This is a genomic window from Enterobacter sp. GER_MD16_1505_Eko_090 (assembly GCF_003331015.1).
Taxonomy (GTDB): Bacteria; Pseudomonadota; Gammaproteobacteria; order Enterobacterales; family Enterobacteriaceae; genus Enterobacter; species Enterobacter roggenkampii.
In genome coordinates this window covers 115,343-229,757 of record NZ_PUQF01000001.1, presented here as the reverse complement: position 1 = coordinate 229,757, position 114,415 = coordinate 115,343, and the positions used below count along the sequence as shown (strand labels likewise).

The following is a 114,415-nucleotide window of genomic DNA, read 5'->3' as shown; positions in this document are numbered from 1 at the left end:
GGATTTCCCTTTACGGTACGGACGACGTGACGCCGGAACTGGTTACCGATCTCATCAATGATTCCTGGCATCTGGTGGTGGATAAACTGCCGAAAAAAGACCAGAAGTGGATCCGGCCGGTCTGATTGTTCGTCTGAGACGAACAGATTAAGCGCTCGAATTGCCCTTATCTTTTTCCGCGTCCCGCTGTAATCTGCTCACCTTTCGCGCCCGCACGCGGGCGAATTTCATCATCAGGAGTTGTTATGGATATCATTTCTGTTGCGCTGAAACGCCACTCCACCAAGGCGTTCGACGCAAGCAAAAAACTGACCGCTGAAGAAGCGGAAAAAATCAAAACCCTGCTGCAGTACAGCCCGTCCAGCACCAACTCCCAGCCGTGGCACTTTATTGTCGCCAGCACCGAGGAAGGAAAAGCGCGCGTGGCGAAATCCGCGGCGGGCACCTATGTGTTCAACGAACGCAAAATGCTGGATGCTTCTCACGTGGTGGTGTTCTGCGCGAAAACCGCGATGGACGACGCCTGGCTGGAGCGCGTTGTCGATCAGGAAGAGGCCGATGGTCGCTTTAATACCCCGGAAGCGAAAGCGGCAAACCATAAGGGCCGCACCTACTTTGCCGACATGCACCGCGTGGATCTGAAAGATGACGACCAGTGGATGGCGAAGCAGGTTTACCTGAACGTCGGTAACTTCCTGCTGGGCGTGGCTGCGCTGGGCCTGGACGCGGTACCGATTGAAGGTTTCGACGCCGCGATCCTCGACGAAGAGTTTGGCCTGAAAGAGAAAGGCTTCACCAGCCTGGTGGTGGTGCCGGTTGGGCATCACAGCGTGGAAGATTTCAACGCCACGCTGCCGAAATCTCGCCTGCCGCTGAGCACGACTGTGACCGAGTGCTAAACAAAACGGGCCGCTCTGTGCGGCCCGTTACGCTTTACTGATGACTAACCTGCGATGTGGGTGCACATCACGATCGTGTCCCCAGGCAAACGCAATCCAGCGCTCTTCCAGCTCGGCATATGAGCTCACCGGCGTTAAGTGCCACTCTTCTCCTACCGTACCGTCAGCCACGCTTATCCGATAATTCATGCTGAACGCCCAGTCTATCATGCGTAACCAAAACCGCTGTCCGTCGCCGGTTTGTTCGCTGTCAGACACAACAATGTCGTATTCACTTAGCAGAGACGGCTCTTATTCCCTGAAAGCCCCTCGCAAAATTATTTCCCCTGCGCCGCCAGCCACGCCATCGCCCGCTCTCCCGCCTCATCCACCGGCAGATACACCAGCAGCCGCGATCCGTTTCGCGGCGCGGAATACCAGTACATCTGCTGCAGCGTAAAATCCCCCAGCTCGGGATGGGTAAACAGCTTGAGCTGGTTCTCCACGCCGCGCACGTCGTTGCGCTGGTGCCACAGGGTTTTAAACTCTTCGGACACCGCAAAGAAGCGCGCCAGCTTGGCCTCCCACAGCGGATCGCCCCGGTGTTCGGCCATCGCCGCGCGGAAATAGGAGACAAAGATGGGCAGCACGTCGTCGCGTCTGCCGAGCCGCGCGCGCCACGCCGGATGCGTGAGGAACAGATAAATACAGTTGCGATCTTCGGGAGGGATGTCATTGAAATCGACGCCCATCAGATGCCCGAAGCTGTCGTTCCACGCCACGATATCGAAGTTCGGTTTCTGAATGCTGGCGGGTTTCGGCATCAGCGTATCCAGCAGGCGGCGCGTGCCTTCGCTAATGCCCTCGCAGCAGACCGCCTGCGGCGCTTCACCCGGCGGTAAACCTGCTAACACAAACAGATGCCGGGCCTCGGTCGGGGTACATTGCAGCGCTTTTGCCACGGCCGCCATCACCGCGCTGGACGGATTGACGTCCCTGCCCTGCTCAAGCCAGGTGTACCAGGTGACGCCCACATCAGCGAGCATCGCCACCTCTTCCCGGCGCAGGCCCGGCGTGCGGCGGCGACCGCTGCGCGGCAAACCTAAGCGCTGCGGATCGAGACTTTCCCGCCGGGCGCGTAAAAATGCCCCGAGCTGTTTTCGGGTGTCATCCTGACGTGAAACGACCGGTTCAGACATCAGCGCCATAAATCCCCCTGCATGGTAGTGCCAGTACCAGTATAAGCAAGAACTGGTACCCGTTTATCTGATGGTAGATGCTACGACCATCTGTTGAATGACGCAATGGAGTTACCATGAATACGTCAGTTGTTTCACCGGGTCGCGCTGGCCTGATATTGCTGTTAACCGGCCAGATGCTGCCGATGATTGATACCTCAATCACCAACGTGGCGCTGGACGCCATCACCCATTCACTGCATGCGACCGCTACCGAACTGGAGCTGATCGTCGCCCTCTACGGCGTGGCCTTTGCCGTCTGCCTCGCGCTCGGCAGCAAGCTGGGAGATAACTTTGGCCGTCGTCGTCTGTTCATGTTGGGTGTGGCGAGCTTTGGCCTGGCCTCGCTGCTGTGCGGAATGGCGGGGAACATTGAACAGCTGCTCGCCGCGCGCATCGTTCAGGGCGCGGGGGCCGCACTGATCGTGCCGCAAATTCTTGCCACGCTGCACGTCACGCTGAAAGGCACCGCCCACGCCAAAGCCATCAGCCTGTTCGGCGGCATCGGCGGGATTGCGTTTATCGTGGGACAAATGGGCGGCGGCTGGCTGGTATCGGCGGATATCGCCGGGCTGGGCTGGCGTAACGCCTTCTTTATCAACGTGCCGATTTGTCTGGTGGTGCTGGCGCTGAGCCGCCGCTTCGTACCGGAAACCCGTCGCGAAACGCCATCACGCATCGACTGGCCGGGTACCGCGCTGCTGGCGGTCATGCTTTGCTGCCTGCTGTTCCCGATGGCGCTCGGCCCCCAGTGGAACTGGTCGTGGCCGCTGAAGACGATGCTGCTCGCCCTTGTCCCGCTGGCCTGGCTGATGGCGCTGAACGCGCGCAAAAAAGAGCGTGAGAATGCCCACCCGCTGATCCCGCCGCGCCTGCTTGCGCTTCGCAGCGTGCGCTTTGGTGTCCTGATTGCGATGCTCTTTTTCAGCGCCTGGTCCGGGTTTATGTTCTGTATGGCGCTGACCATGCAAACCGGTCTGGGGATGGCGCCGTGGCAGTCCGGGAACAGTTTTATCGCCCTTGGCGTGACCTACTTTGTTTCGGCCTGGTTCGCGCCGCGGCTGATTGCCCGCTACAGCACCAGCACAATCCTGCTGACGGGTCTGGCGATCCAGATTACCGGCCTGCTGGCGCTGATCGCCACGTTCCGCGTTTGGGGCATGGAGAATACCACCCTGACGCTGGCACCCGCGACCGGACTGGTGGGCTACGGGCAGGCGCTGATCGTGAACAGCTTCTATCGCATCGGGATGCGCGACATTCAGCCTGACGACGCGGGAGCCGCGAGCGCTATTTTAAGCACCCTGCAGCAGGCCGCACTGGGCCTTGGCCCGGCCATTTTTGGCGCCATTTTGCTGCACGCGCTTCAAAACCATCACGGGGATTACACCCAGGCGGTGAACGTCTTCCTGATGGTGGAAACGACCATGATGGTGGTACTTGCTCTGGCGACACTGCGTATCCGCCATAGCCTGTGCCTGCCGGTGGCGAAGATCTGTCAGGCCGCCAAATAAGTTCGTGAATTTGCATAATAGATCCGCAGCCGCCATTATGGGGCTGCAAAAATACAGGAGACGTTATGCAGGAATTGATTGCTCAGGTTGAAGAGTTAGGCATTGAAATTAATCACACCACCTCTTTAGTGATTATCTTTGGTATTATTTTTCTTACCGCCATCATCGTTCATTTTATTCTGCACAAAGGGGTACTTCGCGCATTCGAAAAGCGCGCGCAGGCCAGCAGCCATTTATGGCTGCAGATCATCACCCAGAATAAATTATTTCACCGTCTGGCCTTTACCCTTCAGGGGATAATCGTCAACGTCCAGGCGGTACTGTGGCTGCAAAAGGGCAGCGAAGCGGCGGAAATACTCACCACCTGCGCGAAGCTGTGGGTGATGGTCTATGCCCTGCTCTCCTTCTTCTCGCTGCTGGACGTGATTTTCAATCTGTCGCAGAAAATGGCCACCGCGTCGCAGCTGCCGCTGAAGGGGATTTTCCAGGGCATCAAGCTGGTGAGCGCCATTCTGGTGGGGATATTGATTATCTCCCTGCTGATTGGCCAGTCTCCGGCGATTCTGATCAGCGGTCTGGGCGCCATGGCCGCCGTGCTGATGCTGGTGTTTAAAGATCCGATACTTGGACTTGTAGCGGGTATCCAGCTTTCCGCCAACGATATGCTCAAGCTCGGCGACTGGCTGGAGATGCCGAAATACGGTGCCAACGGCACGGTGACGGATATCGGCCTGACCACCGTGAAAGTGCGCAATTTCGATAATACGATTACGACCATTCCGACGTGGGCGCTGGTCTCCGACGCCTTTATCAACTGGAGCGGCATGTCGGCCTCCGGCGGACGACGCATTAAGCGCAGCCTGAACATTGATACCACCAGCATTCATTTTCTCGACGAGCAGGAGCAGCAGAAACTCATTCAGGCGAAGCTGCTGAAGCCTTATTTGGCCGCACGCCATGAGGAAATTAGCCTGTGGAATCAGAAAAACGGTGAAGGGGAATCGGTATTAAACCTGCGCAAGATGACCAATATAGGCACCTTCCGCGCCTACCTGAACGAATATCTGCGCAACCACCCGCGCATTCGTAAAGATATGACGCTGATGGTGCGCCAGCTCGCGCCTGACGCCAACGGCCTGCCTATTGAAATATACGCCTTCACCAACACGGTGGTCTGGGCAGAATATGAGGAGATTCAGGCCGACATCTTCGACCATATTTTCGCGGTGGTGGATGAATTTGGTCTGCGCATTCACCAGTCGCCAACCGGGAACGATATTCGCTCCCTGGCTGGCGTCATCGCGCAATAATCAGGTGCTGGCGCGGGAAATAAAGCGCCAGTCCATCATCACCCTTTCCGTGGGCGCGGCCGGGTTGTCGATCTTATTTAAGAGCAGATCGACCGCCTTGCGCCCGATATCCCGCGACGGCTGTTCGATGGTGGTGAGCGAAATCATGTCCGCCAGCTCCGTACCGTCAAAGCCGACCACGGCAATATCCTCTGGCACCCGAAGACCTGCCTGCTGAATGGCGCGCAGCGCGCCCGCCGCCAGCGTATCGGAAACGGCAAATAGCGCATCCGGCGGATTATTTTTTAACAGGTTTTGCATCGCCGCCATGCCCGCCCCGGAGCTGAGATCGCTGGCATACTCCACCGCCTGATAGTCCAGATCCCGCAGGTGGATCACGCTCTTGTAGCCGCGTTCGCGCAGGCGGGCATATTTGTAGCTGAGATCGTGGTTGATCATCGCGATACGCTTGCGGCCGCCGTCGGCCAGCTGGCTGACGGCATGCTGTGAAGCGTCCACATCATTGATGCCGACGCAGGAGACCGCGCCCGCATCGGCATATTCGGCGCACTGCACCCACGGTGCAGAACCAATCAGCGCGGCAAGTTCCGGCAGCTTCGAGAAGGCGTCCATGGTGATAATGCCGTCGACGATTTTGCCGGAGAGCAGGCTTAAGCCCGAGCGGGAGCGCTCGATGTCCGAGCCGGAGTTGCACAGCAGAATGCGGTAGCCGTTTTTCTCCGCCTCGGCTTCGATGCCCTTCACCACTTCGGCGCAGAACGGGTTGGCAATGTTGGACACCATCACCAGGATCATATAGCTGCGAGCGGTGCGCAGCTGACGGGCGAGCAGGTTTGGCTGGTAGTTGCTCTCCTGAATCGCCCGCAGAACGCGCTCGCGATTTTTCGCCTTCACGGTGTCGCTGTTATTCAGCACGCGGGAGACCGTCGCCACGGAGACCCCGGCCAGCTGAGCGATTTTCTGAATTGACATAGCGACGACACATCCTGCGGTTAGCGTTTTGTGCAGGCTACCATAAATTTATTGCCCGGCGAACCGGGCAACGCGTTATTGTTCCACGCGCACCCAGCGCTGCTGCTGATGGCTTTTCACAATGGCATCAATGATATACATCACGTTTGCGCCATCGTGAAACGTCGCAAACTGCGGCGTCTCCGGCATCGCGCCCGCCTGCACGGCGCGGTAGAACTGCGCCATCATATTTTTGAAGGCGTCCGGCCAGCCTTCGATATGTCCGCCGGGGAAGTGGGCGCTGTCGGCCACGTCAGGGTTCATCAGCCCCGGATCGTCGGTGAGCGTCTGGTTGGCCTGCGCGCGATGGCCGATCCACAGCTGCTGCGGCACCTCCTGGTCCCACGCCAGCGAGCGCTCGCTGCCGTTGATCTCAAACGTCAGGCGGTTTTTACGCCCGGCGCTCACCTGCGAGATGCTAAAGCAGCCCTTGCTGCCGTCGTCAAAGCGGAACAGCACCGAGCCGAAGTCTTCGGTCGTGACCGGTTTGTCTACATACTCCGCCCGCTCGTCGTGGGAGAAGGTTTGATTCCCGACCTTGCTGGCCCTGCGCGTCGGCCAGACGATGGATAAATCAGCCATCACCTCGGTAATGCGCCGCCCGGTGACAAACTGCACCGTGTCGCACCAGTGGGAGCCGATGTCCGCCACCGCGCGCGATGCGCCGCCCAGCGCGGCATCTACCCGCCAGTTATAGTCGGTTTCCAGCAGCATCCAGTCCTGCAGATAGCTGCCGTGCGAGGCAAACAGCCGCCCGACGCTGCCCGCACGCATCATGCTCGCCGCCTGACGCACCATCGCAAACTGGCGATAGACAAAGCTCACGCCATGCACCACGCCCGTCTGCTCCGCCAGCGCCACCAGCTCGCGCGCCTCGTCCGGCGTCATGCACAGCGGCTTTTCGGAAAACACGTGCTTGCCCGCGCGCAGGATCTGGCGGTTAATCTCCGCGTGCAGGTGGTTCGGCGTGCAGTTGTGCACCGCATGCAGATTGGGGTGCGCGAGCAGTTCTTCCACGCTGGCGTAAGCATGCGGGACATTTAGCAGGCGCGCCTTTTCCTGCGCCTTAACGAGCGAGCCGTCGCACAGCGCGACCACCTGAACAAACCCAAGGCGCCTGAGCGCCTCGATATGTGCCGGGCCAATAAACCCGCTGCCGACGATCCCGACGTTAATCATGGCTGCCCCCTGCGGCGAAATCGTCAAACGCGCGCCCGGCAACCGGAATGATGTGGCGGCGGATAAATTCGCTGCCTTCACTCGCCCCGGTATCGCCATCCTTCAGGCAGCACTCCCACTCCAGCACCGCCCAGCCGTCGTAGTCGTACTGGGTCAGCTTGCTGAAGATGCCCTTAAAATCGATTTGCCCGTCACCGGGCGAGCGAAAGCGTCCGGCGCGGTTGATCCACGGCTGGTAGCCGCCGTAGACGCCGCTGCGCCCGCTGGGGCGGAACTCCGCATCCTTGACGTGGAACGCTTTAATGCGCGCGTGGAAGATATCGATAAAGGCCAGATAGTCCATCTGCTGAAGCAGCATATGGCTCGGGTCGTAGAGAATGTTGCAGCGCGGATGGTTATCCACCAGCGCCAGAAAACGCTCGAAGGTCACGCCGTCGTGCAGATCTTCCCCGGGATGCAGCTCAAAGCAGACGTCCACCCCCTGCTCGTCGAAGGTATCCAGAATCGGCCGCCAGCGGTTTGCCAGCTCCCCGAACGCTTCCTGAAAACGCTGTTCGTTATGCGGCGGCCACGGGTAGAAAAACGGCCAGGCCAGCGAGCCGGAGAAGGTGGCGTGCGCTTTCAGGCCTAATCTGGCCGAGGCGACCGCCGCCTGTTTCAGCTTCTCCGTGGCCCACGCCCGGCGCGCCGCATCGTTACCGCGCACGGAAGCGGGCGCAAAGTGATCAAACGCGGCGCTGTAAACCGGATTCACCGCCACGAGCTGCCCTTCCAGATGGGTCGACAGTTCGCTGATAACCAGCCCGTGCGCGGCCAGCTTAGCGGCGATGTCGTCGCAGTAGGTCTTGCTCTCCGCCGCTTTCTCGACGTCAAAGATGTGCGGATGGTTGCAGGGGATCTGTACCGCCTTATAACCTTTACCTGCCGCCCATTCAGCCAGCCCGTCGAGCGAATTAAACGGCGCTTCTGCGCCAATAAACTGCGACAGAAAAATGCCGGGTCCTTTCATCGTCCTCATACCACCTCCTGAACGTTACGCCTTGTCATCGTCATACTTAAACGTGAGAAGGAAAATCAGCGCGATCGCCGCGGCAGCCACCGCCGGGATCCACCAGAATGTCACCCACGCCTGCGGCACGGTCTGCCCGGCCACCAGGCGGTTATAGAGCGCGCCGGAAATCTGCGAGCCGAGCAGCATGCCGATGCCGTAGGTGAACATGACGATCATGCTCTGGGCCTGGCCTTTCACCTTCTCGCCCGCCACGCGGTCGGTGTAGATAAAGCCGACGACAAAGAAGAAATCGTAGCAGACGCCGTGGAGCAGGATGCCGAGATACAGCAGAATGCGCCCCTCCTCGCTGACGCCCAGCGCGAACATGGCGTAACGGACAAACCACGCCAGCATGCCGATCAGCAGCATGACCTTCACGCCCAGACGGCGGAACAGCAGCGGAATAACCAGCATGAAGACGATCTCGGACATCTGCCCGAAGGACATGGCGGTGCTGACGTCGGCAATTCCCGCATCCGCCAGATACGAGGCGGTGTAGGCGTAATAGGTGCCGAGCGGGACGGAGATCAGCATCGCGCAGACGGAGAAGACGAAAAAGTGGCGGGTTTTGAGCAGCGCAAAGGCATCCGCGCAGAAAAGATCGCGCACCTTCACCGGCAGGCCTTTCGCCGGAGCAGGCGTATGCGGCAGCGTCAGGCTGTAAAGCGCCAGCAGCACGGAGCTGGCCGCCGCCACCTGAAAGATGGTAACGCTGGACGCCACGCCGGTGACGCCGATGAAAATGCCCGCCACGATCCAGCCGATGGTGCCGAACACGCGCACCACCGGGAAGGTTTTATCCACGTTTGCCAGGCTGTGAAACGCGATATTGTTGGTCAGCGCCAGCGTCGGCATGTAGCAGAGCGTGTAGCCAAACAGCAGGCCAATCAGCAGCGCGCCGTTCTCGGCAATCAGCGCCCCCGGCACGAACCAGAGGATCGCCGCGCCCGCCAGGTGCATCACCGCCATCACCTTCTGCGAGGCGAAGAAGCGGTCCACCAGCATGCCGAGCACGAACGGCGAGAGAATGGAGGCGATAGGCCCGGCGGAGAACGCATCGCCAATCAGCAGAGACATGTTGTGCTGGGTCATCACCAGGCCGAGCGTAACCGACCAGCTACCCCAGATAAAAAACTGCAGAAACATCATCAGCGACAGCCGCGGCACCAGCAGCCGATGCTGCGCTATCGTCTTTTCACTACTTTCAGTTGACACCATAATAAGCCTCACCCGGAAAAAGTAATCGATTACAAAATGATTCAAATGAAAAGTAATCGATTACAAAATAAAGATCCTGTGGATCGAAACAGATTTGGGAGGGGGGTCACGATAAAGATGAAGCAGTGTTTTGTAGGCCCGGTAAGCGCAGCGCCACCGGGCGTGAAGGCAGGTGCGGTCTGGTTTGGTGCGGTCTGTTGCCCTCACTCCGGCCCTCTCCCACAGGGAGAGGGAGAAAAACGGGCTACTTTTTACGTGAGAGCTTAAATGCGATAAACAGGAACATCACCCACACCGGCAGCAGCATCGCCGAGAGGCGCATCTCATCCATGGTGCACATCAGCACCAGAATCAGCCCCAGGAACGCGATACAGAGGTAGTTCCCCGCCGGGTAAAGCAGCGCTTTGAACTGCGTTTCGCGCCCCTTGCGGCGCATCGCCGCGCGGAATCGCAGGTGCGCGAGGCAGATCATGATCCAGTTCAGCAGCAGCGTAGCGACAACCAGCGCCATCAGCAGGCCGAAGGCCTCTTTCGGCAGCAGATAGTTGATCAGCACCACCAGCGAGGTAATCGCCCCGGAAAGGAACAGCGAGTTCACCGGCACGCCGCGACGGCTGACGCGGGTGAGGAATTTCGGCGCGTTACCCTGCACGGAGAGACCAAACAGCATGCGGCTGTTGGAGTAAACGCCGCTGTTATAGACCGACAGCGACGCCACCAGAATGACGAAGTTCAGCGCAGAAGCCACCACGTTGCTGTTCAGATCGTGGAAAATCATCACGAACGGGCTGCTGTCGGATTTCACTTCTACCCACGGGTAGAGCGCCAGCAGCACCACCAGCGAGCCGATGTAGAACAGCAGGATACGGTACACCACCTGGTTAACCGCTTTCGGAATGCTTTTGTGCGGGTCATGCGCTTCCGCGGCGGTGATGCCAATCAGCTCCAGCCCGCCGAAGGAGAACATGATCACCGCCAGCGAGAGGATCAGCCCTTTCCAGCCGGTCGCCAGGAAGCCGCCGTGCTGCCAGAGGTTATCGATCGTGGCGCGCTCGCCGCCGTGACCAGAGAACAGCAGCCACAGGCCGAAGCCGATCATGCCGATAATCGCCAGCACCTTGATCAGCGCAAACCAGAACTCGGTTTCGCCATACAGGCGGACGTTGACGAGGTTAACGGCGTTAATGATGATGAAGAAGGCCGCCGCCCAGATCCACGTCGGGACATCCGGCAGCCAGTACTGCATATAGATGCCTGCGGCGGTCAGCTCCGCCATCCCGACCAGCACGAACATCACCCAGTAGTTCCAGCCGGAGAGGAAGCCTGCGAACGGACCCCAGTATTTATAGGCAAAATGCGCGAAGGAGCCTGACACCGGCTCTTCAACGACCATCTCGCCAAGCTGGCGCATGATCAGGAAGGCGATAATCCCGGCGATACCGTAACCCAGCAGCACCGCCGGACCGGCCATCTGAATAGCGGGGCCGATGCCGAGAAAGAGCCCGGTACCGATTGCGCCGCCAAGGGCAATTAACTGAATATGTCGATTTTGCAAACCACGTTGCAGCGTCGGATTCTGATCCGACGAGGCTTCAGCGCTACCATGGCCTGAAGCGGATGACGCGTCTTTCACGTCCTACCCCTGTCTCTTTTTTAGAAGGGGCACGTTTTAACACTTCATGCTGGCGGTAGCAAGTTTAACGCCGGGGGCACGGCATGCCCCCGGCGATGCAAGGTTATGAGCCGATGATCCCGCCGTCCGCTTTGACGATGACCACCGTTGAGGAACGCGGGCGTCCGTTCGGATTCGCGTCTGGCCAGTTGGAAACAGCGCGAGGGTTAGCAGGGTCGGTGATATCATCCCCGCCCTCCCCCGGATGCTGAATGTTGATGAACAGCGTCCGGTTATCCGGCGTAAACGCAATCCCGGTGATTTCACACCCGCGCGGTCCGGTCAGGAAACGACGGTACTCGTTGGTGCCCGGAATGGTGGCCACCATCTGGTTATTGCCCATCCCCTCGTAGGCTTTCTTATTGATGGTGCTGGAAGAGACGTCGGTCTGGATCCACAGCACGCCCTGATGATCGAACGACAGGCCATCGGGGCTGCCGAAGGCCGCCCCCTGCATGGAACCTTTAGCCTTCGGATCGTCGCTGTCGGTCCGCCCGCCCATCACCAGAATATCCCACTTAAAGCGAGCGGCAGCAGGATCGGCCCCCTCTTCGTGCCAGTGCATAATATGACCAAACACGTTATTAGCGCGCGGGTTGGCGGCATCAACCGGTGCCTTACCCTCCTTCCCGCGATCGCTGTTGTTGGTGAGCGTACAGTAGACGCTGCCGCTGGCGTGCGGGTCGACCGCTATCCACTCGGGGCGATCCATCTTCGTTGCCCCCACCGCGTCTGCCGCCAGGCGGGTTTTAATCAGCAGATCGCCCTGGTTTTCAAACCCGTTGCTCTTATCCAGACCCTTTTGCCCGAAGATCAGCGGCAGCCAGTCGCCGCTCCCGTCTTCGTTGAAGCGGGCAACGTACAGCGTGCCGGACGTCAGCAGCTGCATATTGGCTTCACGGTTCGCGGGATCGTATTTTTTGTCCGAGACAAACTTATAGATGTACTCGAACTTCTGGTCGTCCCCCATATAGACCACCACGCGGTTATCGGCGGCAAGCGTGACGGCCGCCCCCTCATGCTTGAAGCGGCCCAGGGCGGTGTGCTTGCGCGGCGTGGAGGTCGGGTTGTAGGGATCGATCTCCACGACCCAGCCGAAGCGGTTAGGTTCGTTAGGGGTTTTATCAACGCTGAACCGCTCGTCCACCTCGTTCCAGCGGTAGGATTCATCGCTGTCGCTGATCCCGTAGCGTTTTTCCAGCGGGTTGAGATCGGTTTTTTTGACAAAAATATCCGACCAGTTCTCCTCGCAGGTGAGATAGGTGCCCCATGGCGTATGGCCGTTGGCGCAGTTCTGCATGGTGCCCAGCACGCGCTCCCCCTGCGGGTCGGCGGCGGTTTTCATTAAGTCCTGACGCCGCGCCGGGCCGGTAAGCTGCATCGGCGTATTGACGGTGATGCGGCGGGCATATGAAGACGGGCGTACCACCTGCCAGTCGCTGCCCGATTTTTTCACTTCCACCACCGACACGCCCATCGCGTTCTGCCCCTTGCGGGCCTTGTCGAGGCTCCAGTTCGCCGTACCGTCGGTAAACAGCATCCCGTTGTCGATGTATTCATGGTTCATTGCCAGCAGGCCATGCTCCGGGTTTTGCTCCCCCTGCGGCAGGCTAAACCACGCCATGCCGTCATGATGCATGCCCGCCTGCGCAGCCTGTTCGTCCGCGGTGTTGCTGGCATCCGGCTTAAAGGCCGGCATGTTGTTTTTGAGCCCCGTCGGATCCCCCCAGCGATAAAACGGGCGGGCGATATAGCCTTCCGGCACCCTCACCGTATCTTCCGTGGAGACGTCGATGCTGGTAAAGCCCAGGGAAACCGCTTTTGCCAGCGCGGAAGGCTTCGATACCGCGGCAATGGCGTTCTCAGGTTTGATCAGAAAGGGGAATGAAACGGCAGCGCCCGCCACGGCGCCCATCTGGAGAAAACGACGGCGGGAGAGGAACACCTCTGCAACCTCGGAGAATACCGGGTTCGCGCTGCGGTTAGCGATGTCGTCGCGATGTTCTTTTTTAAAAACGGATTTGAGGGGTCTGCCCATAGCGGCTTCCTGTCATTGGCCAAGAGGTAAGGAGTCGGCGACCAGTCTAAGAAGCTTTTATTACAATTTTATAACACAATGACGGAGGTATGGGACGTCCCTGTCCCGGATAACGAGGTGGAACGATTAGAACTCGTAGCCAACCGAGACCTTAAAGGTACGCGGCTCGCCCTGCGTGATGTAGGTACCGGAATCGTCCACGCTGGCCCAGTAGTTCTCATTGGTCACGTTGTCGATGCCCGCGCGCACCGTCATCTGGTTTGCATTGTGGTTCACCGCGAAGCGATAGCGCATCCCCAGATCCAGCGTGGTGTAGCTGTCGATCTTTTTGGTGTTGGCAAGATCGGCGTACTGCGCGCCAGAGTGGTTGACGCGGGCGGTCGCCGTCAGGCCATCAATCGGCTTGATGTCATACTCTGCCCCCAGCACGGCGTAGAAGTTCGGGACACCAATGGCATCGTTGCCCTGATTTACGCCGTTTTTGGTTTTGGTCAGCTCCGCCTGCAGCCAGGTGGCGCTGGCGTTGAGGCGCATCCCGAGCATCGGCTCGCCGAAGACGTTTAGCTCCACGCCGCGGTTACGCTGCTCGGCATCCAGGCCATAGTGATTGTTGCTGTCGAGGATCGCCGACGGCATCTTGATTTCAAACAGCGCAAGCGATCCGCCCACGCGGCCAAAGTCCGCCTTCACGCCCACTTCGTTCTGCTTAGAGTGAACGATACCGGTGCTCTGGCCGTAGTTGGTGGCGGTGTTAGGCGCGGTTTTGCCCGGCTGCAGCGCTTCGGTGTGGTTGGCGTAAAGGGAAATTTCTTCCCACGGTTTGTAAACCACGCCGTAGGTTGGCATCCAGCGGCTGCCGTCGAAGCCGTCTGCCGCGTTTTCCGCACCGGTAATTTTGTTATACCCGCGAATGACCACCTTCTGATGGCGCGCGCCAGCGGTGAACAGCAGTTTGTCGTCCAGCACGCCCAGGGTATCGCTCAACAGCCAGCCCTGGGTGCGGGTGCGCCCGCTGGTCAGCGGATCGCTGTACTTCCCGCCTGAGCCGTTGAGGTTGGTGCTGTCCGGCATATCCACGCCGGTGTTGTGGTAGATGTTGGTGGTCGGGTTATCCTTCGTCGCCGACATTTTCCACGCGATCTTTTCATTTTTGGTCATCGCAGAATAGCCAACGTTGACCTTGTGCGAGACGAAGCCGGTATTGAAATTACCGCGAATGCCCGCCATGCCGCTGACGGAATCGCTGATGCGGTTGGTATCCAGTCGGCTGACCGTTGCGTTACCGCTTTTATCCAGCAGCTTCGGCGCGCTGTAGATCCCTTCTTCGTGCGCGTGCTGCGCGCCCAGGCCGGTATAGGCCGTCCAGCTATCGGTGATGTCGTACTCGCTGCGCCACATCCCAAATTCGTTTTCGATGTTGCTGTAGGCCCACTTCTGCGAGAAGTTACGATCGTTCTTCGGCGGCTCGGGCACGAAATCCACCGCCGAGATGTTGACGCTGGTCGGGCTGCCGTGGAAGGTTTTTTTCTGATAGCCCAGATCCAGCGAGGTGCGGAAGCGGTCGCCTTTGTAATCCAGACCGGTGGAGAGCAGCGTGGTGCGGCGGCGGTCGTTCGGTATGCCGGTTTCCCCTTCGCGGTGGACCAGGTTCACCCGCGCGCCAAACTGGTCGCTGTCGCCGTAGCGACGGCCCGCATCCAGCGTGGTGCCAATCTGAGAATCGGAGGTGTAGTCCAGGCCCACTTTCGCCTGCGGGAGTTCGCCCGCGTGTTTTGGCTCAAGGTTGATCATCCCGCCCACGCCCGAGCTCGCCGCGCCGTTCATCAGGGCGTTTGCCCCTTTGAAGATCTCAATGCGCTCAACCATCTGCGTATCCACCACCTGACGCGGCAGCACGCCGGACAGACCGCCAAAAGTCATGTCGTCACCGTCGAACTTCAGGCCACGGATGCGGTAGGTCTCCGCGCTGTTGCCGTACCCCTGAACGAACTGTACGCCCGCGTCGTTGGCGACCACATCAGCAATGGTTTTCGCCTGCTGATCTTCCACCAGCTTCGAGGTATAGCTGATGATGTTAAACGGCACGTCCATGGCGTTCTGCTGACCGAGCATCCCCATACGCCCGCCGTTCGCCACCTGTCCGTCAAGGAAGGCCGGTACCAGCTGGTCGCCACCGGGTTTGAAATCGCTGACCGGTGCAGAGTGCACAACGAGGGTATCTTCTTTTTGATCGTCCGCCGCGAAGGCGGAATGCGTTACCGCGCCAACGGCGAGCGCCAGCAGCGTTTTGTGTATTCTGGTGTTGTTCATCGTTAACTCATTTGAAAGTGCGCGCAAAAATAGCCCGTTGTCAGGCCTTAGAATGTATTGATAGCAATGCAAATGAGAACTATACGCATTATCCATGCGTTAGCAAGCGTAACCGCGAACAACAGGAAGAGGTGGGGAGACAGGATGAGGAACAACCACCCCAAAATGGGGTGGCTGCAGTAACGTTATTTTTTCTTGTAGATATTAGCCGTACCGTGAATTTTATTGTTGGTGTTACCTGAGGTGAGCACCAGAACATCCGCGCCTTGCTTATCGGCTTTCTCAATCAGTTCTTTTTTTGCATCATCAACCGATACTTCATTTGAGGTGCTTACCGTACCGATTTTTTGATACTGAGACTCGACTTTCTTGAACTCATTTTTAGTCAGCAGTTGGGCAGCAAAAGCATTGGTCGTAAACAGTAACGCCGTTCCCAACAAAATAGCAGTCGTCTTTTTCATAACCTTTTTCCTTGAGATTAATCAGCAACTACGAAAAACCTCACGCATGATGGTGAGGTTTTATGAGCATGGTAGAGAATCTCAGGAAATGCCATATATTCTGGAAAATTCTTTTATAACAACCCATTGCATGAAATTATTAATGAATATTAAGAATAGTCGAATACACGCGCGGTGCCAGCAATATCAATGCGAACCGCCGTGCCCGGGTTCCATCCAGGCTGGCTGACGGTCTTGAGGGTGACGGGCTGCGGCTGTCCGGTAAGCCCAAGGGTGAGCGTCGACAGGTGACCGGTAAAATCCACATCAAGAATGGAGATCGGGCTTTCATGTGAGGCGCATGCCGTCACGCTCAGCTGCTCCGGGCGCAGCATCACTCTGCCCTGCCCTGTCGCCAGCGGGTTGTCTGTGGGCACCTTACCCAGCGCGCAGAGGGCGTAGCCCGCGGTGAGCTGCGCAGGCAGGATCAGCGCATCACCAAGAAACAGCGCCGTCTCTTCGTCAACGGGACGGGTGTAAACCTCATAAGGCGTCCCGACCTGCGTGAAGCGTCCGGAACGCATGACGGCAACCTGCGTGGCAAAGGAGAGCGCTTCGTTCTGATCGTGGGTAACCAGAATCGAGGCCACGCCCGCTTCGGCAAGCAGATCGGCCGTGGCCTTACGCGTCATGGCGCGCAGGCCAGTATCCAGCGCCGAGAACGGTTCATCCAGCAGCATCAGTGAAGGACGCTGGGCCAGCGCACGGGCAAGGGCCACGCGCTGCTGCTGTCCGCCGGAAATCTCGTGAGGCCAGTGCGTGGCGAGCTGCCTGTCCAGCGAAACCATCTCCATCAGCGCCTCAACGCGCTGGCGTTTTTCGTGGCGGGTCCCGTCCAGCCCCCAGGCAATGTTGTCTGCCACGTTGAGGTGGGGGAACAGCGCGCCCTCCTGCGGCACAAAACCGATCCCGCGCTGGTGGGCAGGGACAAAACGGTTTTCATCAAACAGGGTTCTCCCCTGCATAACAATACGACCGGTGTCGGGCGTCTCAAACCCGGCAAGAATACGCAGCAGCGTGGTTTTACCTGACCCCGACGGCCCGACAATGGCCGTTCTGCTCCCCGGCGCAACGCTCAGTTTTAAGCTGTCGAGCACCTGCACATCAGCAAACGATTTAGAAATGGCGGTTAATTCAAGCATGTCATAGCCCTGCAATTTTCTTCGACTGCATATAGAGAATGGCGGTCAGCGGGAGGGAAATCAGGATCATCAGCATCGCGTAAGGCGCGGCGGCGACATAGTCAATTTCGCTGGTCAGCGCCCAGAATCCGGTAGAGAGCGTGCGCGTGCCCAGGGGAGAGAGTAACAGCGTGGCGGTCAACTCGTTGCTGACGCCGAGGAACACCAGCGCGGCCCCCGCCGCCGCACCCGGCGCGGCCAGCCGCATCGTGACGCTCCAGAGCGCCTTCGCGGGCGTGCTGCCAAGGCTGCGCGCCACGTTTTCCAGCTCAACCGGCGCCTGCGCTATCCCCGCCCGCAGGTTGATGAGCGCACGGGGCATAAACATCAGCAGATAGGCAAGGAACAGGGTAATTTCCGTCTGGTAAATGGGACGGGCGTAATGAATGGTGACGGTGACCAGCGCCAGCGCCGTGACAATGCCCGGCAGCGAACTGGTGATATAGATGCACCCTTCCAGCATCCGGAAGATACGGTGCGGGTAGCGGATACCGAGCCACGCAATGGGGATCACACACGTCGTCGTCAGCAGCGCGCCGCCCACGCCGAGCATCAGCGTCTGGCGCAGCGAGTGCCAGAGATCGGCGCTCATCCAGATTTCCACCCCGCCGAGCCAAATCCAGCGACACAGAACAGCTAACGGCACGCCCAGCGCCAGGACGATCAGCACCATGAAAAACAGCTGCCCCAGCGCGGCAGCCGCAGGCTTCAGCGGCCAGCGTTTCTGCTCGCGCGCAGCCCCGGCGCCAATGCGCGCGTAGCGTGCTTTTCCACGCGTCACGCCTTCCAGCACCAGGATAGCGAGGCAGCATAACGCCAGCACGCCCGCCAGCATGTTTGCTGCCGGGCCGCTGAAGGTTGACTGAAACTGGTCATAAATGGCCGTGGTGAAGGTATCAAAGCGGATCATCACGTACAGACCATATTCCGCCAGCAGGTGCAGCGCCACCAGCAGCGCGCCGCCGCAGATAGCCAGCTTGAGCTGGGGTAGCACCACGCGGAAAAAGACCTTCCACGGCGGGGTGCCGAGCGACGCGGCGACATCTTCGAGCGTCGGGTCAAGGCGGCGGAGCACCGCGGCAACCGGCATGTAGATAAAGGGATAGTAGGCAAGCACGGAGAGAAACACGCCCGCGGAGAGACCGTGCATCGACGGAACCACGCTCACCCAGGCATAGCTTTGCACAAACGCGGGAATGGCCAGCGGGGCGACCGCCAGCGCGGACCAGATGCCCCGTCCGGCAAGCTGGGTGCGCTCGGTGAGCCAGGCAATCGCCACGCCCGTCACGATACACAGCGGAACCGCCAGGGCCGTCAGCCACAGCGTGTTGCTGAGCAGCTCAGCCACACGCGGGCGAAACACCAGCGCCTTAATGGTTTCCCAGCCCGTCTCAATGCCAATGGCAATGATAAAACCCAAAGGCAGAAGCGCCAGTAACGAAAACATGACAGCTAACGCAACCATCGGCAGTGCAGGACGCCTGCGGGCAGGCTCCTGCACTCTGTTTTTTCCGATGTCGAGACTTAGACCAGACATAAGACCTTCACTTCACTCTCAGGATCACAGCAGGCCGGCTTGCGTCATCAGCTCGATAACTTTTTTACTGTTGAGCGTTGAAGGTTCAACTTTCGGTGCATCAAGATCTTTCAGCGGGACCAGTTTCGGGTTTGAGGCCGCGTTCACGCCCACGGCGTATTCAAAGGCGTTGTTGGTACGCAGGCTTTCCTGACCTTCTTTGCCGGTAATGTATTTGATGAAGGCCTGCGCCTGCGCTTTGTGCTTGCTGGACGCCAGCACGCCACCGCCGGAGAGGCTCACAAACGCGCCCGGATCCTGGTGCTTGAAGTAGTAGAGCTGGGTGTTTTTGCTGTTTTCACCGGTTTTGGACTGATCGACAAAGCGGTAGTAGTGGTAAATCACCCCGCCATCAATCTGACCCGCATTGACCGCTTTCATCACGGTGCTGTTGCCTTTATAGGCCACGAAGTTGGCTTTCATCGCCTTGAGCCATTCCAGGGTGGCCTTCTCGCCCTTCAGGGCCAGCATCGCGCTCACGATAGCCTGGAAATCCGCGCCTGACGGTGATGCCGCCCAGCGGCCTTTCCACTCGGGTTTCGCCAGATCCATCAGCGATTTAGGCAGCTGCTGTTCGCTCAGTTTCGCCGGGTTATAGACGAACACCGTGCTGCGGGCAGCAATGCCGATCCAGCGGCCATGCGCCGGACGATACTCTGCCGGTACCTGCTTCAGGGTGTCTGAATCCAGCGGGGCAAACAGGTTGGCGTTATCCACCAGCACCATGGACGGCGAGTTTTCCGTCAGGAACACGTCTGCCGGCGATGCGCTGCCTTCCTGCACCAGCTGGTTACCCAGCTCGCTGTCATCACCATTACGCAAAGTGACTTTAATCCCGGTTTCTTTGGTAAAACCGTCAACCCACGACTTCACCAGGTTTTCATGCTGCGCGTTATAAACAACGATACCGTCGTTGTTATCGGCGGCAACCGACTGTGTGGAAAGGAAAAGGGATGATGACAACAAGGCAAGCGAGAAGCAGGACAGCAGGCGAGAATTCATGAACATATCCTTAATAGACCAACGGGAGTAACCACTCATAGCTTTGTGGGACAGGATTAAAACATACAACAACGCTAATGATAATTAGTATCAATCCAGTTTAGGCGTAAAAGTGTAAAATTTCTTTTTAGCCGATTTTGTAATGATAAAAATCCAAATTTTAATGCGAGATAATTTCTAGATTAAGAAAACCTTAAGCCTGCCAACAACGAAATTCATTAGCCTTCTATTCATTATGGCGCGAAGGTAAAACTGTTATTCGCGCGCCCGGCAGATATAAAAAAGCCCCGGTATTGCGGGGGCTTTTTATGCTTATCCGGAGGTAGCTAAATTTATTAGGCTACTCATTTAAAAAGCATCACATAGCTGCATGAGGGGCATACACAGGATAGGTGAAGAACAATAAATGCACGCAGTTCAGCCCAAAATGGAATAACGTTGCAACCCAGAGCCTGCCGCTCCACATCCACGCCAGGCCGTAAATAATGCCGGAGAGGCTGGCAAAAATAATCAGCAGTAAACCGCCGCTATAATGCATCAGCCCAAAGAGGACTGAGGCCATCAACAACGCGACAACAGGATGAACGATCCGGGACAAGCGCTGCTGCAGGTAGCCTCTGAACAGGGCTTCCTCGGCCAAAGAGACGAAGAAAATATTCGCAAGGGCAAATTGCGCGAACCATTCTGGCGCATGTGGCTCAATTCTCAGCCCGCCCAACGCCACAGCCAGAAGTAACAGCGCGGGTACCGCAAGTACCAATATTACCCAGCCGAGCTTGCCCATTTTATAGAGGGGTTTTGCTACGAATAGCGTTGGCATGCACGTAATTAAAAAGAACGGCACCACCGCCTTGTCCATATTAAAGTACATACTGAACGGTATGCTTTGCGGACCAACGACGACAGCATCCAGCACTTTGGGATTATGGAAGCCCGGGAGTACATGCATAACCAGGGCAACGGCGATGATCACACACAGGCCTTCAATCAGATAAGTATATTTATCATCCTTATTACGTAGCCATTCAACAACAGACCAGCCAATAACGATTGACGCAATAACCAGCAGCGCCGGGGCGTCAAGAATGCTCTGTTTCCAGCCGAGAAATGCCGTTAATCCCAGCAGCAGGTAAGCCAGGCTTTTATTAAGGGAAAGTGCGGCAAGCGAAATTGCGAGTAGATACCACATAAATGTCCTTCATGACCGATAAATTTTAGGGTCGATGTCCCAAATATGTCCCACAACGGAAATCAGGAGGATGTGAGTGAGGCGTAACTCTATGAAATGAAATGGCACGCCCTGTAGGATTCGAACCTACGACCTACGGCTTAGAAGGCCGTTGCTCTATCCAACTGAGCTAAGGGCGCACTGAGAAGCGTGTACTTCGCGGTGGTGAAACGCGAAGAATTATACGGTCAATGGCAGGTGAGTCAATGCCTTTTCCGTTTTCAGGGCCAATTACCGCTAGCCGATTGTAAATACGGCTATTTTCTCAACATTCCTCCCTGTTTTACCGTAAAATTTAGCGCTGCGAAAAGGCTTAGTTGCATTTAAGTAACGCCTGCTGTTTTCCTGAACGTCAGCTCGTCACACTAGAGCCAGGTATCCCGGCCGCCTGGAGGCTGACAGACAACAGGACAATGGAGTGACAGCGCAAAACCTGATCGATACGCCCCCCCGGTTACAGTACCTCTCTCAGGACATCGTCGGCATTAAGCTTGAGCCTATCGTCGCCCTCGCCTCTTTGCGTCAGGTTGGCGTCGAGGTCCTTAGCGTCCTGGCCGATACGCGGCACAGTGAGGATTTTTTTTGCCATCGGTCCGCTGGCTGGTCGCTAACGCTGCTTGAGGCGCAGCTTGCTGCGTTAAAAAATACGCCGCACGGTCATAACCTTTTTATTAATCTGCCGATAACCGTCCTGACAGAGCCTGCGTCCTTCCAGCGGCTCATCAGACTCCCCTGCGTGCCGCTCAATATTGAGCTTGTCGACCTTGCGGCTTTTTTGGCGCTGTCCGTCGCGCAGAAGCAGCGCGTGGTTCAGAATCTGCAGCAGCTGAGCAGACAGGGGCACGCTATCTGGCTGGATGACATTGATGATGTCTTAGTGCAGTCGTTTTTATCCTGTCGACTTCCGTTAAGCGGCATCAAAATAGATAAGGAAGCATTCTGGCGTTTACGCGACACCCCTGCGCTGAGGCAACTGGTTTCCCTTTGCTTTCAGCTTGCCGGGAAAGTGCTTATCGAAGGTATTGAGACTGAACGCGATCGTACCTGGGCACTGCAGGCAGGCGCAGACTTCGGCCAGGGATATTACTGGCCGTCCTGGACATGGCCGGAGGATTAAAACGCCATTTCCAGGAGGGAGACCATGCGAATGACAGTGCGCCGTTACCGGCGGCGGCGTACAGGAAGTGATGCACTGGGATTTACGCGCTCACCTTTTGCTCCCCCCTTTTTCGACCGGCTCGAATTTTTGAGCCAGTCCATCAGCCAGCCCCGCAAAACAGACGCCCCGTTTATTCTCCTGGTGACGGAGGATCATTTCCTGCGCACCGGTTTTCTCAACGGGCAGTTTCCCCTGAGCAGCTGCTGCGATTACGCCACGCTGGACGACGCCCTTGTCGCACAGACCCAATGGCCCTCCGCCCGTCTGGTCGTGGATATTGAAAGCCGGTCAACGGGGCTTCTGGAGAAACTGGATCAGTTGAGAAGGCATAGCCTGTTTCCTCCGTTCCTGACGCCCTGGTTGTTAGTCCGGGCCGATAATTACGACACCCGCCTTTTCTGCAAAGCGGCAGGTCCCTTTCATGTGCTCGAGCGCCAGCTGAACGCCGCGGCACTCCAGCACAGCCTGCTGGATGCCCGCCCGCCACAGGGCTCCGACAAAGACTGGTTCAACCGCAATGAATGGCCGATCCTGCAGGAACTTTCCCGGGGCAAGACGTTACGTCAGATTGCCCTTATGCAGAATCGTCCCTATAGCCGCATTATCTATCGTCTTAGCTGCATCCTGGTGAAGCTGGGGCTGAGTCATCGACAGGAATTGTTGCATCTTCTTAATAACCTCTCAGACTGCACGTTTTCACTCACGTCCTAACCCCTTATTTCCTAAAGCGCTTTAAGAATTTACTTACCATTCGTGTTTCAAAAATGTTAATTTTTAACAATAAAGTCGAAATTATAACTATTCCTAATTTATGGGCGAGAACCTTGTGAAATGCCACAAATTGAACGAACGGCAGCACTTTCCTCCATCCGTTAAGTGAATGCAGACAGCGTTAACAAGATGATAATGATGTAAAAACAAGCAGCTTAGCGACTGCGCCCTGGAGGGAAAAGCGAAGCAGATAGCATGTTCTCCTGTGCAGGAGTTGCGGAGCTGAAGGTCAACCTTCACGCTTTCAGATGAAGGTCTGACGGCCTGCGAGGGCAATTGTTCACCTCATCAGACCGGGCGAGTCCCCCAAAATGATGCGTATTTTTGTTAACAATTGATCAACATACAGAGATATCTGTTATTTTTTGTTATTACATAAAGATGAAAATATGCGGTAAATGGGATAACAGGATATTTCCGCTAAATTTAAAAAAATAGCGATTCAGATCCAGAAGATAATACAAACCAATATCCTGTGATTAATTTACAGGGTTTTCGGAAAAAACTTACCCTGTATAATAAGAAGCGTACCAAATCTGAATAAGAAAAACCTTTTTGCCAACACCAGCCAAATGAGATGACCGCGCTGAGGCATAGTTCTTTTCATTACGTAAACAAGGATGCTTTCGCTCTTTCCAGGGAAATACTACGGTATAGGGATCTGCACATTATATCCTTCCGGCATTTCGAGAGTTTTACCAAACTCTGCATAACGCTTTTAACAATCTGAGGCATTAAAAATGAAACCGGCATCCGTTATCATTATGGACGAACATCCTATCGTCAGAATGTCGATAGAAGTCCTGCTACAGAAAAATAAGAATATCACAGTCAAGCTCAAGTCTGGCGATAGCCATGAAGTCCTTGACTGTATCCGTAATCACCCTATCGATCTGGTGATCCTTGACATTGAACTCACGGGCACGGATGCTTTCGCTTTACTTAAGAGAATCAGAAACTTAAACAAAGACATTAAGATTCTGTTCCTCTCATCTAAATCAGAGTTATTTTACGCGGGTCGCGCCATTCGCGCCGGGGCAAATGGCTTCGTCAGTAAACGTAAAGATTTGGGTGAGATCTACAACGCCGTAGAAATGATCCTGATGGGCTATTCCTTTTTCCCATCGGAAACGCTGAACTTTATAAACCATTTGGGTTCAGGCAAAGGGATGGCAGTCGATATGCCATTATCAAATCGCGAGGTCACGGTATTACGCTATCTGGCGAATGGATTATCCAATAAGGAAATTGCTGAACAGCTACTATTAAGCAACAAAACCATTAGCGCGCATAAATCCAATATTTATTCCAAGCTGGGCGTGCAAAGCATCGTGGAATTAATTGATTACGCCAAAGCGCACGAGCTGCTTTAACCTGAATTCACTCCCTGCAGCTTATCTGAGCTGCAGGGAGTGCGGTCAGTGCTAATTATAGTTAATCATAAAGGTGGCATCCGCATCGGCTCGTCCGGGCTGAGGGTTATCTGCAGTGGCAATATAATTGGCATAAAACGACAATGTTGCATTCCCCTGCGCATCAACCGAGACCGGCTGGCTGGCCTGCTGGAGAGCCAGACGCGTTTTATCCGCATCCCTGATCTCTACCGCGACACGGCTCGCTGTACTGGCGTCGTTCAGCGCCAGCAAACCGTTATTGCTCCCGTCGGCTTTACCCGAAAACGTAATCGACGCCGCGCCCGGCGGACAGCCGGTCAGCTTCAGCGTAAACGGCATGGGCTGCGTGCGGCTCCCGGTGGTGCTGAGCTGTTTCGTGGGCCAGGTGCCCAGCGTGACGGTCTTGTCGCTGTCGCTGCCTTCCGCAACGCAGGTAAAATCGACAATATTGCCGTAGAGCCGAATGTTAATTTCACCCAACGCGGTGTCCGCCTGAGCCTGTGTGCAAAGCGCAAAGAGCGCCACGGTGAGAAAACGGATCCCGTTTCGCATATCGGCTCCTTAGTCGTAATCCACGCGCAAATACCCGCGCGAGGTGAAACGCCCTTCCGCTGGCTTGTTGCCCGTCACGCTCACTGGCCAGACGCGGATCCCCACCTTTGCCTGCGCGCTGTCGTCGAGGCGGAACGGAATTTTGCTTGTCAGGTTGTTAGGCGTTAGCGGCGCACCGCTCTCGTTGGCAATGATGAACCCGACGTCCGGGTTATCCGACACCAGCACATTATCAGAGACTTTCTCCGCCTCTACGCGCATCGTCAGCATGGCGTTCGCCTCGACGTTGGTGCATTTGATCGCAATGGTTTTGCTTTGCGATGAGACGCCCTCCGGTTTGTTACCTACGCCCGCCTTGCTGAACAAGGAGGCACCAATGTCGCCGAAATCAAACTCCACCACGTTTCCGGCGTTGATAGCGCAGCTTTGCGGCACCTGAATGGTACCGCTGTAGCTGATGGTATAGACCGGCGTGGTGAGCGGATCCGAGGAGGTGGTGGTGACGTAAACGCGGAACATGGTGGCGCGCGGGATCACGACCATATTAATAAAACGTCGGGTTACCTTAAGGCGGAAGACAAGGCTGGAGTCCTGAACGCCAAACGGTCTGTTTTTGGAGACGTTAGGATGGCTCCCCATCTGGATATAGTTTTTTGGCGGATAAAACACGCCAGCATAGCTGTCCGTGATTTTCATGGCCCCGTCCAGATAGTCGTTCAGCTTCAGATACTGATAGCCATCGCTCGTTCCCGTAACCTGATAATCGGTCACATAGCTACGCTTGGTGGTATTCCCGACCGTGCCCTTCGGGCAGACGGCATTGACCCCTACCCACTGCGACTTCTCGCTGAGCGTCACGACCTGTCCAATCTGGTTATTCGAGCTATTGAATTTGTCCGTCAGGTCGTAATGCACTTCCGTCGGCACGCCTTTTTCATTGACGCACACGGTGGCGAATGCGTTTGCCGCAGGCAGTAGCGCCAGAAGCGACAAGCCTAAGATGTGGGTTTTATTCACAGCGAATCCCCTTCATTGTGATTGCCTGTTGCAGGCTCTTTTCAGGCAAGCTGTAAGGCGCGCGACACTGGGACTGCGCCCCGTCGCCCCACTGGATCAGCAGCTCGCCCTCCAGCGGCAGCCCGCTCAGGTAAATTTGCCCGTCGTCCCCCACCATGCTGGTGACACCGCTCCGGGTCTCACGGACCACCGCACCGAACGGCACGGGCTGGTTGCCGCGCGTTACCGTCAGCAGGGCGCGCACGCCAATGCGAGTATCAAAGCTGGCGCGCACCAGCGCGCCTTTGGTCGGCACCACGCTGCTCACGTTGTTTTCGATGTCGGTGTTGTTGCTCATGGTGTTGGTATCCAGCGCCACGCGGTTATAGCGGTAGACGGTGGCATACGGCATCACCGCATAGCCTCGCCAGTCGGTTCTCACGCCGGTCTGGTTTTCCACGCTGACGCCGGATGCCCCCGGCGCTTTGATCAGCACGTTGGTGTCACCCAGCGGCTGGCTGAAGGTCACGCCGTCGGCATGACCGACGACCCCGCCGGAGAGCTGCCAGTTGAGATCGTGCTGATCGTCGCTGTAGTTGTAGCCCACGCCCAATGTGCCGTAGGTCGCCTGCCAGTTGGCGCTGGCGCTTCCGCTTGACCCGTTGGTGCTGGTGTGTCCCTGAGTCACGCTGTAGTTCAGGTTGCGGTCCTCCAGCAGCGTGCCGCTGACGCCGGTTTGCCAGCTTGTGTCGCCATCGCTGTTCCGGCTGGCGGATGCCGTGGCGTAGGCACGGTCAATCGCGCTGTCCCGGCGATAGCCCTGACGGGTAAAGATACTGAACGGCACGGAGAGGTTAAACGACGCGATCCGGTCGGTGCCGTCGATCCCGACGGATTTGTTCCACGACCACGAAACGGAGTAGTTGATCCCCTTCATGCCCCCCGCATACCCCAGCTGGTACCAGAGGTTCGACTCGTCGGTACCCCAGTAGGTCTGCTCGCTGCCGGAGATATAGACCGAGCCGTAATCCCCCAGCGACTGAGAAACGTTAAGCTGGAAGCGACCTTTTTTATTCCACGTCAGGTTGTGATAGCTCTGCACGTCCGGCACATCGTTATCGCCCTGGCTGTCGGCATACTGATAGCCTTCCATTGAGCGCCATGCCACATCGTCCAGGGTGTAAAACCCTTTTGTGGAGTAACGGTAGCCCAGCAGCTGGAAGTTGGTGCCAAAGCCGTTAAGGGATTTCGCATAGAGGAAGCGCAGGGACTGTCCTTCATGCTTGCTGTCGTCCGCGAGCTGGCTGCGGGCGTGGGTGATATCGAGCGAAACCGCGCCCCAGTCGCCCAGGTTTTTTCCGGCCCCGACGGCGACCGCGGTATAGCGTGACGCCAGCTGCGTCCCGCCGTAGAGCGTAAAGCCGTTGGCAAGCCCGGTAATCAGGGTGCCCTGGGTGAAGAACGGCGTATCCTGATCGCTGTTACCGCTGCGGTAATCCCCCGCGACGAGGTCATACTTCCAGCGCCCTTCACGCTGCAGAAGCGGCACGGTGGAGTACGGCACGGTATAGCGCTGCTGGGTACCGTCTTTCTCTTCTACCGTCACTTCCAGGTCACCGCTTGAGGAGGTGGGGTTGAGATCGGTAATCGCAAATGCGCCCGGCTGCACATAGCTTTGATAGATCACGTAGCCATTCTGACGCACCACCACTTTGGCGGGCGTCCGGGCGATCCCGCGCACGGTGGGCGCGTAGCCCTGCAGGCTGTCCGGATACATGCTGTCAGACGAGAAGAGCCGTCCGCCGCGGAACCCCATGCTGTCGAAGACGTCATTACCGGTATTGCTGTCGCCCAGGACCAGTTCGCTTTTCAGCGGGATCACGGTGCGCTGCGCCCAGGTGCCAATATTCTGCCACTCGCTGTGCCGCTGCCCGTTGGTCTGCGTGTATCGCCATGCGCCGTTGTTACGTAAACGCCAGGCGCCGTAGTTCAGCCCGCTCTGCAGGTTGAGGTAATAGCTGTCGTCTTCGCTGCCCCGGTTGCCCGTAAAGCTGTAGTTCAGCAGCGCGGCGGGGATGCCTTCATCCCACTGTTCCGGCGGAATGTAGCCCCGGGCGCTGTTCTGCAATGCCACCTGCGGCAGGCTAACGTTCAGGCGCTGTGAGGCAAAGTTGAATACCGTTTCGCTACCGGGAATGGCCGTGGTCAACGGGACGCACGCCTCACCCTGAACCTTAGCCAGCTCGGGAAACGCCGCAACGTTGACGCCAAAGCGGTCCAGCATCGCGCGCGTAATACACGGCGATAGCCCGCCCGCCACCGGCGGCGTGTTCTCTGCCTGCTCAAAACGCACGTCCTGAGTCCCGATAAATTCATCGTTACGCCAGATATCCACGCGATAAACGCCGGGTGCCTGCTGGTGTCCTTGCTCAAAACGCGACAAATCCGCCACGCTGGCGGTGTCGTCGGACAGGAAGGCCGGGTTGAAATAGCTTTCGCTCCAGCCAGCCTGCGGCCAGAGCGCAGCCATCAGCGCCAGTGCAACCGGGCAGTAACGTCCCTGATGGTTTTTCATCGCCCTGACTCTGCTCACAGGTTGACGCTACGCGCCGGCGTGATGGCACCGTAGTCATTCACGCTCTGCCAGGAGAGCGTGCCGCCGGCACCGGCTGGCAGCACCTGCTGTGCCGCGCTTTTCGGTGCCACCATCAGGTTATCCAGCGTCTTCCCGCCCAGCTTCAGATTGACGAGGGTGATGTAATACGGAGACGCGTTGCTGACTTTGAGATGGTTACCCGCGCGCTCAAACCGCAGCTGGGAAAGCGCCTCTTCCGGCTGCATTGCCAGGTTGTTCGGGCGCACAAACAGCTTGATGCGCGAGAGAATAGCCAGCTGCAGCACGTTATTGTTTTCCGTTTTGGCTTTGTTCACTGACGGGATCGCTTTCACGTTCATGTAAAACAGCGATTCACGGTCGGCAGGCAGCGCAGGCCCGGCGTAAATAATGCGCAGCGTGTTTTCACTGTCCGGCTCGCTAACAAACAGGGGCGGCGTGACGGCAAACGTTTTTTCTTTTTGCCCGTTTGCATTTTCAATCCACGCGTTAATTAAATAGCGTTCCTGTTTATTGCTGTTGGTGATTGCCAGCGACGTTTGCTTCGCCTCTGCGGGATAAATAACGCGGGTGGCTCCCAGCGCAATACCGCCGGATGCATTCGCGCAGGCAGAAACCATCATTAAAATAAACGATAAAAAAAGTCCTGGTTTAATTAGGGTATTCATCACAACCGTACCTTTAATAATGTGTTCGCAGGTGTTATGGATAAATCAACGTAAACCAGACATCCGACTGAATTTTGCCTGGCTCGAGGTGTTCGGAAATAGCCCGATAGCGGGCGCTGAAATGGAACGCAAGCTCGCGGGTATCGATCGGCAGCCAACTGACGGCCGTGGCATTTGGGATAATCTGACGCTGCTGCTCGTCAAAGAGCGCCAGCCCAACGCCGCTGCTGACGGGCGTTTCACCTGGTCGCGATGTCGCCAGAAAGACCTGAGGATCTTCTGCGGGTGTGGCCCCCTGAAACTGAATCCCCACGGTGCGCGAAACATCAACGCTGCAGTCCAGCAGCCGTACGGTGAAAGGCACATTCACCGTGGAAAAACTGCCCACGCCGGAAAATGAATTGGTTCGGTACTGCCCCATATCGATGCGCATATTCTGGCTGTCGGGCGCCACGGCGCAGCCGCCGTTCACCAGTTCACCTCTGAGATGAACCTTGCCGCCTTCGATCACCACGGTATGCGCCGATGCCGGGCAAGCCATCGCAAGGGTTAACAGCAGTAGTGTTCCTGTCCTTGTCATCCTTTGTTCCTGGCAATAGCGTATGACGGGCCTCGTCCCTGAGGCCTGAACATCCCTGTGCGGAGGAATTATTCGTATTTCATTACGAAGGTGGCGTCAGCGTTCGCCTGGCCTGGCTCGGTAGTCGCAGCCGTGGATTTATAACGCGCGGTGAACTTCAGGGTGTTGGTCCCTTCGATCAGCGTCTGCGCAGCAGAGAAGGTCGCACCGTCTGGCGTCAGAACGCTGGATTTGCTGTCGAGGATCTCGATACCCACGCCTTTCGCGGTGTTGTCGTTGCTGCCGGAGGTGACGGCCAGCAGGGTTTTGTCGGTTGGGTCGATCTGACCGGTGAACGCAACAGCGGCAGTTTTGGCCACCAGCGGATCGCAATCGTTCAGTTCAATGTTGAACGGAATATTAGAGGTGGTGTCGCCCACTTTGGTGAATTTCGCGGTACGATACTGACCCAGATTAACGGTCTGCTCGGAAGAATCAGTATTTACTGAACAAGCCGCATTAACCAGCTCACCTTTAAAATGTACGGTACCGCCATTTACGGAAACCGGCGCAGCAGGATCCGCTGCATTTGCGGCACCCGCAACCAGGGCCAAAGTTGCAATAACAGTAGAAGCAATGTTGCTGAGTTTCATGTCTATTCCTTTAAAATGTAAATAACCCTTCCCGCGAAAAATCGGGAATAAGAAATACGTTCAATTGAGTAATTGAAAGCTTATTTCGGAGGAGACAAAGTAGCTCAGGAGGTGATTTTTAAATATGTCAAAACGCTGCCATTTTACCAGGTCACATCCTAATCCCGCCTAAGAAATTGACCATCCCTTAAGAAGGGTTTTTGCGTCTTGCGGATAAAAACGCGCAAAGGGTGACTGACAGCGGGGCTCGCTTCTGACAAAATACACGCATCCCCCCTTTCGAACGTTACAGACGGAATCTTCTCTCTGATGGCAGCAAAGATTATTGACGGTAAAACGATTGCGCAGCAGGTGCGCTCTGAGGTCGCGGAAAAAGTGAAGGCGCGTAAAGCGGCCGGAAAACGCGCCCCCGGGCTGGCCGTTGTGCTGGTTGGCAGTAACCCGGCATCGCAGATTTATGTCGGCAGCAAGCGCAAAGCGTGTGAAGAGGTGGGGTTCGTCTCCCGCTCTTACGATTTGCCGGAAACCACCAGCGAAGCAGAACTGCTGGAACTTATTGACACTCTGAATGCCGATAAAGAGATCGACGGTATTCTGGTTCAGCTGCCGCTGCCCGCCGGTATCGACAACGTGAAGGTGCTGGAGCGTATCGCACCGGATAAAGACGTGGACGGCTTCCATCCTTACAACGTTGGCCGCCTGTGCCAGCGCGCGCCGCGCCTGCGTCCGTGCACGCCGCGCGGTATCGTGACGCTGCTGGAGCGTTATAACATCGATACTTACGGCCTGAACGCCGTGGTCATCGGCGCGTCCAACATCGTGGGCCGCCCGATGAGCATGGAGCTGCTGCTGGCCGGCTGCACCACCACCGTTACCCACCGCTTCACCAAAAACCTGCGTCACCACGTTGAGAACGCCGATCTGCTGATCGTCGCGGTCGGTAAGCCGGGCTTTATTCCGGGCGAGTGGATTAAAGAGGGCGCAATTGTCGTGGACGTCGGGATTAACCGTCTGGAAAACGGCAAAGTGGTCGGCGACGTGGTGTATGAAGATGCCGCCGCGCGCGCCTCTTACATTACCCCCGTACCGGGCGGCGTAGGCCCGATGACCGTCGCAACGCTGATTCAGAATACCCTGCAGGCATGCGAAGAATATCACGACGTAGAGGACGCGTAAGATGGCCACATTTTCATTAGGCAAACACCCGCACGTTGAGCTGTGCGATCTGCTCAAGCTGGAAGGCTGGAGCGAAAGCGGCGCGCAGGCGAAAATTGCCATTGCCGACGGGCTTGTCAAAGTGGACGGTGCGGTGGAAACCCGCAAGCGCTGCAAGATTGTCGCGGGCCAGACCGTGAGCTTTGAAGGGCAGAGCGTGACCGTGACGGCGTAAGCCGTTTGATGCCCGGTGGCGCTGCGCTTACCGGGCCTACGTACTGTCTCCGTTTGTAGGCCGGGTAAGGCGAAGCCGCCACCCGGCAATTTCTATCTCTATCCCCTCACACCCATCACGGTTATTTATCGATCCACTTCAAATAATCAGTATTTCGTCTGTTGAAAAGTGAAAATTCAGTTGCGCGTTTTTCACGCTTTGCCCACGATAAGTAGAACGTTCTACTAAAACGTTCTACTTACAATAACAGCGCCAAAAAAAGCGCTACTCGGGGGAAATCAGCATGAGTCTGATATCAGGGTTTGTTAAATCGCTGTCTAAGTTATCGATGATTGGTCGCGCCTTAATGCTGCCAATTTCACTGCTTCCCGCTGCGGGCCTGCTGCTGGCCTTCGGCGATAAGTTCCATCTGCCGCTGATGATGAACGCGGGCGGGGTTATCTTTGATAACCTGCCGATGCTGTTTGCCATTGGCTCTGCCGTGGGCCTGGCGTCAGAATCCGGCATTGCGGCGCTGTCCGCGGCGGTGTCGGTGTTTGTCACCAATATCACCATCAGCACCGTGCTGAGCATCACGCCGGAAATGGCCTCTCAGGGCGGGAAATACGCCATGGTGGTGGGCATTCCGACGCTGCAGATGGGCGTCTTCGGCGGCCTGATCTGCGGTATTCTCGCGGCCTGGTGCTATAACCGCTTCCACACCATGCAGCTTCCGGAATTCCTTGGCTTCTTCTCCGGCAAGCGCTTCGTGGCGATTGCAACAGCATTCCTCTCGTTCCTGATGGGGCTGCTGCTGCCGTACGTGTGGCAGCATATCCAGGCCGGTATCGACGCCCTCTCCGTGGTCGTTAACGGCGACAACCAGGCGGCCTCGACCTTTATCTTCGGTCTGGTGGAGCGCGCGCTGATCCCGCTCGGTCTGCACCATATCTGGTATCCGTCGTTCTGGTATTCGTTTGGGGATTACACCACCCAGGCAGGCCAGGTGATCCACGGCGACCAGACCATCTGGTTCAAGATGCTGGAAGAAGGGGTGAAATCCTTCAGCAGCGATACCTACCAGAACGCCGGTAAGTTCATGCAGGGTGAATTCCCGCTGATGCTGTTCGCGCTGCCTGCGGCGTGCCTGGCGATGTATCACGAAGCCCATACGAAGAATAAGAAAATCGCGGCCGGTATTCTGTTCTCCGCGGCGCTGACCTGCTTCCTGACGGGGATCACCGAACCGGTTGAGTTTACCTTTATCTTCGTGGCGCCGATTCTGTACGTCTTTAACGCCATCATGGCGGGTCTGGCCTACATGACCATGTACCTGCTGCATGCGCATATCGCCAAGTCGTTCTCTGCGGGCTTTATCGACTATCTGTCATTCGGGATCCTGCCGTCGTTTAACGGCTACCAGACCCACTTCCTGAGCGCCATTATCATCGGCATTCCAATGGGCCTGATTTATTACTTCACGTTCCGCTTTGTGATCCGTCGTTTCGACGTGAAAACGCCGGGCCGCACCGAAGTAACCGCCAACGCGGATGAAAAATCGGATTCCGAGCTCGCGACCGAGATCATCACCCTGCTGGGCGGCGCGCATAACATTGACTCCGTCGGCGCCTGTATCACCCGCCTGCGTCTGGAAGTGGCAAAAAGCGACGCGGTGGATAAAGACGGTCTTAACGGACTCGGCGCGCGCGGCGTGGTGTTTGTCGGCGACAACGGTATTCAGGTGATTTTCGGTGCCAGAGCACAGTTTATCGCCCAGACCATGTCCACCATGATCGGCAAATAATAAGATGCCTGAACGACACGTCTCCTGTACGCTGGGAGGCGTGTTTTATCTGGCTGATAATCGGTAAATTTCAGGGAGCGGTTTTGAAGAAAGTCAGCATTATTGATGTCGCGAAGCACGCGGGCGTGTCGGTTTCCACCGTATCGCTGGTGCTGCGCCAGAAAGGGAAAATCTCAGAGGCAACGATCGAGAAGGTCAACGCTGCCATCAATACCCTGGGCTATGTTCATAACGTTGCCGCTGCCAACCTCCGCGCCAATACCTCTAATCTGATTGGCCTGATCCTTCGCGACTTTAGCGACAGCTTCTCCATCAAGGTGATGGCGAGCATTGTTCAGGATCTTGAAAAACAGGGGTATATGGTTTTTCTCGGTCAGCCCCAGAACGACCATGACCAGCTTGAGCGCTGCCTGCTGTCGTTTAAGCAGCAGGGCGTCGCCGGGGTGATCTATCTGGCCTCGGATACCCGCACCTCTACCCTGCCGGAAAAGATTCGCCACTGCCCTCTGCCGCTGGTGGTGGTCTCTCAGTCGCTGCTGGATGAAAAATGCAATCTGGTGATGCGTGATAACCGGCAGGCGGCCAGTCTGGCGGTGCGTTATCTTATCGAGCGCGGTCATCGTAATATCGCCTACATAGGCGGACGGGAAGGCTGCCTTATCCGCGAGCAGCGCCTGCTCGGCTTTCGCAGCGCGATGGCGCAAAACGGACTGGTCTGGCGCGATGAATACTCGCCGGCCTGCAGCGATGACACGCTGGCAGCAGGTTTTGCCACCCGCCAGCTGCTGGAAAAAAACAATACCATCACCGCCCTGCTCTGCCACTCGCCGGATGCCATGATCGGCTCCATCTCCGGTATTCATCAGGTTGGGCGTACGGTGGGTAAAGATGTCTTTCTGACGCAGCAGGTCGCCCTGGTCGGTTTCGAAGATATGCTCCACGTGAACCTCACCTCTCCCTCGTTTACCTACGTTTCGTCCGCCAGCGAAGAGACGGGGCGTCAGGCGGCCGGGCTGATTATTCGCACGCTGAAGGAGCCGACGCTGCAAACCCAGCGTATTACGCTCTCCGGGCAGCTTATCGCACGCGAGTCGGCGTAAAATCAGAATTTAGCACAGGTCTTTTAGCGCGGAATGACTGCTATATTTCCATGATTTGCCATGGATAATCACAATGCCTACCGTCATTACACACGCTGCTGTTCCGCTTTGCCTGGGCTTAGGCCTGGGGACAAAAGTTATCCCACCCCGCCTGCTGTTTGCCGGTATTGTCCTCGCCATACTGCCGGACGCCGACGTGCTGGCGTTCAAGTTCGGCGTCGCGTACGGCAACGTTTTCGGCCATCGCGGCTTTACCCACTCCCTGCTGTTTGCCTTCGTGGTGCCGATACTTTGCGTACTGACTGGACGACGATGGTTCAGGGCCAGCCTGACGCGATGCTGGCTGTTTTTAACCGTGTCACTGCTGTCGCACAGCCTGCTGGATTCGATTACCACAGGCGGGAAAGGCGTCGGCTGGCTGTGGCCGTGGTCGGATGAACGCTTCTTTGCGCCGTGGCAGGTGATTAAGGTCGCGCCGTTTGCGCTCTCACGCTATACCACGCCGTACGGGCATCAGGTGATTATTTCAGAACTGCTGTGGGTGTGGCTGCCGGGGGGCGTGCTGATGGGGTTGCTGTGGTGGAAAAGAAGGTAAAAAAAAGCCGGGTGGCGGCTGCGCCTTACCCGGCCTACTTTTGCCCGTAGGCCCGGTAAGCGTAAGCGTCACCGGGCGTTACAGACTTACTTACGGCGCCAGGTCGTTCCCTGCGGGCCGTCTTCCAGAATGATGCCCATCTCGGTCAGACGGTTACGCGCCGCATCGGCCGCCGCCCAGTCCTTCGCCTGACGCGCTTCCAGACGCGCCTTGATCAACGCTTCAATCTCCGCCACTTCACCGTCGTCCGCCTGCGCACCGCTCTGCAGGAACGCGTCCGGCTCCTGCTCCAGCAGGCCGAGCACGGCAGAGAGCTTACGCAGATGGGACGCCAGCGCATTCGCGGCCGCCATATCCTCGGACTTCAGGCGGTTCACTTCGCGCGCCATGTCGAATAGCACGGAGTAGGCTTCCGGGGTGTTGAAGTCGTCGTTCATCACCTCAACGAAGCGTGCTTCGAACGCTTCGCCGCCTGCCGCCGGAACAGACTTGTCGGTTCCGCGCAGCGCGGTGTAAAGACGCTCCAGCGCCGAGCGCGCCTGCTTCAGGTTCTCTTCGCTGTAGTTCAGCTGGCTGCGATAGTGGCCAGACATCAGGAAGTAGCGCACGGTTTCCGCGTCGTAATACTTCAGCACGTCGCGCACGGTAAAGAAGTTACCCAGCGATTTCGACATCTTCTCGCGGTCAACCATTACCATCCCGGAGTGCATCCAGTAGTTCACGTACTCGCCGCCGTGGGCGCAGGTGGACTGCGCGATTTCGTTTTCGTGGTGAGGGAACATCAGGTCTGAACCGCCGCCGTGAATGTCGAAGTGCTTGCCCAGCTGTTTGCAGTTCATCGCGGAACATTCAATGTGCCAGCCCGGACGGCCGTCGCCCCACGGGGATGGCCAGCTTGGTTCACCCTCTTTGGACATCTTCCACAGCACGAAGTCCATCGGGTTACGCTTCACGTCAACCACATCAACGCGGGCACCGGCCTGGAGCTGGTCCAGATCCTGACGGGAAAGCGCACCGTAGGTTGGGTCCGTCGGCACGGAGAACATCACGTCGCCGTTGTCGGCAACATACGCGTGACCGCGGGCGATCAGCTTCTCGGTGATGTCGATGATTTCGTGAATATGGTGGGTCGCGCGCGGCTCGCTGTCCGGACGCAGAATATTCAGGGCGTCGAAGTCTTTGTGCATCTCAGCGATCATGCGATCCACCAGCGCGACAAAGCTTTCGCTGTTTTCATTCGCGCGCTTGATGATCTTATCGTCGATGTCGGTGATGTTGCGCACATATTTCAGCTTGTACCCCAGAAAACGCAGGTAGCGTGACACCACGTCGAAGGCGACAAAGGTACGGCCATGGCCAATGTGACAGAGATCGTAAACCGTAATACCACACACGTACATGCCGACTTCCCCGGCATGGATAGGTTTAAATTCCTCTTTTTGGCGCGTCATTGTATTAAAGATTTTTAACATCGAAGATTCCATGTAAACACGTGTGTGGTTGAAAACCGGCTATTCTACCCGTAATTCAAACCCGAAGCAGCACACAATGCAAGGTGATCGCATCCTGTGGTTATGCTATAACAAGCCCCTATAGATGACCCGAAGGCGGGTCGACGTACCACAATAACGGAACAGGATGCAAAAATGGTTACTTTCCACACTAATCATGGCGATATCGTAATCAAAACCTTTGATGACAAAGCGCCTGAAACAGTTAAAAACTTCCTGGACTACTGCCGCGAAGGTTTCTACAACAACACCATTTTCCACCGCGTGATCAACGGTTTCATGATCCAGGGCGGCGGTTTCGAACCTGGCATGAACCAGAAAGCCACTAAAGAGCCGATCAAGAACGAAGCGAACAACGGCCTGAAAAACACCCGCGGCACGCTGGCGATGGCACGTACTCAGGCGCCTCACTCTGCGACCGCGCAGTTCTTCATTAACGTGGCGGACAACGACTTCCTGAACTTCTCCGGCGAAAGCCTGCAGGGTTGGGGCTACTGCGTATTCGCAGAAGTGGTTGAAGGTATGGACGTGGTTGACAAGATCAAAGCCGTCTCTACTGGCCGCAGCGGTATGCACCAGGACGTTCCAAAAGAAGACGTTGTGATTACCAGCGTGACCGTCAGCGAGTAATTGGTGGCGACACTCTTTATTGCGGATCTTCATCTGCAAACAGAAGAACCGGCGATAACCGCCGGTTTTCTGCGTTTTTTACGCGGTGAAGCGAAAAGCGCCGATGCGCTGTACATCCTGGGCGACCTCTTTGAAGCCTGGATTGGCGACGACGATCCTAACCCGCTGCACCGTGAAATGGCCGCCGCCATTCACGCGCTGGTGGATTCGGGCGTCCCCTGCTACTTCATTCACGGCAACCGTGATTTCCTGATCGGCAAGCGCTACGCCCGTGAAAGCGGCATGACGCTGCTGCCGGAAGAACAGGTGCTCGACCTCTACGGCCGCAAGGTCCTGATCATGCACGGCGACACGCTCTGCACCGACGATACCGGCTACCTGGCGTTTCGCGCCAAAGTCCACACCCCGTGGATCCAGAAGGTGTTCCTTGCCCTGCCGCTCTTTATCCGCAACCGCATCGCCGCCAGAATGCGCGCAGGCAGTAAAGCCGCCAACAGCAGCAAATCCATGACCATCATGGACGTCAATCCGCAGGCGGTCGTGCGGGTAATGGAAAAGCATGACGTTCAGTGGCTGATCCACGGTCATACCCATCGTCCTGACGTGCATTCCCTCATCGCCAACGGCCAGCCCGCACACCGCGTGGTATTGGGTGCCTGGCACACCGAAGGTTCCATGGTCAAAGTCACGCCTGAGGGCGTGGAGCTGATCGCGTTTCCGTTTTAACCCCCTCCACATCATTCTATTTTTTTGAACAATATCGGCAAATTGTTTCGATTTTAATCCGCCCGTGGTCGGCCTATTATTTATCACATCAGGGCAACACGCCCTATCCCAGACAAAACACTTAAGGAATACGACCATGAAATCCATCAAAACTTTCGTTGCAGTTGCGGCTCTCTCCCTGGTTTCTTTCGGTTCTTTCGCGCAGAGCGTGAGCGCAACCGCCTCTACCCTTGACCGCGCAGAAGCGAAAATCGCTGCACAGGCTGCTGAACAGGGCGCGTCTTATAAAATCACCAGCGCGAAGGTCGACAATCGCGTGTATATGACCGCTGAACTGACGAAATAATGATTGCCCCTCGACGAAAACAGACCGCCAGAATGCGGTCTGTTTTGTTATGAATTGATGGCAACAACGGCTCAAGATTTAACCGCGCAACCGTTTTCCTTGCCCGTATAACATGCTATTCTCTGTGCCCTCGAAAGCAGTGTGTTTCGCACCACAGGAGTTTTAAGACGCATGTCTTCCCGCAATAATCCGGCGCGTGTCGCCATCGTGATGGGGTCCAAAAGCGACTGGGCTACCATGCAGTTCGCCGCCGAAATCTTTGACATCCTGAATGTTCCGCACCACGTTGAAGTGGTCTCTGCACACCGTACGCCGGACAAACTGTTCAGCTTCGCCGAAAGCGCCGAAGAGAACGGTTATGAGGTGATCATCGCCGGTGCGGGCGGCGCAGCACATCTGCCGGGCATGATTGCCGCCAAAACCCTGGTGCCGGTTCTGGGCGTTCCGGTACAGAGCGCCGCGTTAAGCGGTGTGGACAGCCTCTACTCCATCGTTCAGATGCCGCGCGGTATTCCTGTCGGCACGCTGGCGATTGGCAAAGCGGGTGCCGCAAACGCCGCCCTGCTGGCCGCGCAGATCCTGGCGACGCACGATAAAGACTTACATCAGCGTCTGGCGGCGTGGCGTAAAGCCCAGACCGACGAAGTGCTGGACAACCCGGACCCGCGGGGTGCGGCATGAAGCAGGTTTGCGTCCTTGGTAACGGCCAGTTAGGCCGCATGCTGCGTCAGGCCGGTGAGCCGCTGGGTATTGCCGTCTGGCCCGTCGGGCTGGACGCCGAGCCGGAAGCCGTCCCATTCCACCAGAGCGTGATCACCGCCGAGATTGAACGCTGGCCGGAGACCGCTCTGACCCGCGAGCTGGCGCGTCATAACGCCTTCGTTAACCGCGACGTGTTTCCGATCGTTGCCGACCGCCTGACGCAAAAGCAGCTGTTCGACAAGCTCGGCCTCGCGACCGCGCCGTGGCAGCTCCTGTCCGATAAAAGCGAGTGGAACGACGTCTTCGCCATGCTGGGCGAGCTGGCGATCGTGAAGCGCCGCGTGGGTGGCTACGACGGCCGCGGCCAGTGGCGCCTGCGCGCAGGCGACACCGCCGAGCTGCCGAATGACTGCTACGGCGAGTGCATCGTTGAGCAGGGCATTAACTTCAGCGGTGAAGTCTCGCTGGTTGGCGCGCGCGGGCATGACGGCCGCACGGTGTTTTATCCGCTGACGCATAACCTGCATCAGGACGGCATTCTGCGCACCAGCGTCGCCTTCCCGCACGCCAATGCCGACCAGCAGGCGCAGGCGGAAGAGATGCTCTCTGCCATCATGCACGAACTCGGTTATGTCGGCGTCATGGCAATGGAGTGCTTTATCACCCCGTCCGGTCTGCTGATCAATGAACTTGCGCCGCGCGTGCACAACAGCGGCCACTGGACGCAAAACGGCGCCTCCATCAGCCAGTTCGAGCTGCACCTGCGCGCCATTACCGACCTGCCGCTGCCGCAGCCGGTGGTGAACAGCCCGTCGGTGATGATCAACCTGATCGGCACCGATCTGAACTACGACTGGCTGAAGCTGCCGCTGGTGCATCTGCACTGGTATGACAAAGAGGTCCGCGAGGGTCGTAAAGTCGGCCACCTGAACCTGAACGACAGCGACACGGGCCGTCTGAGCGCCACGCTGGAAGCCATGATCCCGCTCCTGCCGCCGGAATACGCGAGCGGTATTGTCTGGGCACAATCTAAGCTTAAATAGTTCTCCCTCCGCCGGGGAGTTGACCTCCTCTTTCCCCGGCGTACAATTCCCGCCCATTGCTGCTTAGCTTTCTTCTGGAATAACCATGAACGATGGAACGGACTATCGCGCGATCCTCGCGTCCGATACCCCTTTAATCGACGTTCGCGCGCCGATCGAATTTGCCCAGGGCGCGATGCCAGCGGCAGTCAACCTGCCTTTAATGAACGATGACGAGCGCGCCGCCGTCGGCACCTGTTATAAACGTCAGGGACCGGACGCCGCGCTGGCGCTCGGCCATCGCCTGGTGAGCGGCGACACGCGTGACGCCCGCATCAACGCCTGGCGCGAAGCCAGCCTTGCCCATCCTGAGGGCTTTCTCTGCTGCGCGCGCGGCGGCCAGCGCTCGCATATCTCGCAGGCCTGGCTGAAAGAGGCGGGTATCGACTACCCGCTGATCCGCGGTGGCTATAAGGCCCTGCGCCAGACGGCGATTCAGGTGACCATTGAGCAGTCACAAAAGCCGATGGTGCTTATCGGCGGCTGTACCGGGAACGGTAAAACCCTGCTGGTGAAGCAGCACGCGCAGGGTATCGATCTGGAAGGGCTGGCGCACCATCGCGGCTCGTCATTTGGCCGCACGCTCACGCCGCAGCTTTCTCAGGCCAGCTTTGAAAATCACCTTGCGGTTGAGCTATTGAAAAAAGACGCCGCGCGCTGGGTGCTGGAAGATGAAGGCCGGATGATTGGCTCAAACCACCTGCCAGCCTGCCTGCGCGACCGCATGGTTGAAGCCCCTATCGTGGTGGTAGAGGATCCGTTTGACATTCGTCTTGAGCGCCTGCGCGAAGAGTATTTCGACCATATGTGGGCGGACTTTTCTGCCGCCTACGGCGAGGAAGCGGGCTGGAAAGAATACAGCGAGTACCTGCATCACGGCCTGTTTGCCATACGCCGCCGTCTTGGGCTGCAGCGCTTTGCGGAATTTACCGCGCTGTTAGACTCCGCGCTGCTGGAACAGCAACGCTCTGGCCGCACTGACGCGCACTTCAGCTGGCTTGTACCGCTCCTGAACGACTATTACGACCCGATGTACGGCTATCAGCTGGAGAAAAAGGCGGAAAAGATTGTGTATCGCGGGACGTACGAAGAAATTGCTGAGTGGCTTGATCGCTGAAAAATAAAGCCGGGTGGCGGCTACGCCTTACCCGGCCTACGCGTACTGTTGTGGCCCCGGTAAGCGCAGCGCCACCGGGGAACAGACGGCTTAGAAGTCGTAACGCAGACGCACCAGGTTCATGTCGCCCAGGTTGTCGGTGCTGGAGGTGAACACGTGTTCGTAATCCACGCGGAAACCGTAATCCAGCTGGAAGCTGATACCCACGCCGTTGTCGATGCGCTGGTAGTTACGGCCGTTCACGTACTCAATGCGGTCACCCATGAAGTAAGGCTGGATGGATTTAACCGCGTACTGACCGACTGGGAATTTGTACCCTGCGAAGTACTCAATACCCCACGCGTCGCCCGCAAAGTAGTCGTTAACAGACACTTTTTTGGTGGTCAGGAAGTTCTGGTACCAGCCGCCGCCTGCGGAGAAGGTCCAGTTGTCCGGGGTCCAGCTCAGTGCGGTACCGAGGATGTTCTGGTCGTAGGTTTTGCTGTCGCCGTTGTCCGGGTTACGCATGTCGGCGCGGGTGTAGTTCCACGCGGCGCCCCAGGTCAGGTCGGTAGTCAGGTGGTAATCCAGACCCAGCGAGCCGCCGCCTTTACGCTTGTAGCGCAGGCCGTTGCCCGGCAGGAATTCGCTGTCTTCAAACAGGTAGGATGCATAAATGTCAGCATCGCCCACGGTTTTCTTATATTTCAGCATCTGGCGTGAACGGTAAGAGCCGTCGTAATCGCCGTTGATCCCATTACCCGGTGCCTGACCGATCATGTCGTAGTCCCAGATATCGGTTTTCGCGCCCACCACATCATAGTAAACGCTGTTCTGTTGACCGAAGGTCAGCGTACCCCAGGTGTCGCTCTTCAGACCGGTATAGAGCATACGACGCGTGGTGTCGTGTGCGCCTTCGGCGTAGTGGTGATCCCAGTTAAACTGCGCAGGAATATTCACACCCAGCTCGTAGTAGCTGATCCAGCTGATGTCATCAAACAGGTAGTAATCTGCCGCGAAACGGAAGCGGGTGCCGCCGTCAAAGCCGTTACGCTTGTAGCTGTTTTTCCCGTCGTCGCCGGTCATGTTCTGGAACTGAGGACGAATACTGCCGCCAACGGTGAAGTTCAGGCGGCTCAGCGGGTTACCCGCCTGAGGATCCTGCTTAAGAACGGTGATTTCCGCCTGAGAAGCGAAGGTCGTTAATGCCACTGCCGCGCCAATCGTTGCCGCCAGCGCTGATTTTTTTATAGTCATTATTTTTCCTTAATAGACACGCTGCTAAATATTTAGCGGGTGAATATTAACTGGAAATAATCGGGCTGTGTGGTTGGGTTTTTAATGTTTTGTGCTACTAAATGAGTGGGTATTATCACTTTGTGCTATTTAAACACTACGCACCGGCATAAAGATCCGGTGCGTAATTATCACTACACTAAATCAACTCGCAAACTGACGGAACAGGGCTTTGCCCTTTAGCAGCCGCGTGCCGAGCCAGCCTCCGCAGAGGGAAAGCAGCCCCGCGCCGCACAGAGGCAGAGTCAACCAAAGACGCCAGTCAGGCTCCCACGGGAAGTCGAACACCTTTGTCTGCAGCACCGCCAGCGCCGTCTCTGCGCCAATGGCGGCCACCAGACCGGCCACCAGCCCCAGCAGCGCAAACTCGCTCCAGAGCGTCATTCGCAGCAGCCGCTTACCCGCCCCCAGCGTGCGGTAAACCACCAGTTCCTGATGGCGCTGGCGCATGCCCACCTGCACCTGGGCCAGCAGCAACAGCACGCCGCAGATCGTCACCAGCACCACCATCACCTCCAGCGCGCGGCTCACCTGCTCCAGCACCTGCCCCACCTGTTTGAGGATCGCACCGATATCCAGCAGGCTGACCGTCGGAAACTCCCGGTTGAGCTGGGTCAGCATGCCGTTGCCGTTTTCCCAGCGGAAGCTGGTCAGCCAGCTCTGCGGCTGCCCGTCCAGCGCCCCCGGCGGGAAGATAAAGAAGAAGTTGGGCCGCAGGCTCTCCCAGTCCACCTTACGCAGGCTGGTGACTTTCGCGGTGAAATCCTGGGTATCGCCGGTGAAGGTCACGCTGTCTCCCAGCTTCACGTTCAGCCGCGTCGCCAGCCCCTCCTCCATCGACACCTCTCCCGCTTTTGGCGGCCAGGTGCCGGCGGTTATCGGGTTGTGATCAGGGCGTTTATCCTGCCATGTCAGATTCAGCTCGCGGTTCAGCGACTCGTCCTTGTTCCCCTCCGTTGGCTGGCCGTTGATCTGCGTCAGACGCGCGCGAACGATGGGATAGAACGATTCGGGGATGATGTGATGCTCCGACAGGAAGCCCTTCAGCGGCGTAACCTGCTCAGGGGCGATATTGATCAGGAAATAGTTCGGGCTTTCCGGTGGAAGCTGCTGCTGCCAGCGGTCGAGCAGATCGCCGCGCAGCACCAGCAGCAGCGCCAGCAGCATAAACGACAGCGAGAACGCCGACAGCTGGCTGAGCGTAGACCAGGGCTGGTGCAGCAGACGGTTGACCGCCAGGCGCACGGGCAGGGATTTTACCGTCACCCTTTTCAGGAGGTTGAGCAGTATCCAGCCCAGCACGCCGCACAGCAGCGCCAGCACAACCGCCCCGGCCAGCACCGCCCACAGCAGCGTGCTGCCGCCCATCAGCCACGCCAGCAGCCCCACCGCCACCGCAATAATCACCGGAAGGTAGAACTTCAGCGGCCAGACGTTCGCCACCACATCGTTGCGAAGCACGCGCAGCGGCTGCGTGGCGAGCAGCAGGCGGTAGGGCCGAAGCCCCACCAGCACCGAGATCACCGTCATCGCGCCCATCGCCCACAGCCACGGCCAGAGGCTGGCCGGCGGCAAGGCGGCCGGGAGCACCGGTTTCAGCATCACCATCAGCAGTTTTTCAAACAGCAGCCCCATTATTCCGCCGGTCAGCGCCGACAGGACCAGCAGCATCAGCCACTGGCCGACAATCAGCTTGCGCAGCTGCGCCCGGCCCGCCCCGAGGGTTTTGAGGATCGCCACCAGGTCGTAGCGGCTGCGGCAGTAGTGCCCCATCGCCACGGCCACCGCCGCCACCGCCAGCAGCAGGGTCAACAGGGCCGACAGCAGCAGGAACTGCTGAGAGCGCTCCAGAGATTTACCGAGCGCCCCCTCGTCCTGCTCCAGCCCGTACCAGCGGTGTTCCGGTTTGAGCTGCGGCAGAAGCCATTTTTCATACGCGGCAAGCTGGGCGGGCGTGCCGCCAAACTTATAGCGCCAGGTAACGCGGCTGCCCGGCTGTACCGCATGGGTGGCCGCGACATCCGCGGTGTTCATCAGCAGACGCGGCGCAAGCTGGAACGGGTTAAATCCGCCGTCGGGCTCCTGCACCACTTCCCCGGCGATTTTCAGCGTGGCGTCGCCGACGTCGATACTGTCGCCGGGTTTGAGGTTCAGCAGCGCCATCAGACGCGATGCCAGCAGCACCGTACCGGGCGTCGGCTTTAACCCCGGCGGACTGGTCTGTAAGTCACCGTACATCGGGTAGATATCATCGACGGCCTTGACGCTCGCCAGCTGCGGCATGTCGCCCGCAAAGGTCATGGTCTGGAAGGTGAGCTGCTCTCCCACCTTCAGCCCTTCTTTGCGCGCTGCTTCAATCCAGCCCGGCGGCACGGGGCGGGAGCTTTCCAGCGCCCTGTCCCCCGCCATAAACTCCCGGCTCTGCTGGCTGAGCCCTTTTTCCATGCGGTCGCTGACGCTGCCGAGCGCCAGCACGCAGGCCACCGCCAGGCTGAGCGCCAGCCAGACAATCAGCAGCGAGGGCGAGCGCCACTCGCGCCAGAACCAGCGGGTAATCATGCTTCCTCCTGCAGAACACCGTTCACCAGCCGCAGGCGACGGTCGCAGCGCGCCGCGAGCTGCGGATCGTGGGTGACGAGGATCAACGTGGTGCCGTGCTCGCGGTTGAGCGAAAACAGCAGGTCGGCAATCCTGTCACCGGTTTTACGGTCAAGGTTGCCGGTAGGCTCATCGGCAAACAGCACCTCAGGGCGGCCGTTAAACGCGCGGGCCAGCGCCACGCGCTGCTGCTCACCGCCGGAAAGCTGGGCGGGAAGATGGTCGAGACGTTTCCCCAGACCGAGCTGTTCCAGCAGCGCCTTCGCATGAGCGCGGCTTTCACGGCTGTTTTCACCGCGCAACAGCGCCGGGAGCTCGACGTTTTCCAGGGCGTTCAGGGTTGGGATCAGCATAAAGGACTGAAAGACAAAACCAACGTGACGCGCGCGCAGCGCGGCCCGCGCCTCTTCATCAAGCTGATGCAGCGGCTGCCCGACAAGGTGGACCTCGCCGCTGCTGCCGTCGTCCAGACCGGCTAAAATCGCCAGCAGCGTGGACTTACCGGAACCGGATTCGCCAATCAGCGCGATGGTTTCAGCGCGTTTGACAACGAGTTCAACTCCAGTAAGGATGGAAAGCTCGTGTTCCCCCTGACCGACGGACTTCTTAAGATGATGAACTTCAACACTGTTTTCCGCTGGCATTTGCCCTTCCTGTTTTTGATTCTGATGACTTTCCGCGCGGCGGCAGCGGACACGTTACTGGTTCTCGGCGACAGCCTGAGCGCCGGCTATCGCATGGCGGCTGGCGCGGCCTGGCCCGCTCTGCTCAATGACAAATGGCAGAGCAAAACGCCTGTAATCAACGCCAGCATCAGCGGCGATACCTCACAGCAAGGTTTATCGCGCCTGCCTGCGCTGCTCAAACAGCATCAGCCGCGCTGGGTGCTGGTTGAGCTCGGCGGTAATGATGGCCTGCGCGGTTTCCAGCCACAGCAAACGGAGGATACGCTGCGCACCATTTTGCAGGAGATCAAGGCGGCAAACGCCCAGCCGCTGCTGATGCAAATTCGCCTGCCCGCCAATTACGGTCGTCGGTATAATGAGGCCTTTAGCGCGATCTACCCCAAGCTTGCCAAAGAGTTTGATATTCCGCTGCTGCCATTTTTCATGGAAGAGGTCTATCTCAAACCCCAGTGGATGCAAGACGACGGGATCCACCCCAATCGCGATGCGCAGCCGTTTATTGCCGACTGGATGGCAACGCGGCTGGCTCCTTTAGTTAAACATGACTCCTGATTAAGCGGAGATCCTGACAGGTAAAGTTATGCAAAAATCGGTCTTAATTACAGGATGTTCCAGTGGAATCGGTCTGGAAAGCGCGCTCGAATTGAAGCGCCAGGGGTTTCGGGTTCTGGCGGCCTGTCGCAAACCCGACGATGTCGAACGCATGAACGGGCTGGGCTTTACCGGCGTGCTGCTGGATATGGACTCGCCGGAGAGCGTTGACCACGCCGCCGATGAGGTGATCGCCCTGACCGGTAATCGTCTTTACGGCCTGTTTAATAATGCCGGTTACGGCGTGTATGGCCCGCTGGATACCCTCTCCCGCGAAACGCTGGAGAAGCAGTTTTCGACCAACTTTTTCGGCGTACATCAGCTCACCATGCGTCTGCTCCCCGCGATGCTGCCGCACGGTGAAGGGCGCATCGTGATGACGTCGTCGGTGATGGGGCTGATTTCCACCCCGGGCCGCGGCGCCTACGCCGCCAGTAAATATGCGCTGGAGGCCTGGTCCGACGCCCTGCGCATGGAGCTACGCCACAGCGGCATTAAGGTCAGCCTGATTGAACCCGGCCCGATCCGCACCCGCTTTACCGAAAACGTTAACCAGACGCAGGCGGATAAACCGGTCGAGAACCCCGGCATCGCCGCACGTTTTACCCTCGGGCCCGAGGCGGTGGTGGCAAAAGTGCGCCATGCTTTTGAGAGTGAACATCCCAAAATGCGCTATCCGGTGACGCTGGTCACCCACGCCGTCGGCTGGTTAAAACGCCTGCTGCCGGGCCGGATAATGGACAAAATTTTACACGGTTGAGTTGAAGCGACGACGCGCATCCCCATGTAAAGAACAAACCGACAAAAGAGAAAGCCGCATGTCCGTACAGAATATCGTCAATATCACAGAAGCTAACCTGCAACAGACTCTTGAACAGTCGATGACCAAACCGGTCCTGTTCTACTTCTGGTCTGAACGTAGCCAACACTGTCTGCAGCTGACGCCGGTGCTGGAAAGCCTTGCCGCCCAGTACAACGGTCAGTTCATTCTCGCGAAGCTGGACTGTGACGCCGAGCCGATGGTCGCGTCTCAGTTTGGTCTGCGCGCCATTCCTACCGTCTATCTGTTCCAGAACGGCCAGCCTGTTGATGGCTTCCAGGGGCCGCAGCCGGAAGAGGCTATCCGCGCCCTGCTGGATAAGGTGCTGCCGCGCGAAGAAGAGCTGAAAGCGCAGGAAGGCATGGCGCTGATGCAGGAAGGCAAATACGACGAGGCGCTGCCGCTGCTGAAAGAGGCGTGGCAGCTGTCAAAACAGAACAGCCAGATTGGTCTGCTGCTGGCGGAGACGCAGATCGCCCTGCACCGCTCAGAGGACGCGGAGGCCGTACTTAAGACGGTTCCGCTGCAGGATCAGGACACCCGCTATCAGGGGCTGGTTGCACAGATTGAGCTGCTGAAGCAGGCGGCGGATACCCCGGAAATTCAGCAGCTGCAGCAGCAGGTTGCCGACAACCCGGCGGATGCCGCGCTGGCAAGCCAGCTTGCGCTGCAGCTGCATCAGGTGGGGCGTAACGAAGAGGCGCTTGAGCTGCTCTTCAGCCATTTGCAAAAAGATTTAGCCGCCGCAGACGGTCAGGCGCGCAAGATGTTCCAGGAGATCCTGGCCGCGCTGGGCACCGGCGACGCGCTGGCGTCGAAGTATCGTCGTCAGCTTTACGCGCTGTTGTATTGATAAAAAAGCCCGGTGGCGGCTTCGCCTTACCGGGCCTACAAAGACGATGTTACCCCGTCTTTTTCAACTGCGTCACCACCAGCTGGTGGCGCGCGTTGTAGAACTTCCGATAGGTCAGGTAGCAGGCAATGATGGTGGACAGGCTTGCCGTGGAAAGCAGCATAAACGTCACCATGATCTGATACTTAATCGCTTTTACCGGATCGATACCGGCAAAAATCAGCCCCGACATCATGCCCGGCAGGCTCACCAGCCCCACCGTTTTGGCGGAATCTACCGTAGGGATCAGCGATGAGCGAATGCTCTCGCGAATCAGCCGCGCCGAGGCCACTTTTGGCGTTGCCCCCAGGCTTAGTTTCTCCTGCAGCTGCTGCTGTTCGCTGCTGAAACGCTGGCCGAGGTTGTTATAACAGAGCCCAACGGCCACCATCGCGTTCCCCGCGATCATCCCCGAGATAGGGATGACCTGCATCGGCGTAAACTCAATCGAGCCGGAGAGCACCAGCACCGCCAGCGTGAGCGCCGTTCCGGTGGTAATCGCAATAAACGATGAGATAAACGCCTTATCAATGTATTTACTGCGCTTTTGCGCATTCCACGCCGCGTTAAAGCAGATAAACAGCACCATCAGCAGCGTCAGCACCGCGTGGTTAACGTTGAAGATATACTTCAGCACATAGCCGACGATGATGAGCTGAATCACCGCGCGGCAGATACTCCACACGATATCTTTTTCCAGCCCCAGCTTTTCCCGGTAGCTGACCACAATCGCAATCAGCACCAGCACCATCGAAAAGGCCAGCGATTCGTTCGTAATGTTATGCTCACCCACGGTTTGCCTCCTGCATTTTCCCGCCGTGCGGCTGGAGCGTGATTACGTCATCCGCATGGGTTATTTCGTTAGCGTCGTGCGTCACCCACAGCACGGCAATGTTCTGCTCCCGGGCGTAACGATGAATAATCTCGTTAACGTTGCGCTTGTTGACGTCATCGAGCGCGCTGGTGATTTCGTCCAGCAACAACACCTTCGGTAAAAACTGCAGATTGCGGATCAGCGAGACCCGCTGCTTTTCTCCGCCCGACAGCGCGTTGATGGATTTGCTCAGCGTCTCCTGCGCCAGGCCAAAGCGGGCCAGATCCTGGATAAACTTTTCCGGCTCCGGCGTTTTATTGCGGATTTGCCACGGAAAAATCAGGTTGTCATAGACCGTAACGCCAAAAAGCACGGGCGTTTGCACGCAGTACGAGACCTGCTGGCGATAGCTTTCCGGAGAAAGCGAGGCGATATCTTCGCCTTCAAACAGAATGGCGCCCTCCGTCGGGCTGAGGAGTGACGCCACAATCTTCAGCAGCGTGCTTTTCCCACAGCCTGAGGGACCCGTGATTAATTTAAACTCGCCCGGCGACAGGCTAAACCCGACGTGCTGCAGGATCGTGTTTTCCCCGACTCGAAATCCGACATCCCTGAGCAGTAATACGTTTTTTTTATCGTTCATTGCGCTTCCGTTGACCGCTTTTTGTCATAACCGTCTGTAGCATAATCCTTTCGCCCGCGCAGCGCGAATAGCCTCACGCTGAAGCAAGTGTTAAGCTTTTTGTTTGCAAATTGTCACCACCATCACTACAGGAAGTATGCAGCATGGCACATATTTTTTATGAGTTTCCCTCCCTGAAGCCTGGTGTTCCTGATGTCGAAACATTAATGGACGTCATCAAATCGTCGGAACGCACGCGTTTTGTGATGGGTGAAGAGGTGGTGGACTTTGTTAAGAAGGCGCTCATCGTGAACACCACGATCGGCAGCTTCAAAAATTGCTATTTTGCCTTCGACAACGGGACACACTTCCTTGAATTTGACGGTAAAGGCAAATCAAAACGCTTCAATGAGGTGCCGGACTGGTTCGTCTCTCCGGCGGAATTTTCGCGCACCCAGTGGCTTATCAACCACAATCTTGCGGATGTGAAAGCCACACAGTTCATTGACGTCCTGATGTCCTACCCGCTGAAAGCGCGCCGCGCGCACTGCAATTTGCTGTTCGGGCTGGAGCTGGAAAAAGTCAACGCGGTTCCGGCCACGGCGTCAGCGGCAGGTAAAATCGGCAATAAAAACGGTAAAACCACCAAGCCCCGCGTCACCGATCTGGGATCGTTCGAGCTGTTCAGCCAGTTCTTTGCGCGCATGAAAACCGCCGTGCAGGCCGATGAGTTCCCTACTCTGCAGATCCTGACGGGCATGGATAACCTGGCAAAAGCGCCGCATAATTTAAAGCAGGGCATCAGAACCTGGTTTAAAGCCATCGCGGGCGACCTTCCACCGAATAACAAACGCGTTGAAGCGGGGAATGCCGTTCTGTTCTGCGCCCCCCTTCGCGAACAGATCCAGCGTATCGAAGCGCGGGGGCTGGAGCATTACTACCAGGGATTATCCAAAGCCATTGCCGAAGCGGGTGATGGCTTCATCTCTGACTTTACCTATACTTACGAGCAATAAATACACACTTTCACTCATCACGGCATGCAAAACAGGAGGTTTTTATGCTTATCGTTGTTCCCGTCCTTATTTTCGTTGCGCTGGTTATCGTGGGCGCTGGCGTCAAAATTGTCCCTCAGGGTTATCAGTGGACCGTCGAGCGTTTCGGCCGTTACACCAACACGCTCCAGCCCGGCTTAAGCCTGATTGTCCCGTTCATGGACAGAATCGGCCGCAAGATCAACATGATGGAGCAGGTTCTGGACATTCCGTCCCAGGAAGTGATCTCCAAGGATAACGCCAACGTCACCATCGACGCCGTCTGTTTTATTCAGGTGATTGATGCGCCGAAAGCGGCCTATGAGGTCAGCAACCTGGAGCTGGCGATCGTCAACCTGACGATGACCAACATCCGTACCGTACTCGGCTCGATGGAGCTGGACGAGATGCTTTCCCAGCGCGACAGCATTAACACCCGCCTGCTGCACATTGTCGATGAGGCCACCAACCCGTGGGGGATCAAAGTCACCCGCATCGAGATCCGCGACGTGCGCCCGCCGGCGGAGCTGATCGCCTCCATGAACGCCCAGATGAAAGCCGAGCGAACCAAGCGCGCCTACATTCTGGAAGCCGAAGGGGTACGCCAGGCGGAGATCCTCAAAGCGGAAGGGGAAAAACAGTCGCAGATCCTGAAAGCGGAAGGCGACCGTCAGTCCGCGTTCTTACAGGCGGAAGCGCGTGAACGTTCCGCCGAAGCGGAAGCCCGCGCGACCCAGATGGTGTCCGAGGCGATTGCCGCCGGTGATATTCAGGCCGTGAACTACTTCGTTGCGCAAAAATATACCGACGCGCTGAAAGAGATCGGCTCGGCGAACAACAGCAAAGTGGTGATGATGCCGCTGGATGCCAGCAGCCTGATGGGCTCTATCGCGGGGATCGCCGAACTGATCAAGGACAGCGGAAACGAGCGTAAAAAATGATTGAGCTCATCGTTGCACATCCTCATGCCTTCTGGCTAAGTCTCGGTGGCTTATTGCTGGCAGCGGAGATGCTGGGCGGCAACGGCTACCTGCTCTGGAGCGGTGTTGCCGCCGTCATTACCGGTCTTCTGGTCTGGATCCTTCCCCTGGACTGGGCGTGGCAGGGGGCGCTGTTTGCCGCGCTGACGCTGGTGGCCGCCTGGCTGTGGTGGCGCTGGCTTAACCGGCGGGTTAACGAGCAGAAACCGGTGGACGCCCACCTTAACCAGCGCGGACAGCAGATTGTCGGCAAGCGTTTTACCCTCGACACCGCGCTGGTGAACGGACGCGGGCATATGCGCGTAGGCGACAGCTCGTGGCCGGTGGTGGCCGACGATGACCTCAGCGCCGGCACGCGGGTTGAAGTCATTGCGGTGGAAGGCATTACCCTGCGGGTAAAAGCCTGTTAAGCGTGGGTTTTGCGGTGGCAGCAGCCGGCAAGATTATCAATAATCGGGCAGTCGGCGCTGTCATCCCCCGGACAGGAGTCCGCGAGCTGCAGCAGCTGTTCGCGCATCGCCTGCAGTTCGACGATGTGGCGTTCAATTTCGGCCACCTTTTCCAGGGTGCGTTTTTTCACGTCGGCGCTGTGACGCTTAGGATCGTTGAACAGGTTAACCAGCTCGCCGCACTCTTCCAGATTAAACCCGACCTGTCTTGCCTGGCGCAGCAGCGTCAGCTCATCGAGATGCAGCTGCGTGTAGCTGCGGTAGCCATTTTCACTGCGCAGCGGCGGCGTTACCAGCCCCTTCTCTTCATAAAAGCGGATCGCTTTGCTGGTTAAGCCGGTTTTTTTTGCCACGTCACTGATATTCACATTTCCCCCTTGACCTTCCCCTTGATGGAAGGTTTAACCTTCATAACAGTTAGCGAAAAGCGTTACTCCGGTCAACAACTGACCAATATATTATACGGGAGTTTTGTTATGTCTCACACTATCGACCTGACGCTGGACGGCCTCTCCTGCGGCCACTGCGTCAAACGCGTTAAAGAAAGCCTGGAACAGCGTCCTGACGTTGAAAGCGCTGAAGTGACTATCGACCATGCCGCCGTGACCGGCAGCGCCAGCGCGGACGCGCTGATTGATACCATTAAACAGGCCGGTTACGGGGCGGAGTTAAGCCACCCAAAGGCTAAACCGCTGGCAGAGTCATCATCCCCGTCGGAAGCACTGACAGCGGCCACTCCTGAGCTTCCGGCAGCGGATGATATTGATGACAGCCAACAGCTGCTGATCAACGGCATGAGCTGCGCCAGCTGCGTCTCCCGGGTACAAAACGCCCTGCAGGCGGTCCCGGGCGTCGCGCAGGCACGGGTCAATCTCGCGGAGCGCACTGCGCTGGTAATGGGCAGCGCCTCCGCCGCAAAGCTAGTGCAGGCCGTTGAAAAAGCGGGCTACGGCGCGGAGGCCATCGAAGATGATGCCGAACGCCGCGAGCGCCAGCAGGAAACGGCTATCGCCACCATGAAGCGCTTCCGCTGGCAGGCCATCGTTGCCCTGCTGGTGGGTATTCCGGTGATGGTGTGGGGCATGATGGGTGACAACATGATGGTCACCGACGACAACCGCACCCTGTGGATGGTGATTGGTCTGATTACCCTTGCGGTGATGGTGTTTGCAGGCGGGCATTTCTATACCAGCGCCTGGAAGAGCCTGAAAAACCGTACCGCGACGATGGATACCCTGGTCGCCCTCGGGACCGGCGCGGCGTGGCTCTATTCCATGAGCGTGAACGTCTGGCCCCAGTGGTTCCCGATGGAAGCGCGGCATCTCTATTATGAAGCGAGCGCGATGATTATCGGCCTGATCAACTTAGGCCATATGCTGGAAGCCCGCGCCCGTCAGCGTTCCTCGAAAGCGCTGGAAAGATTGCTTGATTTAACCCCGCCGACGGCCCGCGTGGTCACGGACGAGGGGGAAAAGAGCGTTCCATTGGCCGAGGTTCAGCCCGGCATGACGCTGCGTCTGACCACCGGCGACCGCGTTCCCGTTGACGGTAAGATAACCCAGGGCGAAGCCTGGCTGGATGAAGCGATGCTGACCGGGGAACCGATCCCCCAGCAGAAATCCGACGGCGACGCCGTGCATGCCGGTACGGTCGTGCAGGACGGCAGCGTGCTGTTCACCGCCAGCGCCGTCGGCAGCCACACCACGCTGTCGCGTATTATCCGCATGGTACGCCAGGCGCAGAGCAGCAAGCCGGAGATTGGCCAGCTTGCTGACAAAATCTCGGCCATTTTTGTGCCGGTGGTGGTCGGCATTGCCCTGCTAAGCGCGGCGATCTGGTACTTCTTCGGCCCCGCGCCGCAGATTGTGTATACCCTGGTGATCGCCACCACGGTGCTGATCATCGCCTGTCCTTGCGCCCTTGGCCTGGCGACGCCGATGTCGATTATCTCCGGCGTAGGGCGCGCGGCCGAATTTGGCGTACTGGTGCGGGACGCGGACGCGCTGCAGCGGGCCAGCACCCTCGACACGCTGGTGTTTGATAAAACCGGCACGCTGACGGAAGGTAAACCGCAGGTGGTCGCCGTCACGACCGCAGGCATTTCCGAAGAGGAGGCGCTGCGTCTCGCCGCCGCGCTGGAGCAAGGCTCAAGCCATCCGCTGGCGCGCGCTATTCTCGATAAAGCCAATGCGTCTGCCCTGCCGCAGGTGAGCAACTTCCGCACCCTGCGCGGGCTCGGCGTGAGCGGTGAGGCAGAAGGCCACGCGCTGCTGCTGGGCAACCAGGCGTTGCTCAATGAAAACGGTATTGATACCGCCGCGCTGGAAAACGAGCTGAAGGCGCAGGCGTCTCAGGGCGCTACCCCGGTTCTGCTGGCGGTGGACGGCAAAGCCGCCGCGCTGCTGGCCGTGCGCGATCCGCTTCGCCAGGACAGCGTGGACGCCTTACAGCGCCTGCACCGTGCGGGCTACCGTCTGGTGATGCTGACCGGGGATAACCCGACCACCGCCAACGCCATCGCGAAAGAAGCCGGTATTGATGAGGTGATTGCGGGCGTACTGCCGGACGGCAAAGCGGACGCCATTAAAAACCTGCAACGCCAGGGCCGTCAGGTGGCAATGGTCGGCGACGGCATCAACGATGCCCCGGCGCTGGCCCAGGCGGATGTGGGGATCGCGATGGGCGGCGGCAGCGACGTGGCCATCGAAACCGCGGCCATCACGCTGATGCGCCACAGCCTGATGGGCGTGGCCGATGCGCTGGCCATTTCGAAAGCCACGCTGCGCAACATGAAGCAGAACCTGCTGGGGGCGTTCGTCTATAACACCCTCGGGATCCCAATTGCGGCCGGTATTTTGTGGCCGCTGACCGGTACGCTGCTGAACCCGGTGGTCGCGGGCGCGGCGATGGCGCTCTCCTCCATCACCGTGGTCAGCAACGCCAACCGGCTGTTGCGGTTTAAACCGAAGGATTGAACCTTGTACCCGTACGCGCTAGCATGAACCTTTCCGTTTATGGAGCGCGTATGGGTCTGTTTCATCGTATAAAAACATCGTTTCGCGCCCTTTTCCCTCGCCGTTACGCCTGGCCCGGTCTGGATATCTCGCTTCCCGGCGGGCAACACCTGCACCTGGTCGGCAGCATCCATATGGGCACGCAGGGTATGTCCCCTCTGCCGCCCGGTCTGATAAAGCGCCTGAAGCGCGCCGACGCGCTGGTCGTCGAGGCGGACATCTCGGGCCATGAGTCACCGTTTGCCGGGCTTGAAAGCGATCTCCCGCTGGCGGAACGTCTGAATGAGGCCCAGCTCGCGGAACTGACGCGCGTCGCCGAGGAAACCGGCGTATCGCTCTCCATGATTGACACCCTGCCGCTGTGGCAAATCGCAATGGTATTACAGGCCACGCAGGCCCAGCGTCTGGGGCTGCGGGGTGATTACGGCATTGATTACCAGCTGCTGAACGTGGCACGGGCGCGCCGTATGCCGATCATCGAACTGGAAGGTACGGACAGCCAGATTGCGCTCCTGCGAGAGCTTCCCGACGACGGTCTGATGCTGCTGGATGATACCCTCACCCACTGGCACACCAACGCACGCCTGCTGCAGACTATGATTGGCTGGTGGCTGGATGCACCGCCCGCGGACGGCAGGCTGGCGCTACCGTCGACGTTCAGTGAATCGCTGTATGATGTGCTAATGAATGCGCGTAACAAAGCCTGGCGAGAGACGCTGCATGCTCTGCCAGCGGGGGAATACGTGGTGGCGGTTGGGGCGTTACATTTATACGGCGAAGGGAATTTGCCGTCGTTGCTGAAATAAAAAAATGGCCAATATCTCTATTGGCCCGTCAAAGAGGAATTTCATCGTTTTTATTATACCGAAGTGACCTTCGGCTGAGCCGATTGTCGCTCAAAGTGACCATCACTGCCAACACTATTGCGCAAGATGGTGCTATTTTTTAGACAAACGTCAGGCGTATGCTGGCTGCATGAATTGTCTGTCGTAAGAAGGATAGCTATGACTCCCGCCGTTAAATTACTCGAAAAAAACAACATTTCTTTCCGGATCCACACCTACGATCACGATCCGAATGAAACCAACTTTGGTGATGAAGTGGTGCGTAAGCTGGGGCTGAACGCGGACCAGGTCTATAAAACGCTGCTGGTGGCGGTGAATGGCGATATGAAGCATCTCGCCGTGGCGGTGACTCCCGTGGCGGGACAGCTGGATCTGAAGAAGGTCGCCAAAGCGCTGGGGGCGAAGAAGGTGGATATGGCGGATCCGATGGTGGCGCAGCGCACCACGGGCTACCTGGTGGGCGGCATCAGCCCGCTCGGGCAGAAAAAACGCCTGCCGACGCTGATCGATGCCCCTTCACAGGAATTTGAGACCATCTATATTTCCGGCGGCAAGCGCGGGCTGGATATTGAGCTGGCCGCGGGCGACCTGGCGAAAATGCTGGACGCGAAGTTTGCGGATATTGCGCGACGGGAGTAAAAAAAGCCGGGTGGCGGCTACGCCTTACCCGGCCTACATTTTGCACCCGTAGGCCCGGTAAGCGCAGCGCCACCGGGCAACACAACCGCACTACTGCCAGCTCACCTCGCCTTTCGGCTCATACGCATTCACGTCAATCGGCGAATTCTGCTCGATATACTGCTTCAGCACTTCTGCATCGATAAAGCCGGTGTTCACGTAGCCCGGTTTATTATCAATATGCGGATAGCCGTCGCCGCCGGTGGCGTTAAAGCTTAACGTCGCCAGACGGTAGGTTTTCGCCGGGTCAACCGGTTCGCCTTTGATCTTCAGGTCGTTAAGCTTGCCGTCTTTCGCTACGAAGCTCACGTTGGCAAACTGCGGATAGGCCCCGGAATCCGGCTTCATCTGCGCCACGGCGGTCAGGTACTCAACAACCTCTTTCCCGCTCATGTCGGCATAGACCACCACGTTACCGAACGGCTGCACCTTCAGGACGTCTTTATAGGTGATGTTTCCACCTTCGATGGAATCACGAATGCCGCCGCCGCTCATCACGCCAAAATCAGCCCCGGTGCGCACCATTTGCGCCGCCAGCACCAGGTGCCCCATGTTGGTCTGCACGAAGCGAACTTTGCTGCGGTCCCCTTCCAGACGACCGTTCAGCGTGCCGATTTTCACGTCCAGCTGCGCCTTGCCTTTGTTCTGGAACGGCGTCAGCAGGGAGAGCATCTGCTGGTTTTCTGGAATCTCTGGGGTGTAAAGTACGCGCTCGCTTTTCCCGTCCGGGTAAGTGACCTTCTTCTTCAGGTTGACCGGAATGAGTTGGTAGTGGACCAGCTTCATCTCGCCGTTCCGGAACTCAAAGTCCGCCCGGCCTACGTATTTGCCCCACTCGTGCGCCTGCACAATCCAGATACCGTTCTGACGGTCTGGCGCACACGGCGTGCCCGGCACGTAGTCCACCTGCTTTTTATTCTCGGATGCCATGCAGACCGGATCCTGTGAGTGACCACCCACAATCATCGCCAGCGAGCCCGCCGGCAGGCTGCGCGCCATCTCCACGTCGCCCGGCGCATTGGAGCCGTGCTCACCGTTGTCGTAGTGCCCCATGTGCGTGGTGGCGATAATCACGTCCGGCTTTTCGTTTTGCTGCAGCTCCTGAATCACCAGCTTCGCTTCGTCTGCCGGTTTGCGGAATTCGATATCGGTGAAGAACTCAGGGTTGCCAATTTTCGCCGTATCGTCGGTGGTTAAGCCGATGACCGCGATCTTCAGATCCTGACGCTTAAACAGCGCCCACGGCTTGAACAGGCGTTCGCCGGTGCTTTTCTGGTAAATGTTGGCGGAGAGGAACGGGAATTTGGCCCATTTCTCCTGCTGACGCAGGACGCTCAGCGGATTATCAAACTCATGGTTACCGACGGCCATCGCGTCGTAGCCAATCAGGTTCATGCCGCGGAAATCGGGCTCGGCGTCCTGCAAATCGGATTCCGGCACGCCGGTATTGATATCGCCTCCCGACAGCAGCAGCACGCTGCCGCCCTGGGCTGCCACCTCTTTACGAATGCCGTCCACCAGCGTTTTTTGCGCCGACAGGCCATATTCGCCGTATTCACTGCGCCAGAAATGACCGTGGTGATCGTTGGTATGCAGAATAGTGATTTTATAGGTTTTGTCTTTTTCATACGCCTGCACGGGCAGGCTTACCAGCCCCCACGCCGCGATGAGCGCCAGCGCGACGCCCCGCTTCATTAACTTCATCTTCTCTCTCCCTGACCAATAGACAAAGGCAGAAATTACAGTGACTAATAAGAATAGACAAATAAGTTTTCAGAATTGCGACTTTCTTCAAATGTCCCGGGCGGGTATGTTAGTCGGATAATAATTGCACCCTGCATCGCTAATAACTCAAGACGTGGTACTTCTCTCTATGGCAATCAGTGACTCAACCCAGCCCGTTCCGGGTGCGCCGACGTCGCGCACCTCCTTTAAAGTCTTAGGCGCAATCAGTCTCTCGCACCTGCTCAACGACATGATCCAGTCGTTGATTCTGGCTATTTATCCGCTGCTGCAGTCCGAGTTTTCACTCACCTTCGTGCAGATTGGGATGATCACCCTGACCTTCCAGCTGGCTTCCTCGCTGCTGCAGCCGGTGGTGGGCTACTGGACGGATAAATATCCTATGCCGTGGTCGCTGCCCATAGGCATGTGCTTTACCCTAAGCGGGCTGGTGCTGCTGGCCATGGCCGGCAGTTTTGAAGCCGTGCTGATTGCCGCCGCGCTGGTAGGCACCGGCTCGTCCGTTTTCCATCCGGAGTCTTCCCGCGTGGCGCGTATGGCGTCCGGCGGTCGTCATGGCCTGGCGCAGTCCCTGTTCCAGGTAGGGGGCAACTTCGGTAGCTCCCTCGGCCCGCTGCTGGCGGCAGTGATTATCGCCCCGTACGGCAAAGGCAACGTGGCCTGGTTTGTGCTGGCCGCGCTGCTGGCGATTATCGTGCTGGCGCAGATCAGCCGCTGGTATGCCGCTCAGCATCGGGTGAATAAAGGAAAACCTAAAGCGAAGGTTATCAATCCCCTGCCGCGCAATAAGGTTATCCTCGCGGTTGCCGTCCTGCTGGTGCTGATTTTCTCGAAATACTTCTATATGGCGAGCATCAGCAGCTATTACACCTTTTATCTGATGCAAAAATTCGGATTATCGGTACAAAACGCGCAGATCCACCTGTTTGCCTTCCTGTTCGCGGTGGCCGCAGGGACGGTAATTGGCGGGCCGGTGGGCGATAAGATTGGCCGTAAATATGTCATTTGGGGCTCTATCCTCGGCGTAGCGCCTTTTACCCTCATTTTGCCGTACGCCAGCCTTGAATGGACGGGGATTTTGACCGTGATTATTGGTTTTATTCTCGCCTCCGCGTTTTCCGCCATTCTGGTTTATGCCCAGGAGCTGCTGCCTGGACGTATCGGTATGGTTTCCGGACTGTTTTTCGGTTTCGCCTTCGGCATGGGCGGGCTGGGTGCAGCGGTGTTAGGGATGGTTGCGGATCACACCAGCATCTTCCTGGTTTATAAAATCTGCGCTTTCCTGCCACTTCTTGGCATGTTGACCATATTCCTGCCTGATAACCGCCATAAAGCGTGAATTACGGGTAGCTAAACTTATGCTTTAGCTACCTGATACCCTTATACCATAAGGGTTTCCTCTTCATCCCCGCGCTGAATTTATCAAAATGCGCTTTTTTACGTGCATATTGCTGTTTTATTCAAACTTCAACAATTATTCATAAACATAAGGGTAAAAATTGTCATAAACTATTACCTGGTTTTTTGGTATTCACGCCAAAAATGGAACACTCACCACGAAAGGAGACGGAATGCACCACGCCACACCGCTTATCACCACCATTGTTGGTGGACTTGTGCTCGCTTTTATTCTCGGCATGATTGCCAATAAGCTGCGTATTTCTCCTCTTGTCGGCTATCTGCTGGCAGGTGTGCTGGCGGGACCGTTTACGCCAGGTTTTGTTGCGGATACCAAACTGGCCCCTGAGCTGGCGGAATTGGGCGTGATTCTGCTGATGTTCGGCGTCGGCCTGCACTTCTCCCTGAAGGATTTGATGGCGGTAAAGTCGATTGCCATACCGGGAGCGATCGCCCAGATAGGGGTGGCGACGCTGCTTGGGATGGCGCTTTCGGCCGTGCTGGGCTGGTCGCTGATGACCGGTATCGTATTTGGGCTGTGTCTTTCAACCGCCAGTACCGTGGTGCTGCTGCGCGCGCTTGAGGAGAGACAGCTGATAGACAGCCAGCGCGGGCAGATCGCGATAGGCTGGCTGATTGTGGAAGATCTGGTGATGGTCCTGACGCTGGTGCTGCTGCCCGCCGTCGCCGGCATGATGGAAAAAGACAATATCGGCTTCGCCTCGCTGGCGCTGGATATGAGCATCACCATCGGGAAGGTGGTGGCGTTTATCGCCATCATGATGCTGGTGGGTCGCCGTCTGGTGCCGTGGATCATGTCCCGCAGCGCGGCGACCGGATCCCGCGAGCTGTTTACCCTCTCCGTGCTGGCGCTGGCGCTCGGTATCGCCTTTGGCGCCGTTGAGCTGTTTGACGTCTCCTTCGCACTGGGCGCGTTCTTTGCCGGGATGGTGCTGAACGAATCCGAGCTGAGCCACCGCGCCGCACACGACACCCTGCCGCTGCGCGACGCCTTTGCCGTGCTGTTCTTCGTCTCCGTCGGGATGCTGTTTGACCCGCTTATTCTGATCCAGCAGCCGCTGGCCGTGCTGGGCACGCTGGCGATCATTATCTTTGGTAAGTCGCTCGCCGCCTTCTTCCTGGTGCGAATGTTCGGCCACTCTCCGCGGACGGCGCTGACCATTGCCGCCAGCCTGGCGCAGATTGGCGAGTTCGCCTTTATTCTGGCCGGTCTGGGCATGGCCCTTAACCTGCTGCCGCAGGCCGGACAAAACCTGGTGCTGGCGGGGGCGATCCTGTCAATTATGCTGAACCCGGTGCTGTTTGCCCTGCTGGAAAAATACCTCGATAAAACCGAAACGCTGGAAGAGCAGACGCTGGAAGAGGCCATCGAAGAAGAGAAGCAGATCCCGGTCGATATTTGCAATCACGCTCTGCTGGTCGGCTTTGGCCGCGTCGGCAGCCTGCTTGGCGAGAAGCTGATGGCGCAGGGCATTCCGCTGGTGGTAATTGAAACGTCACGCACCCGCGTTGACGAGCTGCGCGAGCGCGGTATTCGTGCGGTGCTGGGCAATGCGGCGAACGAAGAGATCATGGAGCTGGCGCATCTGGACTGCGCCCGCTGGCTGCTGCTGACCATTCCCAACGGCTATGAGGCGGGTGAGATTGTCGCCTCCGCGCGCGCGAAGTGTCCAAACATTGAGATTATCGCCCGGGCGCACTACGACGACGAGGTAGATTACATTACCGAGCGCGGTGCGGATAAGGTGGTGATGGGCGAGCGCGAGATTGCGAATACGATGCTGACGCTGCTGGAAAAACCGCCGGTTGAAGAGGCGGTGACGGGGTAGGTTTTGAGTGGCCTGATGCCCTCACCCTGGCCCTCTCCCACAGGGAGAGGGAACAAACACTAAAAACGGCAACCACAGGTTGCCGTTTTGCTTTTACCTGTCCCAGTACGCCTCTTCGAGGCTGTCTTCCCGTTCCGGCAGGCCACGCGTTAAGCGCGGTGAGTGCTGGTTCAGCACCTGATAGCTTACGCGGTTGGCGTACTTGCATACCTGCGCCAGCGACGAATAGGTCAGCCAGCTGAACTTGTGCTTGCTGGAATTTGGCACGTTGGTTTTGTGGTAGGCGTTAGCGGTGATGTCGTGCAGCAGCGCGGCCAGCGCGCCGTCGCCCGCGCCGTTGGTGTTCATGATCTTCTCCGGCCCGCCCATATACGGGGCGATGTGCGAGTAGATACGCAGCGGATTAACACAGTCTTTAAAACGCATGCCGCGGCTGAACTCGTACTGGTTGAACTCGGCAATCGCGCCGGGCAGCAGCGGGTGCTGGGTTTTGCGTTTGCTCTCTTCTTCGGTGAAGCCAGCCATATACAGCCCAACCGGACCCGCGGTGCAGAGCACCAGATCCACCCAGTCCAGCGCTTTGTCAGACGCCAGCAGCGGATCGCTTTCACCGGTCAGCGCTTCGGCCTCCTCTTCGTTCATCGCCAGAATCGAGACGTGCTCTTTCAGGAAGGCCTGCCACCATTCAGGATTATCGGCGATCACGAATTTGGTCCCCAGCGTCAGAACGACGGGCACGTCGTACTTCTTCGCGTACTCAATCGCCTTCATGGTCGCTTCCGGCATCGGCTCGCCCGGCTTGCAGCGCACCAGGTAGGAGGTCAGCACCAGCGCCGAGGCGCCCGCGATCACCTCTTCGGGAATGCTTTCCGCGCGCAGCTTGTTCATGTGGCCCGGGCTGATGGCAAAGGTCCGCTCGCCGGATTCACCGATCAGCGTAAAGCAGCGGCCAATCGGCCCGTCGACGCCCTGGAGATAGTTCAGATCGGTACGGCTGGAGGTGTTGCACAGGTAGCGATAGGCGTAGCCACCGATTTCGATATTGCTGCACATTACGCCGAGCAGGACAGAGCGGTCGTCCGCCAGCACGGAGTAGTTGTGCATGGTGTTGCCGATGGTGCCGCCGGCGAACTGATGGGTAATCAGGTTTTCGCGCACCAGCTCCTGGTACAGCGCTTCGGCAACATCATCTTCAATCACCAGCGAGTGACCGGCGCTCAGACCGTAACGGGCGACAAACGCATCATCCACTTTCGCTTCAATGTCCACCAGCGTCTGGTCGATACCCACGACCCACGCCGCGCTGGTTTCATTTTCTGGCTGGATTTGCTGCAGGAGCGGATCGCGGGCATCCACGGGGAAGTAGTGTTTGGATTTGCGTTTACCGGGAAATTTCATGGTCTGAACTGTACGAAGAATATGGGCCGGGAATGGTAGCACAAACCCGGCCCGGAGTGCGATCAGCGACCGTTCGTTACCAGCGAGACCATCATGTCGATATGCTCAGGGGAGTCGTTAAGCGCCGGAATGTACTCGTACTTTTCGCCGCCAGCCTCCAGGAAAAATTCCCGGTTTTGCACCGCGATCTCCTCCAGCGTCTCCAGACAGTCTGCCGAGAAGCCCGGCGACATCACCTGAATGTGCTTCACGCCCTTCTCACCCAGCATTTTGAGGGTTTCATCGGTATACGGCGTCAGCCACGGCTCGCGGCCGAAGCGCGACTGGAAGGTCATCATCACCATCTCCGGCGGCAGGCCGAGGGCGGAAACCAGCTCGCGGGTGGTATCGCGGCAGCGCTGCGGGTAATCATCCCCTTCATTGGCGAAACGCTGCGGGATGCCGTGATAGGAGAGCAGCAGCAGATCCGGCTCGCCGTGTTTTTCAAACGACGCGCGCGCGCTGTTGGCGAGCGCCTTGATGTACAGCTCGTTATCCGCGTAGTCGCGAATAAAGGTTACGCCCGGAATGCGGCGGCGGGTCGCCAGAATGCGCGCCAGCTCGTCCCAGACGGCGGCCACCGTCGAGCAGGAGTACTGCGGGTAGAGCGCCAGCACGACGATATGGTCCACGCCCTGCGCCAGCAGCGAGTCCACCGCGCTTTCCAGTGACGGTTTGCCGTAGCTCATGCCGAGCGCGACGGGCATCTCCGGCAGGCGGGCGGCCAGCGCCTTCTCCTGACGACGGCTGTAGACCATCAGCGGCGAGCCCTCTTCCATCCAGACGGACTGATAGAGTTTGGCGACGCGCGGAGAACGGATCGGCAGAATGACGCCACGCAGCAGCGGCCACCACAGCAGTCGCGGAAAATCCACGACGCGCGTGTCGCTTAAAAATTGTCGCAGGTAGCGTTTTACCGCGTCTGATGTAGGTGCTTCTGGAGTGCCCAGATTGGCAAGCAGGATGCCGGTTTTCGCCTGACTCATTCACGCCTCTTAACCATTTGAATGGTTGTCAATTGTAGCGGAAATGCGTTTAAACGAAACCCATTGCTGTAATAGGTAAGATGAGAATTTTTCTCACCCGGTGGCCCGGGTGAGAGAGATGCGATTAGCCGAGGATTTTTTCCAGCTCAGCACGCACGTCAGCCACGGCTTTGGTGCCGTCAACTTTGGCGTATTTGGTGTTACCCGCCTGCGCTTCTTTGGTGTAGTAGCCGATCAGCGGCGCAGTCATCTGATGGTATTCCACCAGGCGCTTACGCACGGTCTCTTCCTGATCGTCTTTACGGGTGGTCAGCTCTTCGCCGGTCACGTCGTCTTTGCCTTCAACCTTAGGTGGGTTGAATTTGATGTGGTAAACGCGGCCAGAGGCAGCGTGTACGCGACGGCCAACGATACGGTCAACGATCAGCTCGTCCGGTACGTCGAACTCCAGAACGTAGTCCACGTTGATGCCCGCTTCCTTCATGGCGTCAGCCTGAGGAATGGTACGTGGGAAGCCGTCCAGCAGGAAACCGTTACGGCAGTCTTCCTGAGCAATGCGCTCTTTGACCAGAGCAATGACCAGCTCGTCGGTCACCAGCTTGCCTGCGTCCATGATGTCTTTCGCCTGTTTACCCAGCTCGGAGCCAGATTTAACAGCGGCGCGCAGCATATCACCGGTGGAGATTTGCGGAATACCGTATTTCTCCATGATGAACTGAGCCTGAGTTCCTTTACCCGCGCCCGGAGCGCCAAGCAGAATAATACGCATTGCGAAAATCCCCTCAAAAGTCGTTTCAATTTTTCAAAAGCGCTAAACAATACCACCAGAACGGGCATCGCTCAAGGAAGGCAGGAAGGCTGAAACGGTTAATGGGGGGAGATAATTTGGGATAGTGCGGTCTGGTGCCCTCACCCTGGCCCTCTCCCTCGGGGAGAGGGAGAAGACCAGGAGATGCGTGGTCAGTTACGCCAGCAGCAGCGCATTCACACGTTTAATGAAGAGGTTAGGATCTTCCAGCGTGCCGCGTTCGGCCAGCAGGGACTGATCCAGCAGGAGTTCAACCCACTCGGCAAAGCGGGCGTCGTCCTGGGTATCCGCCGCGCGTTTCACCAGCGGGTGATCCGGATTAAGCTCAAAGATATATTTCACTTCCGGTACCGCCTGGCCCGCCGCGGCGAACAGCTTCGCCATCTGGGTGCTCATTTCGTCGGCATCGGTGGTGACAATGGCCGGAGTGTCGGTCAGACGATGCGTGAAACGCACCTCTTTCACGCGGTCGCCGAGCAGGGTTTTCACGCGCTCAATGAACGGCTCCAGCGCCTTCTCGGCTTCTTTCGCATTTTCATCCACTTCATCTGCCAGCTTGTCGATGGACTCATCGGCTTTGGCAACGGACTGGAACGCCTTACCGTCGAACTCGGTCAGGTAGTTCATCATCCACTCGTCGATGCGGTCGGAAAGCAGCAGCACTTCGATGCCTTTCTTACGCAGCAGCTCCAGGTGCGGGCTGCTCTTCGCCGCGGCGTAGCTGTCGGCGGTGATGTAGTAGATCTTCTCCTGCCCTTCTTTCATGCGGGAGATGTACTCTTCCAGCGACACGGTCTGCGCGGAGGAGTCGGTGTGCGTAGAAGCAAAGCGCAGCAGTTTGGCGATGGTTTCAACGTTCGCCATGTCTTCAGCCGGGCCTTCTTTCAGCACCAGACCGAACTGTTTCCAGAAGGTCTGGTATTTTTCCGCATCGTCTTTCGCCAGTTTTTCCAGCATCTGCAGCGCACGTTTGGTCAGGGCGTTGCGCAGGTTACGGGTGACGGTGCTGTCCTGCAGAATTTCGCGGGAGACGTTCAGCGGCAGATCGTTGGAATCGATCAGGCCGCGCACAAAGCGCAGATAGTTCGGCATGAACTGCTCGGCGTCGTCCATGATGAACACGCGCTGCACGTACAGCTTCAGGCCATGCTTGTGATCGCGGTTCCACATGTCCCACGGCGCCTGTGCCGGGATGTACAGCAGGCTGGTGTACTCCTGCTTACCTTCCACACGGTTGTGGCTCCAGGTCAGCGGGTCGGTAAAGTCGTGGGCGATGTGCTTGTAGAATTCGTTGTACTCGTCGTCTTTAATCTCAGACTTGTTGCGCGTCCACAGCGCCTGCGCCTTGTTGATTTTCTCCCAGGAAACCACGGTTTCACCGTCTTTCTCTTCCTGTTTTTCAATCTCAACCGGCAGCGCGATGTGATCGGAGTACTTGCTGATGATGGAGCGCACGCGCCAGTCGTTCAGGAAATCATCTTCCCCTTCACGCAGGTGCAGGGTGATTTCGGTGCCGCGGTCCGCTTTGGTGATGTCATCAACGGTGTATTCGCCTTCCCCTTTGGATTCCCACAGCACGCCGTTCTCGGCGCTGTCGCCTGCCGCACGGGTGCGCACGGTGACTTTGTCCGCCACGATGAACGCCGAGTAGAAACCGACGCCGAACTGGCCGATCAGCTGGCTGTCTTTCGCCTGGTCAGAGCCCATGGACTCCAGGAACGCCTTGGTGCCGGATTTCGCGATGGTCCCGAGGTGGTCGATCACCTCGTCGCGGTTCATCCCGATGCCGTTATCGGCGATGGTCAGGGTGCGGTTCTCTTTATTAAACGAGACGCGCACGCGCAGCTCGCCGTCGCCTTCGTACAGATCCGGGTTAGACAGCGCGCGGAAGCGCAGCTTGTCCGCCGCATCCGAGGCGTTGGAAATCAGCTCACGCAGGAAAATTTCTTTGTTGGAATACAGGGAATGGATCATCAGGTGCAGAAGCTGTTTTACTTCTGACTGGAAACCACGGGTTTCTTGTCCTTTCATCTATGTCGACCTCAACAATGCCATTTAATGGGGTTTTAAAACGTTGAGGGAGAGATGGGGATACGGGGGGAAATTTTCAAGCGGAGGCGGCGCGCGCAGCCTCCGTTTGGTCAGAAAATAATCTTGTGACGTCCGGCCAGAGAGTGCGACAGCGTGGTGCCGTCGACCATCTCCAGCTCGCCGCCGACCGGCACGCCGTGGGCGATGCGGCTGGCGTCAACGCCATACTGCGAGCACAGTTCGGCGATGTAGTTGGCGGTTGCCTCCCCTTCCACCGTTGGGTTGGTGGCGAGGATCACCTCTTTGATGGTTTCGGACTCGAGACGCTGTTCAAGGCGGTCAAGACCGATATCGTCCGGGCCGATTCCGTCCAGCGGGGAGAGATGCCCCATCAGCACGAAGTAGCGCCCGGAAAACTGCCCGGTTTGTTCGATGGCGTAGATGTCCGCCGGACTCTCCACCACGCAAATCTGACCGTTTTCCTGACGACGCGGGTTCGTACAGATGTTACACACGTCCTGCTCGGTAAAGGTGCGGCAATCCGCACAGTGACCAATTTCTGACATGGCGCGGGTCAGAGCCTGCGCCAGGCGCATCCCGCCGCTGCGGTCGCGCTGCAATAGCGTAAACGCCATGCGCTGCGCCGACTTCGGGCCAACGCCCGGCAGACAGCGCAGTGCTTCCATTAACTGCGTGAGCAGCGGACTGGTTTGCATCAGAATGGCATCTTGAAGCCAGGCGGCAGCTGCATGCCGCTGGAAACGGAGGCCATTTTCTCTTTCTGGGTTTCGTCGATACGGCGAGCGGCATCGTTAAACGCGGCTGCAACCAGATCTTCCAGCATCTCTTTGTCGTCTTCGAGCAGGCTCGGGTCGATTTCCACGCGACGGCAGTTGTGCGCACCGTTGATGGTCACCTTGACCAGACCGGCACCGGACTCACCCGTGACTTCCAGCTGAGCGATCTCTTCCTGCATCTTCTGCATTTTTTCCTGCATCTGCTGAGCCTGCTTCATCAGGCCACCCAGACCGCCTTTTCCACCAAACATAGGCTTCTCTCTTCTTTCACGTTTAAGGATTACAACCGTAAGTCAGACTCACGATCAAATGGGGCGAATACTCTCTTCATCCAGATCGGCGTCGAAGAACCGGCGCAGGGTCTGAATGTTGTTATCCGCAATTATCGCCTCGCGCGCCTGCGCGAGCTTCTCTTCATAAATGGCCTGGCGCCACTCCAGCGGCGTTTTCACTGCCGGATTATCATCTTCAATGATAGTCAATTCAACCGGTGCACCCTGTAATGTGGCGAGCGCCTCGGCCAGCGCCTTTTGCGCGCCAGGGGAATTCAGGTGCCGCTGGCCCGGACGCAGGTGCAGACGCACCTGATTGCCGTCCTGCTCTTTCCAGGCGTTCAGCGCGACCTGCTCCACCAGCTTCGGCAGCTGGAGTTTGCTGACCTCTGCGGCCCAGGCGTCGCGCGCAATGGACTCTTCGGCAAGCTTCGCGGCCAGCTCCGGCGTTTTTTCATGCTCCAGCGCCTTTTTCAGCGCTTTCGGCGTGGCAACCTCTTCCTTCACCGTTTCGGTGATAGTGGTTGCCTTCCAGCGGTAAGCCTCTTCTTTCACCGGGGCTCTCTGCTCGAGCGCGGACGGTGCCGGACGCGACTGTACGCGCTCCGTTACCGAGGCCAGTCGTTCAAGCGCGGCGTTATTCACCGGCCGCGCTCTTCCTGGCGCTGCCGGTTCACTCTTTTTTGGTTTGGTTACTCCCTGCGCACGCTGCAGCTGGCTGCGCGCGGCAAGCACCGAACTGGTGGCATCCGACAGCGGTACGTTCTGCTGCGGTGGCGGCGTCGGCTGCGGCGGCACCTGCTGCGGTGACATCACCGCCGTCGGCGCGACCGGGGCGAAAGACTGCCGCGGCACGTCCGGCTCCGGCAGCGGCATGCGCGGGTGGAACGCCAGCGCGCGCAGCAGCGTCATTTCAACGCCCATCCTCGGATCCGGCGCAAACGGTAGCTCTTTGCGACCAATCAGCAGCGTCTGGTAATAAAGCTGCACGTCGGCAGGCGGCACGGTGCGGGCAAGCTCACGCATCCGCTGTTCAATGGCGGCCATATCCGCACCAATGGCGGAGGGAGAAAGCTGCAGCATTGCCACCCGGTGCAGCAGGCTGAGCATCTCAACCAGCAGCCCTTCCCACTCAATACCGCGGGCAGCGGCCGCGTTCACCAGCGACATCACGCGTTCGCCGTTAGCGGCAATCATCGCTTCGATAAGCGACAGCGCCTGATCGTCATCCAGCGTGCCGAGCATGGTGCTGACCGCGTCAGTCGAGAGCTTGCCGTCACCGCTGGCAATCGCCTGGTCGGTGAGGCTTAACGCATCACGCAGGCTGCCGTCCGCGGCGCGGGCCAGCAGCTGCAGGGCGCGCGGTTCGTGGACAATCTTCTCTTCGTCAAGAATGTGCTCAAGCTGCGTACGGATCTGCTCAACGTCCAGCGCCTTCAGGTGGAACTGCAGGCAGCGCGATAAAATCGTGACCGGCAGCTTTTGCGGATCGGTGGTCGCCAGCAGGAACTTCACGTGCGCGGGCGGCTCTTCCAGCGTCTTCAGCAGGGCGTTGAAGCTGTGGCGCGAGAGCATGTGCACTTCATCGATCAGGTAGACCTTGAAGCGGCCGCGCGCCGGGGCGTACTGGACGTTGTCCAGCAGGTCGCGGGTATCTTCAACTTTGGTGCGCGAGGCGGCGTCGATCTCGATCAGATCGACAAAACGCCCCTGCTCGATCTCCCGGCAGTTATCACACACGCCGCACGGCGTGGCGGTGATCCCGGTTTCGCAGTTGAGACCTTTTGCCAGCAAACGGGCAATAGAGGTCTTACCGACGCCGCGGGTGCCGGAAAAAAGATAGGCGTGATGGATGCGACCTAGCGACAAGCCGTTCGCCAGGGCCGTCAGCACATGTTCCTGACCGACAACGTCAGCAAAGGTTTGTGGTCGCCATTTACGGGCTAACACCTGATAACTCATGGGCAGGCTCTGCAACGCTGGAAGGTGAATTTATGGAGGGGAATGCTATCACAACCTCACCCATTGAGCGAGGTTGTGAAAACCGGGATTAGTGACCCGGGAAAGGTACCAGGCTGTAGCTGGTAATACCCTGTTTTTCCAGGCGCTGTTCACCGCCGAGATCGAACAGGTTGATGATGAAGGCCGCGTCGGTCACTTCCCCACCCAGACGGCGGATCAGCTTCACGGTCGCTTCAATGGTGCCGCCGGTTGCCAGCAGATCGTCGACCACCAGCACTTTGTCGCCAGGCTTGATCGCGTCAACGTGGATCTCCAGCTGATCGGTGCCGTACTCCAGCTCGTAGCTTTCTGCGATGGTTTCACGCGGCAGTTTGCGCGGCTTACGCACCGGCACAAAACCCACGCCCATTGCCAGCGCAACCGGTGCGCCAAACAGGAAGCCACGGGCTTCGGTACCTACTACTTTGGTGATCCCGGCGTTTTTGTAACGCTCGACCAGCAGTTCAATGCTGAGTGCGTACGCTTTCGGGTCTTCCAGCAAGCTGGTGACATCACGGAAAAGAATGCCAGGCTTTGGGTAGTCCTGGATGCTTTTGATGCTGTTTTTCAGATATTCAAGCTGCTGTGCAGTTGCGGTCATCGGTTTGTGCCTAAATGAAACAGTGTTACTCACAGCGCGCAACGAGTCGGCCAAGGCAACAATTGTTTAACCTTTGACCAGGCGCACCTGTGCTCGAAAACGGTCGAATTTACTGGCTGCGCGTGATAATTGCAACAGCCATGATGAGGCTTCAGTGCTTTTGTTGCTTTTCATCAACCACGGGGATCCGCCACATAAAGATAAGCAGGCAGGAGAGAATGATCAGCAGCAGGATCCGCACCCACATCATTTTCACCAGCCATAATGAAATGGCGAAGGTGGTGAGGATCACCGCGATCGCGCGCGGCTTCGCACCAGGCGGCATGGCACGGTGTTTTTGCCAGTACCGCAGGTAGCCGCCGAACCATGAGCGGTAGAGCAGCCAGTGGTGAAAACGCGGCGACGAGCGGGCGAAGCACCAGGCCGCCAGCAGGATAAACGGCGTGGTCGGCAGCAGGGGTAATACTACACCCAGCGTGCCCAGCACTACCGCAAGCCAGCCAATGATGATTAAAATAGTACGCTGCATAATGCGAATCGTTATCAAACTGAACGGCTACTTTACCACTGGAGAGCGCCTTGAAAACAGCACTGCTTCTTGAGAGGCTGCAAAATCAGCTGATCGCTCTGCGGGCGCAGGCCACGCCGCTGATGGGGCACGCCACGCTGAAGCCGCGCTTTGACCGGCAGCTTTTTCGTACCCGCAGCACCGTCATTCAGGATTACCTGGCTGAAGCGCAGACGAACCTCGACGAGCTTCGCCATGCGGTTGAGAATGAACAACAGGAACAGGTGGCGTGGCTTGCAGAGCATCTCACCGAGCAGATCACCGCACTGCATCGCGAAATCGCCGCCTGGCCGCTGCGCGCCTGGGACAGCGCCTCGCCGGGGCTCGGCAAATGGCAGCGCAAGCGGCTCGAGAACCAGGAGTTTGAGCGCCGGCTGTTTGAGATGAAGCGTGAACGCGAGGTGCGTCTGAACAACAGCGAAACGCTGGAAGAGCAGCAGCTATTGATGCGCGAGATTAGCGCGCTGGAAGGACGCATCGTCCGCTGCCGTCAGGCGCTGGATGACATTGAACGCGTCATAGAACGTTTGACCCGTTAACAGGAGCCACACCCATGTCACTGGAAAATGCACCCGATGAGGTCAAGCTGGCCGTCGATTTGATTATGCTGCTGGAGAATCATGAGATCCCCGCCGAGACGGTGCTTAAGGCGCTGGAGATTGTGCGGCGGGATTTTGAGGGGAAACTTCCCCCTCACCCTAACCCTCTCCCACGGGGAGAGGGAAAATAGATTAAGCCGGAGTCGGGTCGTCGCCCTTAATGTCGCGCTTCACTTCCGTATGCTCATCACCTTTCTCGTTACGCAGGTGAACCTCAAGCTGGTTGAAGGCGATATTAATATCGTTTTCACGGCACAGACGATCGATAGAGCGGTTAAGCTCATCCACCGTGTAGCTGCGGTCACGCAGTTCACGCACGTATAAACGCAGCTCGTGATCAAGCGTACTCGGCCCAAAGGTGGTAAAGAACACCGCCGGAGCCGGATCGTGCATCACTTTCGGATGCTCAGACGCCGCCTTCAGCAACACCTCTTTCACCTTATCCAGATCCGATCCATAGGCCACGCCCAGGCGGATCACCACGCGCGTCACCGTATCGGAAAGCGACCAGTTGATCAGACGCTCGGTCACGAACGCTTTGTTTGGGATGATCACCTCTTTGCGATCGAAGTCGGTGATGGTGGTGGCACGAATGCGGATCTTGCTGACCGTTCCCGAGAACGTGCCGATGGTGACGGTATCGCCGATACGTACCGGACGTTCGAACAGGATGATCAGGCCGGAGACAAAGTTACCGAAGATCTCCTGCAGGCCAAAACCAAGACCGACCGAGAGGGCGGCCGCCAGCCACTGCAGTTTATCCCACGAGACGCCAAGCGAACCAAAGACCGTCATCGCTCCAACAATAATGATGACGTAGTTGAGGATCGTGGTAATGGCGTAGGACGCCCCCTGGCGAAGATTCAAACGTGACAGGAGCAGCACTTCGAGCAGGCCTGGCAGGTTGCGGATCAGCGCCCAGGCCACCACCGACGACACCAGCGCAAACAGCAGGCTGCCCATGGTCACGCTTTTCATGACCGCCGCGCCGGCTTCGGTTCCGTTGTATTGCCAGAGGGTAATACTGTCGAGATAGGCGAAAACGGTAATAAGATCGGACCAGATCGCCCAGAACATCACCGCAAACAGGGCGATCATCACCAGCATGGTGATACGCAGCGTCTGCTGGTTAACCTGCTCCAGCGCGATGGTCGGCTCTTCCTGCGGCTCAGCGCCTTCGGCCCCCTCTTTCACCTGATGCTGACGACGCGCGATGGCGCGGCGATAGGCAATGCGGCGCGCCGCCACGCTCAGGCCACGCAGTACGGTCTGATAGAGCAGGTTCCAGACGATCACCAGATAGACCGTTTCAATCCAGCGCCCGGACAGGCGCAGCGTGGTATAGAAGTAGCCCGTCGCCGTTAGCACCATCAGCGCCAGCGGAATGATCGCCAGCACCGTCACGGTGGCCAGACGAATATTGTGGGACTCTTTATCACGCCAGCTGTCGCGACACATCGGCCACATCAGGATCGCAATCAGCAGCAGGTTCAGCAGGATGACCAGCTGGCCCAGCACGTCATCCATCAGATGCAGCGGGGAAAGCTCAGAGACAACCGACCAGAAGTGCAGCGGCAGCAGCGCCAGGCTGATGCGCACGATCTGACGACGCCAGTGGCTGGTCAGCTGCGCTGGCATGTTGAAATGACGCACCGCCACGCCGTCTTTTTCCAGTACCTTCCAGCACAGGCCAAACACCAGCCAGAACAGCGCCAGTTTTTTACTGAACGCCCACAGCAGATCGCTGACGTTGAGCTGCATAGTGAGCAGAATCAGACCCACGGCCAGAATAATCAGGCACACCGGCAGGGCGCGAATAAGGTCAATCAGAATCGCTTTTGGCGTATGGAGCTGGCTATCGTTGCGCAGCTGCCCTACTTCGGAGGCCAGCTTCGCCTGGTATTTTTTCAGCCAGCCCAGACGCCAGCGGATGAGACCGGCAATCAGCAACAGCGGCAAACCGGCCAGAAAAGCAATCATTACCGCAGGCCAGGCTTTCTCCCAGTTTACGGTGATCTTCATGCTCTTAATCTGCGTTTTCAGCGTCTCAGGGAAGGATTTAACCCAGTCCCAGTCCATCGGCTTGTTGCTGTTTACCCAGAAAATCTGCTGGGTCAGGATCTCCTGCAGACTTTTCGAGACGCTCACCAGCTGCTGCTGGTTGATTTGCAGGTTAATGGCCATCATCAGCTGGTTACCCAGCTGTTTATTGAGCTGGTCCAGCAGCTCGCGACGCATATCCACGACCTGGAGCAGCGCGTCGTGCACTTCCGGGTTCACGTCGCTGGAATGCCCCTCTTCAATTTTGGCGACAAAGGTATCGCTCTGGAAAAGGGCATCGCGCTGCTGGTTGACGTCAAACTGCTCCAGACGTAAATCCGCAATGCGGTTGGTCATGTCCTCCAGCTCGTCGGCGGACGGAAGCGTCTGCTGCTGCTGGTAGAGAATACGCGACAGCAGGAGGCTGCCCTTCAGGACCGCGATCTGCTCTTTGATGTTGCGTTCCGCCTGCAGGGCGCGATCCAGCCAGTTCTTCACCTTGATATTTTGCTGAACCAGCGAGTTGCCGTTTTCCGTCGCCAGTATCAGGCGCTGACTGAGCTGATGGTTAGCCTCAAGCTCCTGTTTTACCAGCGGGTTGGCCTGAATACGGGCGGTTTCGTCAGGGGATACGGCCTCCTGGGCGGTTTTTTCCGTCAGGGTCAGGCGTTTGCTGTTAACCGCCTCCTGCAAAAGCTGAAGCTGATGCTCCAGACGATTAATGTTCGCGGTGACGTAATCACGCTGTTTCTGCAGAGTGTCCTGCAGCACCGTATTCCCTTCCAGGCTTTTACGCTGCTGTTCGATCTGCGCATTGAGCAACGACTGCTGAACCAGCAGCAGGGTTTGCTGCGTCGGGCGCAGCGTGCCTTCGCCCACCGTCGTGCCGTTCAGGCGGTTGCGGATCTGCTGCAGCTGCTGAGACGCGGTATACATCGCATTTTGCACGCGCTCGGGCTGGGTTTGCAGGGAGACAAGCTGGCTGTTGTAGGTCGCGAGATCGGACTGCGCGGTTTGCAGATCGTCGAGCAACTGGGCGACGCGCGATTCCAGCTGGCGTAAGGAGAGCGTGGCGAGCGTTTTGCGCGTTTCGTTGTCGTTATCAACGTCACTCAGGGCATTCAGCGACTCCGTCGCTTTGCGCATGTTTTCAGGGGCCTGCGCCACCTTCTGACGAAGCTGTGCGGTTTCAGCCTTAACGCGTTCAATTTTATCCAGCGTCTCCAGCGTTTCCGTCAGATCCTGCTGCGTCAGTTTTTCCTGAGGAGAGAGTTCTTTTTGTTTGTTCAGCGTGTCGAGCTGCGACTGAACGTCAGCACGCGTGGGAATATCGTTGCTGTTATCGGCGCGGGCCCAGGTCAGCGGCGCCGTGGCGAAGAAAAACAGCATCGCAAAGAGCAATGCAAAAACAGGATGTTGCGAGCGATTGATGGGCAGCATAGTTGTGAATGATGTCAGAAGATGACCGAAAATAGTCCGGCGTGAAGAATATCACGCTCGTCAGATGCAGAATAGCGCGAACGTAAGCCTCTGAGATAAATCCTGGAAAGGGGTCAGGCCGTTAGCGAAGGCGCGTCGCTGCGCAGCGTCGGGCTAAGCTGTAGCATTTCCAGTAAAATCGCCACGTAGCTGCGAGCTTCCGCTTTAAGATCAAACGATTGCGGTGCAAAAAGCCAGTTTTCCATCAGACCAGAAATGTAGCTGCGCATCAGAATCGCCGCCCGACGGGTCAACAGATTGGCCGGTAGCAGTTTTGCCTCCATACAGAGGTTCAGGTTGTGCTCAATACGGTCATAGCTTTCCAGACTGAGGCTTCGTTGCGCCTGCTGCACGACCGCCATCTCGCCCACGAACTCGCATTTATGAAAAATAATCTCCATCATTAATCTGCGACGTTCTTCAACTACCGTTGCTTCAAGGATATATACTAATATTTCTCTCAATACTGAGAGTGGATCGTCTGGGAATTTTGCCCGATACTCACTCTCGAGATCGCTAATGCTGGACTCTGAAAGCTCCCAGATTTCACTGAACAGATCTGACTTGTTTTTAAAATGCCAGTAAATCGCTCCTCGCGTCACACCGGCGGCCTGAGCAATTTGCGCCAGCGAGGTTGCTGAAACACCTTGCTGCGAGAACAAACGTATCGCCACATCCAGAATATGTTGTCGGGTTTCCAGCGCTTGTTGTTTAGTTTTTCGTGCCATAGGTGAGTGAATTTACAGGAGTCAGATTTACATACATTTGTGAATGTATGTACCATAGCATGACGATAATATAAACGCAGCAATGGGTTTTAGACTCAGGACCCTTGATCAATTTGAAATCGGACACTCGAGGTTTACATATGAACAAAAACAGAGGGTTAACGCCTCTGGCGGTCGTTCTGATGCTTTCAGGCAGCTTAGCGCTAACAGGATGTGACGACAAACCGGCTCAACAAGGAGCTCAGCAGGCGCCAGAAGTAGGCGTTGTGACGCTCAAATCTGAACCTCTACAAATCACCACCGAATTACCCGGCCGTACAAATGCTTACCGCATTGCGGAAGTGCGTCCTCAGGTTAGCGGCATTATCCTGAAACGCAACTTCACCGAAGGCGGTGATGTGCAGGCCGGTGAGTCTCTGTATCAGATTGATCCCGCAACCTATCAGGCGTCTTATGAAAGCGCGAAAGGCGATCTGGCTAAAGCACAGGCCGCGGCTAAAATTGCCCAGCTGACGCTGAACCGCTATCAAAAACTGCTCGGTACCAAGTACATCAGTCAGCAGGATTACGATACCGCCCTGGCGGATGCCCAGCAGGCTAACGCCGCCGTGGTGGCAGCCAAAGCGGCCGTCGAAACCGCGCGCATTAACCTGGCCTATACCAAAGTGACCTCCCCTATCAGCGGTCGTATTGGTAAATCTTCCGTCACGGAAGGGGCTCTGGTGCAGAACGGTCAGACCACTGCGCTGGCGACCGTGCAGCAGCTCGATCCGATCTATGTTGACGTCACGCAGTCCAGCAATGATTTCCTGCGCCTGAAACAGGAGCTGGCTAACGGCACCCTGAAACAGGAAAACGGCAAAGCCAAAGTGGAGCTGATTACCAACGACGGTATCAAGTTCCCGCAGGAAGGGACGCTGGAATTCTCTGACGTGACGGTCGACCAGACCACCGGTTCCATCACCTTACGTGCGATTTTCCCGAACCCTGACAAAAATCTGCTGCCAGGTATGTTCGTTCGCGCACGTCTGGAAGAAGGAACGAATCCAACCGCCCTTCTGGTTCCACAGCAGGGTGTGACCCGTACGCCACGCGGCGATGCGAGCGCACTGGTTGTTGGGGCTGATAACAAAGTCGAAATGCGCAATATCACCGCCACCCAGGCGATTGGGGATAAATGGCTGGTGACGGAAGGTCTGAAAGATGGCGATCGCGTGATTGTTACTGGTTTGCAAAAAGTTCGTCCTGGCGCGCAGGTTAAAGCACAGGAAGTGAAATCTGACGATAAACAACAAGCTTCGGCCGCTGGCCAGTCAGAACAAACCAAGTCTTAACTTAAACAGGAGCCGTTAAGACATGCCTAATTTCTTTATCGATCGCCCCATATTTGCGTGGGTGATCGCCATTATCATCATGCTGGCCGGGGGACTTGCGATCCTGAAGCTGCCTGTCGCGCAATATCCAACGATTGCGCCACCGGCGGTGACGATTTCCGCAACCTACCCAGGGGCTGATGCAAAAACGGTGCAGGACACCGTCACTCAGGTTATCGAACAGAACATGAACGGTATCGATAACCTGATGTACATGTCCTCAAACAGTGACTCTACCGGTACAGTTCAGATCACCCTGACCTTCGAGTCAGGTACGGATGCTGACATTGCGCAGGTTCAGGTGCAGAACAAACTGCAGCTGGCGATGCCGCTGCTGCCGCAGGAAGTACAACAGCAGGGCGTGAGCGTCGAGAAATCGTCCAGTAGCTTCCTGATGGTTGTCGGCGTTATCAACACCAACGGCACCATGACGCAGGAGGATATTTCCGACTACGTAGGCGCCAACATGAAGGACGCCATCAGCCGTACGTCCGGTGTGGGTGACGTGCAGCTGTTCGGTTCTCAGTACGCAATGCGTATCTGGATGGATCCGAACAAGCTGAACAACTTCCAGCTGACGCCGGTTGACGTGATTAACGCGATTAAAGCGCAGAACGCCCAGGTGGCAGCCGGTCAGTTAGGCGGTACGCCGCCGGTGAAGGGCCAGCAGCTTAACGCCTCGATCATCGCGCAAACCCGTCTGACCTCCGCGGATGAGTTCAGCAAAATTCTGCTGAAAGTGAATCAGGACGGATCGCAGGTTCGCCTGCGCGACGTGGCGAAAGTCGAGCTGGGCGGTGAGAACTACGACATCATCGCGAAGTTCAACGGTAAACCGGCTTCCGGTCTGGGTATCAAACTGGCAACAGGCGCGAACGCCCTGGATACCGCCACGGCGATCCGTGCAGAACTGAAGAAAATGGAACCGTACTTCCCGTCAGGCCTGAAGATCGTTTATCCGTACGACACCACGCCATTCGTTAAAATTTCGATTCACGAAGTGGTTAAAACGCTGGCAGAAGCGATCATCCTGGTGTTCCTGGTCATGTATCTGTTCCTGCAAAACTTCCGCGCGACGCTGATCCCAACCATCGCCGTTCCGGTCGTTCTGCTGGGGACCTTTGCCATCCTCGCGGCCTTTGGCTTCTCGATAAACACCCTGACGATGTTCGGGATGGTGCTTGCCATCGGCCTGCTGGTGGATGACGCCATCGTCGTGGTAGAGAACGTCGAGCGCGTGATGGCGGAAGAAGGTCTGCCGCCGAAGGAAGCGACCCGTAAATCAATGGGTCAGATCCAGGGCGCGCTGGTTGGTATCGCGATGGTACTGTCTGCGGTATTTATCCCGATGGCCTTCTTCGGCGGCTCTACCGGTGCGATTTACCGTCAGTTCTCGATCACCATCGTTTCCGCGATGGCGCTGTCGGTACTGGTCGCATTGATCCTGACGCCTGCGCTGTGTGCCACCATGCTGAAGCCGATTCAGAAAGGCGGTCATGGCGAGCATAAAGGGTTCTTCGGCTGGTTTAACCGCATGTTTGATAAGAGCACGCACCACTACACCGACAGCGTGGGCAACATCCTGCGCAGCACCGGTCGTTACCTGCTGCTCTATATCATCATCGTGGCGGGGATGGCGATCCTGTTCGTTCGTCTGCCAAGCTCGTTCCTGCCGGATGAAGACCAGGGCGTGTTCCTGACGATGGCACAGCTTCCTGCGGGTGCGTCGCAAGAGCGTACCCAGAAAGTGCTGGACGAAGTGACGGACTACTACCTCACCAAAGAGAAAGACAACGTTGAATCCGTGTTTGCGGTTAACGGCTTTGGCTTTGCGGGTCGTGGTCAGAACACCGGTATCGCCTTCGTTTCTCTGAAAGACTGGTCTGAACGTCCGGGCAAAGAGAACAAGGTTGAAGCCATTACCGGCCGTGCGATGGGCACCTTCTCGCAGATTAAAGATGCGATGGTGTTCGCCTTCAACCTGCCGGCGATTGTTGAACTGGGTACCGCGACCGGCTTCGACTTCCAGCTGATTGACCAGGGCGGTCTGGGTCACGAAAAACTGACGCAGGCGCGTAACCAGCTGTTTGGCGAAGTGGCTAAGCACCCTGACCTGCTGGTCGGCGTGCGTCCAAATGGCCTGGAAGATACGCCGCAGTACAAAATCGACATCGACCAGGAGAAAGCTCAGGCGCTGGGCGTGTCCATCAGTGACATCAATACCACGCTGGGCGCCGCCTGGGGCGGTAGCTACGTTAACGACTTCATCGACCGCGGTCGCGTGAAGAAAGTGTACGTGATGTCCGAGGCGCAGTACCGTATGTTGCCAAACGATATCAACAGCTGGTTCGTGCGCGGCAGCAATGGTCAGATGGTACCGTTCTCGGCATTCTCAACGTCACGCTGGGAATACGGTTCGCCGCGTCTGGAACGCTATAACGGTCTGCCATCAATGGAGATCCTGGGTCAGGCTGCGCCGGGCCGAAGCACCGGTGAAGCCATGAACCTGATGGAAGAGCTGGCGAGCAAACTGCCTTCGGGTGTTGGCTACGACTGGACCGGGATGTCCTATCAGGAACGTCTGTCCGGTAACCAGGCCCCTGCCCTGTACGCGATTTCACTGATCGTCGTCTTCCTGTGTCTGGCAGCGCTGTATGAGAGCTGGTCAATTCCGTTCTCCGTTATGCTGGTGGTACCGCTCGGGGTTATCGGTGCGCTGCTTGCGGCAACGTTCCGCGGACTGACCAACGACGTGTACTTCCAGGTAGGCCTGCTGACAACCATTGGCTTGTCGGCGAAGAACGCGATACTTATCGTTGAATTCGCCAAAGATCTGATGGAGAAAGAAGGTAAAGGTCTGATTGAGGCGACGCTTGAGGCTGTTCGTATGCGTCTGCGCCCAATCCTGATGACGTCACTGGCGTTTATCCTCGGCGTACTGCCGCTGGTTATCAGCTCCGGTGCGGGCTCCGGTGCGCAGAACGCGGTCGGTACGGGCGTTATGGGGGGTATGATCACCGCAACCGTACTCGCTATCTTCTTCGTACCGGTGTTCTTCGTGGTGGTTCGCCGCCGCTTCAGCCGTAAGAATGAAGATGTTGAACACGCGCATTCGGTAGAACCTCACTGATACCGGTTTCACATGATAAAAAGGCCGCATTAGCGGCCTTTTTCATTTTCAGAAAAAATCATAAATTACGCTTATTGTGATTCAATTTATTTTCTGCCATCTTAATTAGACATATCATAATTAACTGATAACTTAATCGGTGAATTCAGGATTTTTTTAATTTCATTTCCCCGCTTAAGCTATTAGGAATATTCCTAATAAGAAGTTCTGACAACGTGAAGTTCGAATCTGAACTTTTCTCGCCATTTTTGCTAAGCCAATGAAACGTAAGGAAGCGATAAAACAGCGCGTTAATTTGGATAAAAAAGGGGTGTCCAGGGTGGAACATTGCGTACCTGCTCGCAGTCTACGGTTTTATTTGTAATTTTTCGTAATAGCGCGATGAAATCCAGGAAGGAGTGGCTTATAGTTAGGTTATCAGGAACACAGCACTCATGTAGCTAAGTCAGTTGTATCCATCCCGACAATGATGTTCGGTGAGTAAGAAATCACTCAGAAGGGGATGCGCTATGGACGAGTACTCGCCAAAAAGGCATGATATCGCGCAGTTGAAATTTCTCTGCGAATCCTTGTACCATGACTGCCTTGCCAACCTTGATGAAAGCAACCATGGCTGGGTAAACGACCCAACGTCTGCCATCAATTTACAGTTGAATGAGCTGATAGAGCATATCGCAACCTTCGCACTTAATTATAAAATTAAGTACAATGAAGATAATAAGCTCATTGAGCAAATTGATGAATACCTGGACGACACCTTTATGTTGTTCAGTAGTTACGGCATTAACGCCCAGGATTTGCAAAAATGGCGTAAATCGGGAAACCGGCTATTCCGCTGTTTCGTCAACGTGAGCAGAGCTAACCCGGTTAGCCTTTCCTGTTAAAATTATTACAATTACTAAGGTGAATTTATGTCTGATAAACCACTCACTAAAATCGATTATTTGATGCGCTTACGACGTTGTCAGTCAATTGACACCCTCGAACGCGTGATTGAAAAGAATAAATACGAGCTTTCTGATAATGAACTGGCCGTATTTTATTCAGCCGCTGACCATCGTCTTGCTGAGCTGACCATGAATAAGTTGTATGACAAAATCCCTACTTCTGTATGGAAATTTGTCCGTTAATCTTTGAAGGGTGTCTGTAGAGTTCTACGCCACGTTCTGAGTTTTTTACCTATCCCGTTATGTTCCCTGTGCCCAGGCCAGGTCTCCGTGTAAAACGTGTTCATCAGCAACAATGTTGTGACGACAGTCACATCGGCTTTTCGGGAACGTTCCCCTCTCGACCTGTTCCGATTACCCTGCGGTAATCATTTCCAGAGAGGTTTCCTATGAGCGTAGAAAAACAGAAGATGATTGCCGGTGAACATTATCGCCCCGGCGATGAGACGTTACGGGCCGACCGACTGCGGGCCCGCCATCTGGTTTACCGCTATAACCACACCGCGCCCGATGAAAAAACAGAACGCCAGAATATCCTGGCGGAACTTCTGGGGCAAAGCGAAGGCGCTTATATAGAACCAAGCTTCCGCTGCGACTACGGATACAATATTTATCTGGGCAAAAACGTTTACGCGAACTTCGACTGCGTGATGCTGGATGTCTGCCCTGTTCGCATCGGCGATAACTGTATGCTCGCGCCGGGTGTGCACATTTATACGGCCACCCACCCGCTGGATGCAGAGGAACGGAACAGCGGCGTGGAGTTTGGGAAACCGGTCAACATTGGGAATAATGTCTGGATTGGTGGCCGGGCGGTCATTAACCCTGGCGTCACGATCGGTGATAATGTGGTGGTGGCCTCCGGCGCCGTGGTGACAAAAGACGTCCCGGCTAACGTCGTCGTGGGCGGCAATCCGGCAAAAATCATCAAAACTTTATAAGGGCGCGGGGAGCCAACTGTTATGGTCTTTTAGCGCCTGACTGTTACTTTTTTCAGCCCGATGGCTCCCCTAAAATTGGCAGACACCCTGTATTGTCAACTCTTATGAAGGCAAAAAATGACCGAGATACAGCGCCTGCTTACCGCCACCATCGACGATCTTAACCTCCGCGAAAAGCGCGACAATCGCCCGCGCTTTAGCATTAGCTTTATTCGCAAACATCCTGGACTGTTTGTCGCCATGTATGCCGCCTGGCTGGCGACGCTGATTGTGATGCTGAAGTCCGAAACGCTGGTGGACTCCGTCTGGCTGCTGGTTGTGCTGTTTGTGGTCTTTAACGCCTTTTTCTTTTTCGACGTGAATCCGCGCTACCGTTACGAAGATATCGACGTTCTCGATTTCCGGGTCTGCTACAACGGTGAATGGTATAACACACGTTTCGTGCCCACGGAGCTGATCGACAGCATCATGCACTCTCCGGCCGTTGAAACAGCGCAAAAAGAGAAGCTGCAAAAAATGGTCTCCACCAAAGGCCAGCTCTCTTTCTATGATGTCTTTACCCTTTCGCGCCCTGCTGCTGCGTAATTAACGCCTGCAGACGCCGGATCCCCGGCGAAAACTGCGAAGCAGAGGTGTTGCCGTAACCTAAAACCAGACCGGTTTGCCCCTGCTTCGCCTCCAGGTAATACCCGCTCAGTGCAGCGGGTGCCAGCTGAAACGCCCTCGCCTGCGCCACCAGCGTCTGGTCGTCAATATCGTCTATCGCCAGCGTCAGATGCATCCCGCCTTCACCGGCCAGTATACGGTGCGGCGTGTGAAGCTCTGCCCCCAGCACCTCCCGCAGCTGGCGGTATCGCTTACGATAGAGCCGACGCATGGCGGCAAGATGACGGGCATAGTGGCCTTCTTCAATGAACAGCGCCAGCGTACGCTGTTCGGCACGATGCCCGCCCCGCAACAGCGAGCCGATGGCCGGGCGAGCCGCTTTCGCCAGCGCTGGCGGCAAGACCATGAAGCCCATTCTGAGCGACGGAAACAGCGTTTTACTGAACGTTCCCAGATAAACCACGGGCGCGTTGTTGACCATCCCCAGCATCGCGGGCACAGGCTCACCGGCATAACGGAATTCGCTGTCGTAATCGTCTTCAATGATCCACGCGTTCTGCTGCCGGGCCAGTTCCAGCAGCGCCAGACGTCGCCGGGCACTGAGCACGCTTCCGTAGGGGAACTGGTGCGAAGGTGAGGTAAAAATCAGCGAGGGAGCAGGCGCATCCCGTCCTTCCCAGCACATTCCCTCGTCATCAACAGGGATTCCCGTCATGGTCAGGCCTGTTTTAACAAACGCGCTCTTTGCCCCGCTATAGCCGGGGTTTTCCACCCACGCGACATCGCCAGGCTCACTCAACAGCATGGTGCACAGATTAACCCCCTCAAGCGCCCCTTCCGTTATCACTATCTGGCCGGCATCGCAGTCGATACCGCGGGACAGGGCGAGGTGTCGGGCAATCGCTGCCCGCAGCGACGGTTCACCGGCCGGGTCGCCATACCCTAGCAGGGCACTTCCCTCCTCGCGCATCACGCGATCGTACAATCGCCGCCACAGCGGTAGCGGAAAATAGTTGATAGCCGGGGTTCCCGGGGTAAACGCCAGCACCGGCGTGTCCCGGGGCACGGGCGCTGGCAGCAGGCCGACCCGCCGGGCGAGCCTGATAGCAGGGTCCGGCAATGTCCGGGCGACAGAGCGGTGAGCGAGCTGTGCCACCCGCGTTCCCTGGCGGTTACGCTGCAAATACCCTTCCAGCGTGAGCTGGTCCAGCGCCGCATTGACGGTATTGCGGGAAAGGGAGAGCTGCTGAGCCAGCGTTCGCGAACCGGGAAGCTGGCTGCCGGACAGTAGCCTTCCGCACAGTATGGCCTCCCGTAACGCAAGATAAAGCGCGCGCTGGCGCGTCTCTTCCCCACGTTTTTGCAGGGCAGCATTGAGCAAGGTATAAAATTCATCACCCGGTATATTCATCTCGCCTCCTCGTGGCACCATCAAAACATAGCGCAGTGGTTCTTTTTAAGGAACCAGCAATTCACTAGTCTGGAACTCTTTTCAACGTCACGGAAATTAAGATGAAGACATTCAATCAGTTCGGACAGCCCGTAGGCGAAGCGCTTAGCGACTGGCAGCCTCGTCAGCACCCGTCCCGGGTCGTGCTTCAGGGACGCTATTGTCGGCTTGAACCGCTGCGCGTGGAGCATGCCAACGCGCTGTTCTCTGCGTATTCCCTGGCCGAAGATACCCGCAGCTGGACGTGGCTACTGCGTGAACCCGATGCCACCGCAGAGGAGTTTGCCGAATGGGTGGCGAGCGTAAGTGAGTTATCCGATACCATCCACTTTACCGTGATGGATAACCGGACTCAGTCCCCCGTTGGAACGCTGTCCCTGATGCGGATCGATCCTAAAAACGGGGTCGTGGAGGTGGGGCACGTTCACTTCTCGCCTCTTTTAAGCCGCACGCCCATGTCAACAGAGGCGCAATATCTGCTGATGCGATATGTGTTCGATACCCTGGGCTACCGGCGTTATGAGTGGAAGTGCAATAGTTTGAACGAGCCTTCCCGCAAAGCGGCACTGCGTCTGGGTTTTCAGTTTGAGGGGCGTTTTCGTCAGGCGCTGGTCATAAAAGGTCATAACCGGGATACCGACTGGTTTTCGATTCTCGACAAAGAGTGGCCGACGCTGGCAAATGCCTTTGAAAGCTGGCTTGCCACCGACAATTTTACTGCCGATGGCAAACAGAAAAGATCCCTGGAAAGCTGGCGAGAAACGCGCGTTTAGCGTCTTTTTTTACGGCCCTGCACCGCCTTAAAGCGCGGATTGGATTTGCAAATCACGTACAGGCGTCCCTTGCGTTTGACTATCTGGCAATCCGGGTGACGCTGTTTTGCACTGCGCAATGAGTTAAGTACCTGCATGGTTAGCCCCGCTTCGCATTGAGAAAACCGCCAAAACGCTTGCGGAAGCGCGCTGCGCTGCCGTCCGTGGAGAACGTTTTCTGCTTACCGGTATAAAACGGGTGCGATTTTGAAGAAACCTCGATGGTGATGTACGGATACGTTTCACCGTCGAGTTCAATTTCGCGGTCGGTCTTAATGGTTGAGCCGACTTTGAAGTATTCGTTCGCGCTGGTGTCGTGGAATACCACGGTGCGATACGCTGGATGGATGTTTGGTTTCATCGTAAATCCTTTGTGTTTTGTTATAACATAACAAAATAATATCCAGGCCAGGTTAAAAAAACAACCCCTTCCTTCTGACGATATTTTCTGGTTTACCTGAGATAAAATGAAAACCACGCCACCCACGTGCTATAACTATATCATTTCGCGGTAAAATCTTTCTCTTCAGGCAGGGAACTCAGTGCTCAGGAACGGGTATACGAGGAAGGAAACGACAGCATGAAAACCCGACATCTGGTCAGTCTGGTGACTGGCATACTTATCTTTTCCGTGCTGGTCCCCATTTGCCTGAGCATCTGGCTGGCTCATCGTCAGGCGGAAGATAAATTTATCGATGCGCTGGATAACTATGCCTCACGCGTGCTGATACGTACCGACAAGGTCGTGGATCAGGCGAAGGAAGCGCTCAATCATCTGCAGGCCTTTGAGGGTGTGCCGTGCAGCCCCCTGCAGTTAAGGGAGATGCGACGGGTCGCTTTCTCGTGGCGATATGTGCAGGAAGTGATTTATATCGACAACCTCAGGCCACTCTGCTCCTCTCTTGAACAAACCAGCCATGCCGCCCCTTTCCCCCCGCCGATGCGCGTTACCGAAGATGGTTACAGCGCATGGCTGACCACGCAAAACGATCTGGGGTTTCATCGCTACATGGCCGTACTGGGGCAAGGTCACTATCTTGTTCTGGTCGATCCGGCCTCGCTTGTGGATGTGATCCCCTTCGGCGAGATAGCGATTGATGCTGCCCTGGTAGGAAATACCACACGCCGCATCTTTGCCAGCAGCAATACGCTCGATCCGCATATCCGTGACATGATCATGGGTCAGGAGATGACCAGCATACAGTACGACGGTTCAATGTACGTTATGAAGCCCGTCCCTGAACTGGGGTTTACCGTCGTTGCATGGGCTACGCTCAAACCGCTGGCTGAAACCTGGCACCGGCAGCTGCTTTTGTGGCTGCCCTTCGGCATCCTGATAAGCCTGCTTGCCGCGCTCTTTGTCCTGCGGATACTGCGTCGCATCCAGTCGCCGCGCAACCGCCTGCTCGACGCCATTAACAGCCGCGATTTTGTGGTTCACTATCAGCCCATCGTGGCGCTCTGTAGCGGAAAAATTGTCGGCGCAGAGGCGCTGACGCGCTGGCCGCAGCCGGACGGAAGCAGCCTCTCGCCTGATATTTTTATCCCTCTTGCTGAACAAACCGGGCTTATCTCCCAGCTGACGCAGCTCGTTATCGAAAAGGTGTTCGAGGATATGGGCAGCTGGCTGCATCTTCACCCCGATCAGCATATCTCCATCAACCTCGCGCCCGCCGATTTGACCTCCGGCACGCTGCCGCCGCTGCTGAGTCACTTGCTGAACAAATGGAAGGTCCACCCAGGCCAAATCGCCCTTGAGGTTACCGAGCGCGGCTTTGCCGATCCCAAAATCAGCGCGCCGGCTATCGCCGCATTCCGCCGTTCGGGGCACCCTGTCTATATTGATGATTTTGGTACGGGCTATTCCAGCCTGAGCTATCTGCAGGATCTGGATGTCGACACGCTAAAAATTGATAAATCGTTCGTGGATGCGCTGGAGTATAAAAACGTGACGCCGCACATTATTGAAATGGCGAAGTCGCTGAAGCTGGCGATGGTGGCGGAAGGCGTCGAGACCGCCGGGCAGCTCGCCTGGCTGCACCAGCATGGCGTGCAGTACGGACAGGGCTGGTACTACAGCAAAGCGCTACCAAAGACGGAATTTATTCTTTGGGCAGAGAATAACCTCGGCACGCACGCTACTTAAGGTAGGATTTCATCACCTGCAGCACCACGCCAAGATCGGCTTCACGCTGCGCCTCTTCGGGCTCTTTCACCACATGATTGGTAAGGTGCCCTTCAATCACCTGCATCATCATGCCGTTGACCGCTCCACGGATCGCCGCCAGCTGCTGTAACACCTCGGCGCATTCGTGTTCGCTGTTGAGCATTTTTTCGAGCGCGGTGCTCTGCCCCTGAATTTTCTTCAGGCGAGTCAGTAACATCTTCTTGTCGCGAACGGTATGTGACATCTCTGTCTCCTTCAGTTTTGGCTTTTAGAGCATATCACGCTCTACTCCCCCTGAGTATTTTTCTACTGGGGGGTAGTATTAAGCTACTGGGGGGGAGTACTATTTGCGCACGCTTCCACTCCGGAAATTTCAATGAACGATTTCGCCTCACTCCTGCAGCAGGGTAATGCCTGGCTGTTTGTTCCCAGCGCTATCCTGCTCGGTGCACTACATGGCCTGGAGCCGGGTCACTCAAAAACCATGATGGCCGCCTTTATCGTGGCTATCCGCGGCACGCTGAAACAGGCGGTCCTGCTCGGCCTGGCCGCTACGCTTTCGCATACGGCAGTAGTCTGGATTATCGCCATAGCGGGTTTATGGTTTGGGCGGGGCTGGGATGCGCATACGTCTGAACCCTGGTTCCAGCTGATCTCAGGGGTATTGATCGTTGCGATCGCCCTGTGGATGGCGTGGCGAACCTGGAAAGAGAGCCAGCCACACGATCATCATCACGACCATGATCATCACCACCACCATGACCACGACCATGACCATCATCATGAACATCACCACCACGAACACCCGCTGGTTGAAGAAGAGTGGCAGGACGCCCACCAGCGCGCGCACGCGCAGGATATTAACCGGCGCTTCAGTGGCCAAAACGTCACCACCGGACAGATCGTGATGTTTGGCCTGACCGGCGGGCTTATCCCCTGCCCGGCGTCCATTACCGTTCTGCTGATCTGCCTGCAGCTGAAGCATTTCGCCCTCGGCGCGACGCTGGTGTTCAGCTTTAGCATTGGTCTGGCGTTAACGCTTGTCGCTTCCGGCGCGATTGCCGCCTTGAGCCTCAAGCACGCGACCAAACGCTGGCCCGGGTTTAGCGAATTCTCCCGTAAAGCACCCTGGATCTCCGCTGCGCTGATTACCGTGGTAGGGATTTATATGAGCCTGCATGGCCTGAGCGGCATTCTGGCGTAAGCCTGCGGCCACACTCTGTGGCCGCATCTCCAGGGTCAGTTAAGGGTTCTGCTGCCAGCTGAAGGTATAGCGAAGCTGGCGTGTCTGCAGGAGGAATTCCGGCGAGACGCTGGGGCTCCAGGAGTCGTCGCCGCCCACGCCCATATGGAACGCATCGAGATTGAGCCAGCATCCCGGCTCTTCGCGCAGCAGATGGTGATGGGTTGTCTCCCGCAGCTGCTGCTGGCCGTAGCGGCTCACCGAGAAATGGAACCGGCCGTTCAGCTGATGCGTTCCCAGCGCCAGCTCCCGCGTATCACAGCGCAAACCATTTTCCGTCGGGAAGATATACGGCGTATGCATCTCCGCCAGGGGTAATGTCCAGCGCCCCTGCTGTGCCGCCAGCGTTCTGTCCGGATAGTTTTCATGCGGCCCCAGCCCCAGCCAGGACACGTTTTCCGGCGTTTCAGCGAGATGAACGCTCAGGCCAACGCGCGCGGGTTCCGGGATATCAGACGCAATATCCACCTGAATATCGCCGTGGAGTACTCCCCGATCGTCCACCCGCCAGGTTTTACGACTCAGAAACAGCGCGTTGCCGCGATACTCAAGCACGTGCTGGGTTGTGACCACCACCTCGTCTGCGTGCTGCGCTGCCTCACAGTACAGCACGCGCGAGGTGAGATCGTACATGCCCGCCGCTTTCCAGCGCTCAACCCAGGCATTCGGATCGATCTTCGTCGCTTCACTCACCCCAATATCATTGTCCAGCGGCGCACGGCTGACGTTATCCGTCAGAGGCGATATCAGCGTTTCCACGCCATTTCGCCACCATTGAGCCAGGTTTCCGGTTGCGCGATCGAACTGCCAGCGCTGTTGACCATGCGCGATCGCCAGGATGCGGTCGTTTTGCGTCAAAACCGGCGGCTCGCCCGCAGAGGCTGACGGTGTGACAAACAGCGGAGACGGAAGCAGCCACTGCTCCCACGCGCAGCGATGGTCAGCCGGTGACCACGGCGTTGCCCGCGGCTGGCGCACTTCAACATTCAGCCAGACTTCCCCCGGCTCGGCTTTCAATTCCGGCAGAGCGATCTCCAGACGCTGAACGCCTTCAGGGGCTATCGCCAGCGTCACCTCGCCCGAAGCCAGTACCTTCCCATCTCGGGCAACCGTCCAGCTCAGCACTTCGTTATCGGTATGGCGGAACAGGTACCCGCTTTGCACCTCAATCACCAGCGGAGAGGTGCTGACCCGCGTAAAGGTGAAGAACTGCTGCGCGCGCTGCGCCTCGAACAGCGCCGGGTGCGGCGTGCGATCGGGGAAGACCAGGCCGTTGAGGCAGAACTGCCGATCGTTTGGCTTATCGCCAAAGTCCCCGCCGTACGCCCAGAATGCGTTGCCATTTTCGTCTTTCTTCGTTAATGCCTGATCGACCCAGTCCCAGACAAATCCCCCCTGCAGGCGAGGATGGCTGCGAAACGCCTGCCAGTATTTCGCGAATCCGCCGAAGCTGTTTCCCATCGCGTGGGCGTATTCGCAGAGGATCAGCGGACGCGTTTCATCCGGCATGCCGATCCATTTCTTGATTGACCATTTAGGCACCGCCGGGAAGGGTTGATCCTGATCGACCCGGGCATACATCGGACAGACAATATCGGTCGCCGCCGTGTTCGCGCCGCCGCCTTCATACTGCACCGGACGCGTCGGATCCGTGGATTTCAGCCAGCGGTACAGCGCGTCGTGGTTTGCGCCGTGGCCGGACTCATTGCCCAGCGACCAGATGATAATTGAGGGATGATTACGATCGCGCTGCACCATGCGGGTCACGCGCTCGCTCATGGCGGGCAGCCAGCGCGGATCGTCAGCAAGGCGGCTCATCGGCACCATGCCATGGGTTTCGATATTGGCCTCGTCAACGACGTACAGCCCGTAGCGATCGCAGAGCCGGTACCACAGCGGATGGTTCGGATAGTGCGAGCAGCGCACGGCGTTGAAGTTGTGCTGCTTCATGATCTCGATATCGCGGCGCATCGTCGCTTCGTCCATCACCTGGCCGTTTTCCGGGTGATGCTCGTGCCGGTTAACCCCGCGGATCAGCAGCGGTTTACCGTTGAGCTTCAGCAGGCCGTTGCTGATTTCAATCCGGCGGAAGCCGACATCGCAGGCTTCCGTCTCCAGCACGTTGCCCTGCGCATCCAAAAGCGCGATCGTCAGACGATAGAGTTCCGGGGTTTCTGCACTCCATAACGCCGGGGCTGTAACCGGGATCGCCGCCGTTAACCGCTCGGCCCAGTTGCCGCGCTCGTCCACAATGGCAGATCCGGGCCGTTGGGTAGTACTGCCACACCGCTCACCGTTGCGCCACAGCGTGATCGCCACCTCGCATTCCGGGTAGTCTGCGCCTGCCAGCGCGACGTCGACTTTCAGCACCGCGCGGTCCAGCTCCGCATTCAGATCGGTGACCACGTGATAATCCGCAATGTGCGTCTCCGGCTTATGCAGCAGGGAGACATCGCGGAAAATGCCGCTCATGCGCCACATGTCCTGATCTTCCAGATAGCTGCCGTCGCACCAGCGCAAGACCATGACCGCCAGGCGGTTCTGCCCGGGGCGTAATGCCGCCGAGAGGTCAAACTCGGCGGGCAATCGACTGTCCTGGGAATAGCCTATCCACTGCCCGTTGCACCACAGATGGAATGCCGAGTTCACGCCGTCAAAAATAATTCGGGTTTGCCCGCGCTGAAGCCAGGCGTCATCCACGTCAAATGTGAGCGAGTAACAACCTGTCGGGTTTTCCTGCGGCACAAAAGGCGGGTTAACGGGAATGGGATAGGTGACATTGGTATAGATGGGCGTGTCGAACCCCTGCATCTGCCAGTTCGACGGCACGGGCATCGCGACGGCATCCGCGCAATCTTCGCTGACCCATGCCTCAGGAACCTGCTCGGGTGCAGAAAAGTAGCTAAATCGCCACATCCCGTTAAGAGAGCGCCTGCTGATAGATCCAGCGTCATCTCTGGCGGAAGATTCATTACGCCAGCTGTGCAACGGCGCGTGTGCGGGCAGGCGGTTCCACTGGGTAACGCCGGGGTTTTCCCAGTCCCGACGGGCCAGGATGTCGCTGAGGGTCAGCGAGGATGTGTTGGACATAGTAACCTCTTTGCGAAGCGCTCACAATTTTGGTTAACATGCCCTGGCATTCTGCGACGGTAAAGCATTCAATCGCAGGCTAGCGAGTCCGATCACAAAAGTCTTATTTGCGGACAAGCTGCTCGGCCAGGAGAGCCAGGCTTCTGAGCTGCTGCGCCAGATCCTCGCGTTCAGCCTGCTGCGGCGCGCGGCGCGCGCTGGAATGGCGGGTAACCAGCGTCACCGGCAGCTGAACCTGCCAGCACGTCTCGCCTTCGGTGGGGGCCAGCAGCCACTCCACGCTGCGCTCGCCCGCCTCGCGAAATGCCTGGCGAATGGTCGTCAGCGGCGGGGAAAACCAGGCGCTGTCAGCCGTATCGTCGAACCCGACCACCGACATCTGGCCCGGGATCGCGATCCCCTTTTCAGCACAGGCGCGCATCACCCCCAGCGCCATTTGATCGTTCGCCACCAGAATGGCATCCGGCAATGCGGTACCCGACAGCAGCACATGTCCTTTCTCATAACCGCTGGCCGCGCTCCAGTCTCCGTAGGCCACCGCAGTGGCGTCATGCCCCGCGCGGGCCAGAGCGGCTTTCCATCCCGCCAGACGCGCCCGAGCAGAGACCGAGCTTTCCGGCCCGCTCAGCAGAGCAATATGCTGATGCCCCAGCGAAAGCAGATGCTCAACGCCCAGATGCGCGCCCTGCCCGGCGTTAAACACAAGACTGTTTACCTGTGCTGAAGGCGAGACATCAAGAAAAAGCACCGGAACGGGCGACGCCAGCGCCCTCAGCTGTTCGGCGTGTTCATCATCAAGCGGAACATTCACCAGCAGCGCGTCAACCCGCTGTGCCAGCAGCGCCTGTAGCGCGGCCTGACACTGCTGCGGTTGCTCCACCATGGAGATAAGGACGCTCGCCCCCTGCTCCGCCGCACGGGATTTTACCGCCGACACAATTTGCGAGGGCGCATGCAGGGCCAGATCGGTGGTGATGAGTCCCAGCGTGCGGGTGCGTTTACCCGCCAACTGCTGTGCCCGCAGGTTAGGCACGTAGTGCAGCTCCGCCATCGCCTGCTGAACCTTTTCCCGGGTACGGGCAGACACATGCTCCGCGTCGTTAATGACGCGAGAGACGGTCTGATAAGAAACCCCCGCAAGGAGGGCGACATCATAGAGAGTGATAGCTTTCATGCATTGTGGCATCGCGTGAGTCGGGGCCCATTATTGTGGCACAGCGACGCCGTTAAAACATGTGAGCGCTTCGCAAAATTAAACAACCCGCTCCGGCTGCGCGATTTCAGCAACGCTCGGCTTCTGGCGGAACCAGGGCAGACAGAGCTGGATAAGTGGGCCAATGGTCAGGGCGTATACTACCGTTCCCACCCCAAACGTGCCGCCAAGCACGCACCCAATCAGCAGGACGGAGACCTCAATGGAGGTACGCACGCTGCGAATGGACCATCCCAGCCGGGCATGAATGCCGGTCATCAGGCCGTCGCGCGGGCCTGGCCCAAAACCGGCGCCGATGTACATGCTGGTCGCAATCGCGTTCATCACGATGCCCGACACCAGGAAAGCGATGCGCACAGGTAACGAGTCCAGTTCCGGGATAAGCGCCATGCTGGCATCCGCCGCCAGACCGATACAAATCACGTTGCTGATGGTGCCCAGGCCCGGCATCTGGCGCAGGGGGATCCACAGCAGCAGCACCGCAGCACCGGTTAAAATGATCACCGTCCCGATAGTCATCCCCAGCTGTATCCCCACCCCAAGGTGAAAAACATCCCAGGGATCGACACCCAAATCGGAACGAATAAACATCGCGGTGGACAGGCCATACAGTCCTAAACCGACATAGAGTTGTAGCAGACGACGTACCATTTTTATCTTCTCCAGTGAACCAGGCTTTCATCCTGGCCTAAAATGGCACTATGATTAATGTCCAGTTTTCAAATAGTGGACTGCATATGTCGTCACGTCGCTTCGGAAGCCAGTCGCTGGTTCGCCTTTTAGGCCACTGGCAGCAAACCTCATCCCGCACGCCGCTCTGGCGGCAGCTGGCCAATGCGCTGCGCCTGTTAATCCTTGACGGACGTCTGGCATTGAATACACGGCTACCGGGAGAGCGCGAGCTGGCCACGGCGCTGGACGTAAGCCGGACCACCATCAGCAGCGCCCTCGCCCATCTGCGCGAGGAGGGATATCTTGAGAGCCGCCACGGCAGCGGGTCACGCGTGATCCTCCCGGATACGCGCGCCGTTCCCACGCTTTCCGCGGCGAGTGCCGCACTGGATCTCTCCACTGCCGCCCTCAATGCCGGGCCGGAAATCCACCAGGCGTATACCCACGCGCTCACGGCCATTACGCAGCACCTCGCGCTGACGGGTTACGATCAGCTAGGGCTCCCGACGCTGCGGGAGGCCATCGCTGCGCGCTACACCGCGCGGGGCCTTCCCACCCGCGCGGACGAAGTAATGGTGGTCAATGGCGCCGTCAGCGGCTTCGCGCTGGTCCTGCGGATGATGACCGGGCCCGGGGATCGCGTCGTGGTCGATCACCCCACCTATCCGCTGGCGATTGCCGCCATTCAGGGCGCGCAGTGTCGGCCCGTGGGGGTGTCGCTGCCGGAAAAGGGCTGGGATACGGACGGTTTCGCCGCCACGCTTGCCCAAACCGCGCCGCGCCTGGCGTACCTGATGCCTGATTTTCATAACCCCACCGGGCGCTGTATGGATGTCGCGACCCGTCAGGCCATTACCGACATTGCTGCGCAAACCCGTACGACGCTGGTGGTGGATGAAACGATGGTGGATCTCTGGTTTGACGCCCCTCCTCCGCCCCCGCTGGCCTCCTTTAACCCGCAGGCCACCGTCATCACCTTAGGTTCTGCCGGAAAAAGCTTCTGGGGCGGGCTGCGTCTCGGCTGGATCCGCGCGTCCTCGCGCACGATCGCCACGCTTGCCCAGACGCGCGATACGCTGGATTTAGGCTCGCCGCTGCTGGAACAGCTAGCGGCGCTGTGGCTCATCAACAACAGCGAGACGTTTCTACCTGCACGCCGCAAAATGCTGGCGGAACGACGCGATCGATGCGGTGAACTGCTGCGTGAACATTTCCCGGAGTGGACATTCCATGAAGCAGAGGGCGGGCTCTCATACTGGATTGAGCTTCCCGGCATGCTGGCGACGCAGCTTGCCGCGCGGGCTGAGATTCTGGGGATAAATCTGGGGACCGGTACGCGGTTTGGTTTATCGGGTGCGTTTGACCGCTATTTGCGGATGCCCTTCTCGCTCGAGCCGACAGAACTTGAACAGGCGCTGCTGAGGATTAAACCGTTATGGCTCGCCCTGAATAAAAACGTGCCACCTGTAAAACGCAGCGTGATTTAATAGCAAAAAGTTTGAAGCCGATCATAAAAAATAAAAACTGCTGACTGCCATGGATACAGTCAGCAGTTTTCACCAGTCCGGAATTAATGCTGAGCAGGAATAGGAAACCCTTTCAGTGAAATAACGAAGTTTTCACCGTCTTTCTTTATTTTTGCGCCAGTATCACACCAGTCCGACGCAATACGAAAGAACTCATCACTTCCGACATTCCAGCCAAGACGTACATGCTTCACGTAGCCTGAACGCAACAAATCGCAGGCCTCTTTGTAGTCACTGGCAGTTGACAGTTGTTGTTTCATTTTCTCTTCTTCAGAAGTTTACGTAGAGCCTTGATTTCTTTAGGAGTAAATGGAGAAACATTCTCTTCTTCCGTATGCTGATTATCAATATCCTCTTCCGATACTCCCGCCTCTTCTACTGCCTCGAACGCCAGCAGCAGCAGTTTCTCTGTCGTCACGCTTAAATTCTCGTTATTCACTTCCGCATAGTGGCGAAGCCTTTCTTTTAGCGCGTCATCAATCTTAACGTTTAATACCGCTGTAGCCATGTTTGTCACTTCCCTTCGGAATAAGTACTTTATTTAATACACGAAGTTAACAATGTTATCCAGATATATATTTTTTTGAGTTATGCCAGAAAATAGACGGCCAACGATAAAATGCCCGACTATTATTACAAGTTTATGACAATAATATTTCAGCACGATGAAATATATATTACATGCTATAGGCATAATCTTATTATGGAATAACGTCCAGGGAAGAGGCAAAAATCAGGGAAGAACGCAGAGGCTCAGAAATGGGTGGGGGCCCTGCCAGCTACATCCCGGCACACACGTCGTCTGCCCTGGCTGCTTCCTTCCGGACCTGACCTGGTGAACAGAGTAGCGTTGCGGGAGAACCAACAGAGCCCCCATTGAGAGCGTTGATAACCAACGCGCTGGCGCATTATCCCTGTGCGAAGGCCCAATTGCAAGCCGCCAGGAACCGGATGCTGGTTTCTTGCGCAAACAGGCGCAGCAATCAGGGCGATCTTCGTTTACCATGGCTCTCCAGAAACTCCCCGCAGGTGAAGGTATGGACGAGCAGGACTCTTTTCCACAGCGCGTATGGCAAATCGTGGCTTCAATCCCGGAAGGCTATGTCACCACCTATGGTGATGTCGCGCGCCTGGCCGGTTCCCCGCGCGCGGCGCGACAGGTTGGAGGCGTCCTGAAACGGCTGCCGGAAGGCAGTACGTTGCCCTGGCATCGGGTGGTGAACCGTCATGGCGCCATCTCACTCACCGGGCCGGATCTCCAGCGTCAGCGTCAGGCGTTACTTTCAGAAGGGGTGCAGGTGTCAGGGTCGGGTCAGATCGATTTACAGAAGTACCGGTGGGTGTACTGACCCCTCTCCCGAAGGAGAGGGGAATAACCACATTACATCTGCGTCGGTGGGGTTGGCAGAGACGGCTGATTAGTTTGCGGTGCGACCGGCACTTCGGTCTGCTGTACTGGCACCAGGTTCAGGTCGATTTTGGTTCCACCGTTGTTAATCGCTTCCTGGACCGTATCGGTGATAAACACCAGCTTACCGTTGATGGTGACCGCTGCGCTCAGCAGAATACGGGCATTAGGCTGCACGTCCGACGGGTTATACGGCAACACGAAGCTAAACGGCGCCTGTTTGCCTTCAGTACGGACGGCACGCTGGGCCACGACTTTCGACGGCGCGTCGGCCAGGGAAGCATCAGACAGCGTCACCGTTAATACCGCATCCGGCGGCAACGCAACTTTCTGTTTAATCCAGATGGTACCGGAAACGTTAGGCTGCTGAATGGACTGCTGCGAAAGGGTATTAATCCCGTTCGGGTCAGCTGCTGGCACTGGCACCTGGGCGCTCTTACCGGCACAGGCGGACAACGCCACCGCAATCGCTACACCACTTAGCATAGGCACGAGTTTCATTGAAGTCTCCTTATCAATGCACCAGCAGGATCGATCCCATCCGATGTCGTTTCAATCACATAACGTTTTTAAGTGTGGCACAACTCACTGATTAATGCCTGAAATCATCCCGATATTCAGATTATTCTACCCATCGGACCACTTTCATTTCTGCGTTATACTCTGCCTATCTTTCGCTACGGCGTTTATTGAGGACAACTATGAGTCAGGCACTGAACAATCTGCTGACATTACTGAATCTGGAAAAAATTGAGGAAGGACTCTTTCGCGGACAGAGCGAAGATCTCGGCTTACGCCAGGTCTTCGGTGGGCAAGTCGTCGGACAAGCGCTGTACGCTGCAAAGGAGACTGTCCCGGCAGACCGTCTGGTGCATTCATTCCACAGCTACTTTTTACGCCCTGGCGATAGCGCCAAACCCATCGTGTATGACGTTGAAGTTCTGCGAGACGGCAACAGCTTCAGCGCGCGCCGCGTCGCGGCCATCCAGAACGGTAAGCCGATCTTTTACATGACCGCCTCTTTCCAGGCACCGGAGCCGGGCTACGAGCATCAGAAGGTCATGCCCCCTGCCCCCTCGCCGGACGATCTTAAATCGGAAACGGATATCGCTCGCGCATTGGCGCATCTGCTGCCGCCGCAGGTTAAAGAGAAGTTTCTCTGCGATAAGCCGCTTGAGATCCGCCCCGTCGAGTTCCACAACCCGATGAAAGGCCACACCGCCGAGCCAAAGCGTCAGGTGTGGATCCGCGCCAACGGCACCGTGCCGGAAGATTTCCGCGTCCATCAGTATCTGCTGGGCTATGCGTCTGACTTCAATTTCCTGCCGGTGGCGCTGCAGCCGCACGGCGTCGGCTTCCTCGAAAAAGGGATGCAAGTCGCGACGATCGATCACTCGATGTGGTTCCACCGTCCCTTCAACATGAACGAGTGGCTGCTCTACAGCGTGGAGAGTACGTCGGCATCCAGCGCCCGCGGGTTTGTGCGTGGGGAGTTTTATACTCAGGACGGCGTGCTGGTCGCTTCAACGGTGCAGGAAGGGGTGATGCGTAACAGAGGTTGATGTAAAAAGCCCGGTGGCGCGACGCTTACCGGGCCTACGTTTTGTGCTGTTGTAGGCCGGGTAAGGCGAAGCCGCCACCCGGCAAGACACTCAGATCATGCGTTATACGCATTCTCGCCGTGGCTGTTCACATCCAGACCTTCGCGTTCCTGCTCTTCCGGTACGCGCAGGCCCACCGTCATGTCCGCCAGCTTGTAGCCGATGAAAGCGACGACCGCAGACCACACCACGGTGATAGCGATGCTTTCCAGCTGCACCAGCACCTGATGAACCATAGTGACGCCTTCTGCGTAGCCCACGCCACCGAGCGATTTCGCCGCGAAGATACCGGTCATGATACAGCCGACAATCCCGCACACGCCGTGCACGCCGAACACATCGCAAGGGTCATCCACGCGCAGAACTCGTTTCAGTGCGGTGACGCCCCACAGACCCGCCAGACCAGACACCAGGCCGACCAGCAGCGCGCCGCCGACACCGACATAACCACACGCAGGGGTGATACCAACCAGACCGGCAATCGCACCTGAACAGGCACCCAGCAGGGAAGGTTTACCGCGCACCGCCCACTCGCCAAACACCCAGGAGAGGATTGCACCCGCCGTGGCCACAACGGTGTTCACGAAGGCCAGCGCGGCGATTTCGTTGGCCGCACTTGCTGAGCCGGCGTTGAAGCCAAACCAGCCAAAGTAGAGGATCGCAGTACCGGTAAAGACCATCGGCAGGTTGTGCGGTTTGAACGCCTCTTTACCGAAGCCCACGCGTTTGCCAATCAGATAAGCGCCCACCAGACCCGCGACCGCGGCGTTAATGTGGACAACGGTACCGCCCGCGAAGTCCAGCGCGCCGTGCGTGGCCAGCAGACCACCGCCCCAGACCATGTGCGCAATCGGCACATAGGAGAGCGTCAGCCAGACCACAACGAAGATCAGGACCGCAGAGAAACGAATGCGCTCGGCGAGCGCGCCCACAATCAGCCCGACGGTAATGCAGGCGAACGAGCCCTGGAACGCCACGTGAATATACTGATAGAAGCTGCCCATCAGCGCGGTCAGTTCAATGTTTTTCAGCATCACCCAGTCGAAGTTACCAAAGAACGCGTTACCCGTGCCGAACGCCAGAGAGTAACCGTAAACCACCCAAAGCACGCAGACCAGTGCAAACGTCACGGCAACCTGCGTCAGCATGGAGAGAACGTTTTTGCCACGGATCAGACCGCCGTAGAACAGCGCAATGCCCGGAATGGACATGAACAGCACCAGCGCGGTGCTGATCATCATAAAGGCGTTATCGGCTTTGTCGGCCACCGCAGGGGCAGCAGCCAGCGCCAGGCCCGGCAGCAGCGCCAGCGAACCCAGACCCGTTTTAAGTGTTGCTATCTTCATTTTCTTGATCCCTATCACTGTGTGCCAGGCGTTAATTACAGTGCCGCTTCGTCAGATTCGCCGGTACGGATGCGAATGACGCGCTGCAGTTCGGCAACGAAAATTTTGCCGTCGCCAATTTTACCGGTGTAGGCCGCTTTGCTAATGACATCAATGACTTCATCAAGCTGATCGTCAGCAATCGCGACATCAATTTTTACTTTTGGCAGAAAGTTAACGCTGTATTCCGCCCCGCGATAAAGCTCGGCATGACCCTTCTGACGACCAAAGCCTTTCACTTCGGTGACAGTCAGTCCCTGAATACCCATTGAAGACAATGCTTCACGCACGTCTTCGAGTTTGAATGGTTTGATTACAACCGTAACCAGCTTCATAGTTCCCCTCCAGTCAGAATTCGGTAATGGCCGCAGCTTACGCGGAAGGTATTGCAAGGGATGTGCCAGAAATGAAAACGTGAGGGAATCGCGGTGCGATGTGCGTTACACGGTTCTGATAAATGAACCGGTGAAAAAAAACGCACCATGCCGGTGCAGGGTGCGTTTCAGTTTTGCACCAACAGGAATGACTGTTAGCGCGGCGCCTCATTTTAGTGCATCAGGCGCTAAGGGACTCTTCATCACGCACGCTGGCGGCCAGCTCTTCGCCCGCCAGCTGCAGCTGGTACATCTGCCAGTAGCGCCCTTGTGCTTCCAGCAGCTCGCGGTGCGTACCGCGCTCCACGGCCTGTCCGCGATGCAGCACCAGAATCGTGTCCGCGTCGACGATGGTGGAGAGCCGGTGAGCAATCACCACCAGCGTCGTGTGGTCGCGTACGGCGGCCAGCGCCTGCTGAATCGCCTGCTCGGTTCCAGAATCTATGCTTGCCGTGGCTTCGTCCAGAATCAGCACCTGCGGCGTTTCAATCAGGACGCGCGCCAGCGCCAGGAGCTGTTTTTGCCCCACGGAGAGATTGTTGCCCTGCTCGCCCAGCTTCGTGTTGATCCCGTCGCTGAACCCGCGCGCCAGCTCTGCCAGCTGCACCGTTTCCAGTACCGCCCAAACCTGCGCTTCTGAATAGTCCCGTCCCAGGGTTACGTTGGCGTAGAAGGTATCGGCCAGCACGACCGGATCCTGCTGCACCATCGCAACGCCTTTGCGTAACACTGTGTGGCTGAGCGACGCGAGCGGACGTCCGTCGAGGCGGATTTCGCCTTGCGTGACCGGATAGTAGCCCATCAGCAGGCTGGCGAGCGTGCTTTTACCGCTGCCGGTATGGCCCACCAGCGCGACGAAACCGCGTGACGGCACATCGAGCGTAATCTCCTGCAACACCAGACGGTCTTCGCGATAGGCAAATGAGACGTTATCAAAGGTGATAGCCCCGCTTTGCAGAGGTCGCTCGTCATTGCCGTAGGCCTGGCGCGGCCTGTCCATCAGCTCAAAGACGCGCTCACCGGCGACAACCGCCTGTTGCAGCATCGATTGCTGCGTAGTGAGTTCGATCAGCGGCTCGTTAAGGCGTCCCAGATAGCTAATGAAAGCGTACAGCACGCCCACTTCAATCGTACCGTTTGCGCTCAGGCCAAAGAGCATCAGCAGCCCGCAAAGCACCAGCGCCGAGAACAGGCTCAGCAGCGGTCGCAGCAGGAAACCGTCCAGGCGCAGCGTCTGCATACGCGCCATATAGTGTGAACGGCTGGCTTCGCCCATGCGCTCGCCAAAGCGCGCCTGCTGGCGGAACTGCTGGATGACGCTCATGCCGTTGATCACTTCGTTGAAGCCATCGTTGATATCGGCCAGATAGGCGCGCACCCGGCGCACAATTGGCGTGCTGTAACGCTGGTAAATCACCATGACGATCAGTACCGCCGGGAAGATCGTTATCGCCACCAGCGCCATGCGCCAGTCGAGGCTGAACATTGCCACCAGCATCGCGCCAATCAGCGCCGCGCTGCGCAGCACGGTTGCCACCACGGTGACGTACAGATCGCGGATCACCTCGGTATCGTTGGTCACGCGCGAAATCACCTGCCCGACCGGCTGGGTATCAAATTCGCTGAGCGGCTGGCGAAGCGCCGCGTCCATCACATCGGTACGCAACTGCTGAACCACGCCCACGGCGGCACGGTTAAACAGCAGCGACTGCGCATAGTGCAGCCCTGCCGCCGCCAGCTGCAACCCAACGTAGGCCACGCCTAACCCCGCCACCAGCCCGAGCGGCAGGTAGCTTTTGGCGACCATATTGTCGATGAAATAGCTGATGAGCAGCGGTCCGCTCACTTCGGCAATCGCCGCAATCCAGAGTAAAAGCACAGCAACGGAGAGCGGTTTACGCCACGGCGAGCCGTAGGCCAGCAGACGTTTGAGCGTCGGCCACATCGTTCCAAGCTTACGCATTGGCGGCCTCCTCATCCTGCTCCGGCGCATCGTCCAGCGCCGCCTCAAGCTGCTGATAGCGGTACATATCGCGATACCAGCCCGGCTGCTCGCTAAGCGTTTCATGCTGCCCGCGCTGGGCAATATGGCCGTGCTGCAAAACCAGAATTTCGCTGGCTTCGGTAAGCGCTGACAAACGGTGGGCACTGATAATTATCGTGCGTCCGTCGCCCCACTGGCGCAGGTTATGCAGGATCTGATGCTCGGTACGGCCGTCCACGGCGGAGAGCGCATCGTCCAGAATCAGGATTTCCGCATTGAGCAGCAGGGCGCGGGCAATGGAGATACGCTGTTTTTGCCCGCCGGACAGCATGACGCCGCGTTCCCCGACTTCCGTTTCGTAGCCCTGCGGCAGGCGCAAAATGTCATCATGCACGCTGGCCAAACGCGCCACATGCTCGATCTCTTCCTGCGTTGCCGCAGGGCACCCAAGCGCGATGTTGTTCGCCACGGTGTCAGAAAAAAGAAACGGCGTCTGGCTGACAACCGCCAGGCGACCACGCCACTCATCCAGCAGCAGGCTGGTGAGCGGAATATCATGGAAGCGAATATCGCCCTCGGTGACGTCAAAGTGGCGCTGGAGCAGCGACAGCACGGTACTTTTACCGGATCCCGTCGGGCCGCAGATGCCGAGCATCTGGCCCGGCTGAAGGGTAAAACTGACGTTCTCCAGTACCGGATGTTCCGTTTGCGGATAGATAAACTTGCGGACGTCGACTTTCATGACGCCGCGTCCTTCCGGCAACGCTTCGCTGCCGTCATTGACCACCGGCGCTTCGGCCAGCATGGCGCGAATACGGCTGTAGGCGGCGCTGCCGCGCTCCACGATGTTAAACATCCAGGCCAGCGCCAGCATCGGCCAGATCATCAGCCCCAGATACATGGCAAAGCTGGTCAACTGGCCCAGGGTGAGCGTGCCCTGCACCACCATCCAGCTCCCGCCGCCAATCGCCAGCATATTTGCCATGCCGATTGCGATATAAATCGTTGGATCAAATCGCGCGTCAATACGCGCGACGCGCATGTTTTTCGCCCCCGTGTCGGCCGCATCGGCGGCAAACAGCGCGGACTGCCGGTCTTCCAGACCAAACGCTTTGATCATGCGGATGCTGGTCATGCTCTCCTGGGTGCGATCGTTCAGCGACGAAAACGCCGCCTGCGCCAGCTTGAAGCGCTCGTGCAGCTGTTCGCCGTAGCGATTGATCGCCAGCGCCATGAGCGGCATCGGCAGCAGCGCCAGCAGAGTCAGCTGCCAGCTGATCTGCGTGGACATGACGATCAGCACCGCGCAGCCCATTACCAGCGAGTCCACCAGCGTCAGCACCCCTTCCCCGGCGGCAAAGACCACGCGATCGACGTCGTTAGTCGCGCGCGCGATAAGATCCCCGGTGCGATGGCGCAGATAAAATTCGGGATGCTGTCGACTCAGCTGGCGATAAAAATCTTCACGCAGCTCAACGGCCAGCTGATAGGACGCACCAAACAGCAGCACGCGCCAGACGTAGCGCAGCAGATAAACAATGACCGCCGTCAGCACCAGCGTGCCAACCCACATCAACACCCGTGCGGTGGTGTAATGCTGTTCGGTGACGCCATCCACGACGTAGCCCACCACTTTCGGCGGGATCAGCTGCAGGATAGCAATGATAATAAGCAGGGCGACTGCACCGAGGTAGCGTTGCCACTCCCGACGAAAGTACCAGCTTAATTGGGCAAATAATCGCACGCGGTTTGTTCCTGAAGGTATTTTACGAAGTTATTCAATGGGTAATGCTGTGGTGTATTTAATCTGTTCCATGGCGAAGCTTGAGGTGACGTCCGATAACCCCGGCACGCTGTTCACCAGCCGCTTGTAGAAGTCATCATAACGCTTCATGTCGGCCACCTGGACGCGCATCAGGTAATCGTACTCGCCGGCCATACGCCAGAAACCGAGCACTTCGGGCATCTCAGACACCTGGGTAACGAAGCGGCAATACCACTCGCTGCTGTGATGCTGGGTTTTTATCAGCACAAATGCCGTCAACCCAAGCCCCAGTTTTTCAGGATCTAACAGCGCGACGCGCCCCAGCAGAATACCGTCATCTTCCAGCTTCTTAAGCCGCTTCCAGCACGGGGTGGTGGTCAGATTAACGGCATCTGCCAGCGCCTGCAAAGAGAGGGTACAGTCACTTTGCAGCAATGAAAGGAGCTTGCGGTCAATTTTATCTAGCATACCCACCTCACAGAGAAAATTTTTCTCCCTTAATTCTATTTTAAAGGCCAGATAGCAACAATTTTTTCTGTGCTTTTCGCTATGCTAGGCACAAAATGACAAACGGATAACGACGATGAATAGCACCTGGGTTAAACATGCGATCAGCGAAATCAATGCCGACTATCAGCGCTCGGCGGATACGCACCTGATTCGCCTTTCCCTGCCGGGATTTGACGGCATTCAGCTCTATCTGAAAGATGAAAGCACCCATCCTACCGGCAGCCTGAAGCATCGCCTGGCGCGCTCGCTGTTTTTATACGGTTTATGTAACGGCTGGATTAAAGAAGGCACCACCATCATTGAATCCTCTTCCGGTTCAACGGCGGTGTCCGAAGCCTATTTCGCCCGCCTGCTGGGCCTGCCGTTTATTGCGGTGATGCCCTCCTGCACCGCAAAACGCAAAATCGAACAGATCGAATTTTACGGCGGTCGCTGCCACTTTGTGGAAAGCGCCTGCGAAATCTACGCCGCCTCCGAAATGCTGGCCCGTGAGCTGAACGGCCACTATATGGACCAGTTCACCTTCGCCGAGCGCGCAACGGACTGGCGCGGGAATAACAACATTGCCGACAGTATTTTCCGCCAGATGACCCACGAACCGCATCCGGTTCCGTCCTATATTGTGATGAGCGCCGGTACCGGCGGCACGTCAGCCACGATCGGACGCTATATCCGCTGCCAGGGTTACGATACCCAGCTGATGGTAGTTGACCCGCAGAACTCCGTGTTCCTCGACTACTGGCAAAACCGCGATGCCGGTCTGCGCAGCCCGGTGGGGAGTAAGATTGAAGGGATTGGCCGTCCGCGGGTTGAGCCCTCTTTCATCCCCGACGTTGTGGACGAGATGATGCGCGTGCCGGATGCCGCCAGCGTGGCAACGGCGCACTGGCTGGAAACGCAGCTGGGCCGCAAAGTGGGCGCCTCGACGGGCACCAATATGTGGGGCGCGCTGCAGCTTGCCGCACGTATGTGCGAAGCGGGACGCACCGGTTCCATCGTCACGCTGCTGTGCGACAGCGGCGAGCGTTATCTCGAGACCTACTACAATGCGGAGTGGGTGCAGGCCAACATCGGTGATATCGCCCCCTGGAAGGCGCAGATTGCTCAACTGCTGAAATAAAAAAAGCCAGACCGAAGTCTGGCTTGCTGGAAGGGTCTCACTATTCGGGGGAATATGGGAGGTTGTTATTGTCCAGCCAATGCGTCAAAAAATGGGACACTGCTTCATTACGGCAGTGACCGATAACCGGCAGATGGGGAAGTTCTGCTTTCAGCTGCGCCATCGCATTCCCCATGATCAGACCGCGACCTACGCTACCCAGCATTTCGCGGTCGTTCATGGCGTCACCGAACGCCATACACTCCTGCAGCGTTAATCCCAGGTGGTCGCTCAGCACCGCCAGAGCGGAACCTTTGTTACAGCCCACCGGCAGCACTTCCAGGCAATCCACCGCCGAGAAGGTCAGGTGCGCCCGGTCGCCCAGCGCCTCATTCAGTTGGATCCGTAAGCGACAGAGATCGTCGTGATCGCCGCAGAAGCAGATCTTGGTCACCGCATGGGCGGGGATCCGGCGCAGATCGATAAGCTGGTATTTAAAACCGCTATACACATGCGCGTGCAATAATTCCGGGATGTCGCTTCCGGTAAACCAGCCCCGATCGTTAAAGACGTGGATGCTGGCCTGCGTGTCCCAGGTACTGTGCAGCACGATATCCGCCACTTCCGGGTTGAGATCCTGTCGGTATAGCACATCGCCTTCTACAGAGTGAATTCGCGTCCCGTTACCGGTGATCAGAAAGGCATCGAGGGCAAACGCGCCCAGCAAATGGCGCATTTCCAGAACATGACGCCCGGTGGCAAACGTCAGAGTGACATTACGCTCGTGCAGGCGCTTCAGCGTGTTAAGGGTTTTCTCCCCTAAACGGTGATCCGGCATTAACAGCGTACCGTCCATATCAAATGCAGCGAGCCGAGCCATGATTACTCCCGAAATGTGATGCGGTTAACTTGTGCATCAGTATCGTGTGAGATATACGGAAGTAATAGTGAATAGATGAAAATTATTGTTCCGGGTTTCTTATGCGCCAGCTTAACCGTCTTAACCAGTATCAACGCCTGTGGCAACCTTCCGCTGGCGCGCCGCAGCAGGTAACCGTAAATGAACTTGCCAGCCGCTGCTTTTGTAGCGAGCGACATGTCCGTACTCTGCTGCGTCAGGCCCAGGAGGCGGGCTGGCTGACCTGGCGCGCGCAGTCCGGGCGTGGAAGGCGCGGTGCGCTGACGTTTCACGTCACTCCAGAATCACTGCGCAATACGATGATGGAAGAAGCGCTAAAAAGCGGGCAGCAGCATAACGCCCTCGAGCTGGCGCAGCTTGCTCCCGAAGATTTGCGTGCGCTGCTGCACCCGTTTTTGGGTGGGCAGTGGCAAAACGACACGCCGACGCTGCGCATCCCCTACTACCGCTCACTGGAGCCGCTTCAGCCGGGCTTTTTACCGGGTCGGGCAGAGCAGCATCTGGCAGGGCAAGTCTTCTCAGGTTTGACGCGATTTCACGGCAACAGCAGTGAGCCTACGGGCGATCTGGCGCATCACTGGGATGTGTCGGATGATGGCCTGCGCTGGCATTTCTACATTCGCTCCACGCTGCACTGGCATAATGGCGATAAAATTGAAACGGCGCATCTCCAGCGAAGCCTGACCGCGCTGTTGACGCTTCCCGCCCTGCGCACTCTGTTTCAGAGCGTCCTCTGTATCGAAACAACGCATCCGCAGTGCCTGACGTTTACGCTGCATCATCCGGACTACTGGCTGCCGCACAGGCTGGCAACCTACTGTAGCCGTCTGGCGCATCCCGACCATTCGACGATTGGCAGCGGCCCCTTTCGGCTGGTCGCCTTTGAACCCGACCTGGTTCGTCTGGAAAGCCATGAGCAGTACCACCTAAGCCATCCGCTACTCAAAGCCATCGAATACTGGATCACACCCCAGCTTTTTGATCACAGGTTGGGTACCAGCTGCCGTCACCCGGTGCAAATCGCGATTGGTGAGGCCGACGAGCTGGAAAGTCTGCGGCTGGTAAGCAGCAGCACCAGCCTGGGGTTCTGTTACCTCACGCTAAAACAGAGCGCACGCCTGAGTGAGAACCAGGCAAAGCGGCTGATTAATATCATTCATCACTCCAGGCTTCTCCACACGCTTCCGCTAAACGAGGGGCTCATCACCCCCACCGGGGAACTGCTTCCCGGCTGGACAATCCCCGACTGGACTGATTTAACCGATGTTGCCCTGCCTGAAGCACTGACGCTGGTTTACCATCTTCCCGTTGAGCTTCACACCATGGCCAGCCAGTTGAAGACGTACCTGGCGCTACAGGGTTGTGAGCTGACCGTCATCTTTCATGACGCCAAGACGTGGGACGGATGCCAGCAGCTTGCCGAAGCAGACATCATGATGGGCGACAGGCTGATTGGCGAAGCGCCAGCGTATACGCTTGAGCAGTGGCTGCGCTGCGATACGCTTTGGCCACACGTGTTAAGCGCACCGGCATACGCCCATTTGCAAGCCACGCTGGATGCGGTACAGACTCAGGCCGAGGCTCGGGATCGGCACGCGGGCCTGAAGGCCATTTTTAGCCGATTAATGGAAAATGCGGTGCTGACGCCGCTCTTTAATTATCAGTATCAGATCAGCGCGCCGCCGGGCGTGAATGGGATTCGCCTCAACACCCGCGGCTGGTTTGATTTTACCGAAGCCTGGCTGCCCGCCCCCAAATCGTGAAGAAGCTGGTCGCCGCCACAGGCAGACGGTAACATAACGTTTTTACCGTAACAGTCGAGATGATTTATGAAACGTGCCGTCGTCGTGTTCAGCGGAGGACAAGACTCTACTACCTGCCTGGTCCAGGCTCTTCATCAGTACGATGAAGTTCACTGTGTCACTTTCGATTATGGTCAGCGTCATCGCGCTGAGATCGACGTTGCCCGTGAACTGGCCCTGAAACTGGGCGCACGCGCGCACAAGGTGCTGGACGTTACGCTGTTAAATGAACTGGCCGTGAGTAGCCTCACCCGGGACAGTATTCCCGTCCCGGACTACGAACCCGATGCCAGCGGCATTCCGAATACCTTCGTGCCGGGCCGCAATATTCTGTTCCTCACCCTGACGGCAATTTATGCCTACCAGGTAAAAGCCGAAGCGGTGATCACGGGCGTGTGTGAAACAGACTTCTCCGGCTACCCGGACTGCCGTGATGAGTTCGTGAAGGCGTTAAATCACGCCGTCAATCTGGGGATGGCGAAAGAGACGCGCTTTGAAACCCCGCTGATGTGGCTGGATAAAGCCGAAACCTGGGCGCTGGCCGACTACTGGGGCAAGCTGGACCTGGTTCGCAGCGAAACCCTCACCTGCTACAACGGCATTAAAGGCGACGGTTGCGGCCAGTGCGCCGCCTGTAATCTGCGCGCTAACGGGCTGAACCACTATCTTGCCGATAAAGCCGGCGTGATGGCCGCAATGCAGAAAAAAACCGGGCTTAAATAGGGCTACCTGACCGTGCTGTCGCATAACAGGTGTCGACAGCACGGGTAAGCCTGAACCTGTGTTACACGATCATCAGTTCCAGCTTTTCGCGCAATTCCCCTTCCAGCGGCAGCGCTTTCTGCGTTTTCAGATCGATACAGACAAAGGTGATCAACGCATCAGCCACCACCTGCCCTTCGGGATCGAGCGTAACCACCTGGCTTAACACGCCGCTTTTGCCATTGATCTGCTGCACCTGGCTGGTCACCGTGAGCACATCGCCCAACACGGCAGGGCGACGGTAGTTGATATTAATATTGACGACCACGAACGCGATGTTGTGCGCGGTCATCCACTGAAAGCTTTCGCTGTTTTCCAGCCCGTCCCAGCGCGCTTCCTCAAGAAACTCCAGGTAGCGGGCATTGTTCACATGCTGGTAAACGTCGAGGTGAAAACCGCGTACTTTTATTTTTGTCTGCATAGCGCAATAGCCTTTACTGTTATTGTAGGATGAGAGGTCATAACTGGTATGACCTCTTTATCCTGGCAAAATTTTGCCGCTGTGCAAGTAATTGTGAGATTACAACGTCAGGTGTGCGAGGTTGCGCTCAACCAGCGCGCTCCCCATGCCCGGAACCTGCTTGAGGTCGTCGACCGTTTTGAAAGGACCATACTCTTCACGATAGCTTACGATGGCCTGCGCTTTTTTCAGCCCGACGCCATTCATCACGCGGGCCAGCTCTTCCGCAGAGGCCGAATTGATGCTGACTCGCGTACCGTCATCATCCACATTTTTACCAACGTCAGCCGCTTTGGTTTGCCCCTGCCCCGGCGCTGCGGCGTCGGTCTTACTCTGTACCGCCTGTGGTTTAGCGGCAGGTGCCGCCGCCAGTGCGCCCGCGCTCATACCGGTGGTGGCAATAGCCAGCGTAATTAACAGTGCTTTGATTCCACATTTCATGCTGTTATCTCCTTGTTTGTAGACAGCCACGTCACGATAGCCGCCCGATAAAAGAGGCACAAACAGCAGAGTGCAGAAATGGAAAAGGCCGCGAAAGCGGCCTTTAGTTATTGCAGAGCGTTGCGAAAATCTGCGAGCAGATACGTAATTATTGCTGCTGAGTAATGATATCGCCCAGCTTAATTTTGGCCTCTTTACGCAGGTTGCTCATCATGGCTTCGAAGGCAATCTGGGCATTGTTCTGGGTAATCCCCTGGACCATCGCCTTCTTCTGCGCGTCTGGCAGAGTGCCGGCTTTCACTTCATCCAGCGCCAGCAGAACGACGTTACCCTGCATATCGGTAGTGGTGCCGAAGCTTGGCTTGTCTTTCGCCGGCAGAGTCAGGCCAAACGCGGCCTGGCTGATAGGGTCCTGACCAGTACGGCTCAGCGTTTTCGCTTCACCAAAGCTCAGGCCAGCCGCTTTCAGCGCGTCCTGTTTACCCGCTTTCAGATCGGCCAGAATCTTCTCAGCATCCAGTTTCGCCTGCTGTTCCGCTTTGTTGTGCTTAACCTGAGCGACGACCTGATCCTTCACGTCCGCCAGCGGTTTGACCGCTTCTGGCTTGTGCTCGCTGACGCGCAACACAAACGCACGATCGCCATCGACGGTGATGATGTCTGAGTTACTGCCCGGCGTGCCGTTCTCACCAACCAGACCACCGTTGAAGATGGCATCAGAAACCGGTTTGAAGTTCAGCTCTTCCGGCAGGTTGTCACGACCAAACCAGCCCGTCTCAACCGCTTTCACCCCAGCCGCCTGCTCGGCACCCGCCAGAGATTCGTTGTCGTTGCTGGCAGCATCACTCACTTTCTGCTGCAGCGCATAGTAGGCATCCAGCGCTTTTTCCTGCTTCACTTTTGCCGCGATATCGTCACGAACCTCAGCCAGCGGCTTGGTTTTCGCCGCGGTGATGTCGTCCAGACGCACGACCAGGAAACCTACGGAGGATTTAATGACGCCAGACAGTTGGCCTTTCTCTTTCAGACCCGCATTTTTCAGCTCGTCCGGCGTGGTCGCGTCTTCCAGCCAGCCCATATCGCCGCCGTTTTTCGCAGAGATAATGTCGGTGGATTTCGCTTTCGCGACGGTCGCAAAATCAGCGCCTTTGTTCAGCTCATCCAGTGCCGCTTTGGCATCCGCCTCGGTTTTGGTCTGAATCACGCTGTAGCGGTTACGCTGCGGCTGTGTGAACTGATCCTGATGTTGGTCGTAGTAAGACTGGATTTCCGCGTCAGACGCGCTTTCCTGCAGCGCAGCCGCATCCAGCTTGATGTAGCTCACGCGGAACTGTTCAGGAGAAACAAAGGTATTCTTGTTCTGCTCGTACCAGGCGTTAATGTCAGCGTCGCTCACCTGCTGTTTCGCCGCCAGGGCGTTAACATCAATGGTCGCTTCACGTACAACGCGCTGCTGCGCCACCAGCGCAGCCAGTTCATCCGTTTCGCCTTTAAGCATGAAATCGGTGCCAACAACGGCATTGATGAGCTGCTGGGTGGTCAGTTGGTTACGCAGCGCCTGCGCGTACTGATCGGCCGTCATCCCCATCTGGTTGACGATGCTGTTGTAACGCGCGTTGTCGAATTTACCGTTAGACTGGAAGGCTTGCGTGGAGAAGATGGCTTTTTTCACCTGCTCATCGCTAATGCCAAGGCCGAGTTTTTTGGCATACTGATCCAGCAGCGCTTCGTCGATAAGACGGTTCAGCGTCTGCTGACGCAGGGTCTTCATATACCCTTCGTTTGCTGCCAGTTCAGAGAATTGGTCGCCCAGCTGTTGCTGCATACGGTTACGTTCACCGGCAAAAGCATTCTCGAACTGGCCGCGGCTGATCTCCTGGCCATTCACTTTTGCGGCATAGTTCGCGCCACCGCCAATAAGGTAACTGCTCACGCCGGTCAATATGAACGACACGATAATGATACCGAAAATAATCTTGAGCACGAGACTGTTAGCAGCCGTGCGTAAGCTGTCCATCATGGTGTAACAACACTCCGCTGTAGGTGACTGGTTACCTGACGCTGACGGAAAATCCTGCCCGTCGCGCGTAAAGTCGTATTGTGACAAGAAAACGGGGCGATTGTCAGCCCACAACTCGCATAAACTCGCACAAATCAGGTCTGGACAAACAAAAAAGGCACATCAAAAGATGCGCCCTTGTACTATCCGGCTTCCCTGAAACGGGAAAGCAATCAGTTTACTGCGTCTTTCAGCGCTTTACCTGCACGGAAACCCGGCACTTTAGCGGCAGCAATGGTGATCTCTTTACCGGTCTGAGGGTTGCGGCCAGTACGGGCAGCACGCTCTTTAACAGCAAAAGTACCGAAGCCTACCAGTGCAACGTCGTCCCCAGCCTGCAGAGATTCAGTAACAGAAGCAATTAATGCATCTAACGCACGTCCAGCTGCAGCTTTAGAAATATCAGCACCAGCAGCAATTTTGTCAATCAGTTGAGATTTATTCACTGTTCTCTTCCTCTCTTTATAATTTATATCGCGCCTGAATCCTTCACAACGCGACCGCGCAGCAGTTATATCAGGCCTGCCATGACCTTACAACACCCGTTGTTGATGGCTGACCTAATCAGCAATCTAAATTAGCTATACAAAAAAAGGCTGGCAAGTGCGAAATGACTTACCAGCCTTGTTTTTATTGACGCTCTTTGCGCGAGGTCACTATTTTGCGGTTACAACCTGCATTCCGGACGGTTCATTCTGCAATGCGAGACTAAGTACTTCCTCAATCCGCTTAACAGGATGGATCTGCAGGTCGGCAATCACGTTGTCCGGAATCTCTTCCAGATCGCGTTTGTTTTCGTAAGGGATCAATACGGTTTTGATCCCACCACGATGCGCCGCCAGCAGTTTTTCTTTTAAGCCACCGATTGGCAGAACCTGACCGCGCAGGGTGATTTCACCGGTCATTGCCACATCAGCACGCACCGGGTTACCTGTCAGGCAAGAAACCAGAGCGGTACACATGGCAATACCCGCGCTTGGACCATCTTTCGGCGTCGCCCCTTCAGGTACGTGTACGTGGATGTCGCGTTTTTCGTAGAAATCCGGGTTGATACCCAGTTTCTCCGCGCGCGCGCGCACCACGGTCAGCGCCGCCTGAATAGACTCCTGCATCACTTCACCCAGCGAGCCGGTATAGGTCAGCTTGCCTTTACCCGGTACACAGGCGGTTTCGATGGTCAGCAGATCGCCGCCCACTTCCGTCCATGCCAGACCGGTGACCTGGCCAACGCGGTTTTCGTTATCCGCGCGACCATAGTCGAAGCGCTGAACGCCGAGATAGGCATGCAGGTTATCACCATTAATCGTGATGTGTTTCAGGCTCTTATCCAGCAACAGCTGTTTCACCGCCTTACGGCACAGTTTAGAGATTTCACGCTCAAGGCTACGCACGCCCGCTTCACGGGTATAGTAGCGGATGATGCCAATAATCGCGCTGTCCTCGACGGTCAGCTCGTTGGCTTTCAGCGCGTTACGCTCAATCTGTTTCGGCAGCAGGTGCTGTTTCGCGATGTTCAGCTTCTCGTCTTCAGTATAGCCGGAGAGACGGATCACTTCCATACGGTCCAGCAGCGGCGCCGGAATGTTCATGGAGTTCGACGTCGCCACGAACATCACGTCGCTCAGGTCGTAGTCCACTTCCAGGTAGTGATCGCTGAACGCCACGTTCTGTTCTGGATCAAGCACTTCCAGCAGCGCAGACGCCGGGTCACCACGCATGTCCGACGACATTTTGTCGATCTCATCGAGCAGGAACAGCGGGTTTTTAACGCCCACTTTCGCCATCTTCTGGATCAGTTTACCCGGCATAGAACCGATGTAGGTACGGCGGTGACCGCGGATTTCCGCTTCATCGCGTACGCCGCCCAGCGCCATACGGATATACTTACGTCCGGTCGCTTTAGCGATGGACTGGCCCAGAGAGGTTTTACCCACCCCCGGCGGTCCTACCAGGCACAGAATTGGGCCTTTGATTTTGTTTACACGGCTTTGTACCGCGAGGTACTCAAGAATGCGGTCTTTCACGCGTTCCAGGCCGTAGTGGTCGGTATCCAGGATCTCCTGCGCCTGACGCAGGTCTTTTTTGACCTTGCTGCGGGCGTTCCACGGAACCTGCACCATCCACTCAATGTAGCCGCGTACGACGGTCGCTTCAGCCGACATCGGAGACATCATTTTCAGCTTCTGCAGTTCTGCTTCCGCTTTCTCTTTCGCCTCTTTCGGCATCTTCGCCGCGTCGATCTTACGCTTCAGCGCTTCGTTTTCGTCCGGCGCGTCGTCCATCTCGCCCAGCTCTTTCTGAATGGCCTTCATTTGCTCATTCAGATAGTACTCACGCTGAGATTTCTCCATCTGCTTTTTGACGCGGTTGCGAATGCGCTTCTCAACCTGCAGCAGATCGATTTCAGACTCCATCATCGCCATCAGGTATTCCAGACGTTCGTTAACGTCGGACATTTCCAGCACGGACTGTTTGTCAGCCAGCTTCAGCGGCATGTGTGCAGCGATGGTGTCCGCCAGACGTGCAGGATCGTCGATGCTGTTCAGCGACGTCAGCACTTCTGGTGGGATTTTCTTGTTCAGCTTGATATAGCCTTCAAACTGGCTAATCGCGGTGCGAACCAGCACTTCCTGTTCGCGCTCATCAAGTTCAGGCGAATCAAGGTACTCTGCCTTCGCAGAGAAGTGTTCGCCGTCGTCTGACAGAGTGGTAATACGCGCACGCTGCAGGCCTTCTACCAGCACCTTCACGGTGCCGTCAGGCAGCTTCAGCATCTGCAAAATAGA

The 114,415-nt window shown here is 57.2% G+C and carries 106 protein-coding genes, 1 tRNA gene, 1 other RNA gene and 1 other annotated feature (2 of these 109 cut by a window edge); of the genes, 46 read left to right on the top strand and 62 right to left on the bottom strand.

The window, feature by feature from the left end:
* Window positions 1–125 carry the 3' end of an MmcQ/YjbR family DNA-binding protein gene (locus C6A40_RS01095; protein WP_023293103.1) on the top strand. 244 nt of this gene lie to the left of the window's left edge, so the window shows 125 of its 369 coding nt (coding positions 245–369); the start codon falls outside the window, past its left edge; the stop codon is at window positions 123–125.
* Window positions 126–245: 120 nt separating this feature from the next.
* Window positions 246–899: an oxygen-insensitive NAD(P)H nitroreductase gene (gene nfsB / locus C6A40_RS01090; protein WP_008499385.1), complete on the top strand. Its 654-nt coding sequence runs from the start codon at window positions 246–248 to the stop codon at window positions 897–899.
* 27 nt (window positions 900–926) lie between these two features.
* On the opposite strand, the gene C6A40_RS25190 is transcribed toward nfsB, so the two are convergent.
* Entirely contained in the window at window positions 927–1,088 is a 162-nt protein-coding gene (locus tag C6A40_RS25190) for a hypothetical protein (protein ID WP_223861895.1), read from the bottom strand.
* 128 nt (window positions 1,089–1,216) lie between these two features.
* Window positions 1,217–2,086: a helix-turn-helix transcriptional regulator gene (locus C6A40_RS01080; protein WP_008499383.1), complete on the bottom strand. Its 870-nt coding sequence runs from the start codon at window positions 2,084–2,086 to the stop codon at window positions 1,217–1,219.
* Window positions 2,087–2,193: 107 nt separating this feature from the next.
* Here C6A40_RS01080 and C6A40_RS01075 point away from each other — a divergent pair, with 107 nt between their 5' ends.
* Together C6A40_RS01075 and C6A40_RS01070 are read left to right on the top strand one after the other, a co-directional pair.
* On the top strand, window positions 2,194–3,630 hold the full coding sequence (locus C6A40_RS01075) for an MFS transporter (protein ID WP_045335430.1): 1,437 nt from the start codon (window positions 2,194–2,196) through the stop codon (window positions 3,628–3,630).
* A 65-nt stretch (window positions 3,631–3,695) separates the two neighbouring features.
* The gene (locus tag C6A40_RS01070; RefSeq protein WP_021241588.1) at window positions 3,696–4,940 is read left to right on the top strand and encodes a mechanosensitive ion channel family protein; all 1,245 of its coding nucleotides are present in this window, start codon (window positions 3,696–3,698) and stop codon (window positions 4,938–4,940) included.
* On the opposite strand, the gene C6A40_RS01065 is transcribed toward C6A40_RS01070, so the two are convergent.
* From C6A40_RS01065 to C6A40_RS01005, 13 genes are all read right to left on the bottom strand, one after another.
* The gene (locus C6A40_RS01065) at window positions 4,941–5,912 is read right to left on the bottom strand and encodes a LacI family DNA-binding transcriptional regulator (protein WP_045335429.1); all 972 of its coding nucleotides are present in this window, start codon (window positions 5,910–5,912) and stop codon (window positions 4,941–4,943) included.
* A 75-nt stretch (window positions 5,913–5,987) separates the two neighbouring features.
* A complete protein-coding gene (locus tag C6A40_RS01060) occupies window positions 5,988–7,130 on the bottom strand; it encodes a Gfo/Idh/MocA family protein (RefSeq protein ID WP_045335428.1) in 1,143 nt (380 codons plus the stop codon).
* Entirely contained in the window at window positions 7,123–8,148 is a 1,026-nt protein-coding gene (locus C6A40_RS01055; protein ID WP_045335427.1) for a sugar phosphate isomerase/epimerase family protein, read from the bottom strand. The genes C6A40_RS01060 and C6A40_RS01055 overlap by 8 nt, the downstream gene beginning before the upstream one ends.
* Before the next feature lie 15 nt (window positions 8,149–8,163).
* Window positions 8,164–9,399 carry an MFS transporter gene (locus C6A40_RS01050; RefSeq protein WP_021241592.1) on the bottom strand — a complete coding sequence of 412 codons (1,236 nt, stop codon included), beginning with the start codon at window positions 9,397–9,399 and terminating at the stop codon, window positions 8,164–8,166.
* 244 nt (window positions 9,400–9,643) lie between these two features.
* Window positions 9,644–11,032 (bottom strand): phenylalanine transporter, encoded by a 1,389-nt coding sequence (gene pheP / locus C6A40_RS01045; protein ID WP_045335426.1) that lies wholly within the window; start codon window positions 11,030–11,032, stop codon window positions 9,644–9,646.
* A gap of 103 nt (window positions 11,033–11,135) precedes the next feature.
* Complete coding sequence (locus C6A40_RS01040; protein ID WP_045335425.1) at window positions 11,136–13,109, bottom strand: PhoX family protein; 1,974 nt, start codon at window positions 13,107–13,109, stop codon at window positions 11,136–11,138.
* 126 nt (window positions 13,110–13,235) lie between these two features.
* Window positions 13,236–15,419, bottom strand: coding sequence for a TonB-dependent receptor (locus C6A40_RS01035; RefSeq protein WP_045335424.1), 2,184 nt, complete (start codon window positions 15,417–15,419; stop codon window positions 13,236–13,238).
* 185 nt (window positions 15,420–15,604) lie between these two features.
* The gene (yahO, locus tag C6A40_RS01030) at window positions 15,605–15,880 is read right to left on the bottom strand and encodes a DUF1471 family periplasmic protein YahO (protein WP_021241596.1); all 276 of its coding nucleotides are present in this window, start codon (window positions 15,878–15,880) and stop codon (window positions 15,605–15,607) included.
* A gap of 149 nt (window positions 15,881–16,029) precedes the next feature.
* Window positions 16,030–17,061, bottom strand: a complete 1,032-nt coding sequence (locus C6A40_RS01025; RefSeq protein WP_045335423.1) for an ABC transporter ATP-binding protein — start codon at window positions 17,059–17,061, stop codon at window positions 16,030–16,032.
* Window position 17,062: 1 nt separating this feature from the next.
* The gene (locus tag C6A40_RS01020; protein WP_161958625.1) at window positions 17,063–18,637 is read right to left on the bottom strand and encodes an ABC transporter permease; all 1,575 of its coding nucleotides are present in this window, start codon (window positions 18,635–18,637) and stop codon (window positions 17,063–17,065) included.
* 24 nt (window positions 18,638–18,661) lie between these two features.
* Window positions 18,662–19,678, bottom strand: a complete 1,017-nt coding sequence (locus C6A40_RS01015; RefSeq protein WP_045335421.1) for an iron ABC transporter substrate-binding protein — start codon at window positions 19,676–19,678, stop codon at window positions 18,662–18,664.
* A gap of 358 nt (window positions 19,679–20,036) precedes the next feature.
* Complete coding sequence (locus C6A40_RS01010) at window positions 20,037–20,867, bottom strand: CPBP family intramembrane glutamic endopeptidase (RefSeq protein ID WP_023343525.1); 831 nt, start codon at window positions 20,865–20,867, stop codon at window positions 20,037–20,039.
* Window positions 20,868–20,969: 102 nt separating this feature from the next.
* Window positions 20,970–21,046, bottom strand: a tRNA-Arg gene (locus tag C6A40_RS01005).
* A gap of 278 nt (window positions 21,047–21,324) precedes the next feature.
* On the opposite strand from C6A40_RS01005, the gene C6A40_RS01000 reads away from it, so the two are divergent.
* From C6A40_RS01000 to fimZ, 3 genes are all read left to right on the top strand, one after another.
* A complete protein-coding gene (locus C6A40_RS01000) occupies window positions 21,325–22,023 on the top strand; it encodes an EAL domain-containing protein (protein ID WP_025912649.1) in 699 nt (232 codons plus the stop codon).
* A gap of 24 nt (window positions 22,024–22,047) precedes the next feature.
* Window positions 22,048–22,776: a helix-turn-helix transcriptional regulator gene (locus C6A40_RS00995; RefSeq protein ID WP_008499340.1), complete on the top strand. Its 729-nt coding sequence runs from the start codon at window positions 22,048–22,050 to the stop codon at window positions 22,774–22,776.
* Between the two features lie 800 nt (window positions 22,777–23,576).
* Entirely contained in the window at window positions 23,577–24,209 is a 633-nt protein-coding gene (gene fimZ / locus C6A40_RS00990; protein ID WP_023293114.1) for a fimbria biosynthesis transcriptional regulator FimZ, read from the top strand.
* A 51-nt stretch (window positions 24,210–24,260) separates the two neighbouring features.
* Here the strand turns inward: fimZ and sfmF are convergent, their stop codons facing one another.
* The 6 genes from sfmF to fimA all read right to left on the bottom strand — a co-directional run bounded on the left by sfmF (window position 24,261) and on the right by fimA (window position 30,272).
* Window positions 24,261–24,782 carry a fimbria assembly protein gene (gene sfmF / locus C6A40_RS00985; protein WP_008499338.1) on the bottom strand — a complete coding sequence of 174 codons (522 nt, stop codon included), beginning with the start codon at window positions 24,780–24,782 and terminating at the stop codon, window positions 24,261–24,263.
* 9 nt (window positions 24,783–24,791) lie between these two features.
* Entirely contained in the window at window positions 24,792–25,799 is a 1,008-nt protein-coding gene (fimH, locus tag C6A40_RS00980; RefSeq protein WP_021241603.1) for a type 1 fimbria D-mannose specific adhesin FimH, read from the bottom strand.
* Window positions 25,792–28,353, bottom strand: coding sequence for a fimbrial biogenesis usher protein (locus tag C6A40_RS00975; RefSeq protein WP_114191219.1), 2,562 nt, complete (start codon window positions 28,351–28,353; stop codon window positions 25,792–25,794). The genes fimH and C6A40_RS00975 overlap by 8 nt, the downstream gene beginning before the upstream one ends.
* Before the next feature lie 14 nt (window positions 28,354–28,367).
* Window positions 28,368–29,060 (bottom strand): type 1 fimbria chaperone FimC, encoded by a 693-nt coding sequence (gene fimC / locus C6A40_RS00970; RefSeq protein ID WP_045335419.1) that lies wholly within the window; start codon window positions 29,058–29,060, stop codon window positions 28,368–28,370.
* A gap of 34 nt (window positions 29,061–29,094) precedes the next feature.
* Window positions 29,095–29,640, bottom strand: a complete 546-nt coding sequence (gene fimI / locus C6A40_RS00965) for a type 1 fimbrial protein subunit FimI (RefSeq protein ID WP_008499334.1) — start codon at window positions 29,638–29,640, stop codon at window positions 29,095–29,097.
* Between the two features lie 68 nt (window positions 29,641–29,708).
* A complete protein-coding gene (fimA, locus tag C6A40_RS00960) occupies window positions 29,709–30,272 on the bottom strand; it encodes a type 1 fimbrial major subunit FimA (protein WP_008499333.1) in 564 nt (187 codons plus the stop codon).
* Window positions 30,273–30,581: 309 nt separating this feature from the next.
* On the opposite strand from fimA, the gene folD reads away from it, so the two are divergent.
* The 5 genes from folD (at window position 30,582) to C6A40_RS00935 (ending at window position 35,140) form a co-directional block, all read left to right on the top strand.
* On the top strand, window positions 30,582–31,448 hold the full coding sequence (folD, locus tag C6A40_RS00955; protein WP_008499332.1) for a bifunctional methylenetetrahydrofolate dehydrogenase/methenyltetrahydrofolate cyclohydrolase FolD: 867 nt from the start codon (window positions 30,582–30,584) through the stop codon (window positions 31,446–31,448).
* 1 nt (window position 31,449) lies between these two features.
* Window positions 31,450–31,662, top strand: a complete 213-nt coding sequence (gene ybcJ / locus C6A40_RS00950) for a ribosome-associated protein YbcJ (RefSeq protein ID WP_004143016.1) — start codon at window positions 31,450–31,452, stop codon at window positions 31,660–31,662.
* A gap of 283 nt (window positions 31,663–31,945) precedes the next feature.
* Window positions 31,946–33,445, top strand: coding sequence for a PTS transporter subunit EIIC (locus tag C6A40_RS00945; protein WP_008499331.1), 1,500 nt, complete (start codon window positions 31,946–31,948; stop codon window positions 33,443–33,445).
* 83 nt (window positions 33,446–33,528) lie between these two features.
* A complete protein-coding gene (gene malI, locus C6A40_RS00940; protein ID WP_008499330.1) occupies window positions 33,529–34,545 on the top strand; it encodes a Mal regulon transcriptional regulator MalI in 1,017 nt (338 codons plus the stop codon).
* 73 nt (window positions 34,546–34,618) lie between these two features.
* A complete protein-coding gene (locus C6A40_RS00935) occupies window positions 34,619–35,140 on the top strand; it encodes a metal-dependent hydrolase (RefSeq protein ID WP_045335418.1) in 522 nt (173 codons plus the stop codon).
* Between the two features lie 86 nt (window positions 35,141–35,226).
* Here the strand turns inward: C6A40_RS00935 and cysS are convergent, their stop codons facing one another.
* Window positions 35,227–36,612, bottom strand: a complete 1,386-nt coding sequence (gene cysS / locus C6A40_RS00930) for a cysteine--tRNA ligase (RefSeq protein ID WP_045335417.1) — start codon at window positions 36,610–36,612, stop codon at window positions 35,227–35,229.
* A gap of 174 nt (window positions 36,613–36,786) precedes the next feature.
* On the opposite strand from cysS, the gene ppiB reads away from it, so the two are divergent.
* From ppiB to mnmH, 6 genes are all read left to right on the top strand, one after another.
* A complete protein-coding gene (gene ppiB, locus C6A40_RS00925; protein ID WP_008499327.1) occupies window positions 36,787–37,281 on the top strand; it encodes a peptidylprolyl isomerase B in 495 nt (164 codons plus the stop codon).
* A gap of 3 nt (window positions 37,282–37,284) precedes the next feature.
* Window positions 37,285–38,007: a UDP-2,3-diacylglucosamine diphosphatase gene (lpxH, locus tag C6A40_RS00920; RefSeq protein ID WP_023293120.1), complete on the top strand. Its 723-nt coding sequence runs from the start codon at window positions 37,285–37,287 to the stop codon at window positions 38,005–38,007.
* Between the two features lie 136 nt (window positions 38,008–38,143).
* Window positions 38,144–38,353 (top strand): YdgH/BhsA/McbA-like domain containing protein, encoded by a 210-nt coding sequence (locus C6A40_RS00915; RefSeq protein ID WP_008499325.1) that lies wholly within the window; start codon window positions 38,144–38,146, stop codon window positions 38,351–38,353.
* Window positions 38,354–38,524: 171 nt separating this feature from the next.
* Window positions 38,525–39,034: a 5-(carboxyamino)imidazole ribonucleotide mutase gene (gene purE / locus C6A40_RS00905; protein ID WP_023616863.1), complete on the top strand. Its 510-nt coding sequence runs from the start codon at window positions 38,525–38,527 to the stop codon at window positions 39,032–39,034.
* Window positions 39,031–40,098, top strand: a complete 1,068-nt coding sequence (gene purK / locus C6A40_RS00900; protein ID WP_008499323.1) for a 5-(carboxyamino)imidazole ribonucleotide synthase — start codon at window positions 39,031–39,033, stop codon at window positions 40,096–40,098. The genes purE and purK overlap by 4 nt, the downstream gene beginning before the upstream one ends.
* An 85-nt stretch (window positions 40,099–40,183) precedes the next feature.
* A complete protein-coding gene (mnmH, locus tag C6A40_RS00895; RefSeq protein WP_023343517.1) occupies window positions 40,184–41,254 on the top strand; it encodes a tRNA 2-selenouridine(34) synthase MnmH in 1,071 nt (356 codons plus the stop codon).
* A gap of 90 nt (window positions 41,255–41,344) precedes the next feature.
* On the opposite strand, the gene C6A40_RS00890 is transcribed toward mnmH, so the two are convergent.
* From C6A40_RS00890 to ybbA, 3 genes are all read right to left on the bottom strand, one after another.
* The gene (locus tag C6A40_RS00890; RefSeq protein WP_023617276.1) at window positions 41,345–42,490 is read right to left on the bottom strand and encodes a porin; all 1,146 of its coding nucleotides are present in this window, start codon (window positions 42,488–42,490) and stop codon (window positions 41,345–41,347) included.
* Window positions 42,491–42,673: 183 nt separating this feature from the next.
* Window positions 42,674–45,088: a putative ABC transporter permease subunit YbbP gene (gene ybbP, locus C6A40_RS00885; protein ID WP_045335416.1), complete on the bottom strand. Its 2,415-nt coding sequence runs from the start codon at window positions 45,086–45,088 to the stop codon at window positions 42,674–42,676.
* The gene (ybbA, locus tag C6A40_RS00880) at window positions 45,085–45,771 is read right to left on the bottom strand and encodes a putative ABC transporter ATP-binding protein YbbA (protein ID WP_008499319.1); all 687 of its coding nucleotides are present in this window, start codon (window positions 45,769–45,771) and stop codon (window positions 45,085–45,087) included. The genes ybbP and ybbA overlap by 4 nt, the downstream gene beginning before the upstream one ends.
* Between ybbA and tesA the strand changes: the two genes are divergently transcribed.
* Genes tesA through C6A40_RS00865 form a run of 3 tightly spaced genes read left to right on the top strand, consistent with a single transcriptional unit; the run spans window position 45,739 to window position 48,077 of the window.
* Complete coding sequence (gene tesA / locus C6A40_RS00875; RefSeq protein ID WP_122008371.1) at window positions 45,739–46,365, top strand: multifunctional acyl-CoA thioesterase I/protease I/lysophospholipase L1; 627 nt, start codon at window positions 45,739–45,741, stop codon at window positions 46,363–46,365. The two genes, ybbA and tesA, sit on opposite strands and share 33 nt — an antisense overlap.
* 28 nt (window positions 46,366–46,393) lie before the next feature.
* Window positions 46,394–47,164 (top strand): SDR family oxidoreductase, encoded by a 771-nt coding sequence (locus tag C6A40_RS00870; RefSeq protein ID WP_023343514.1) that lies wholly within the window; start codon window positions 46,394–46,396, stop codon window positions 47,162–47,164.
* Between the two features lie 58 nt (window positions 47,165–47,222).
* On the top strand, window positions 47,223–48,077 hold the full coding sequence (locus C6A40_RS00865; protein ID WP_023293125.1) for a co-chaperone YbbN: 855 nt from the start codon (window positions 47,223–47,225) through the stop codon (window positions 48,075–48,077).
* Between the two features lie 49 nt (window positions 48,078–48,126).
* Here C6A40_RS00865 and fetB read toward each other — a convergent pair whose 3' ends face one another.
* A complete protein-coding gene (gene fetB, locus C6A40_RS00860; protein WP_039265869.1) occupies window positions 48,127–48,909 on the bottom strand; it encodes an iron efflux ABC transporter permease subunit FetB in 783 nt (260 codons plus the stop codon).
* A complete protein-coding gene (fetA, locus tag C6A40_RS00855; RefSeq protein ID WP_045335414.1) occupies window positions 48,902–49,573 on the bottom strand; it encodes an iron efflux ABC transporter ATP-binding subunit FetA in 672 nt (223 codons plus the stop codon). Before fetA ends, fetB begins: the two co-directional genes overlap by 8 nt.
* A gap of 143 nt (window positions 49,574–49,716) precedes the next feature.
* Here fetA and C6A40_RS00850 point away from each other — a divergent pair, with 143 nt between their 5' ends.
* From C6A40_RS00850 to C6A40_RS00840, 3 genes are read left to right on the top strand one after another with little or no spacing between them, the layout of a single operon-like run.
* Entirely contained in the window at window positions 49,717–50,568 is an 852-nt protein-coding gene (locus C6A40_RS00850; protein ID WP_023326818.1) for a hypothetical protein, read from the top strand.
* 44 nt (window positions 50,569–50,612) lie between these two features.
* Window positions 50,613–51,527, top strand: coding sequence for an SPFH domain-containing protein (locus tag C6A40_RS00845; RefSeq protein ID WP_008499312.1), 915 nt, complete (start codon window positions 50,613–50,615; stop codon window positions 51,525–51,527).
* Window positions 51,524–51,976 (top strand): NfeD family protein, encoded by a 453-nt coding sequence (locus tag C6A40_RS00840; protein ID WP_008499311.1) that lies wholly within the window; start codon window positions 51,524–51,526, stop codon window positions 51,974–51,976. Before C6A40_RS00845 ends, C6A40_RS00840 begins: the two co-directional genes overlap by 4 nt.
* Here C6A40_RS00840 and cueR read toward each other — a convergent pair.
* Window positions 51,973–52,383 (bottom strand): Cu(I)-responsive transcriptional regulator, encoded by a 411-nt coding sequence (cueR, locus tag C6A40_RS00835; RefSeq protein WP_021241620.1) that lies wholly within the window; start codon window positions 52,381–52,383, stop codon window positions 51,973–51,975. The genes C6A40_RS00840 and cueR overlap by 4 nt on opposite strands.
* Window positions 52,384–52,491: 108 nt before the next feature.
* Here cueR and copA point away from each other — a divergent pair, with 108 nt between their 5' ends.
* From copA to ybaK, 3 genes are all read left to right on the top strand, one after another.
* Entirely contained in the window at window positions 52,492–54,990 is a 2,499-nt protein-coding gene (copA, locus tag C6A40_RS00830; protein WP_045335413.1) for a copper-exporting P-type ATPase CopA, read from the top strand.
* Between the two features lie 50 nt (window positions 54,991–55,040).
* Complete coding sequence (locus C6A40_RS00825) at window positions 55,041–55,835, top strand: TraB/GumN family protein (protein WP_023293131.1); 795 nt, start codon at window positions 55,041–55,043, stop codon at window positions 55,833–55,835.
* Window positions 55,836–56,033: 198 nt separating this feature from the next.
* On the top strand, window positions 56,034–56,513 hold the full coding sequence (gene ybaK / locus C6A40_RS00820) for a Cys-tRNA(Pro)/Cys-tRNA(Cys) deacylase YbaK (RefSeq protein ID WP_008499307.1): 480 nt from the start codon (window positions 56,034–56,036) through the stop codon (window positions 56,511–56,513).
* 90 nt (window positions 56,514–56,603) lie between these two features.
* Here ybaK and ushA read toward each other — a convergent pair whose 3' ends face one another.
* A complete protein-coding gene (ushA, locus tag C6A40_RS00815; RefSeq protein WP_045335412.1) occupies window positions 56,604–58,256 on the bottom strand; it encodes a bifunctional UDP-sugar hydrolase/5'-nucleotidase UshA in 1,653 nt (550 codons plus the stop codon).
* 169 nt (window positions 58,257–58,425) lie between these two features.
* Here ushA and C6A40_RS00810 point away from each other — a divergent pair, with 169 nt between their 5' ends.
* Window positions 58,426–59,634, top strand: a complete 1,209-nt coding sequence (locus C6A40_RS00810) for an MFS transporter (protein WP_023326815.1) — start codon at window positions 58,426–58,428, stop codon at window positions 59,632–59,634.
* Between the two features lie 232 nt (window positions 59,635–59,866).
* Window positions 59,867–61,543 (top strand): YbaL family putative K(+) efflux transporter, encoded by a 1,677-nt coding sequence (gene ybaL, locus C6A40_RS00805; protein WP_008499303.1) that lies wholly within the window; start codon window positions 59,867–59,869, stop codon window positions 61,541–61,543.
* Between the two features lie 93 nt (window positions 61,544–61,636).
* On the opposite strand, the gene C6A40_RS00800 is transcribed toward ybaL, so the two are convergent.
* From C6A40_RS00800 to C6A40_RS00755, 9 genes are all read right to left on the bottom strand, one after another.
* Window positions 61,637–62,941, bottom strand: a complete 1,305-nt coding sequence (locus tag C6A40_RS00800; RefSeq protein ID WP_045335410.1) for an inosine/guanosine kinase — start codon at window positions 62,939–62,941, stop codon at window positions 61,637–61,639.
* A 62-nt stretch (window positions 62,942–63,003) separates the two neighbouring features.
* Window positions 63,004–63,966, bottom strand: coding sequence for a ferrochelatase (hemH, locus tag C6A40_RS00795; RefSeq protein ID WP_045335409.1), 963 nt, complete (start codon window positions 63,964–63,966; stop codon window positions 63,004–63,006).
* 124 nt (window positions 63,967–64,090) lie between these two features.
* On the bottom strand, window positions 64,091–64,735 hold the full coding sequence (gene adk / locus C6A40_RS00790; RefSeq protein ID WP_006809841.1) for an adenylate kinase: 645 nt from the start codon (window positions 64,733–64,735) through the stop codon (window positions 64,091–64,093).
* Between the two features lie 195 nt (window positions 64,736–64,930).
* On the bottom strand, window positions 64,931–66,805 hold the full coding sequence (gene htpG / locus C6A40_RS00785; protein WP_021241627.1) for a molecular chaperone HtpG: 1,875 nt from the start codon (window positions 66,803–66,805) through the stop codon (window positions 64,931–64,933).
* A 110-nt stretch (window positions 66,806–66,915) separates the two neighbouring features.
* A complete protein-coding gene (gene recR, locus C6A40_RS00780) occupies window positions 66,916–67,521 on the bottom strand; it encodes a recombination mediator RecR (protein WP_008499298.1) in 606 nt (201 codons plus the stop codon).
* Window positions 67,521–67,853 carry a YbaB/EbfC family nucleoid-associated protein gene (locus tag C6A40_RS00775; RefSeq protein ID WP_003858972.1) on the bottom strand — a complete coding sequence of 111 codons (333 nt, stop codon included), beginning with the start codon at window positions 67,851–67,853 and terminating at the stop codon, window positions 67,521–67,523. Before C6A40_RS00775 ends, recR begins: the two co-directional genes overlap by 1 nt.
* 54 nt (window positions 67,854–67,907) lie before the next feature.
* Complete coding sequence (gene dnaX / locus C6A40_RS00770; RefSeq protein WP_045335408.1) at window positions 67,908–69,836, bottom strand: DNA polymerase III subunit gamma/tau; 1,929 nt, start codon at window positions 69,834–69,836, stop codon at window positions 67,908–67,910.
* Window positions 68,514–68,578 (bottom strand) — a sequence feature (DnaX frameshifting element). Its footprint overlaps the gene before it by 65 nt.
* 88 nt (window positions 69,837–69,924) lie before the next feature.
* Window positions 69,925–70,476, bottom strand: coding sequence for an adenine phosphoribosyltransferase (gene apt / locus C6A40_RS00765; RefSeq protein ID WP_000127359.1), 552 nt, complete (start codon window positions 70,474–70,476; stop codon window positions 69,925–69,927).
* A 151-nt stretch (window positions 70,477–70,627) separates the two neighbouring features.
* Window positions 70,628–71,005: a DUF454 family protein gene (locus C6A40_RS00755; RefSeq protein ID WP_039023753.1), complete on the bottom strand. Its 378-nt coding sequence runs from the start codon at window positions 71,003–71,005 to the stop codon at window positions 70,628–70,630.
* A gap of 50 nt (window positions 71,006–71,055) precedes the next feature.
* On the opposite strand from C6A40_RS00755, the gene priC reads away from it, so the two are divergent.
* Together priC and rsmS are read left to right on the top strand one after the other, a co-directional pair.
* Complete coding sequence (gene priC / locus C6A40_RS00750; protein WP_023293139.1) at window positions 71,056–71,583, top strand: primosomal replication protein N''; 528 nt, start codon at window positions 71,056–71,058, stop codon at window positions 71,581–71,583.
* Window positions 71,584–71,597: 14 nt separating this feature from the next.
* Window positions 71,598–71,774 carry a pleiotropic regulatory protein RsmS gene (gene rsmS / locus C6A40_RS00745; RefSeq protein ID WP_045335407.1) on the top strand — a complete coding sequence of 59 codons (177 nt, stop codon included), beginning with the start codon at window positions 71,598–71,600 and terminating at the stop codon, window positions 71,772–71,774.
* 1 nt (window position 71,775) lies between these two features.
* Here the strand turns inward: rsmS and mscK are convergent, their stop codons facing one another.
* Together mscK and acrR are read right to left on the bottom strand one after the other, a co-directional pair.
* Window positions 71,776–75,123: a mechanosensitive channel MscK gene (gene mscK, locus C6A40_RS00740; protein WP_023293140.1), complete on the bottom strand. Its 3,348-nt coding sequence runs from the start codon at window positions 75,121–75,123 to the stop codon at window positions 71,776–71,778.
* 113 nt (window positions 75,124–75,236) lie between these two features.
* Window positions 75,237–75,890, bottom strand: coding sequence for a multidrug efflux transporter transcriptional repressor AcrR (gene acrR, locus C6A40_RS00735; protein ID WP_008499291.1), 654 nt, complete (start codon window positions 75,888–75,890; stop codon window positions 75,237–75,239).
* Between the two features lie 140 nt (window positions 75,891–76,030).
* Between acrR and acrA the strand changes: the two genes are divergently transcribed.
* From acrA to C6A40_RS00705, 6 genes are all read left to right on the top strand, one after another.
* Window positions 76,031–77,224, top strand: coding sequence for a multidrug efflux RND transporter periplasmic adaptor subunit AcrA (gene acrA / locus C6A40_RS00730; RefSeq protein ID WP_021241633.1), 1,194 nt, complete (start codon window positions 76,031–76,033; stop codon window positions 77,222–77,224).
* A 22-nt stretch (window positions 77,225–77,246) separates the two neighbouring features.
* Complete coding sequence (acrB, locus tag C6A40_RS00725) at window positions 77,247–80,393, top strand: multidrug efflux RND transporter permease subunit AcrB (protein ID WP_008499289.1); 3,147 nt, start codon at window positions 77,247–77,249, stop codon at window positions 80,391–80,393.
* 509 nt (window positions 80,394–80,902) lie between these two features.
* Window positions 80,903–81,277 carry an Hha toxicity modulator TomB gene (gene tomB / locus C6A40_RS00720; RefSeq protein WP_008499288.1) on the top strand — a complete coding sequence of 125 codons (375 nt, stop codon included), beginning with the start codon at window positions 80,903–80,905 and terminating at the stop codon, window positions 81,275–81,277.
* A 27-nt stretch (window positions 81,278–81,304) separates the two neighbouring features.
* Window positions 81,305–81,523 (top strand): HHA domain-containing protein, encoded by a 219-nt coding sequence (locus tag C6A40_RS00715; protein ID WP_008499287.1) that lies wholly within the window; start codon window positions 81,305–81,307, stop codon window positions 81,521–81,523.
* Between the two features lie 206 nt (window positions 81,524–81,729).
* Entirely contained in the window at window positions 81,730–82,281 is a 552-nt protein-coding gene (gene maa / locus C6A40_RS00710; RefSeq protein ID WP_045335406.1) for a maltose O-acetyltransferase, read from the top strand.
* Window positions 82,282–82,398: 117 nt separating this feature from the next.
* A complete protein-coding gene (locus C6A40_RS00705) occupies window positions 82,399–82,866 on the top strand; it encodes a YlaC family protein (RefSeq protein WP_008499285.1) in 468 nt (155 codons plus the stop codon).
* On the opposite strand, the gene pdxR is transcribed toward C6A40_RS00705, so the two are convergent.
* Window positions 82,838–84,298, bottom strand: coding sequence for a MocR-like pyridoxine biosynthesis transcription factor PdxR (gene pdxR, locus C6A40_RS00700; RefSeq protein WP_045335405.1), 1,461 nt, complete (start codon window positions 84,296–84,298; stop codon window positions 82,838–82,840). The two genes, C6A40_RS00705 and pdxR, sit on opposite strands and share 29 nt — an antisense overlap.
* Before the next feature lie 101 nt (window positions 84,299–84,399).
* On the opposite strand from pdxR, the gene C6A40_RS00695 reads away from it, so the two are divergent.
* A complete protein-coding gene (locus C6A40_RS00695) occupies window positions 84,400–85,110 on the top strand; it encodes a GNAT family N-acetyltransferase (protein ID WP_045335404.1) in 711 nt (236 codons plus the stop codon).
* On the opposite strand, the gene ykgO is transcribed toward C6A40_RS00695, so the two are convergent.
* Entirely contained in the window at window positions 85,107–85,247 is a 141-nt protein-coding gene (gene ykgO, locus C6A40_RS00690) for a type B 50S ribosomal protein L36 (protein WP_003859006.1), read from the bottom strand. The genes C6A40_RS00695 and ykgO overlap by 4 nt on opposite strands.
* A 2-nt stretch (window positions 85,248–85,249) precedes the next feature.
* Window positions 85,250–85,510 carry a type B 50S ribosomal protein L31 gene (locus C6A40_RS00685; RefSeq protein ID WP_006176933.1) on the bottom strand — a complete coding sequence of 87 codons (261 nt, stop codon included), beginning with the start codon at window positions 85,508–85,510 and terminating at the stop codon, window positions 85,250–85,252.
* A 219-nt stretch (window positions 85,511–85,729) separates the two neighbouring features.
* Here C6A40_RS00685 and C6A40_RS00680 point away from each other — a divergent pair, with 219 nt between their 5' ends.
* Window positions 85,730–87,295 (top strand): EAL domain-containing protein, encoded by a 1,566-nt coding sequence (locus tag C6A40_RS00680; protein WP_023326807.1) that lies wholly within the window; start codon window positions 85,730–85,732, stop codon window positions 87,293–87,295.
* Here C6A40_RS00680 and C6A40_RS00675 read toward each other — a convergent pair.
* The gene (locus C6A40_RS00675; RefSeq protein WP_114191218.1) at window positions 87,288–87,560 is read right to left on the bottom strand and encodes a metal-sensing transcriptional repressor; all 273 of its coding nucleotides are present in this window, start codon (window positions 87,558–87,560) and stop codon (window positions 87,288–87,290) included. The genes C6A40_RS00680 and C6A40_RS00675 overlap by 8 nt on opposite strands.
* 132 nt (window positions 87,561–87,692) lie before the next feature.
* Between C6A40_RS00675 and C6A40_RS00670 the strand changes: the two genes are divergently transcribed.
* The gene (locus tag C6A40_RS00670; RefSeq protein WP_045335403.1) at window positions 87,693–88,520 is read left to right on the top strand and encodes a nickel/cobalt efflux protein RcnA; all 828 of its coding nucleotides are present in this window, start codon (window positions 87,693–87,695) and stop codon (window positions 88,518–88,520) included.
* 39 nt (window positions 88,521–88,559) lie between these two features.
* Here the strand turns inward: C6A40_RS00670 and C6A40_RS00665 are convergent, their stop codons facing one another.
* The 3 genes from C6A40_RS00665 to yczE form a co-directional block, all read right to left on the bottom strand.
* Window positions 88,560–91,649, bottom strand: a complete 3,090-nt coding sequence (locus tag C6A40_RS00665) for a beta-galactosidase (protein WP_045335402.1) — start codon at window positions 91,647–91,649, stop codon at window positions 88,560–88,562.
* Window positions 91,650–91,752: 103 nt separating this feature from the next.
* On the bottom strand, window positions 91,753–92,823 hold the full coding sequence (locus C6A40_RS00660) for a LacI family DNA-binding transcriptional regulator (RefSeq protein ID WP_045335401.1): 1,071 nt from the start codon (window positions 92,821–92,823) through the stop codon (window positions 91,753–91,755).
* Between the two features lie 78 nt (window positions 92,824–92,901).
* Window positions 92,902–93,513 (bottom strand): membrane protein YczE, encoded by a 612-nt coding sequence (yczE, locus tag C6A40_RS00655; RefSeq protein WP_021241642.1) that lies wholly within the window; start codon window positions 93,511–93,513, stop codon window positions 92,902–92,904.
* 86 nt (window positions 93,514–93,599) lie between these two features.
* On the opposite strand from yczE, the gene yczR reads away from it, so the two are divergent.
* Entirely contained in the window at window positions 93,600–95,021 is a 1,422-nt protein-coding gene (gene yczR / locus C6A40_RS00650; protein WP_045335400.1) for a MocR-like transcription factor YczR, read from the top strand.
* 83 nt (window positions 95,022–95,104) lie between these two features.
* Here yczR and C6A40_RS00645 read toward each other — a convergent pair whose 3' ends face one another.
* From C6A40_RS00645 to ffs, 3 genes are all read right to left on the bottom strand, one after another.
* Window positions 95,105–95,320, bottom strand: a complete 216-nt coding sequence (locus C6A40_RS00645; protein ID WP_008503298.1) for a hypothetical protein — start codon at window positions 95,318–95,320, stop codon at window positions 95,105–95,107.
* On the bottom strand, window positions 95,317–95,568 hold the full coding sequence (locus tag C6A40_RS00640) for a hypothetical protein (protein ID WP_021241644.1): 252 nt from the start codon (window positions 95,566–95,568) through the stop codon (window positions 95,317–95,319). Before C6A40_RS00640 ends, C6A40_RS00645 begins: the two co-directional genes overlap by 4 nt.
* Window positions 95,569–95,830: 262 nt before the next feature.
* An RNA gene (gene ffs, locus C6A40_RS00635) (signal recognition particle sRNA small type) lies at window positions 95,831–95,927 on the bottom strand.
* 137 nt (window positions 95,928–96,064) lie between these two features.
* Here ffs and C6A40_RS00630 point away from each other — a divergent pair.
* On the top strand, window positions 96,065–96,409 hold the full coding sequence (locus tag C6A40_RS00630; protein WP_031275060.1) for an MGMT family protein: 345 nt from the start codon (window positions 96,065–96,067) through the stop codon (window positions 96,407–96,409).
* A 32-nt stretch (window positions 96,410–96,441) separates the two neighbouring features.
* Here the strand turns inward: C6A40_RS00630 and C6A40_RS00625 are convergent, their stop codons facing one another.
* Window positions 96,442–96,969, bottom strand: coding sequence for a YbaY family lipoprotein (locus C6A40_RS00625; RefSeq protein ID WP_008503301.1), 528 nt, complete (start codon window positions 96,967–96,969; stop codon window positions 96,442–96,444).
* Between the two features lie 200 nt (window positions 96,970–97,169).
* Between C6A40_RS00625 and tesB the strand changes: the two genes are divergently transcribed.
* Window positions 97,170–98,030 (top strand): acyl-CoA thioesterase II, encoded by an 861-nt coding sequence (gene tesB, locus C6A40_RS00620; protein WP_023293157.1) that lies wholly within the window; start codon window positions 97,170–97,172, stop codon window positions 98,028–98,030.
* 95 nt (window positions 98,031–98,125) lie between these two features.
* On the opposite strand, the gene amtB is transcribed toward tesB, so the two are convergent.
* The 5 genes from amtB to C6A40_RS00590 form a co-directional block, all read right to left on the bottom strand.
* On the bottom strand, window positions 98,126–99,415 hold the full coding sequence (gene amtB / locus C6A40_RS00610) for an ammonium transporter AmtB (protein WP_008503303.1): 1,290 nt from the start codon (window positions 99,413–99,415) through the stop codon (window positions 98,126–98,128).
* Between the two features lie 35 nt (window positions 99,416–99,450).
* Window positions 99,451–99,789, bottom strand: a complete 339-nt coding sequence (gene glnK / locus C6A40_RS00605; protein ID WP_008503304.1) for a P-II family nitrogen regulator — start codon at window positions 99,787–99,789, stop codon at window positions 99,451–99,453.
* A 220-nt stretch (window positions 99,790–100,009) separates the two neighbouring features.
* Window positions 100,010–101,791, bottom strand: coding sequence for a SmdB family multidrug efflux ABC transporter permease/ATP-binding protein (locus tag C6A40_RS00600; protein WP_032674264.1), 1,782 nt, complete (start codon window positions 101,789–101,791; stop codon window positions 100,010–100,012).
* Window positions 101,784–103,556, bottom strand: a complete 1,773-nt coding sequence (locus C6A40_RS00595) for a SmdA family multidrug ABC transporter permease/ATP-binding protein (RefSeq protein ID WP_045335399.1) — start codon at window positions 103,554–103,556, stop codon at window positions 101,784–101,786. The genes C6A40_RS00600 and C6A40_RS00595 overlap by 8 nt, the downstream gene beginning before the upstream one ends.
* A 30-nt stretch (window positions 103,557–103,586) precedes the next feature.
* Window positions 103,587–104,045 carry an Lrp/AsnC family transcriptional regulator gene (locus C6A40_RS00590; RefSeq protein ID WP_008503307.1) on the bottom strand — a complete coding sequence of 153 codons (459 nt, stop codon included), beginning with the start codon at window positions 104,043–104,045 and terminating at the stop codon, window positions 103,587–103,589.
* 115 nt (window positions 104,046–104,160) lie between these two features.
* Between C6A40_RS00590 and C6A40_RS00585 the strand changes: the two genes are divergently transcribed.
* Window positions 104,161–105,207 (top strand): PLP-dependent cysteine synthase family protein, encoded by a 1,047-nt coding sequence (locus tag C6A40_RS00585; RefSeq protein ID WP_045335398.1) that lies wholly within the window; start codon window positions 104,161–104,163, stop codon window positions 105,205–105,207.
* 40 nt (window positions 105,208–105,247) lie between these two features.
* Here the strand turns inward: C6A40_RS00585 and cof are convergent, their stop codons facing one another.
* Window positions 105,248–106,066: an HMP-PP phosphatase gene (gene cof, locus C6A40_RS00580; protein WP_008503309.1), complete on the bottom strand. Its 819-nt coding sequence runs from the start codon at window positions 106,064–106,066 to the stop codon at window positions 105,248–105,250.
* Window positions 106,067–106,167: 101 nt separating this feature from the next.
* Between cof and C6A40_RS00575 the strand changes: the two genes are divergently transcribed.
* Both C6A40_RS00575 and queC read left to right on the top strand, forming a co-directional pair.
* On the top strand, window positions 106,168–107,868 hold the full coding sequence (locus tag C6A40_RS00575) for an SgrR family transcriptional regulator (RefSeq protein WP_023326794.1): 1,701 nt from the start codon (window positions 106,168–106,170) through the stop codon (window positions 107,866–107,868).
* 66 nt (window positions 107,869–107,934) lie between these two features.
* The gene (gene queC, locus C6A40_RS00570; RefSeq protein ID WP_008503311.1) at window positions 107,935–108,630 is read left to right on the top strand and encodes a 7-cyano-7-deazaguanine synthase QueC; all 696 of its coding nucleotides are present in this window, start codon (window positions 107,935–107,937) and stop codon (window positions 108,628–108,630) included.
* A gap of 61 nt (window positions 108,631–108,691) precedes the next feature.
* Here queC and C6A40_RS00565 read toward each other — a convergent pair whose 3' ends face one another.
* The 5 genes from C6A40_RS00565 to lon form a co-directional block, all read right to left on the bottom strand.
* Window positions 108,692–109,090: a YbgC/FadM family acyl-CoA thioesterase gene (locus tag C6A40_RS00565; protein ID WP_021241651.1), complete on the bottom strand. Its 399-nt coding sequence runs from the start codon at window positions 109,088–109,090 to the stop codon at window positions 108,692–108,694.
* A gap of 99 nt (window positions 109,091–109,189) precedes the next feature.
* Window positions 109,190–109,570 carry a helix-hairpin-helix domain-containing protein gene (locus tag C6A40_RS00560; protein WP_045335397.1) on the bottom strand — a complete coding sequence of 127 codons (381 nt, stop codon included), beginning with the start codon at window positions 109,568–109,570 and terminating at the stop codon, window positions 109,190–109,192.
* A gap of 148 nt (window positions 109,571–109,718) precedes the next feature.
* Window positions 109,719–111,590 (bottom strand): peptidylprolyl isomerase, encoded by a 1,872-nt coding sequence (gene ppiD, locus C6A40_RS00550; protein WP_045335396.1) that lies wholly within the window; start codon window positions 111,588–111,590, stop codon window positions 109,719–109,721.
* A 212-nt stretch (window positions 111,591–111,802) separates the two neighbouring features.
* The gene (hupB, locus tag C6A40_RS00545) at window positions 111,803–112,075 is read right to left on the bottom strand and encodes a nucleoid-associated protein HU-beta (RefSeq protein ID WP_002444653.1); all 273 of its coding nucleotides are present in this window, start codon (window positions 112,073–112,075) and stop codon (window positions 111,803–111,805) included.
* A gap of 210 nt (window positions 112,076–112,285) precedes the next feature.
* On the bottom strand, window positions 112,286–114,415 hold the 3' portion of the coding sequence (lon, locus tag C6A40_RS00540; protein WP_008503315.1) for an endopeptidase La. Its footprint extends 225 nt past the window's final position; 2,130 of the gene's 2,355 nt are visible here — the last part of the coding sequence; the start codon falls outside the window, past its right edge — the gene reads right to left on this strand; the stop codon is at window positions 112,286–112,288.

Bases quoted from the DNA above. Each gene is read 5' to 3' on its own strand.
- C6A40_RS01060 (WP_045335428.1), bottom strand. From the start codon at position 7,130: ATGATTAACGTCGGGATCGTCGGCAGCGGGTTTATTGGCCCGGCACAT.
- C6A40_RS01015 (WP_045335421.1), bottom strand. From the start codon at position 19,678: ATGAATTCTCGCCTGCTGTCCTGCTTCTCGCTTGCCTTGTTGTCATCA.
- fimZ (WP_023293114.1), top strand. From the start codon at position 23,577: ATGAAACCGGCATCCGTTATCATTATGGACGAACATCCTATCGTCAGA.
- yahO (WP_021241596.1), bottom strand. From the start codon at position 15,880: ATGAAAAAGACGACTGCTATTTTGTTGGGAACGGCGTTACTGTTTACG.
- dnaX (WP_045335408.1), bottom strand. From the start codon at position 69,836: ATGAGTTATCAGGTGTTAGCCCGTAAATGGCGACCACAAACCTTTGCT.
- C6A40_RS00870 (WP_023343514.1), top strand. From the start codon at position 46,394: ATGCAAAAATCGGTCTTAATTACAGGATGTTCCAGTGGAATCGGTCTG.
- C6A40_RS01025 (WP_045335423.1), bottom strand. From the start codon at position 17,061: ATGCTTGAATTAACCGCCATTTCTAAATCGTTTGCTGATGTGCAGGTG.
- ybcJ (WP_004143016.1), top strand. From the start codon at position 31,450: ATGGCCACATTTTCATTAGGCAAACACCCGCACGTTGAGCTGTGCGAT.
- C6A40_RS00865 (WP_023293125.1), top strand. From the start codon at position 47,223: ATGTCCGTACAGAATATCGTCAATATCACAGAAGCTAACCTGCAACAG.
- acrA (WP_021241633.1), top strand. From the start codon at position 76,031: ATGAACAAAAACAGAGGGTTAACGCCTCTGGCGGTCGTTCTGATGCTT.
- C6A40_RS00660 (WP_045335401.1), bottom strand. From the start codon at position 92,823: ATGAAAGCTATCACTCTCTATGATGTCGCCCTCCTTGCGGGGGTTTCT.
- C6A40_RS01080 (WP_008499383.1), bottom strand. From the start codon at position 2,086: ATGGCGCTGATGTCTGAACCGGTCGTTTCACGTCAGGATGACACCCGA.
- C6A40_RS00850 (WP_023326818.1), top strand. From the start codon at position 49,717: ATGGCACATATTTTTTATGAGTTTCCCTCCCTGAAGCCTGGTGTTCCT.
- recR (WP_008499298.1), bottom strand. From the start codon at position 67,521: ATGCAAACCAGTCCGCTGCTCACGCAGTTAATGGAAGCACTGCGCTGT.
- C6A40_RS00560 (WP_045335397.1), bottom strand. From the start codon at position 109,570: ATGAAATGTGGAATCAAAGCACTGTTAATTACGCTGGCTATTGCCACC.
- C6A40_RS00695 (WP_045335404.1), top strand. From the start codon at position 84,400: ATGAAGACATTCAATCAGTTCGGACAGCCCGTAGGCGAAGCGCTTAGC.
- rsmS (WP_045335407.1), top strand. From the start codon at position 71,598: ATGTCACTGGAAAATGCACCCGATGAGGTCAAGCTGGCCGTCGATTTG.
- ybaK (WP_008499307.1), top strand. From the start codon at position 56,034: ATGACTCCCGCCGTTAAATTACTCGAAAAAAACAACATTTCTTTCCGG.
- mnmH (WP_023343517.1), top strand. From the start codon at position 40,184: ATGAACGATGGAACGGACTATCGCGCGATCCTCGCGTCCGATACCCCT.
- C6A40_RS00775 (WP_003858972.1), bottom strand. From the start codon at position 67,853: ATGTTTGGTGGAAAAGGCGGTCTGGGTGGCCTGATGAAGCAGGCTCAG.
- ppiD (WP_045335396.1), bottom strand. From the start codon at position 111,590: ATGATGGACAGCTTACGCACGGCTGCTAACAGTCTCGTGCTCAAGATT.
- C6A40_RS01035 (WP_045335424.1), bottom strand. From the start codon at position 15,419: ATGAACAACACCAGAATACACAAAACGCTGCTGGCGCTCGCCGTTGGC.
- C6A40_RS00630 (WP_031275060.1), top strand. From the start codon at position 96,065: ATGGCTCTCCAGAAACTCCCCGCAGGTGAAGGTATGGACGAGCAGGAC.
- pdxR (WP_045335405.1), bottom strand. From the start codon at position 84,298: ATGAATATACCGGGTGATGAATTTTATACCTTGCTCAATGCTGCCCTG.
- C6A40_RS00575 (WP_023326794.1), top strand. From the start codon at position 106,168: ATGCGCCAGCTTAACCGTCTTAACCAGTATCAACGCCTGTGGCAACCT.
- C6A40_RS00935 (WP_045335418.1), top strand. From the start codon at position 34,619: ATGCCTACCGTCATTACACACGCTGCTGTTCCGCTTTGCCTGGGCTTA.
- acrR (WP_008499291.1), bottom strand. From the start codon at position 75,890: ATGGCACGAAAAACTAAACAACAAGCGCTGGAAACCCGACAACATATT.
- fimA (WP_008499333.1), bottom strand. From the start codon at position 30,272: ATGAAACTCAGCAACATTGCTTCTACTGTTATTGCAACTTTGGCCCTG.
- ybbP (WP_045335416.1), bottom strand. From the start codon at position 45,088: ATGATTACCCGCTGGTTCTGGCGCGAGTGGCGCTCGCCCTCGCTGCTG.
- C6A40_RS01055 (WP_045335427.1), bottom strand. From the start codon at position 8,148: ATGAGGACGATGAAAGGACCCGGCATTTTTCTGTCGCAGTTTATTGGC.
- fimI (WP_008499334.1), bottom strand. From the start codon at position 29,640: ATGACAAGGACAGGAACACTACTGCTGTTAACCCTTGCGATGGCTTGC.
- C6A40_RS00680 (WP_023326807.1), top strand. From the start codon at position 85,730: ATGAAAACCCGACATCTGGTCAGTCTGGTGACTGGCATACTTATCTTT.
- C6A40_RS00625 (WP_008503301.1), bottom strand. From the start codon at position 96,969: ATGAAACTCGTGCCTATGCTAAGTGGTGTAGCGATTGCGGTGGCGTTG.
- ybaL (WP_008499303.1), top strand. From the start codon at position 59,867: ATGCACCACGCCACACCGCTTATCACCACCATTGTTGGTGGACTTGTG.
- acrB (WP_008499289.1), top strand. From the start codon at position 77,247: ATGCCTAATTTCTTTATCGATCGCCCCATATTTGCGTGGGTGATCGCC.
- yczE (WP_021241642.1), bottom strand. From the start codon at position 93,513: ATGGTACGTCGTCTGCTACAACTCTATGTCGGTTTAGGACTGTATGGC.
- C6A40_RS01070 (WP_021241588.1), top strand. From the start codon at position 3,696: ATGCAGGAATTGATTGCTCAGGTTGAAGAGTTAGGCATTGAAATTAAT.
- C6A40_RS00640 (WP_021241644.1), bottom strand. From the start codon at position 95,568: ATGGCTACAGCGGTATTAAACGTTAAGATTGATGACGCGCTAAAAGAA.
- ykgO (WP_003859006.1), bottom strand. From the start codon at position 85,247: ATGCAGGTACTTAACTCATTGCGCAGTGCAAAACAGCGTCACCCGGAT.
- C6A40_RS00685 (WP_006176933.1), bottom strand. From the start codon at position 85,510: ATGAAACCAAACATCCATCCAGCGTATCGCACCGTGGTATTCCACGAC.
- folD (WP_008499332.1), top strand. From the start codon at position 30,582: ATGGCAGCAAAGATTATTGACGGTAAAACGATTGCGCAGCAGGTGCGC.
- cysS (WP_045335417.1), bottom strand. From the start codon at position 36,612: ATGTTAAAAATCTTTAATACAATGACGCGCCAAAAAGAGGAATTTAAA.
- cof (WP_008503309.1), bottom strand. From the start codon at position 106,066: ATGGCTCGGCTCGCTGCATTTGATATGGACGGTACGCTGTTAATGCCG.
- C6A40_RS01050 (WP_021241592.1), bottom strand. From the start codon at position 9,399: ATGGTGTCAACTGAAAGTAGTGAAAAGACGATAGCGCAGCATCGGCTG.
- C6A40_RS00645 (WP_008503298.1), bottom strand. From the start codon at position 95,320: ATGAAACAACAACTGTCAACTGCCAGTGACTACAAAGAGGCCTGCGAT.
- tesB (WP_023293157.1), top strand. From the start codon at position 97,170: ATGAGTCAGGCACTGAACAATCTGCTGACATTACTGAATCTGGAAAAA.
- apt (WP_000127359.1), bottom strand. From the start codon at position 70,476: ATGACCGCAACTGCACAGCAGCTTGAATATCTGAAAAACAGCATCAAA.
- purK (WP_008499323.1), top strand. From the start codon at position 39,031: ATGAAGCAGGTTTGCGTCCTTGGTAACGGCCAGTTAGGCCGCATGCTG.
- adk (WP_006809841.1), bottom strand. From the start codon at position 64,735: ATGCGTATTATTCTGCTTGGCGCTCCGGGCGCGGGTAAAGGAACTCAG.
- C6A40_RS25190 (WP_223861895.1), bottom strand. From the start codon at position 1,088: ATGAATTATCGGATAAGCGTGGCTGACGGTACGGTAGGAGAAGAGTGG.
- C6A40_RS00715 (WP_008499287.1), top strand. From the start codon at position 81,305: ATGTCTGATAAACCACTCACTAAAATCGATTATTTGATGCGCTTACGA.
- C6A40_RS00995 (WP_008499340.1), top strand. From the start codon at position 22,048: ATGCGAATGACAGTGCGCCGTTACCGGCGGCGGCGTACAGGAAGTGAT.
- C6A40_RS00800 (WP_045335410.1), bottom strand. From the start codon at position 62,941: ATGAAATTTCCCGGTAAACGCAAATCCAAACACTACTTCCCCGTGGAT.
- fimC (WP_045335419.1), bottom strand. From the start codon at position 29,060: ATGAATACCCTAATTAAACCAGGACTTTTTTTATCGTTTATTTTAATG.
- C6A40_RS00600 (WP_032674264.1), bottom strand. From the start codon at position 101,791: ATGCGTAAGCTTGGAACGATGTGGCCGACGCTCAAACGTCTGCTGGCC.
- C6A40_RS00705 (WP_008499285.1), top strand. From the start codon at position 82,399: ATGACCGAGATACAGCGCCTGCTTACCGCCACCATCGACGATCTTAAC.
- C6A40_RS00665 (WP_045335402.1), bottom strand. From the start codon at position 91,649: ATGTCCAACACATCCTCGCTGACCCTCAGCGACATCCTGGCCCGTCGG.
- maa (WP_045335406.1), top strand. From the start codon at position 81,730: ATGAGCGTAGAAAAACAGAAGATGATTGCCGGTGAACATTATCGCCCC.
- C6A40_RS00585 (WP_045335398.1), top strand. From the start codon at position 104,161: ATGAATAGCACCTGGGTTAAACATGCGATCAGCGAAATCAATGCCGAC.
- C6A40_RS00890 (WP_023617276.1), bottom strand. From the start codon at position 42,490: ATGACTATAAAAAAATCAGCGCTGGCGGCAACGATTGGCGCGGCAGTG.
- fetA (WP_045335414.1), bottom strand. From the start codon at position 49,573: ATGAACGATAAAAAAAACGTATTACTGCTCAGGGATGTCGGATTTCGA.
- glnK (WP_008503304.1), bottom strand. From the start codon at position 99,789: ATGAAGCTGGTTACGGTTGTAATCAAACCATTCAAACTCGAAGACGTG.
- C6A40_RS00975 (WP_114191219.1), bottom strand. From the start codon at position 28,353: ATGAAAAACCATCAGGGACGTTACTGCCCGGTTGCACTGGCGCTGATG.
- C6A40_RS00845 (WP_008499312.1), top strand. From the start codon at position 50,613: ATGCTTATCGTTGTTCCCGTCCTTATTTTCGTTGCGCTGGTTATCGTG.
- C6A40_RS00945 (WP_008499331.1), top strand. From the start codon at position 31,946: ATGAGTCTGATATCAGGGTTTGTTAAATCGCTGTCTAAGTTATCGATG.
- C6A40_RS00590 (WP_008503307.1), bottom strand. From the start codon at position 104,045: ATGCTAGATAAAATTGACCGCAAGCTCCTTTCATTGCTGCAAAGTGAC.
- C6A40_RS01020 (WP_161958625.1), bottom strand. From the start codon at position 18,637: ATGTCTGGTCTAAGTCTCGACATCGGAAAAAACAGAGTGCAGGAGCCT.
- amtB (WP_008503303.1), bottom strand. From the start codon at position 99,415: ATGAAGATAGCAACACTTAAAACGGGTCTGGGTTCGCTGGCGCTGCTG.
- nfsB (WP_008499385.1), top strand. From the start codon at position 246: ATGGATATCATTTCTGTTGCGCTGAAACGCCACTCCACCAAGGCGTTC.
- hemH (WP_045335409.1), bottom strand. From the start codon at position 63,966: ATGAGTCAGGCGAAAACCGGCATCCTGCTTGCCAATCTGGGCACTCCA.
- C6A40_RS01065 (WP_045335429.1), bottom strand. From the start codon at position 5,912: ATGTCAATTCAGAAAATCGCTCAGCTGGCCGGGGTCTCCGTGGCGACG.
- C6A40_RS00825 (WP_023293131.1), top strand. From the start codon at position 55,041: ATGGGTCTGTTTCATCGTATAAAAACATCGTTTCGCGCCCTTTTCCCT.
- ppiB (WP_008499327.1), top strand. From the start codon at position 36,787: ATGGTTACTTTCCACACTAATCATGGCGATATCGTAATCAAAACCTTT.
- sfmF (WP_008499338.1), bottom strand. From the start codon at position 24,782: ATGCGAAACGGGATCCGTTTTCTCACCGTGGCGCTCTTTGCGCTTTGC.
- ybbA (WP_008499319.1), bottom strand. From the start codon at position 45,771: ATGCCAGCGGAAAACAGTGTTGAAGTTCATCATCTTAAGAAGTCCGTC.
- C6A40_RS00915 (WP_008499325.1), top strand. From the start codon at position 38,144: ATGAAATCCATCAAAACTTTCGTTGCAGTTGCGGCTCTCTCCCTGGTT.
- tesA (WP_122008371.1), top strand. From the start codon at position 45,739: ATGATGAACTTCAACACTGTTTTCCGCTGGCATTTGCCCTTCCTGTTT.
- copA (WP_045335413.1), top strand. From the start codon at position 52,492: ATGTCTCACACTATCGACCTGACGCTGGACGGCCTCTCCTGCGGCCAC.
- C6A40_RS01040 (WP_045335425.1), bottom strand. From the start codon at position 13,109: ATGGGCAGACCCCTCAAATCCGTTTTTAAAAAAGAACATCGCGACGAC.
- ushA (WP_045335412.1), bottom strand. From the start codon at position 58,256: ATGAAGTTAATGAAGCGGGGCGTCGCGCTGGCGCTCATCGCGGCGTGG.
- queC (WP_008503311.1), top strand. From the start codon at position 107,935: ATGAAACGTGCCGTCGTCGTGTTCAGCGGAGGACAAGACTCTACTACC.
- yczR (WP_045335400.1), top strand. From the start codon at position 93,600: ATGTCGTCACGTCGCTTCGGAAGCCAGTCGCTGGTTCGCCTTTTAGGC.
- mscK (WP_023293140.1), bottom strand. From the start codon at position 75,123: ATGCTGCCCATCAATCGCTCGCAACATCCTGTTTTTGCATTGCTCTTT.
- purE (WP_023616863.1), top strand. From the start codon at position 38,525: ATGTCTTCCCGCAATAATCCGGCGCGTGTCGCCATCGTGATGGGGTCC.
- C6A40_RS00675 (WP_114191218.1), bottom strand. From the start codon at position 87,560: ATGTCACATACCGTTCGCGACAAGAAGATGTTACTGACTCGCCTGAAG.
- C6A40_RS00840 (WP_008499311.1), top strand. From the start codon at position 51,524: ATGATTGAGCTCATCGTTGCACATCCTCATGCCTTCTGGCTAAGTCTC.
- htpG (WP_021241627.1), bottom strand. From the start codon at position 66,805: ATGAAAGGACAAGAAACCCGTGGTTTCCAGTCAGAAGTAAAACAGCTT.
- C6A40_RS00670 (WP_045335403.1), top strand. From the start codon at position 87,693: ATGAACGATTTCGCCTCACTCCTGCAGCAGGGTAATGCCTGGCTGTTT.
- C6A40_RS01010 (WP_023343525.1), bottom strand. From the start codon at position 20,867: ATGTGGTATCTACTCGCAATTTCGCTTGCCGCACTTTCCCTTAATAAA.
- C6A40_RS00755 (WP_039023753.1), bottom strand. From the start codon at position 71,005: ATGCAGCGTACTATTTTAATCATCATTGGCTGGCTTGCGGTAGTGCTG.
- C6A40_RS01075 (WP_045335430.1), top strand. From the start codon at position 2,194: ATGAATACGTCAGTTGTTTCACCGGGTCGCGCTGGCCTGATATTGCTG.
- tomB (WP_008499288.1), top strand. From the start codon at position 80,903: ATGGACGAGTACTCGCCAAAAAGGCATGATATCGCGCAGTTGAAATTT.
- C6A40_RS00810 (WP_023326815.1), top strand. From the start codon at position 58,426: ATGGCAATCAGTGACTCAACCCAGCCCGTTCCGGGTGCGCCGACGTCG.
- C6A40_RS00565 (WP_021241651.1), bottom strand. From the start codon at position 109,090: ATGCAGACAAAAATAAAAGTACGCGGTTTTCACCTCGACGTTTACCAG.